This is a genomic window from Marinomonas dokdonensis (genome assembly GCF_052747885.1).
Window position 1 is genome coordinate 461,373 of sequence record NZ_JBRAND010000002.1, and the last position, 99,238, is coordinate 560,610.

Genomic DNA, 99,238 nt, shown 5'->3' on the forward strand with positions numbered 1-99,238 from the left:
GGGTTAGCAGAGTCATAACAAAACGCCGCTTGTACCTTTCAAGGAAAAAAACTGAGTTATTGAGTTTTTTTGGTGCAAGCGGCGTAGGTTATGCTACATGATGGTGATTGATTTTCGTGCTTGTTAATCGGTTTACTTAGTTTGCCAATTAACTACCACGGTAGGTACTGTAAGAGTAGGGCGATACCAATAAAGGAATGTGGTAGTGGCTGCTTTCATCATTGATACCAAAACGAATTACCACTGTGTTTAGAAAGCCTGGCTCAGCTACTGAGATCCCTTGCTGGTCGAAGTATTTGTCTATGGCGAATTCCAGTTCATAAATGCCAGCTTTAAAGTCATCTTCAGCTAATAGTGGGGCATCACAGCGACCATCATCGTTGGAAAGAGTGCTGCAAATGAAGACTTTTTGACCATCTTGGGTGTATTTGAACAGCTGAATCTCGACTTCAGCGGCGGCAATGCCTTTTGTGGTATCTAGAATGTGCGTAGTTAAGTATCCCATTGTTTTTCCTCGATCATTTTCAAAATAATTAACGGTATTTGGTAATTCTAGCCTGTTTTTTGCAAGCTCTTTCCTTAGCTCTATTGTCAATTTAGAAACGTTTGTTTTAAAGTGATCAATAATTGTGCCAGTTGTTCCAATCTGTAAGTACCCCATGTATTGCATGCTAGCCGCTTAAGATTCTGCCTAGTACTTCTGAATACCGTGTGGGTGTTTGCTATGTTCATTTTGTTAGGAGTTAAAAATGTCTGGGTACCCAAGAGACTTGGTTGGTTATGGTTCTAACCCCCCTCATCCACAATGGCCGAATAAAGCCCGTGTTGCTTTACAGTTTGTACTAAATTACGAAGAAGGGGGAGAGAATTGTATTTTGCACGGGGACCCTGCTTCAGAAGCCTTTCTATCCGAGATGGTCGGAGCGGATGCTCGCACTGGCGTTCGTCACATGAGCATGGAGTCCATCTATGAATACGGTAGCCGCGCAGGTGTGTGGCGTATCCTGCAACTATTCAAGGAAATGGACATTCCTCTGACGATTTTTGCTGTGGCAATGGCTCTTGAAAGACACCCAGAGGTTGCCAAGGCCTTCCAGCAGGCCGGTCATGAAATATGCAGTCATGGCTACCGCTGGATTGATTATCAATATGTGGATGAAGCCACCGAACGCGAGCACATGGAAAAAGCCATTGAGATTATTCGCCGAGTGACAGGGGAAAGGCCTTTAGGCTGGTATACCGGCCGCACCAGTCCCAATACTCATAAACTGGTGGCGCAAGAAGGGGGATTTTTATACAACGCAGACGATTACAGCGACGATTTGCCCTTCTGGCAGGTGATAGAAGAAAAACCACAACTGATTATCCCTTATACACTGGATACTAATGATATGCGTTTTGCTGCAATGCAGGGCTTCAATACTGGTGAACATTTTTTCCAGTATTTAAAAGATGCATTTGATACCCTGTACGAAGAAGGCAAAGAAAGCCCTAAAATGATGTCGATTGGCTTGCATTGTCGCTTAATAGGGCGACCTGCACGTATCGCAGGGCTAAAACGCTTTTTAGAATATGTGAAGCAACATGATCAGGTTTGGTGTTGTCGACGCATTGATATTGCCCATCATTGGCGCGAACACTTTCCTTATAAAGAAGCCTAACTGGAAGCAGATTATGACGATGCATTTATCCTTTAGCACAATGACAGAAGAAGAGTTTATCGCTACTTTCGCGGATATTTATGAACATTCTGCATGGGTTGCAGAGCAACTGTGGCGCATGGTTTGTGAAAACCCTAAAGGTCATTTTGATGATATCCAAAGAATCAAACAGACCATGCACGATATTGTTGAGAAGAGCTCGGAAGAAGAGAAACTCATTTTACTCAGAGCGCACCCAGACCTTGCGGGCAAAGCGGCCTTAGCAGGGGAAATGACGGAGGCCTCAAAATCTGAACAATCAGGTGTTGGTTTAGATCAATGTTCTGAAGAAGAGCTGACACAGTTTCTACAACTCAATGATGCCTATCGTGAAAAGTTTGGATTTCCCTTTATTATGGCGGTAAAAGGTGCCAGTAAGGAGCAAATCTTGTCTGGTTTTTTGTCGAGAACTCCTAATGATGTGGCCACCGAGTTTGCAACCGCCATGGAACAAGTCCATAAAATTGCGGGCTTCCGTTTGGCGGCCTTAGCAGAAAGCTAGTGTCCAATTAGTCCAATAGGAATACCAAAAAGCACCAATGAGTTCGCCTCATTGGTGCTTTTTATTAAGAGGTACATGTGTAGCGAGAGAGTTATCGCTCTTTGTCCATGAAGTTTGCCTGAATACGCTGATTCAAGAAGTCTTCCGCACTGATCGGCTCATAACGCTTTTCAGGTCCTTGAATAATTTGCGATTTATTCGCTTGGCAGAAAAAAGCGACCGAATGGCGACTGCCACAGTACTCATCGATTTTTGGCTGACGTACTCGGTGCAAATTCGACACCAGTTTGTCATCACTCCAGCGCATCAACATATCACCGATGTTACAGGTCACCACGTTGGCTAAGGGTGGAATATTGGTCCAGCGTTTACTCTCAGCTTCTTTGCCTGGGCAAACCTGTAGACCACCGTGGCCGGGATGTTGGAACAATAGGGTGAGGCAATCAAAATCCGTGTGTGCTCCTGCTCGCCAGACATTACCCTGTTCGGTAACACCTTGCGTAGGGAAATAATGCAGCAGGCGTAAGGTACTTTGATAGTCACTGTTTTGTGGGTCGTGAGCCTTGCTGAAAAAGTCTCGATCAAAGCCGAGCTTGTCTGCAAAACAGGACAAAACCTTCATCCCTAATTGCCAGCAACGTTGTTCAAAGTATTCTGTGTTGGCTTGAAAGAATGGTAGAAGCTCCCGACTCGGCCATAGATTTTCCATGTGGTAACGGGTAATTTGAAAAGACTCTTTTTGATCTTTTGTGCCCGTGGATGGGCGAATTTGGCTGCGACTTTCCCAGCCAGCATTGACCCCTTTGGGGCGAGGGAATTGAGCTTTAGTCGCTTCTGGTAGCTCAAAAAAACGCTTTGCTTCACCAAAAGCTGAGGCTATTTCTTGTTCACTGATACCATGATTGGTCAGTTGGAAAAATCCAATCTGGGTGGCGGCTTGCCAGAGTTGTTCGCTAATTTCTTCGCGACGTTGCTCGAAATTGCTCATATCGATAAGTGGAATTTCGCGGTCATCGGCTTCGATGCCTGCGCCACCAAAAGTGGTTTCACGATTAAGTTCTTCCAGTGCATAGCTGTTGATCATAACTGCCTCCTAATAAATAAGTGCTTATTAAGGGGAGCAATGACCTAGTTTAAGCATTCGCTTAATACCTGCCAGCTTCTACTCCAGTTTTCATTGAGTGTTATCGCTTTTCTATTACCTCATATTTCCTAGGGGAAAATCAAGGTGTGTTACCACACACCTTGTTGTAACTCTGCTGCTTCATCTTCTAGACAAGGCCCAATCACTTCTACGTGGCGCTGACCAGAGTCAAATACCTGACGACAAGGCAGGGCAAGGGTTGGGTTTTCTGGATGATTTCCGGTTATTTGCTTTAAGCGGTCTTCACTCAAACCATACACAAGACGGCCTAAGCCCGCCCAATAAGCGGCCCCTGCGCACATGGCGCAAGGTTCTGCTGAAACATACATGGTGCATTTAGCCAAGAAGTCAGGACGATATTGCTTACTGGCTCGGGTCATGAGCTTGCGCTCAGCGTGGCCTGTCATGTCAAGATCTGGCAAATAACCATTTACTTGAGTCATCAGTACTTCCCCGTCTTGGTCCACCAAAAGGGCTGCGAAAGGGTGTATGCCTTGTTTCTTCGCCTCTTCTGCCAAAGCAAAGGATTGGCGTAATAGGGCTGTATCTTTTTCGTTTAGTGTCATGTTTTATCACTTCTTCTTAGGAAGGCTCCAAGGGAATAGCCACATTTGGATCCATTGAATGGATTTGAATAGCAGCAAGCTGATCACAGATAGGAAAATTAACCCAGCAAAGGCCTGTGGAATTTTAAAGAAAGAGGTGGAGAACTGAATGAAATAACCCAGACCTTGTTCCGCCGCCACAAACTCTGCTACCACGGCACCGATAATCGCGAGGGTAATGGATACTCGCAGGCCACTGAAGATGTGTGGGATTGCATAAGGAATACGAATTTGCCAGGTTTCGCGGTAGCGAGGCGCACGCAAAGATTGGCTTAACTCGATCATTTCTGGTGGCGTTTCCAACATCCCTGTGGTGGTGGATACCACGAGAGGGAAGAAAGTGATCAGACAGGTGATCAACACCCGTGATGGATCGTCCGTGCCCAGTAAAACAATAATCAAAGGTGCCACAGCTACCACCGGCGTGGACTGGATCACGATCAAGGCAGGGTAAAGCACACGGTTCATTAACTCAGAGCGCATCATGCCAATGGATAAAGGTAGGGCGATACAGATAGACAGAGCAAAGCCCATTAACGCAACCCTTAGTGTGGCCCAAAGGTGTCCCATCCAGCGGGAAAATTCCACATCGAAAAAGGCTGAAATAATCGCTGAAGGAGACGGTAAGATATAATTTGGCACCTTACCCACTTGGCAGATTAATTCCCAAAGAAGAACCAGACCGATAAAAAACAGCCCAGGTGCAAAGCGGTCCGCTTGTTCCACGATCCAAGGTCTAGTCTTGTACGTTTGGCTCATAGATATATCCTCTGATTAAATCCGTTAGTTCAGTAAAACGCTCTGACGTGATGGTTTTCTGTGAACGAGGGCGAGGTAGATCTACCTCTATTAAATCTAATACTGTGCCTGGGCGCTTGCTCATCACTAAGATTCGATCAGACAGCAACACGGCCTCGGTAATAGAGTGCGTAATAAAGAGCACGGTTTTTGGGTGATCACGCCAAATTTTTAATAGATCAAAACCAATTTGCTCACGGGTTAAGGCGTCCAGTGCAGAGAACGGCTCATCCATTAAGAGAATGTCTGGGTTCAACAGCAGGGCACGAACAATCCCCACCCTTTGTTGCATACCACCAGATAACTCGTCTGGCATCTTGTCGGCGAATTGGGTTAAGCCCGCCATTTCTAACAGTTCATTGGCGCGTTTTTCATCGGCACTGGTGTAGCTACCGTACTTATGTTTGAGTGGGAAAAGTACGTTTTTACGCACGGTTAACCAAGGCAATAAATTGGCTTTTTGGAAAACAATACCTACGTCGTCTCTAGGTTCTGTCACTTGGCGATCGAACACGGAAACCTTGCCTTGGCTAGGGATTAACAGCCCTGCCACCATACGCAATAGGGTAGATTTACCACAACCTGATGGGCCAACCACCGACACGAATTCGTGTCGGTGAATACCAAGGTCTATGTTCTGAACCACCATGGGGGCCTCTGGGCGTGGGTCAAATTTATGACCCACCCCTTCCATGCTGACATAAGCTGATTTGCTATTTTGATCCATGGAATTACTCCGCAAAGAATGCGCTGTTAACGGTGGTGGCAGGGTCTAGTGAGTCAAGACTCAAACCGTTGGCTTCAGCAACATAAGTCCAAGTCTTTTGAATGCGGTCTGACGTAAAGTGGCCAAAGCCGTCGGCTTTAGTGACATCGTTAAAGACTAAGTTAGTAATACTTTCAATTTGTGCTTGCGCTACTTTAGGGTCTACTTCAGGAACGATACTGTGGATCGCTTCGCCAGCTTTGTCTGGGTGCTCGTAGGTAAATTTAATGGCTTTCGCAAAAGCCTTAACAAAACGTTTCGCAACGTCAGGGCGCTCGCTCAAGAAACGCTCTGACGCCAACAAAGAAGAGCTGTAGAGAGATAAACCAGAATCCGACCATGGCATTTCGATGACTTCTTTACCTGTCTCAGCCGCTTGAGCTTTAAACAAAGCAGTATTCGTTACCCAAGCAATAATCGCATCCGTATGGCCTCTGATCAGCATAGGTGACAGGGCACCATTATCAGCCTTAACGAGATTAATCTCCTCTTCGGCTAGGCCATTTTGCTTAAGTACTAATGGCAAGAAGGCATTAGAAGAAGTGAAAGGAGAGGTTGCAACCTTCTTACCTTTCAAGTCTTTAATTGAGCTAATACCACTGTTGGCTAGGGTGAAGAAAGCATGAGGGGCTTGAGTAAAGTAAGGCAATACCGCGACAATTGGTACTTGCTCCTGGGCTCTTGCCGCCATTAGGGCACCAATATCAGAGCTACCTATATCAGACTGACCGGTAGCCATTTTGGTTAGTGCATCGGTAGAACCACGGCCACTGGCAATTTTGACTTCCAAATCTTCATCAGCAAAAAAACCTTCTTGGATACCTACATAGACAGGGGCTTTGTCGCCACCTGGTAGCCAGTCTAGCTGAAAGGTAACCTGATCGGCGGCCATAGCGGATGCACTGGCGATCATACTAGCAAGAACGGATAGACGAATGACTGCTTTCATTTTTTTCTCCAAACCCTGATTAATTTAAGTAACAAAAGATGCGATTGTTTCATCTGGTTTGTATTTAGCAACAATCGTTCCAACTTGTTGCACTTCTCTGATATGTTTTATAAGTCATTGTGTTTTATAGGGTTATTAATGGTTTTAGCCATAAAGCATGTAAAAAATAAGAAAATCCTAGTGATGCAGAAGGGGGCGGAAGGCTCTAATTGAGTGCTAAAACTGCACCCTCATGGTTTGAAAAATCGCCAAACTGGCCTTTAACGGTGCGCTTTTTAAATCCATATCACAGGCTTGGTTTACTGTCTTGTTTGAAACTAAGCCGTGCAGTGGGCCGAGTTTGTTATATGATGCTAGGAAACTTATTAATGAATGGCAGTAGCACAATGGACCACGGCTTGCGGCCTTGGTAGTGCGAGAATGGAATAACAAACCTATGACAACCAACACTCATGGTACAAATGAAGCCTTAAAAGGCTATATGTTTGCTCTTACAGCGGTACTGATTTGGACCGGCTTTATTTTAATTTCTCGTGCGGGGGCGCTGGCCTCATTAGCATTGCCCGATATGATGATGGTGCGCTTTGGCACAGCCTTTGTGATCTTCTCACCCTTTATTTGGCGTCACCGTAAGGACATCTTCCATTGGCGCATGATGGTACTGGGCTCTATCGGTGGCTTAGCCTATTCGTTTTCCGCTTTTTATGGCTTTCAATATGCCCCTGCGACCCATGGGGCATTGTTGCTGCCGGGCCTTATGCCCATCATGATCGCCGTGTTGGCCTACTTTTTAGCAGGGGAACGTCACAGCCCCCAAGCTTGGTGTGGTATAGGGATTAGCAGCTTGGGAATCTTGGCGCTATTGACCGAAACCTTATTATCCGATGCTTCTTATTTACAAGGGGACATCGGCTTTGTGATTGCCTGTGTTTTCTGGGGGATATTCACTGTGCTGCTGCGCCGTTGGAAGTTCTCTCCTTGGCACACCATGCTAGGGGTAATAAGTGCCACCACCTTGTTATTTGCCCCAGTTTATTTTGTCGCCTTGCCCAAAGCCTTTCACGAAGTCTCTACTAGCATGATTGCCTTGCAAGCCTTTTACCAAGCCATCATGGCCATCGCTGTGCAGTTTGTGTGTTATGGACGAGCTGTGCACATTTTGGGTGCAACTACCATGGGGGCCTTGATGGCATTGGTGCCTTTATTGGCCAGTGTCATGGCTGTGCCCTTGTTTGGTGAGCAAGTGACCTTGGGCTTAATCACTGCGTTAGTCTGTATTTTATTGGGAACCGTTGTCGGCAATATGTCGTTATTTCGCCGATAAATACAATTGAATTAATCAGTTAGTGTGAATTTTGATAGTAATGATCAAGCGCTAAACCTTTGACTCTTAGTGATTTTGTGTCCATTATTTAAAAATACTTGACCGATTGGCCAGATATTTGCATTTTAATTGGACTTGTACGAGGAGAGTGCTTTGAAATTCCTATTAAATGATACCCTGATTGAAGACAATAGCGTGGCCAGCGATTTTTCTGCCTTACGCTATTTACGTGAAAAATGTGGCCTGACAGGCACCAAAGAAGGCTGTGGTTCCGGTGATTGCGGTGCTTGTACTTTATTGGTGGGTCGCCTTGTGGATGGGGCGCTACAATACCAAACCATTAACTCATGTATTACCCCAGTGCAGTCTTTAGAGGCTTGCCATGTGGTATCTGTGGAACATCTTTCTCAGCAAGCCTCGTCACTGCATCCTGCCCAGCAAGCCATGGTTGATTGTCATGGTTCCCAGTGTGGCTTTTGTACCCCTGGTATCGTGTTATCCCTGACCAGCTTGTTTGAAGATAAACAAGGGTTAAAACAAGACATTGATCGTCAATCCGTATGTGATGCGATTTCAGGAAATCTTTGCCGTTGTACAGGCTACCGCCCAATTATTGAGGCCGGTCTGGCCATGGGGGATTTACCTTATGGGGCGCTACTGGCACAAAATGCTGATGTTAAACAGCAATTGTCAGAGTTCGCTGAACCTTCTTCTATTACAGGCAATTACAGCCAACCGCAAAATCTTGCCCAATTTATACAGGCCAGAACCGCCAGCCCAGAGGCGACTTTAGTCGCTGGCGCTACGGATTTGATGTTGGAAAATACTCAAGCTTACCGAGATTTTGATAACCTGATCGATGTCAGTCAAATTGCGGAAATGAAGGCCATTACGCAACAGGGTGATACGTTATCCATTGGCGCCGCAGTGACATACAGTGAATTGGAAAGCTTTTGCCAAGATCAATACGAACCTATTCATTTATTGTTAAGCCGTATCGCTTCTCGGCAAATACGTAATCGCGGAACGCTGGGTGGAAACGTGGCTAATGGCTCACCAATTGCCGATATGCCACCACTATTATTAGCGTTGGATGCGGACATTCAGTTACTGAAAACAGATGGCACAACGCGCATTGTTAACATCAATGAGTTTTATCTAGGTTACAAGTCTACTCAATTAATGGCTGATGAAGTGATTATCGACTTCCAGATCGCCCTTAGCAAACTGGCACAGTTCCAACGTTACTACAAAGTCTCAAAACGTATGGAAGATGATATTTCCAGCGTTATGTTGGCGGTTCGCTTCGAGATCGAAGATGACAAACTCATCGATGCCAGACTGGCCTTTGGTGGAATGGCGGCAACGCCTATACGAGCAGTAAACGCAGAACAGGCACTCAAGGGTCATACCATCGGTGATGAGCAAGCTTTATTAAATGCCCTACAAGCGGTGGCCTCTGAATTAACGCCCCTTAGCGATGTGCGAGCCAGCTCCGCCTACCGAATTGACATGGCACGAAACTTAATTCGCAAAGCTTGGTTAGAAGCCGCAGGCCATTCAGTTGTGACCTTTAGTGGTCATCAAGTTCCCGAAGACGTACTGGCCGTCCCAGCGCTGACAGGTAAAGGAGGGCAAGACCATGCGTAAATTACCACAGGATTACATCACCCAAGGTAAAGGTAAGGCTCTGCCGATTCATGAGTCGGCGGTCAAGCATGTGACTGGCGAAGCCGTTTACATAGACGATATGCCTGAATGGCCTAATGAATTACACATCGCGACGGGGCAATCCACTCATGCCCACGCCGACATCACCGCCATTAACCTTGATAAAGTGCGTGCTTACCCAGGGGTAGTGGATGTGATCGTACAAGGCGATATTCCGGGTGAAGTGGATGTATCACCGGTTCTAAGTGGTGACCTATTACTGGCGGGAGATTTCGTCCACTACATAGGTCAGCCGATTTTTGCTGTGGCGGCAACCAGTCTACGAGCTGCAAAACAAGCGGTGGCCTTAGCGGAAATCAGCTATCAGGCACGAGAAGCAACGCTAATTCCTCAGCAGTCCTTATCTCGTCAAGAGTTTGTATTGCCTACTCACACGATTCAATGTGGTGATGCCAGTGAAGCCATGGCAAGGGCGCCTTATAAAATCAAGTCGGATTTGTATATTAAAGGCCAAGAGCATTTCTATTTAGAAGGGCAGATCAGTGTGGCTGTCCCTAATGAAGATGGCGGTGTGTTGGTCTATGCCTCGTCTCAACACCCTGCCGAAGTGCAAAAGCTGGTGGCGAAAGTATTGGGCTTATCGGTTGCGCAAGTTCTTGTGGAAACTCGACGAATGGGTGGTGGTTTTGGGGGGAAAGAGTCTCAAGCCGCCGTGTTATCTTGTATGGCCGCAGTATTGGCAATTCGCAACCGTCGCGCTGTGAAATATCGCATGCCGCGACAAGACGATATGGTGCAAACGGGTAAGCGCCATGATTTTTGGAATCGCTACGAAGTAGGATTTTCTGAACAAGGTGAGATCATCAGTGCTGAATATGACATGGTCGGTAAGTGTGGTTGTACGGCGGACCTTTCCGATGGGGTGGTGGATAGAGCCATGTTCCATGCGGACAACGCTTACTATTTACCCAACGCCCGCATTAGTGGTTATCGTGGTAAAACCCATACGGTTTCCAATACGGCATTTCGTGGCTTTGGTGGCCCGAAAGGTGTGCTATTAGCGGAAACCGTGATGGAAGAAATTGCGCGAACAGTGGGCAAAGATCCTCTCGATATTCGTAAGCTAAATTGTTATCAGCAAAATAAAGACAAAACCCCTTATGGGCAAACGGTGGATGAAAATGTACTGCTGCAATTGATCGAAGAGTTAGAGGCCAGCTCGGATTATCGCGCTCGCCGTGAGGCAATTACGGCCTATAATCAAAGCAGCCCATTTGTGAAAAAAGGCCTTGCTTTAACCCCCGTGAAATTTGGCATTTCTTTTACGTCCAAACACCTTAATCAGGGGGGGGCTCTGGTGCATGTCTATACCGATGGTAGTGTGCACGTGAGTCATGGTGGCACCGAAATGGGCCAAGGGCTTTACACCAAGGTGGCTCAGATCGTTGCCAAAACCTTTGGTATTGATTATCAAAGAGTCAATGTCAGTGCCACTCGTACCGATAAAGTCCCAAATGCGTCACCGACAGCGGCGTCGGCGGGGACAGATTTGAACGGCATGGCGGCGCTAGATGCGGTGACCACTATTAAGAGCCGTTTGTGTGAGTTTGCTGTTGAGCACTTTGGCATTCGCCCAGAACAATTTTCGATCACGGACGATGTGGTGAGCGTAGGGGATGAGCAACTAAGCTTTCCTGAATTTGTAAAGCTCGCTTATTTCAATCGGGTGTCGTTATCTTCTACTGGTTTTTATAAAACCCCAAAAATTGGCTACGACCGTAAAGCGGCCAAAGGTCGACCTTTCTTGTATTACGCCAACGGTGCAGCGGTATCCGAGGTGATAGTGGATACTTTTACTGGGGAATATAAGGTCACTCAGGTGGATATTTTGCACGACGTGGGAGAATCCATTAACTCAGATATTGATATTGGCCAAATTGAAGGGGCTTTTGTGCAGGGCATGGGCTGGCTGACCAGCGAAGAATTATGTTGGGACGACCAAGGCCGCATCACCACTAACAGCCCAGCGAATTATAAGATTCCAACCTCGGCAGATGTGCCTGAAAAGCTTAAGGTAAAACTCTTTGATCGTGCCAATAGTGAAGAGTCTGTGTATCGCTCCAAAGCGGTAGGTGAGCCACCATTAATGCTGGGTATCTCAGTTTGGTGTGCGTTAAAAGATGCTTGTGCCAGTGTGTGTGATTATGAGTTTTCTCCGCCTTTAGCTGTGCCTGCCACCCCTGAAGCGGTTTATTACTCAATGCAGGCCGCCAAACAAGGAAAACGCCCATGATGTCTTCTATGAATTGGATTCAAGCGCTGGCGGATGTGGAGAAGAGCGGGCAAGCTTGGGTAATCGCCACTGTGATTGGGACGCAAGGCTCTGCTCCTCGGGAGTCTTCAAGTAAGATGATTATTACTCAGGAGCATAGCTTCGACACCATAGGTGGTGGACAACTGGAGTACGCGGTTTGTCAAAAAGCCCGTACCATGTTGCAAGAAGCCGATACGCCAAGCCATGTGATTGAACACTTTCCATTAGCCGCCAAGGGCAACCAGTGTTGTGGCGGCACGGTGAATGTGCTGCTGGAGTATTTTGCTGAACCGGCCACCAAGATTACTATCTTTGGTATGGGGCATGTAGCGACAACTCTAGTTAATGTGTTGGGTAACATGAAGGCGAAAGTGGCTTGGGTAGATAGCCGTTCCAATCTTGCTCAAGATCAACAATTGCAAGGCTTGCCATCAAATGTAACGCCATATTTGTACTCCAGTATGTTGGATCATGTGGAGCAAATGTCCAGTAACGAAATTGCTTTGATCATGACCCATGATCACAGTTTGGATTATCAATTGGTGGAGGCGTTATTGGATCGCAAAGATTGTCGATTTATCGGCCTGATCGGCTCTCAAACCAAGGCCATGCGGTTTCGTAAACGCTTGGTTAGCGCATCCTTTAGCAAAGAAGAAATTGACTTTGTGCAGTGCCCAGTGGGGTTACCAGAAGTTGCAGGCAAGCAACCTTTTGAAATAGCGATATCCATTGCGGCTAAGCTTATTCAAATCACTCAACAGGCACCAAAAGCGGCGAAAAAACGCAGTGGTCTGAGTTGGAAGCAAATCAATGCTTCATTACATGACGCTCAACAAGTCGTCCTTGAATAAAAAATTAGGCAGACAACCCCAAAGGTTTGTCTGCCTAAGAAAATCGGCTTAGGGAATTAGCCGTTTTTTGCTTGCGCTTCTTCTGGCGTTAAGCCTTTTAGCTCAGGCCAGTTTGTTTCTGCTGTCTTGATATTGCCCGGTACATCTCTTAACCAAGCTTTCTGTACGTCTTTATTTAGATTGAGATAAAGCTTGCCATCCACAACCTTCCAAGCGGTTGGGTCCACATCAAACTTAAGGTTCATCGCGGTACCCATGGCGCAGAATCCACCAAACTGTGGCGCATATTTTTCTTGGTTGGCTTTAAACAAATCACGATGTTCCGCCGAGACAAAATGATAAGTGGCGTTTTTATAGTTGGCGCTAAATTCAGCGCTACCAAGAACAGGCTTGCTCATGGTGAAATACGCCACGGTATCGTAGCCCTTAATGGCAAGATCATTAGCGTCGGCATTGATATCAATGTCTGCGGCAAAACCGATAGCACTGGCCATTAATGCTGTCGCTGCAAGGGTACTTTTTACGAGTTTATTCAGTCTCATGGTGTTTTCCTTTTGGTCTTGGATTTATTTGTAAGCCCTTAAGGTAAGTGGTGAAAGTCGATGAACTATTGGTTAAAGTCACTGACTAACAAGCTCCCTCAGGAATGAAACCAGTATAGGGATGGGCGGAATAAGAAAGGCCTCTAGGCGTCCACAAAATGACACCATTCGTCCAAAGGATAAGAAAAAGTAGGTTTACGTGAATAAACTAGAAAGCATCCTCGAAAACTTTTCGATACAGTCCGACGTTATTTTTAATGGCAATTTTTGTGGTCAAAAAATGCTTGGAGTAGAGCAAGTAGCTAACAGCGGACATTTGCACTATTTACGCTCGGGTAAAGTTAGCATTACCTGTCAGAGCGGTCATAAAATGCATTTTGATCAACCCAGTCTGATCTTCCTGCCTGCTACCAGCCCTCATTACTTAATGGCAAGCGATTTGGATCAAGCTGAGTTGATATGTGCTCGGGTAGATTTTACGGCGTTAGAACAACAAAAAATGATTGCTAGCTTGCCTAAATTAGTTAGCGTGGCTTTGGCGGATAGCCCGATGGAAGTTACCGTAGATTGGTTGTTCCGAGAAATCGGTGGGGCAGGGCTGGGGCAAAAAGCACTGGTGACCAAGTTGTGCGATATTCTGATGATACAGGTGTTCCGTCATTTAAGTGATGAAGGCTTGGTCATTCAAGGTGTGTTGGCGGGCTTAAGTCACCCCCAGTTGTCTAAATTGATGGTTAAGCTACAAGACTCTGTGGAGGAAGTATGGAGTCTAGAATCCATGGCGGAGCAAGCGGGGATGTCACGCTCAAAATTCGCTGAGGTGTTTCGAGAAACCGTCGGCCAAACACCCAATGACTTTCTGACAGATTTACGCCTAAACCACGCCCAGCAATTACTACTAGAGAGTAAGCCCGTTAGCTTAGTGGCAAACCAAGTGGGTTACGAGCAGGGCTCGGTATTGGCCAGAGTGTTTCGTAAGAAATTGGGCATGTCACCAAAGGAATGGCTAAAGAAAAATAGCACAAAGGACTAGGGCGAAAGCCTAGGGGGAAAATCGCAGCATAACACTCCCTGTCATCAGTGTTACGCTGCGAGAGGCGTTATTTTAACCCTTTCAACATGGTATCTGCGTACCAGTCTAAAAAGTTAATGACACCAAACTCATAGGTTTCAGAGTAGGGGCCTGGTTGATAACCAATGGAGTTGATGCCTAGCTGGTTGCGCTCTCCAAGCACCTTGTCTTGCTCATTGGTGGCATCCCATACGTGGCGTAAATTGTCACTGTCATAATCTACCCCTTCCACCGCGTCTTTATGGACGAACCACTTGGTGGTCACCATGGTCTCTTGAGCAGAGATAGGCAACACTCGGAAGACGATAAAATGGTCCGATTGCATGTGGTTCCAAGAGTTAGGCAAATGCAAAATACGCATGGAGCCAAGCTGGCTGTTCTTGATGCGCCCCAGTAGCTTCTTGCTGGCGTGTTTGCCGTCCATGGTCATTACGTGTGTACCCTTTTTAAGGGGCATACGCACCATACGATTGCGCTGCTTTTCACCAAAGCTTTGATGCAAATGAGGGATTCCCTCGGCATCCCACTGGGCTGCTTGCTCATTGTAGTGATCGTGGAATTCTTGTGGCGCTCTTGGGTCGTTTGTGTCGTCCCACTCTAATAGAGAATTGAGCAACTCCGGGTGGCTGGCATTACAGTGATAACATTCACGGTTATTTTCCAGCACTAGCTTCCAGTTAGCTCTTTCATACATGTGAGATTCTGCGGCGAGCTTGGTGTTCTCAACTTGGTAGGGCTCCATATAGGTTTCGAGTGTGGCTAAAAAGTCATCGAACTCATCTTCCGGTTGCTCTTTGCCAAGACACACGAAAATAAAGCCCCCAGCGGTTTTGCAGTGGGCGGCTTGTAAGCCATGTTGTTTCAGGTCGAACCCTTCGTTCATTTCTGTACCGGCAAATAACAAATTGCCTTTTAGGTCGTAGGTCCATTGGTGATAGGGACACACTAGGTTGGCAACTTTGCCTCTGTGTTCTGTACAAATGAGCGATCCTCGGTGGCGGCATGTGTTGTGAAAGGCATTCACGTTACCCTCACCATCCCTAAGGACAAGAATAGGGTTTTGTCCCACTTCTATCGTGAAATAATCGCCTTTCTTGGGGATCTCACTGGTCATGCCCACAAACAACCACTGCTTCTGGAAGACTTCTTCCATATCTAAACGAAACATGTGCGGATCGTTATAAAGCGGAGCATCTAGAGAATAGTTTGGACGACGATTTTCTAGTAGCTCAGTCATAGCAATACGAGCATCCGCTAGGTTGGCGTGACGCACATTTAATAGATCGTTTGCTTTCATCTTTCGGACCCTAATGACAAAAAAGAGTGGAAGTTAAGTGGTTTTATATCTAAGGCTATATTCCGCTAATGTAGGGGGCAAAAAATGCCTGATCACGACACCCTGTAGCATTTAAATCGACGCTAGGAGTCTGTCTATCTCAACGTCGTAATAGGCTTGGCTGCAATGAGCAACTAATTGTCGTTTAGAGTTAATTCGAATTGCCTGAGTGCACTCAAAATGGCTCGAAATCATTCTTTATTTAGCGGACATTTTCGCGACACACCAAGGGAGCCATTTATGACTACGCCGACCCCTCCTGCTGATACAGCAGACTACTTTGCTCCCGTTAACACCCAAACATGGGTTAACGGTCGTCATAACGTTCGTTGTGTGAAAGTCATTCATGAAACATGGGATGTACGCACCTTTTGTTTTATGGCCCAGCAGCCGGTGATGTTCTTCTTCAAGCCAGGCCAGTTTGTCACCCTTGAGTTGGAAATAGACAACAAGCAGGTGATGCGCTCTTACACCATTTCCAGTTCGCCATCTGTACCTTACAGTTTTTCCATTACCGTGAAACGCGTACCCGGTGGTGAGGTGTCTAATTGGTTGCACGATAATATGACGGTGGGCATGGAGCTGGCCGTGCATGGTCCGGTAGGGCAGTTTAACTGTATTGATTACCCTGCCGAAAAGGTTTTGCTTTTGTCCGGTGGGGTAGGCATTACGCCGGTGATGTCCATGGCACGCTGGTTGTTTGATACCAATGCCGAAGTGGACATTACCTTCATTCACAGTGCTCGCTCACCACGAGATGTGATCTACTCCCGAGAGTTAGACCACATGGCGGCTAGGTTAGACAATTTTGGTCTGTATTTGATTGTTGAGCGCATGGAAAACGGCCTACCTTGGCAGGGCTATCGTGGCTATTTGGATGCCGCCAAACTGGATATGATTTCACCTGATTTCATGGAGCGTGAAATCTTTTGTTGTGGGCCGGCGCCCTATATGAGAGCGGTGAGAAAGCTGCTTGAAGAACGGGGCTTTAATATGGCCCAATACCATGAGGAATCTTTCGGAGAAACGCCAGAAAGTGTCGTGGAAGATGCCATAGAGCAAGCAGAAGTGGCCCAAGCAGAAGCGGATGCGGTGAATCATGAAGACCTAATGCGCATTGAGTTCAGTGACTATGGTAAGAGTATTCAAGTGGCACAAGGGGAGACCATTCATAATGCCGCCGCCAAGCTCGACCTGATGATCCCTAAAGCTTGTGGTATGGGCATCTGTGGTACCTGTAAGGTGCTGGTGAAAGAAGGTGAAACCCAGATGGATCACAATGGTGGTATCACAGATGAAGATGTGGAAGCTGGCTATGTGTTGTCATGCTGTACCGTCGCCAAATCCGATTTATTGATTGAATATTAAGGAAGGTACGAACAAGTTCACTGGCTTCAGAAGACTTAATCGCACCTTCCTTAAGTTTTATCTAAATAAGCGTTTAATAAAGAGGCACTAATGGTCTATATTAGTGCGTATGGTTTTGTTATGAATAGTGACGCTTAATGTAACTTATGTGTCACTATTGGCTTTTGTTGCTAAGCTAATGATTCATAACAAAATTATGAAAACCTTTAAGAATAAAAAGGCGCTTATTTAAATACTGGTCTAGTTTTTGCCTACCCTTATTTTAGATAAAGACGCTTACAAAAGAGGGTATCTACATGGTTCCAGATAATCTTTCCGCTTCGGCTAAGAAGCCAACCAACACCACGCGTGTGGGTTTCTTATTACTTGATCACTTCACTATGATCGCCCTAGCTTCCTCCATTGAGCCTCTACGTATGGCGAATCAGTTAGCCGCTGACGAGTTGTACAGTTGGAATTTGATTTCTGAAACAGGGGAAAGCATTTGCGCCAGTGACGGCCTGAGTTTGACCCCAGATACCTCTCTTGCAGACGCCGGTGAATATGATCTGATCATAGTGGCTGGTGGTCTGGATATCACTCGTGCCTATACAGAAAAACAAGTTTCTTGGTTGATCAAACAAGCCCGCAAAAATGTGCGTATCGGGTCTATTTGTACCGGTGGCTATGTTTTAGCCCATGCAGGTTTATTGAACGATTACCACTGTAGCGCCCATTGGGAATGCCTAACGGCCTTGCAAGAGGCTTACCCTAAGGTGAACTGCAATAACAAGCTTTTCTCGATTGACCGTGACCGTCTCACCGCCTCGGGTGGCAGCGCCCCCATGGATATGTTCTTGACCATGATTGGCAAGCAACACGGCACCAAGTTGTCCAATGCCATATCTGATATGTTCATCTGTGAGCGTATCCGCAATGAATCTGACCAACAGCGTATGCCTCAGCGCCAATTCAGCACAGGCGGCATTTGTACCCCTAAATTGGTGGATGTCATTGAGCTAATGGAAAACAATTTAGAAGAGCCGATTGAACTCGATGAATTGGCCAACTTTGTTGATGTTTCTCGTCGTCAGATTGAGCGTATGTTCCATAAGCACCTAGACTGCTCCCCATCCAAATACTATTTACGGTTAAGATTAGAACGTGCCCGTATGCTATTGAAACAATCGAGTATGTCGATCGTTGAAATTTCCATGGCCTGCGGCTTTATTTCAACCCCACACTTTAGTCGTTGCTACCGTAAACATATCGGCATTTCACCAAGGGATGAACGCAAACTTGCTTGGAGTCATGGCCATGACGCAGACTCTAAAGCCAGTGCTGAGGTGCTATATATAAAACACGCTCAGCAAGCCTTAGACCATGCCCACGCCGAACCTAGTTTTGGTTCCGTCGCCATTTAATATTATTCAGTTTCATTGTTTTTGCCGTTCTAGTGCTTTCATTAGAGCGGCTTTTTTTGTTATCAAGAAGATTCAAAAATTGAATCATAAGCATCCAAAATCGCCATAAATTATTTATCTAATTGCCTGCTATGATATGCCTATTGTATCGCTATGCAGGAGATCGTAATGAGTTCAGCCATTCTTCAACGCCTACCATTAGACATGTTTTGGCCAACCTTTGATCCTTTTTTATTTTGTGCCTTTCATAATGACCATTACCCCAAAGGCAATGGTCAAATGGGGCCTAGGGCGTCTTTATCTGGACGTTCATTAGGACAAGATTTCGCTGGCATAGACGGCTGGCGTATGTATCACGGCAAACAGGTGCCAGGCTTTCCTGCGCACCCCCATCGTGGCTTTGAAACCGTCACCATAGTCAATAAGGGGTTAGTGGATCATGCCGACTCTATGGGGGCAGCTGGTCGCTATGGTGAAGGTGACAGTCAATGGATGACGGCAGGCCAAGGTGTGCAGCATTCTGAGATGTTCCCCTTACTTAACGAAGAAAAAGATAATCCAGTTGAGTTGTTTCAACTTTGGTTAAATTTGCCGGCGAAAAGCAAAATGGTACCACCTCACTTCACAATGTTATGGAATGAAGAAACACCAGTAGTTTCGGTAGCCGATGAACAGGGTATCGAGAGCCGTATCAAAGTCATTGCAGGGGATTTGGGTGAAGTACAAGCCTTGGCTTGTCCGCCTAATTCTTGGGCGGCTGATAAGTCCAATGGGGTTGTTATCTGGCTAATCGATATTCCAGCACAAGGGCAATGTGTGCTTCCTGCTGGGGAAGGCGGCTTGAACCGCACCCTGTACTTTTTTGAAGGCAGCCAAATGCAATTGGATGAGACCTTAGTGGCAAGTAAACAGGCCTTGATTCTAGATCCTCAGCAAGCATTAACCCTCAATAACACGGGTGAGAGTGCTCGTGTATTGCTACTACAGGGTAAGCCAATTGACGAGCCGGTAGAGCAGCATGGGCCTTTCGTGATGAATAGTCGTGAAGAGTTACAACAAGCCTTTGCGGATTATCAGCAGAGTCAGTTTGGTGGTTGGCCTTGGCCAAGAGCCGATCAAGTACATGCTAAGGATAAGCCACGTTTTGCGGATTATGGTTCTTTATCGGAGGGGAAAAGACTTGGAAATGATGGCTTTGCCGATAGGGTGCTGTGCTGAATAGTACAAAGCTTAACAAAATTCATATCAAACCTAGGGCTTCGGTCAATGCAAAGGCTACAAAAGAATGTTTGAATAGTGTTTTCATTCTGTTAGTTTAAAAATCAAAGCATCAAAAAAAGATGAAAATGGACTTAGTGTCTCGCTAGGAAGATCGGGCTAATCTGAATGCCTGATAGGCAAAATGGGCTAACAATAAAAATATAGTGAGCAAGGGTAAGGTATGAAGATAGTAGCGTTTGCAGCAAGTTCTAGCCGCCACTCCATAAATAAAGCATTAGCCAGCTATGCAGGGAGTTTACTTCCTGATGCCGAGGTTAAGGTGTTAGACCTTAACGATTTTGAAATGCCAATCTTTAGTGTTGATAAAGAAGCCACTTTTGGTGTGCCGCCAGCTGCCCACGAATTTCTGGCCGAAATCGCCAGCGCCGATGGATTGATCATCGGCTTTGCTGAGCACAATGGTAACTACGCTGCCAGTTATAAAAATACCTTTGATTGGGCTTCACGGGTTGAGAAAAAGGTTTATCAAAATAAACCTATTCTCGCTTTGGCTACGTCCCCAGGGCCGGGCGGTGCTCGCAATGTACTGCAACTGGCCGAAAGTAACTTGCCTCACTTCAATGGCCGTCTCATCGGTAGTTTAAGTGTGCCAAGCTATCATCAAGCCATGCAAGACGGTGAGCTGGTGGATGCAGAATTAAAGCAAACCTTGCAATCTTTAGTGGATCAATTAGCGGCTAGTATCTAGTTTAATCCCTCTCTTCTTGGCTATGCCATCATTGGTGATGTGGCCAAGAAGAGAGGAGACGTTTCTTGCAAGCTCTCACATTCCTCGCAGGAATTCTCTAAATAAATGATATTCCTTGTACAAATCCTCTCTAAAGCCTCAGAATATTCGCTCATTCCTTCCTTCTAGGCGCTATTTTATGTGGATCTTTATTACCCTGTTTGCAGCCGCTTGTCAGTCTGTCCGCACTGCTTATCAAAATACGCTTGCTCGCGAATCGGGTTTTTTACATGCCACTATGTCGCGCTCTCTATTTGGTTTGCCTCTGGTTACCTTGTATCTGGTCTTGTGTACTTTGTTGTTTGGTTGGGTGTCCTTTGAGCCGGGCAGCGTGTTTTTTTGGGCTGCCACCGCCTGTGCCATCGCGCAAATTTTAGCGACCTATCTAATGCTACGAGTGTTTCAGTCTGGCAGTTTTGCCTTGGGCACTTTATTGGCGAAAACTGAAGCCGTGCTAGCCGCCTTGATAGGTTTACCACTCTTGCACTATAGCTTGAGCGCTATGGCCTGGTGGGGTGTTGCCATTGGCGTTTTAGGCGCACTGGTGATGAGCGTGAAATGGCAAAATCTTAAATATCTTCATAAAGATGTGTCTTTGATTGCAGGCTTGGGCAGTGGTCTATGTTTTGCGATTACTTCCGTTATGGCCTCAATGGCCAGCCATGAACTGACGGGGTCTATTATTACTCGTGCAGGGGTTACCCTTTGGTATGTATTGGCCTTACAGTCTATTATTTTATGTGGCATTCAAATCTACAAAAGTGGTGATCTGTTGTCGCCTTTTCGTCACCAGTTAGGCCTTAGTTTAAAAGTAGGTGTGTTTAGCTCACTAGGCTCTATCGGTTGGTTTACGGGCTTTGCTTTGGTGAATCCTGCTTTGGTGAAAACCCTAGGACAGGTTGAGATTCTTGGTACCTTGTATTATTCAAAGGTTCGCTTTGCGGAAAGAATTAGTGTTCAACAAATGATTGGCGGCTTGATGATTATTGTCAGCGTGGTATTAGTTGCCATGGCAAATTCAAATTAGACAAGGATAAGAAAATGACATCAACAAAGATAAATTATGTGGAGCTGCCCGCGCGCGACCTAGCCTTGAACAAAGCTTTTTTTAGTCAGGTGTTTGGCTGGGGTTTTACCGACTATGGTGAGCAATACACAGCCTTTGAAAACGCAGGGTTAGATGGCGGTTTCTTTGAGGCAGACTTCACCTCACGCCCCCAAACTGGTGCTGCCTTAGTGGTCTTAAAAAGTGACGACCTTGCGGGTCTAATTGAGAAAATCAAAGCAGCAGGTGGCACTATTGAGCAAGAAATATTTGAGTTTCCTGGCGGGCGTCGTTTTCATTTTTTAGACCCATGTGGCAATGAATGGGCGGTATGGTCAGAGCTTTAGTTTCATCAAAAGCTTTGATTAACCTTCTAGATTAGTTCCAGCCATTTTTTGAAATGGTCACGACACCATGCACATGATAAGTGTGGTTATCGTATTTTACGTCGAAATCCACCGAGCCATCTGCTTTAGGCTTCACCCCTTGAATGTAAACATTTTCTTTTTCACTGTAAGTAGTTCGATAGTTGAGGGGAAACGATACATTGCCGGAGAAAATATCACTCTTGATGAGTTCCCCTTTTACTAGGGTAATACCTTGGGCACTGGCCTTACGAAAGTCATGTTTTGTTGATGATTTAACAGTGATGTTATTTAGAACTACATAGGCTTTATCATTATAACCAGGAGACTCTTTACGGGCGTTCACTCGGCTCATTAACGAGAGTTTTGCGTTAATTAATTCTAAGGTATGTTCAACTAGATTTTTTTTGTCACTGTCGCGTTTAGCTTGCGAGATCGCATAATAGCTGGTCTGAACTGGCTGATAGGTGACTTCTGTGCGTTCTTTCAACTCTGCAATCAAGGCCGCTTCAGACCTATTTATATCACTTAATGACATCGCCTCAAGTTGTGTTTTAAAAGAGTCTTGCGCCCAAAGGCTTGTAGAAAGAAGTGATAACCCTAACATTGCAAAATGAAGTTTGAAATTTGCCACAGTGTTGAATTCCTTTTGATGAGTTCTTTATCCGCTGCAACCAGTATACAAAAACATCCCTATTTGTAATCTGAGAACGAGAAAAAATCTCTTTTTCTACATAATTGCAAGTCTCTAAAACTCAGTTTTACTCTATGGAATCTTGGTTTGCTTCGGTGGCCGATGCAGAGCCATTTTCGGAAACTTGAGCTGCTTCTTCTGCTTCTAATTTGGCGCGTTCTGCCTTAGAGATGTACTTAGGTTTTGCCTTTTTAGGGTTGGCTTTTAAGTTAGCTTGCTTAGAGCGTTTGGTAAGAATGGTTTTGATTTTTTTGCGACGATTCATGGTTACGCTCTCTGTATGGGCTAATGGAGGGGCACTTTAGGCGAAAAAAAAGTCTTGGGCAACAGCAGATGCAAAAAAGCTAAGGATAGAGCAGTAAAAAAGTACTCCTTTAGAGTACTCGCTTTCAAATGATGTGAAAGTGCAGGAGGACACTTGCCTCCTGCTAGCGGGTTAGGCTTTCTTGCTAAAACCAGTAGAGATAGCGAGAGCACTGCCTAGGGTGACAAATACACTGCCCACGGTGCGGTTTACCAACTTCATTGTTTTAGGCTTGGACAACCAAGGCGAAATCTTAGCGCCGATACCGGCATACATAAACATGGAAGTACAGTCGATAACCAGCCAAGTCCCTGCAAGAATAAAATACTGTTCAACTTGCGACGAAGACGTACTCATAAAGCTTGGGAACAGGGCAATAAAGAAGAGTAAGTCTTTAGGGTTACTGATGCCCACCATAAAGCCTTTCTTGAACAGTGAAAAGCCGGAATAGTTAGTAATGCTATTCTTGTCATCAAGATCGGTCTCTAGCTTGATGCTACCTTCTTTCCAAGAAGACCAGCCCAAATACACTAAATAAAGCGCACCAACTATTTTAATGACAAAAAACAGGGTTTTGGACGCGACCAGAATAGCGCCAAGACCAACAGCAGAGACAGTCATTAGCACTAGGGCAGCAAAGGCGCCACCAAAAACCGTTGGGATGGTTTTCTTATTGCCGAATTTAACACCATCAGAGATGCATAATAATGCTGATGGGCCAGGGCTAAAGATCAAAATACTAATGACACTTATGTACAGTAACCAGGTGCTTAATTCCATTGAGTCCTCGTTGAATCCATAGAGAGGCGAAGCTATTTGCCTTCTTAAGTTGTTTATTGTCGACGCGCGGTCGCTATTTTTACATAAGTCAAAATTATATCAATATTCAGGTGGAATATAACGTAAAGAAGGGTCGCTAACGAATAAGTATGGGGTATTTTTAAACGGATTTTGAGCTCTGAATCGACTAGGGATTCAAGGGGTCAGGGATTCAGATTCAAGGGGTCAGAGTCGTTGATTTCAGACTATAGTCGCTCTCGTTCTCTGTGTTTTCGCCTCCTCTATAAACTTTACTAAGATATAGAGATCATTTGTTTCAAGGAAGAAACGATGGCTCGACGACCACGACTATACCTACCCAATTACCCATTACATATCATTCAACGCGGAAATAATCGCGATGCGTGTTTTCGAGATTGTTCTGACTATAATGGCTACGCCGTCTAATGAAGAGTCTGTTAGCCGCATATTCTTGACATGGATATAGAAGCTATTTGTTTAGCAGCCAATAAACTCTGGGTTTTAGGGAGTGAGAAGTTTATTAAACGGTTTGAACTTCGAGTGGGTATTGCTGATAAAACAAGAGAGCATAGGAAGTCAAAAGAGTAAAAAATCAACGAAACTGCCCCCTTGAACTTAGAAATTGGTGTGAAAGAAGCTGCAATATTATGTAGATCAACGCTAGATAAAACAGCAACAACTGAATAGTACAGGGATTGTTTATGGAATGAGAGTAAGTATAGTTTTACTGATGTATTTATAGTCGTTTATGTATTGGTAGCTGTAACTGAGTACGAATATGGGCTTTTTGGTTTTTCCAGTAGAAATAGATATTTTATCAATCTTCTACTGGAAGTTGTTTTCTAAAATAAATCAAAAAATCAAATATTTTTTATTATGTCAAATATCTCTTTGTTTGCTGTTTCAAAGACTTCATTGAGTGTGAGGTTTTTGTTTTTTGCTAAGTTCTCGTTGTCATACTTTATTATATTGATAGTCGATGATTCTTTTAGCTTTGATAGAGCGTCTAAAGATAGAGCCCTTCTCTTCCCTTCAAAAGTAAACGGCAAAGTGGCTAAGAGATTAATGTCAAGAGTATGCTTCGTGGCGATATTGACTATTTCGGACGAAATAAATGTTCCTGCTTTCCCACCAAACCCTGAGATGATAATTATTCTTTCTTTACCACTTATATAACGTTCTAGTTCTGAGTTTAGTAATGCAGAGGTTAGAGCGGGAGAGTTCGCTGTTAACTCATTAGGTGCTAAATCAACATGCAAAATATTTTTATTGCTATAATTTTTCAAGGATGAAATATCAGTATTGACTAGTAAAAGGTCAAAATTAAGTTCTTGATTAATATTATTGCTGATCTTTGTGCCAGCACCACCAACGCCTATGATTAATGTTGATTTTGTCAAGGTGATGTCCTTATGATTTAGGTAGAAGATCAATCAGAAAGTTGTGAGCGGAAAAAGCATCTTTACTGATTGCACTAGGATGGTAGGTTCGATACGCCTGTATTGATCTGCCTTCAAAGCTCAATTCGAAACTCCAGAGTTGTTTATTAGATATTCCATACTCTTCTTGATAGCTTTTAGGGTTTAGGCATACATTTTGAGGACCATCTATAGGGAAGAATTTTCTTCTGATTTTAAGTGAGGTTGAGTCGAAGCCATTAGCGAAAATTATAATGTCAGGTTTTAAAATTCTGATTTGAGCGCGAATTATTTTCTCTGATAACGTAATTATTTCATCAAAAACCTTTGATTTTTTTGGCAAGGTTTCTTTTGATGAGAAGCAAAACAAATTTGAGTATATTATTCCTTCTTCACCAGTTTTCTTGGCTATATTACGGGTAAAATGATGGAACGACCTACCTTTACTATTAGTTTCACTTAGTCTTCTTGAGAGGAAGCCCTCATGGTAATCCATAGACTCTTTCACATAGTTTTTAACGTCAGATATTTTGTAGGTAGATTTGGTGTTCCAGTCTCTTGTTTCCCTACCAATGATCATTATTTTATTTTTTGCATTACTGTATTCGTGATTGATCGATGGCAGAAATAAGTTAGAAAGATTTTCTAGAAGTTCGCCATTATCATTTTTGAATATATGATATGACTCATTGAGGAGGTTTATATAGGCTGATTCTAGTTCTTGCCTGGCATTCATACTATATCCTTTTTGTATGGAGAGGTTCTGCTTTACTCTATCTTAGAGTTTATTGGAGTAATACCTTTATAACCTAAAAACAATGTATCCCATACTCATTTCGATCTCAACTTGAGTTTTCAGGGATTCAAGGGGGCAGAGTCATTGATTTCAGAATATAGTCGCTCTCGTTCTCTGTGTTTTCGCCTCCTCTATAAACTTTACTAAGATATAGAGATCACTTGTTTCAAGGAAGAAACGATGGCTCGACGACCACGACTATACCTACCCGGTTACCCATTACATATCATTCAACGCGGAAATAATCGCGATGCGTGTTTTCGTGATGATTCTGACTATAAGGCTTACCTGCACTTCATGCGTGAAGCGGCTGAACAATATGGTGTATCGATTCATGCTTTTGTACTAATGACGAATCATGTTCATATATTGGCTACGCCTTCTAGCGAGGAGTCCGTTAGTCGTATGATGCAATCGATTGGTCGACGATATGTTCAATATTTTAATCATATTTATTCTCGAACGGGTACTTTATGGGAGGGGCGTTACAAGTCGACACTGGTTGATACAGATAACTATTTGTTAACTGTCTATCGCTATATCGAGTTGAATCCTGTGAGGGCGGGAATGGTGAAACACGCGGCAGATTATTCATGGTCGAGTTATTGTCATAATGCGGCAGGTGTAGAGATTCAAATGCTTACTCCTCACGACAGTTATATCGCTCTTGGCAAAAACTCTGAGCTGCGAGCGAGTGCGTATCGAAAGCTGTTTCAAACACACATTCCTGACATGGATGTAGAAGCTATTCGTTTAGCAACAAATAAATCCTGGGTTTTAGGAAGTGAGAAGTTTATTGAACAGTTTGAACGTCGAATGGGTATTGCTGGTAAAACAGCGGAGCATGGAGGGGATAGGAAGTCAAAGGGCTATAAAAATCAACGACACTGACCCCTTGAATTCTGGAGGGGATAGGAAGTCAAAGGGCTATAAAAATCAACGACACTGACCCCTTGAATTCAATTCCGATAACGTGCAGACGAAAAAAAAGCCCTGATCAGCGATCAGGGCTTTTTTCATGTTGGTACCAGTAGGCGGACTCGAACCGCCACGCCTTTCGGCAACGGATTTTGAATCCGTCGTGTCTACCAATTCCACCACACTGGCCTTGAAAAAGGTGAGGCGTATTTTAGGTTTTTTTCACACCCTGTCAACACTTAGTGCAAATATATTTGTTGTTTTTTCATATGAGGGGCGATGGAAGTACCTTTTAGTGTCGATTTTCGCTATCATACCGGGTCGTTTTTCTAGGTAGTTTTCTTTTCATGCGTGTATCCGATTATCACTTTGATTTACCCGATTCTTTGATTGCCCATTACCCTATGCCAGATCGTACAGCTAGTCGATTGTTGCATCTTGATGGGCCAAGTGGCGCTTTAGAACATGGCCAGTTTCCAGATGTTTTAGATTTGGTGCAAGCCGGTGACTTGATGGTGTTTAACAATACTCGAGTGATTCCTGCTCGCGTGTTTGGGGTGAAAGAGTCTGGTGGTAAAGTTGAAGTCTTAGTTGAAAGAGTTATCGGCAGCCATGAAGCCTTGGTTCATGTTCGTGCCAGTAAGTCCCCAAAAGCAGACAGTAAGTTGTTCCTTGGTCAAGACAAAGGCGAAAACATTGAAGTGACCATGTTAGGGCGCCAAGGCGCATTGTTTCATCTAGCTTTTGCGGAACCCGTATTGGATGTCTTAGGTCGAGTAGGGCATATGCCGTTGCCGCCTTATATTGAAAGGCCAGATGAAGACAGCGATTTAGAACGTTACCAAACCGTTTACAACCAAAAGCCCGGTGCTGTCGCGGCACCCACAGCAGGCCTGCATTTCGATGATGCCTTGCTTGCCAAGTTAAAGGCTAAGGGCGTTGAGACGGCATTTGTCACACTGCATGTAGGTGCGGGGACTTTTCAGCCAGTAAAGGTTGAAGAAGTGAAAGACCATATCATGCATGCCGAATATGTGGACGTAGAGCCTGCGGTGGTTGAGCAGATCAAAGCGACTAAAGCTCGTGGTGGTCGCGTCATTGCCGTCGGTACGACAAGCGTTCGAAGCTTGGAATCCGCCAGCCAAAGTGGCGAGATTGCCCCAATGCAGGGTGATACCAGTATTTTTATCTACCCAGGTTATGAATTTAAAACAGTAGACGCCATGGTAACGAATTTCCATTTACCTGAGTCTACCTTGATTATGCTGATCAGTGCCTTTGCGGGCTATGATCATGTGATGGCTGCCTACAAGGCTGCGGTCGAGAAAGAATACCGATTTTTTAGTTATGGCGATGCCATGTTTATTACACGAAATGCGCAGGCCACTGGCCCGCAAAGTGAGGATTAAAACGAATGTCAGAAAAACGTCCAGAATGTTTTATGGATTTTGACCTTCACACTACATCAGGAAAAGCTCGCCGTGCAACGCTGACTTTCCCTCGTGGTAAGGTAGAAACACCTGCTTTTATGCCGGTTGGAACTTACGGCTCAGTGAAAGGTATGCTGACCAAAGATATTGAAGAAATTGGTGCCGACATTATTTTGGGTAACACTTTTCACCTATGGTTGCGTCCAGGCACTGAGGTGGTAAAAGCTCATGGTGATCTGCATGACTTCACTCAGTGGAAAAAACCTATCCTGACCGATTCCGGTGGTTTTCAGGTGTTTTCATTAGGTGAAATGCGCAAAATCACCGAAGAGGGCGTGAGTTTCCGCTCTCCTGTGAATGGTTCTAAAGTGTTTTTAAGTCCTGAGATTTCTATGCAGGTCCAAAAAGACTTAGGGTCAGACATTGTGATGATCTTTGATGAATGTACGCCATATCCTGCTACGCCAGAGCGCGCAGCGGACTCTATGCGCATGAGCTTGCGTTGGGCAAAGCGTTCTAAAGAAGCGCATGGTGATAGCCCTTCTGCTTTATTCGGTATTATCCAAGGCAGTATGTACGAGAACCTTCGTGATGAGTCTTTAGAAGGCCTAACTGACATCGGCTTTGATGGCTATGCCATTGGTGGTTTGTCTGTAGGTGAACCAAAAGACGAAATGATGAAGGTACTTGATCATGTTACGGTGAAAATGCCGGAAGATAAACCTCGCTACCTAATGGGCGTGGGGAAACCGGAAGATCTCGTGGAAGGCGTGCGTCGTGGTGTCGATATGTTTGACTGTGTGATGCCAACCCGTAATGCCCGTAACGGTCATTTGTTTACCTCGGAAGGTGTGGTTAAACTACGTAACGCGAAATACCGTCACGATGTGGCCCCATTAGACAAAGAATGTGACTGTTACACTTGTAAAAACTTTTCTCGGTCTTATTTACATCATTTAGATAAGTGTCAAGAAATGGTGGGTGCGCAATTAAATACCATACATAACTTACGTTATTATCAAACACTCATGGCGGGATTGCGTCGAGCGCTCGATGAAGGTAGATTTGACGCCTTTGTTGATGAGTTCTATGCAAAACGTGGCCTAGAAACGCCACCTTTGAGTGAAAAATAAACAAAATAAGCGGTTTGCTGGCAACAGTAAGCCCAAAGAGTTTCATAAACCATTGGAGAGTTAACACATGATCGCATTGATCTCACCTGCTTACGCTGAAGGCGGTGCCCCTGCTGATGCGGGTATTTTTAACCTAGTTCTACTGGCTGGCTTTGTTGTCATTTTCTACTTCCTTATGTGGCGCCCACAGGCAAAACGTACTAAAGAGCATAAAAACTTGATCGCCTCTCTAGCGAAAGGTACAGAAGTAGTAACTGGCGGTGGTGTACTAGGTAAAGTGACTAAAGTAGACGACAACTACGTTGTACTTGAAGTTTCAGAAGGTATGGAAATCAAATTCCAAAAATCTTCTGTGGCAGCTGTGTTGCCAAAAGGAACGTTAAAATCTATTTAACTTTCTGAGAAAAGCGCCGTTGGCGCTTTTCTTTTTCTGATATTTTCTTTTTTTGGTGTAAAGGATTTTTCATGCTGAACAAGTACCCCTTGTGGAAGTATTTGCTGATTCTTCTTGTATTGGCTCTGGGGCTACTCTATGCCTTCCCAAACTTATATCCGGATGATCCGGCCCTACAACTTTCCACTCAAAAAGCCACATCTGTGGTGGATGAAAAAGCCTTACAAACTGCGCAACAGGCCTTGGCTGAGGCAAATATAGAATTAAAAGCGGCAGAATTAACCTCTGCCGGTGGTACTCTTCGCTTCAATAGTGGTGGAGACCAATTGGCAGCGAAACCTATTGTGGCCGCTGCCTTAGGTGAAAATTACGTCACCGCTTTAAACCTGGTGCCAACCACGCCGGATTGGTTAGCTTCCCTAGGGGCTGGGCCTGCTAAGTTGGGTCTTGATCTACGTGGTGGTGTGCATTTCTTATTAGAAGTAGATACGCCAGCGGCGCTGAAACAGCGTTTAGAGGTGGCTTCCAGTGAGATGAAAGCGATTCTGCGTTCTGATCGTATTCGCTACCGTAGCGTTGAGATTGACGATGGCATCCTATCTATTCGCTTCTTGAAGGATGAAGATTTATCCCTAGCAGAAGATCGTCTTAAAGATGAGTTTCCAGAATACGTTTACTCAAGCCGTGAAGAAGGCAACAGTTTTTATCTAGATGCAGGCTTCACCGAAGCCTCTAAAGCAGAAATTGAAGCCTACGCATTGCAGCAAAACTTAACGACCCTACGTAATCGTGTGAACGAGCTGGGTGTTGCTGAGCCTTTGGTGCAGCGCCAGGGCAGTAATCGTATTGTTGTTGAGCTACCAGGTGTGCAAGACACAGCGGCAGCGAAACGTATTATCGGTGCTACAGCGAACCTAGAGTTCCATTTAGAAGCTGGTCTAGACGACAGTTCTGCCAATGTTGATACGTTAACTTTCCGCGATGGCAGTGGTCGTACTGCACGTTTGGATCGAGACATTATCATCACGGGTGACAGTGTTTCTGATGCCACATCTTCTTTTGATGAAAATGGTCAGCCACAAGTAAACATCAGCCTAGACAGCAAAGGCGGCAAGCAAATGAGTAAGGTTACTCGTGCTGCGGTCGGCCGTAACATGGCAGTGGTGTTTATTGAGCACAAATCTCGCAGTCGTTTTGTTGAAAACGAAGAAGGCAAGATGGAAGAGGTGCGTCGCAGCTACAGCGAAAAAGGCATTATTTCCCTAGCCACCATTCAAACTACTCTTGGCAACTCTTTCCGCATTACCGGCCTTGATAGCCCTCGTGAATCGTCTGAGTTGGCGTTGTTGTTACGTGCTGGTGCCTTGGCTGCGCCTATCTACTTCGTAGAAGAGCGTACCATCGGACCAAGCCTTGGTGCTGAAAACATCAAACTTGGTGTGTCATCGGCACAAATTGGTTTGCTTGTGGTTATGCTGTTCATGCTGATCTACTACAAGGTGTTCGGCTTGTTTGCCAACATTTCTTTGGCGCTAAACATTGTTCTATTGATGGCTTGTATGTCCATGTTGTCGGCAACGCTTACCCTTCCGGGTATCGCTGGTATTGTGTTGACCATGGGTATGGCGGTGGATGCCAACGTCCTGATCTTCTCTAGGATCAAGGAAGAGTTGGCGAATGGTTTGCCAAGTCAGCAGGCGATTCACTCAGGCTTTAACCGTGCCTTTACCACCATCTTCGATGCCAACATTACGACCTTGCTGGTTGCGGTTATCTTGTTTGCAGTCGGTACGGGGCCGGTGAAAGGTTTCGCGGTTACTCTGTCTTTGGGCATCATTACGTCTATGTTTACCGCAATTGTGGTGACTCGTGCGCAAGTTAACCTTGTGTACGGTGGTCGTAAAAACAAGAAACTATACATTTAGGAGAGCGCCATGAAAGTGACAACTATTCCATTTATGGCGATGCGTAAGATCGTAGCCGTCTTTTCTATTTTGCTGATCCTAATCTCTATTGGTTCTTTGGCCACTAAAGGTTTGCAGTTTGGTTTGGACTTTACGGGCGGTACTTTGATCGAAGTCGCCTACGAAAAAGCCCCAGACCTTGATGAAATTCGTACTGTATTAGCAGAAAACAATTACAGCGATGTGGTTGTGCAGAGCTTTGGTTCACCAACGGATATCGTGGTGCGTTTGGCAAACTCTTACACAGCTACCTTGGGTGATGAGGTGCTAACCACATTGCAAGAGGGCGGCAAGCAGGCGGTTACTCTAATGCGCTCTGAGTTTGTTGGTGCGCAAGTGGGTGAAGAGCTGCGTGAGCAAGGTGGCCTAGGCATGCTGTTGGCTTTGGCCATTGTCATGCTTTATGTGGCGGTACGCTTCCAGTTCAAATTCTCTATCGCTTCGGTAGCGGCTTTGGCTCACGATGTCATCATCACGTTAGGCTTCTTCTCCTTGTTTGAAGTGGAGTTTGATCTAACCGTGTTAGCCGCCTTGTTGGCTGTGGTGGGTTACTCCTTGAACGATACCATCGTTGTGTGTGACCGAGTGCGTGAGAACTTTCGCATCATGCGTGATACGGAGCCATACGACCTGATTAATGACTCCATTAACCAAACCCTAGGTCGTACCTTGATTACTTCATTGACTACCTTGTTTGTGTTGTTAGTGTTGTTTTTTGCCGGCGGTGAAGCGATTCATAACTTCTCAATGGCCCTATTGGTGGGTATTGTGATCGGTACTTATTCTTCTATCTTTGTGGCGGCTAACTTGTTGTTGGCTCTGAAAGTAACGAAAGAAGACTTAATGCCACCGGTTAAAGAAGAGTTCGAAGACGAAATGCCTTAGTCGTTAAGACGACTTCTGTTGATTAAAAACCTGCTACGGCAGGTTTTTTTTATGCCATCATGAAAGTCATGTGCCGTATTTAGAAGAGGTTTTGTAATGGGTTACGGGTTACTGATATTGCTATTGAGTTGGACTGTCTCTGCCAATGCTGCGGATTTAACTGCCATGGATGAAACCGCCAAGGGCTTTAGTAACATTAAGACGGTTCAGGTGGCGCACCAAGGGCAGCTTATTTGGTCTAAAGCTTACAATGGCGCCAATATTAATGAAGCGGCAAATATTAAATCCGCTTCCAAGTCTGTGATGTCTGCCATAGTGGGGATGGCCATTGATAAAGGCGTTATAGAGAGTGTTAATGTGCCGGTTGCTGAAGTGTTAAAAGATCAGTTGCCCGCGAACCCAGATCCACAACTTAAAGATATCCAACTGCAGCATTTGCTCTCCATGCAAGCGGGCTTAGAGCGTACCTCTGGCAGAAACTATGGACGCTGGGTGGTCAGTGACAATTGGGTGAAAGCGGCCTTAGGGCGGCCTTTCGTGGCGGACGTTGGCGGTGTGATGCAGTACTCGACCGGTAATACTCATTTATTATCGGCGATCGTGATGAAGCAAAGCGGTCAACATACCTATAAGTTGGCAAATCAATGGTTTAAAGGCTCGGGAGTACGCATTGAAAGTTGGGAGACCGACCCACAAGGGATTCCCATGGGTGGTAATCAAATGGGTATGACTCCATCTTCTTTGCTGGCCTTCGGTGAGTTATATCGCCGTGGTGGTGTGGCCGCAAACGGCCAACGTTATATTGCTGAGGATTGGATTAAAGAAAGCTGGCAGCCTAGGACTCAATCGCGCTTTCATCAAGGCTTGTATGGGTATGGTTGGTTCATGCAAGAGTTTGCGGGTGTGCAAGGCTATTATGGTTGGGGCTATGGCGGGCAGATGATTTATGTCTTTCCGCAATTGGAATTAACGGTTGCCATTACTTCTCAAGAGCATTTGCCTTCTGGTCGGACTGGTTATCGAGATGCCTTACATGACATGGTGAGTGAGCATATTGTCAGTGTTTTATAGAGAGTAGTGTAAGGGCTCTCCTGTGCTGGAAAGCCCTTATCGTTTAGAGGCGTTATGACTCTTTTTTGATAACACCAAACTCCATACCCATTTGGGTTGGTGTTTCGGCTTTAAGACTTTCTTGCCAAGCAATGGCGTCTTTGCCAAATAATACGATAGCCGTCGAGCCAAGCTTAAAGCGGCCCATTTCTTCGCCTTTTTTCAAGGTTATATCGCTAAGTGCCGCATAATCCCAAGTCACGACGTTCTTATTGAATGGGGTAACCTGTCCTGCCCAAACTGTTTCAATGCTGGCAACTATCATTGCGCCCACCAAAATTACCGCCATTGGTCCTGCTTCTGTTTCGAAAAGACAAACAGTGCGCTCATTGCGAGCAAATACATTAGGGATTTGTTCCGCTGTGACTTTATTGACCGAGAAAAGCTTACCAGGAACATGGATCATTTTGGTTAGCTTGCCTGTTAAAGGCATGTGAACTCGGTGGTAGTCTTTTGGTGATAAATAAACGGTGGCAAATGAGCCCCCAAGAAACTGGTCGGACAAAGATGCGTCGCCACCTAATAAGCTGGTAAGGCTGTAGGTATGGCCTTTAGCTTGAAAGAGCGTGCCGTGTTCAATGTCCCCTAATTGGCTAATCGCTCCGTCTGCCGGGCAGGCGATGGTGTTGTCGCCATCACAAATAGGGCGCAATTCAGGGCGAATGGCGCGAGTAAAAAAGTCGTTAAAGTTACGGTAGGAGAGTGGGTCGCTGTTCACAGCTTGCGACATGTCGACCTGATACTTTTTGACAAATTGGCTGATGAAGGTGTTTTTAACCCAGCTGTTTTCGCATTCCGCGACTCTGCCTGCTACCCGTGAAAGGGCTTTTTGCGGTGTGATGTGTTGTGCGAAGGCGAAAAGTTGATCTTTGGTCACTTGGATTTCCTGTTGTTATTGGTTAGCAGCGTGTTCGCTGATTAACGTTATGATCTGTTTAAGGTGTTGATAGTCTTTTGTGTTGAGCTGATGTTGAGTGTCCAGCCAAAACAGTAGGGTATCACCACGTTTTGTAGGGGCTGATGCCAGTATAGCATGGCTACTTAAATCTAATATTTGATGAGCATTTTCAGGCAGTCCAGCACGGATTTTTTGTAGCTTTTCGCCTGAAAGGTGGCTGGCAGAGCGTTGTGATTGTAGGCGCTTCATCACACTTGAAGGACTATTCCAGCGAATTTCTTTCAACCCTTTAATGTCGTGGCCAAACTGTAGCACAGGCTGAATTTTTTGGTTTTTCGAGATAAGTACCAATGCCCGCTCAGCATTAGGGATAAGTTGCTTGATTGTTTGTATTGCCAACTTCGCCTGCAGTTTACTGTCTGCAGGTGCTTTGTTCAGGCTAGCTTTAAACGCTTCTAAAGGGTTGCGCTTACGCTTGGGTGTTTTGGCGTTTTTTGCTGTATACAAATGAGGGTTCAGTAACCGCTGGGCAAGGGGGATCTTGGCGCCTAAATCATACAGTTTGGCGGCTTCCGTGCTGGCAAGGTGTGTACTGTGGATCGCCTTGCCCAGTTGCCAATGCATACAACTGGCGAGGACACGATAGTAAAAGGGTAAATTTCTAGAGTCCCAATCGACCAATGTGGCTTCAGCCGCGATTCTGCTGGCGCAAAACGATAGGGTAAATGGACTGTTAGTGAGCTGAATCAAGCGTCTATCGTCAGTGTGATTGGGTAATTCATCACCATGGTTGGCAAGATGCGCTAAGGCTTGTTGCTCTTTATGGCTCGGAATGTTCTGGGCTAAAAAGCACTGAATGATGGATTTAGGTGTATTCCAGTGACGGTAAAGGTGAGCGCTTAATTCGTCTAAACGGCAGCCTAAAATTTTGTTTTCCGCTTGTGCGAGGGACAAGCCATAGGACAATTGTTCATCCAAGGCCTGCATACGGTCTAACGCATAAAAGCGCATTAACCAACGAGCGGCATCTTTAAAGAAGGTGATCCAGAAGAAGTCTTCTTGCTGGTTGTTAAATTTTGCGCCAATCCAGTGTTTGGCAATGGCGGCGGCTTCGTAGCTGGTTTGAAACTCTTTTAACAGTGCCGCTCGACTGGGTGTTTTATCCATGGCAATCAGTGCCGAGAGTAGAGAAGCGGTTCTGTTTGCCCCCACCATAGAGGCAGCATGTGAAGGGGTTTTGATGTCATTGTCGGAATTGGACACCATACGATTGGCTTCGTTTATGATGGCTAGAGCTAAAAAAGGTTCTTGAGCAATGATCTGTTGGATATTGTCGACATTGTAGTCTTCTTCCATGTACAGGCGTCTTAGGTTGCGAAGACTACTTGCCCTAACTGGAAATTTTTGATTTTTAAGAAAAATTAGCCATTCATTAAGGCCAAAGGGTGACTTGTCTTTCATAGCTGAGTACATTAAAGCCTAGTTATGTATCTGTCTGATAAAACGAAAGCGCTCTGAGCTTCTTAAGTTTACTGATAATACTGTATATTGTTGGTTGAGCATACTTTGTTGGTGATAAGGAAAAAAATATGTTGGCGATCGTCGGTCTGTTAGTTGTAGTGGCAAGTGTCATCGTTGGCTATTTAGCCTCTCATGGTAACTTATTAACCCTATGGCAACCCTTCGAAGTACTGATTATCTGTGGCGCAGCATTAGGGGCTTTCATGGTGGCTAACCCCTTGACGGTGCAAAAAAAGACGTTGCGCTTATTGCCTCAAGTCATTAAGGGCAGTCATCACAACAAGGATTTCTACCTGCAGTTGCTAGGTTTGATGTATTGCTTGTTGCAAAAGAGTCGTCTGGAAGGCTTTTTGGCGATTGAAGATGACATAGAGTCGCCCCAGCAAAGTGAATTGTTCAATCGTTTTCCGAAAGTGTTGAAAGATCATGAAGTAGTGAATTTTTTAACAGATAACTATCGTATTTTTACCTTAACGGGCCTGCCAGCATACGAGATTGAAGCCATCATGGATAATGAGGTCGAGCAGATTGCTGAAGAGCTGATGGAGCCAAGTCATGCGCTTCATCGGGTGGCGGAAGGTCTACCGGGATTTGGTATCGTCGCCGCTGTTTTGGGTATCATCATTACCATGGGCTCTATCGGTGGTCCGTTAGAAGAAATTGGTACTCATATCGCCGCAGCGCTAGTGGGCACTTTTCTGGGGATCTTTTTTGCTTATGGTTTTGTGGGGCCAGTGTCTTCACACATGGACTCCTTAGGTACACATGAGCTAAAAGCCTACCTTTGTGTTAAAGCCTGCTTAAGTTCTGTAGTTTCTGGTTACTCACCTCCTATTGCCGTCGAGACAGGCCGTAAATTATTGCCTCCAGAAATGCGTCCTAGTTTTATCGACTTGTCGGTAGACCTGAAACAATATCGCGTGCAAAGCGCTGCAGCAGAAAGCGAATAGAAGGGTGACACTATGCCGATAGGATCACAAAATCTCGTTATCCGCAGGGTTAAGAAGGTTAAAAAGGGAGGTCATCACGGGGGCTCCTGGAAGATAGCGTTAGCCGATTTCGCTTTAGCTATGATGGCCTTCTTTCTAGTGTTGTGGGTGATGCAGGTGTCAACGCCACAGCAACTTAAATCAATTCAAGGTTATTTTAATGACCCCCTTGGCGTGGCGAACGCGGGCTTTAGTGCAAATCCTATTGATCTAGGAGGTAGCCCTGCCATGAGCACAGAAGAAAAATTAGACCTACAGTTACCAGACCCTGGCAGTGCAGATAACCAAGTGAAAGAGCGCCTAATGGGCAGTGATGCTCAGTCCCTACAGGCCATGAGTGGCATGATAGAAGAGCAGATGAAGAGCATAAATTTGCTGGTGTCGAAAGAGAATAACTTGCGGATTGATTTGACGCCTCAAGGGGTCAGAATCACCTTGGTGGATTCTCCAGATCAGCCTATGTTTGACTCCGGTAGTGCTGAGATGTTGCCCGATATTGTGAATATACTGCTGACTATGTCGCCTATTTTGGCTCAGGCAGGCAATCCAATCGCCATTGCTGGTCATACGGACTCAACCAGTTTTAGTAATCCGAATAGATTGGATAATTGGGATTTGTCTGCCCTTAGGGCGAACGCCACGCGACGCATTTTGGAAGAGGGTGGCGTGCTGAGATCCAAAATTGCTCAAGTGATGGGCTTGGCAGACACTGTGCCCTATAACCCTGTGGATCTTGAGGCCGCTGAAAATCGACGAGTAAGCATCACCTTGCTAACGGATGAGGCTTACCAAGCCATGTTAAGGCAGAATGTTCGTAACTTTGGCCCAACCACTGAAGAGCAGCAGCAAGTCAAAGATCTTGAACTTACCCCAGATACGGTGTTTTAAAAGGCATCGTTATCACGGATGGACTGTTTGATGCGCAAATAGCTCTCGAATCTATGGGGCGTTATCTGTCCCTTCTCCAAGGCTTCTAAAATGGCACAACCCGGTTCTTTTTCATGGGCACAATCTCGAAAACGACAATAGCCAATGTGTTCGCGAAACTCGATGAACCCAGACAATAGCTCGTCTTCAGAAATGTGCCATAGGCCAAATTCACGAATCCCAGGAGAGTCAATTAAGTCACCCCCTTTAGGCATATGAAATAGTCTTGCTGTCGTGGTGGTGTGAGTACCTTTTTTACGCTTTTGAGACAGTTCGCCAACGCTGATTTCAATATCAGGTAGCAAGGTGCCAATGAGGGAAGATTTCCCGACCCCAGATTGCCCCACCAATACACTGGTTTTGTTCTCCAAAAAACCATAAAGAGATTCCATGCCTGCCTGATTTTTAATGGAGGTACGGATGATGTGATAGCCCAAGTCTTGGTAGGTCTTGAGGAGTTCGTCTAATTGTTCTTTGTTGCTGTCATCGATTAGGTCACTTTTATTAAGCAGGATGACAGGGGGGATGCCCACGGTTTCTGCCGCAACAAGGTAACGGTCAATCAAATTGGCATGGGCGACAGGTTCCGCAGCAATGACCACCACTATGTGGTCGATGTTGGCGGCAACAGGCTTAAGTCGGCCATGCATATCGGGGCGAGACAGAATGGTGTGGCGCGGTGTGGTGGCAACCACAATACCGCCTTCATTCTGTTTTGGACGCCAAACAACTTTATCACCGGTGACTAGCTGGCCAAGGTTGGCTCTTAGATTACAGCGTGTGGCAACCCCCATATAAGGTTCTTGGGTGCCTTCAACTTCTACTTGAGTGCCGAAATGGGAAAGAATGATGCCTTCCGTTTCTGGGCCAAGATCGGAAGACTGAAGTACTTCTTCTGCTCGGTTGGCCCTTTTTTGGGTACGTTCAACGCGTTCTTTTTGAATGCGTTCAATACGCCAAGTTTGCTGTTTTGTGAGTTTTCTTTTCGACATTCGATTCGGCTAGTCATATAGTTAGGCGCATAGAGTATAATGCTTGGCAACGATAATAAAGGATTTGGCGGTTTTATGAGCTTTAGTGATGAAAATTTAGTTTGGATTGATCTAGAAATGACCGGTTTAGACCCAGATCAGAACACAATTATTGAAATTGCGACTGTGGTCACGGACAAGCATTTGAATGTTTTGGCAAAAGGTCCGAATTTAGCCATACATCAATCTAAAGTCGTCATGGATGGCATGGATGAATGGTGTACCCAGCACCATGGTGATTCTGGGTTAACTCAAAGAGTATTAGACTCAAAGATTTCAATGGCTCAAGCCGAAAGCGAGACCATTGAATTTTTAAAGCAGTATGTGTCTGCAGGCGCTTCACCGATTTGTGGTAACAGTGTGGGCCAGGATCGTCGTTTCTTGTACCAATACATGCCAGCGTTAGAGGCATTCTTTCACTATCGCTACATTGATGTGAGCACTATTAAAGAGCTTGCTAAGCGTTGGAAGCCAGAAGCGCTTGATGGCTTTGTGAAACAGGGTTCGCACTTAGCGCTGGATGATATTATGGAATCTATCGGCGAGCTTCAGCATTACCGCAAAACCATGTTTGGCATGGGTTAACGGTTTGGTGTGAGTTAACCGATTACTTGTTGGTTTATGAAAGCTCGATAGCTTAGCTGTTATCGAGCTTTTTTATAGCAGGGCGCTGACCCCATCCCAGATGAGCTTAAGTCCGGTCATAAATAAGAAGCAATACACCACTTTGAAAAATAGCTCGCTGGACAGGCGATAATGAAGCCAAGCGCCTATTTGTACTCCTATATAGGCCAACGGAATAAAACCCAAAGAGAGTAGAATATTGCTCATGTTTAGCTGCCCCAGTAGTCCATATGGGATTAGCTTTACATAGTTGATGACGGCGAACGACATAGCAGCGGTCGCCACATACTGAGTTTTATCTAAATTCGCGCGTAATAGATAAACACTCATTGGCGGTCCGCCAGCATGGGCAATAAAACTAGTGAAGCCTGCTAGGGCACACCAGAATTTGCCAAAAATAGGCTTAAGGGGAGGGCGTTGCTGAGCGCCTTTTTTGCCAGGCCAAGCATTGATGGTAAAACCAACAGCGATTAGGCCAACCATAATGCGCATCCAATCAGCAGAAAACCATGAGGCGCTGAGTGACCCGATAATGATGCCAATAATGGCGGCGGGCACGCATTTCATCAATTGTTCGGGGTGCCATTTTCGCCAGAACTTCTGCACAGCAAAAATGTCCATAACACACAAAATAGGCAACATGATGGCGGCGGCCATAGTCGGGGAGACTTGTAAGGAAATTAAAGGTACAGCGGCAATGCCAAATGCCCCAGAAAAGCCACCTTTCGAAATGCCTGTAATGAGTACGGCGACGGCGATTAAAAATATTAAATACCAATCCATGTGTGTGATCTGCCCGTAAAGAAAAATAATTCGCTAACTGCTTGCTTTATAACTTCGAGCATAACTTGTTTCGTTCGGTGGTTGTAATAGAATTGAATAAATTTTTAGCTAGATAAAGTGTTAGATAGGAAACCGCTAAATGGTCATAGAAAAAGATATATACGGTGAAGAGGCGATGGAGCAATTGGGCGCTCTGTTGGCCCCAGCGCTAGAGCAAGGTGGCGTCGTGCACCTTGAGGGTAATTTGGGGATGGGGAAAACGACCCTAGTGCGCGGCATTTTGCGTGGTTTGGATTACATGGGGCCAGTGAAGAGTCCTACTTATACCTTGGTTGAGCCCTATGACGGGAAAGGCTTGGAAATTTTTCACTTTGACTTGTATCGAGTGGGCGACCCTGAAGAATTGGAATATATGGGGGTTCGAGACTACTTCCATGACAAGAGTTTATGTTTGATTGAGTGGGCGGAAATGGGCACGGGTATTCTACCTCAGGAAGATATTGTCATACATTTGGACTTGATTCGTAATGGCCGTAAAGTTGTGATCATGGCCAACAGTGAGCGTGGTCGTCAGGCCATAGCAAGTTGGTCGCAAACTTTGACCGTATGATCTAACTAAGACTTTACGAGAAGTAGCATTGAGATCAGTTTGATCAGCAGTTATAGTGTGACAGATATACTAGCTAGCTGTCTGATATGCATACTAAAATTTACTCATATTTGTATTTTACACTCGCACTTTTCCTGACCAGTGTGTCAATGACGGCTAACGCTGTCGAAGTGCAAGATGTTCGTGTCGCACAACAAGAAGGTGTGACACGCTTGGTCTTTGAGCTTTCTCAAGCATCAAATCATCGTTTATTTCCTTTATCCAATCCAGACCGAGTGGTACTGGACATCACAGGCGCTGACTTAAAACAAGACATTGGGGCTAAGCTTGAAGGGCTAAGCTCTGATGTGCTGATACGTGTGCGCTCTGCAAAACGGGATAACGGCACCCGTTTCGTACTCGACCTCAAACAATCTGTTAGAGCAAAAAGCACAGAACTTGCTGCTAATGGTACCTATGGCCCACGCATATTAATCGAACTTGAGTACGGTGTTCAAAAGAGCGCTACCGTGGTGAAAAGCTTAGATTCTCTCGCCGGTAAAAAACGCGACATAGTGATTGCGGTTGACCCAGGCCATGGGGGCAAAGATCCGGGCGCCTTGGGTAAATTCAACGTTCGGGAAAAAGATATTGTCCTGTCGATTGGTAAAGAGTTAGCCAATAGGATTAATGCCATTGATGGTTTTAAAGCCGTTATGACCCGCTCTACGGACAAATATCTTAAATTACGGGAACGTTCTCTGGTGGCCCGTTCTGCCAATGCAGATTTAATGATTTCCATTCATGCGGATGCCTTTACGAAATCGAGTGCTCGTGGTGCTTCCGTGTGGGCGCTGTCCCTTAGTGGTAAAAGTTCCGAGATGGGGCGTTGGTTAGCCCAACAAGAAAGCTCTGCTGATCTAGTGGGCGGGATTTCCCTTGACGATAAAGACCAGCTGCTCGCAGAAGTGCTATTGGATATGTCCATGAACTCAACCATCCAGATGAGCTTGAACATTGGTAAAAGTGTTTTGGGTGAAATGAAGGGGGTTGCTCACCTGCACAAAAATACCGTGCAACAGGCGGGTTTCGTGGTGCTTAAATCTCCAGATATACCTTCCATCTTGATCGAAACTGGCTTTGTTTCAAATGCCACAGAAGCGAAGAATCTATCCAGCCGCACTTATCGCGTGAAGCTGGCACGATCCATCGCCGATGGTGTGGTGGATTATTACAACCAGAACCCTCCTGACGGTACCCTGATCGCTTGGAAGAAAAATGAGCAAGAAGACTATGTATATGTGGTCAGCAAAGGGGATACCTTGTCAGAAATTGCTCGTCGTAATCAGGTCACTGTTGCCAAGTTGCGTCAGGTTAACTCTCTCAAAAATGATGCGATCTGGATCGGACAGAAATTAACTATTCCTGCCAGCTAAGGCCTTGTCCCTTGGTGGCGGCAATAGTACTTATTCAAAAGGTTATTGATGCAACGAATTAACTTATTATCACCGCGCTTGGCCAACCAAATTGCCGCCGGCGAGGTGGTTGAAAGACCCGCTTCTGTGGTCAAAGAATTACTGGAAAATAGCTTAGATGCTGGTGCCACTCAACTAGACGTGGATGTCGAGCAAGGCGGCGTAAGGCGTATCAAAATACGCGATAACGGCAAAGGCATAGTTAAAGACGATTTGCCGTTGGCGTTGAGCCGTCATGCGACCAGTAAAATCATAACTCTGGATGACCTTGAGGCGGTTTGCACCCTAGGCTTTCGTGGTGAGGCTTTGGCCAGTATCAGTTCGGTTTCGCGCATGCACCTTACGTCTCAGGCGCAAGGGGAGCAAGAGGCGTGGCGAGCGGAAGCAGAAGGCAAAGATATGGCGACCTCCATTCGGCCTGCTTCTCACCCGCAGGGTACTACGATTGATGTGCGGGATTTATTTTTTAATACTCCGGCCCGCCGTAAGTTTCTTCGAACCGAAAAAACTGAGTTCACCCACCTAGAAGAAGTAGTAAAGCGACTAGCACTAAGTCGTTATGATGTGGGTTTTCGTTTAAGTCACAATAGTAAGCAGGTTTATGATCTTCGTCCCGTCACGGATCAATTGCATGCAGAGCATAGATTAGCCACCCTGTTGGGTAAGAAGTTTATTGAAAACTCCCTTACTCTCGATGTCGAAGCTGCAGGTTTACGTCTGTGGGGGTGGATAGGTCTGCCTACTTTTTCACGATCTCAGGCGGACTTACAGTACTTCTTCGTAAACGGTCGTGTCGTGAAAGATAAGCTGGTGGCTCACGCGGTTCGCCAAGCCTACCGTGATGTTTTATATAACGGTCGACACCCAACTTTTGTGCTTTACCTAGAGTTAGATCCAGCGACGGTGGATGTGAACGTTCACCCGACCAAGCATGAAGTACGCTTTCGAGATGGTCGCTTAGTGCATGATTTCTTGTTTAGCAAAATACACAAGGCTATCGCAGATGTACGCCCGGATGCAGAAGCTGCTCCCACGGGTCTGCATGAAACGGCAATGCCTGAGCAAGAAGCCATAACTCAACAATCTCCTTTGCCACTGTCGGCTCAACGTCCAACGGACTCATCTTGGATGTCTAATCGGGCGGAATCTTATCGTGGTGACAATGTTTCTAGTCAGCAGGTACGTGGGCAATTGGAAGGGATGCAGTCTCTTTCAAATTACGCTGAACAGTTTAGCCAGCAACAGGAAGAAATAAACCCTGAAACAGGGGAGATCATCACCCGCTCGCTCAATGTTGCCTCGCCAAACCTACTTCAGCAGGTGAGCGAAGGAGAAGGCTATCAAACGGTTCCTCCTTTAGGGTTTGCGATTGCGCAATTACACGGCGTTTATATATTAAGTGAAAGCGAGCAGGGGCTTATTCTAGTGGATATGCATGCAGCCCATGAACGCATTGTTTATGAGCGCATGAAAACAGCCTTTTATCAGAAAAACATTGCCTCGCAACCCCTACTGGTGCCGATTAATGTTTCTGTCTCCCAAAGTGAAGCAGACTTGGTGGAGGAGAATAGCGAGGTCTTCGCGTCTTTCGGATTTAAGGTCGAAAGAACTGGGCTAGAAAGTGTCATGGTGCGTGAGGTGCCTATCATACTGATCCGCAGTGATACCGAGAGTTTGGTGCGGGATGTGATTAGCGATCTGGCAACCAATGGTATTTCGGATATTATGGAAGCCAGAGCCAATGAGTTAATGGCTACCATGGCCTGTCATGGGGCTGTGCGTGCTAACCGTAAATTGACGATCACTGAAATGAACAGTTTGCTGCGAGACATGGAAGTAACCGAGCGCAGCGGCCAGTGTAATCATGGTCGACCAACTTGGACGCAAATGACCATGTCGGACTTAGATAAATTATTCTTGCGAGGGCGTTAAGATGACCAAGCCAAAAGTAGTTTGTTTGATGGGGCCAACGGCGTCAGGAAAAACAGGCTTGGCCGTTGAGCTGGCGGAAAATCATAACTTTGAAATTATCAGTGTTGATTCAGCGTTGGTGTATAAAGGTATGGACATAGGTACGGCAAAGCCAGATGCAGCGCTTTTGGCCAGAGCACCACACCGACTTATTGATATCATTGACCCTTTAGAAGCTTATTCGGCAGCGGATTTCGTCACGGACACTTTAGAGCATGTTGCGCAGATTCAAGCTCAAGGCAAAACGCCTTTATTGGTGGGCGGCACCATGATGTATTTTAATGCGCTGCAAAAAGGCTTGGCGCAAATGCCCAATGCCGACCAAACTATTCGAGCGCAAATCGAAGATGAAGCTGCTCAGCATGGTTGGCCTTGGTTGCATGGGCAATTGCAAAAAATTGACCCGCAAGCGGCTGAACGAATCCACCCTAATGACCCGCAAAGGTTACAACGCGCGTTAGAGGTTTATCGCTTAACAGGCAAAACCATGACCCAGTGGTGGGCAGAGCAGGGCGAAGTTTCTTTGCCTTTTTATATGGTCAACTTGGCCGTCATGCCAAAGGAACGCAGTGTTTTGCATCAGCGAATTGAACAGCGTTTTAACGAAATGATGGAGCAAGGCTTTTTAGCGGAAGTGGAAGGGCTTTATCAACGAGGCGACCTTAATGGGGAGATGCCCTCAATGCGTTGTGTGGGCTATCGGCAGTTATGGCAGTATTTAGACGGTAAAGATCCCTTAGAAGATGCTATTTTTAAAGGTGTTGTCGCCACCCGTCAGCTAGCTAAACGTCAGTTGACCTGGCTGCGAGGTTGGGAAGATTTGAGAATATTTGATAGTTTGTCACAAGATCTTGTACCAGAGGCCTTGAATTATATAGAAAGCAGAATTATATAAGGGGAAATGGAACAAAACTTGGTGTATCATCTACGGTATTGTTTTACCACGATTTATAAAAAATTATTTACACTCAATTAAGGAGATACCAATGTCAAAAGGGCAATCATTACAAGACCCTTATCTAAACGTGCTACGCAAGGAAAGAGTTCCTGTTTCTATCTTCCTAGTGAATGGCATCAAGTTACAAGGGCAAATCGAGTCGTTTGACCAGTTCGTGATTTTGTTGAAAAACACAGTGAGTCAAATGGTTTATAAACATGCCATTTCAACGGTTGTGCCTTCTCGCACTATCCGTATACCAACTGATTTGCCAGAAGATGCCGCAGAATAGTTTGGCTTTGAAAGGGCAAACAGAGGAATTTAATATTGTTTTTTGAACGCCCTGAAAGTGGTGAAGTTGCTGTACTGGTCCATATAAACTTCAATGATCAAAGTGTTAATTATGGACCAGAAGAATTTGTAGAGCTCGCCATCTCAGCTGGTGCTGATCCTGTTGCTGTTATTACAGGGTCTCGCCAGCGAGCTGATTCTCGTTACTTTGTTGGTACGGGTAAGCTCGATGAAATTAAAGAAATTGTAGATCGAGAAGAAGCACAAGTTGTTCTCTTTGACCATGCCTTATCTCCTTCCCAAGAGCGTAACCTAGAAAGCTTCCTGCAATGTCGTGTACTTGACCGTACCGGTTTGATCCTAGATATCTTTGCACAACGTGCACGTACCCATGAGGGTAAATTGCAGGTCGAATTGGCTCAGTTGCAGCATATGTCGACACGATTGATCCGAGGCTGGACACACTTGGAGCGCCAGAAAGGTGGTATTGGTATGCGTGGGCCGGGTGAAACCCAGCTTGAGACTGACCGCCGTTTATTGCGTGAGCGAATTAAATCGATCCAGCGTCGTCTAGACAAGGTGAATACCCAGCGTGATCAAAGCCGACGTTCCCGTTCGCGCTCAGATATGCCAACAGTGTCTTTAGTTGGTTATACCAATGCGGGGAAATCGACCTTGTTCAATCGTGCCACGGGTGCGGATGTGTATGCAGCGGATCAGTTGTTCGCTACCTTGGATCCAACCCTTAGACGTTTGGATATTGAGCAAATTGGTACTATCGTGCTAGCGGATACAGTAGGTTTTATTCGCCAATTGCCTCACCGTCTAATCAAGGCCTTCCAGGCGACTCTTAAAGAGTCTTCTGAGGCGGACTTATTGTTACATGTGGTAGATGCGGCAGATATTTCCCGTGATGAAAACATCAGTCATGTGGAGTCTGTGCTAGAAGAGATTGGCGCGGAAGATGTGCCAGTCTTAAAAGTGTTTAATAAAATTGATGCTTTGCCAACTGGCGAAGCAAGAATTGATCGTGATGCAGACGGTGTGCCCTATAGAGTTTGGCTTTCTGCCCGTGATGGAGTAGGAATTGATTTACTTCAACAGGCCATAGCTGAACTTTTGGGGCAAGATGTGATCAATGAAACTCTATACTTGCCAACCGAGTGTGGTCGCTTGCGAGCCATGTTGTTTGAGCAAGGCGCTGTGCGTTCTGAATCCTTCGATGATGCAGGGCGTTCTGTGCTAGAGGTAAGGTTGCCGAAAAAAGATTATTTACAAATTTTGGCGCGCGCTGGTATGTCGGAAAGTCAGATTGAAGCGGCTTAAATATTTACTCACAGATTTATCATTAAAATAAAGTGGAGATGTAGTATGGCCTGGAATGAACCGGGTAATAACGACAACGACCCTTGGAATCCTGACAAAAAACGTGATACGGGTGCTCAGCGTCCGGATGACGGTCGTGAAAAAGATTCCAATAACAGTGACCCGTGGGGGCGTAAACCTGGTGGTAAAGAACAAGGACCACCAGATTTAGATGAAGCCTTTAAAAAGTTAATGGACATGCTGGGTGTTAAGAAAACCCGTAAAAGCGGCGGTTCAGGCGGTGATTCAGGTTTTTCTGGAAAAATGGGTAGTGGTCTAATTGCCATCCTGTTAATTGCACTGATCGCTCTTTGGGCTGCAACAGGTGTGTATCAGGTTGACCAACAAGAGCGTGGTGTTGTGTTGCGTCTTGGTAAATATCACTCAACTGTGATGCCGGGTCTGCACTGGAATCCTCCGATGATAGACACCGTGAGCAAGGTAAACGTCACCAAAGTTCGTTCCCATGATCACAAAGCGCTTATGTTGACCCTAGACGATGCCATTGTTGAAGTGGGTGTTTCGGTTCAATACTCTGTTGAGAATCCTAAAGATTTCTTGATCAATGTTCGTGAACCAGAAGAGTCTTTGGCTCAGGTTACGGAAAGTGCCTTGCGTCATGTGGTGGGTAGCTCGGAAATGGACCAAATCCTAACGGAAGGTCGTGAGCTATTGGCTGAAGAAGTGAAAGCGCGTATTCAAGACTACAGCAGTGCTTATGGAACGGGTTTATTGATCTCTAAGGTCAACGTTGAAAACACTCAAGCACCGACTCAAGTACAAGAAGCGTTTGATGACGTAATCAAGGCGAAAGAGGATGAGTTGCGAGTTCGTAACGAAGCTGAATCTTACGCTAACGGCATTATTCCTGAAGCTCGTGGTCGTGCTCAACGTATTCGTGAAGAAGCGGAAGCTTATCGTTCTGAGATCGTGGCGCGTGCCAGTGGTCAAGCGGATCGTTTTGATCGCTTATACCGTGAGTATGCGAAAGCCCCTGAGGTCACTCGTCGTCGTCTTTACATAGAAACGATGGAGTCTGTATACAAGAGCGCTAGTAAAGTGGTCGTGGATACAGAAGGTGGAAATAACATGATGTACTTGCCGTTGGATCAATTGATGAAGCAAAACGCAGCAAACAGCGCTTTGTCGTCTAATACCCTAGATTCTGCAAACATCAATGCGTTAACAGATCAGGTAATTAGTGAATTGCGTAAGCGTCAAACATCTACGGTTAGACGAGAGGGGAGAAACTAATGAAAGGTTTATCTTTTGCGGTTTTATTTGCTCTTTTAGTGGGTGTATTGGTCGCGTCACAAACTTTGTATGTGGTGAAAGAAACTGAACGTGCCGTTGTGCTTAAGTTTGGTGAGATCGTTGAAGCGGATGTGCAACCTGGTATCCACTTCAAACTGCCTGTCATGAACGAAGTGAAGAAATTCGATGCGCGAATTTTGACCATGGACTCTCGTCCACAGCGTTACCTAACACAAGAGAAAAAAGCGGTTATCGTTGATTCTTACGTGAAATGGAAAATTGACTCTGTAGATAAGTTCTATCAAGCGACTTCAGGTGACGAAATCGTTGCCAATCGTGTCTTGTCTTCTCGTGTTGATACGGGCCTACGTAACCAGTTTGGTGAGCGTAGCATGCACGAAGTTGTGTCAGGTGAGCGTGATACGCTAATGACAGAGCTACGTGACGATCTAAACGAAGTGGCGAAAGCGGAACTGGGTATCACCATTGTTGATATTCGAGTCAAGCGTATCGATCTACCACCTGATGTTAGTGAATCTGTTTACCAGCGTATGCGTACGGAACGTGAGCGTGAGGCGCGTGAGCACAGATCGAAAGGTCTGGAATTGGCCGAAGGTATCCGTGCCGATGCTGACCGTCAGCAAGTTGTATTAGAAGCGGAAGCTCAACGTGATGCGGAAATGATCCGTGGTGACGGTGATGCGCAAGCTGCAGCTATTTACTCAAATGTTTACACACAAGACCCAGAATTCTACGAGTTTTACCGTAGTCTACAGGCTTACCGTGCAAGCTTTGAAGGTAATAACGACTTGTTCGTGCTGAAGCCTGATAACGAATTCTTCAAGTATTTGAATGGCGCAGCTCAATAGGTGAATTATTCAAGTAATAATCCTTGTTGAGGCCTATTTGTTAAAATAGGAAACATGCTATTATTACGCAAACCGGGCTAGGCCCGGTTTTTTAATGGTCAAAACAAAGAGAGTTTATGCAAGATTTGTTGCAGGCGCTGTTGGTTGGTGTCAGCCTTTTATTGATCGCTGAGGGTATTTTGCCTTTTTTGGCTCCAGAATTTTGGAGAAAAATTATGCTAAGTGCCGTGGCAAGTTCTACGACGAATTTGCGCATCCTCGGGCTGGTTAGTATGTGTCTTGGTTTATTGCTCCTTATGTTGACTCGAAGTTAAGAGGATAGATTTAATGACATTAGCAGATCGTTGGCTGCTTCCCGAAGGTGTAGATGAAGCGTTGCCATTACAGGCCGCGAAGATCGAGCACCTAAGAAGAACCCTGCTGAACCTCCATGAAAGTTGGGGCTACCAACTTGTAATTCCTCCTCTCCTAGAATACTTAGACTCGCTGCTAACAGGCGCGGGATCAGATCTAGAAATTGAAACCTTTAAAGTAATTGATCAGTTGTCTGGTCGCCTTATGGGAATACGTGCAGATTTTACATCTCAAGTTGCGCGTATTGATGCCCATTGCCTTAAAGATGAGGGTGTTCAACGTTTAAGTTATTGCGGTAGCGTATTAAGAACCATGCCGACGGGCCTAGATGGCAGTCGTTGTCCAATTCAGCTAGGGGCTGAAATTTACGGACATGGTGGTGTGGAAAGTGATATTGAGGTGTTGTCCTTAATGTTACAGACACTATCCGTAGCGGGTTTGAAAAACCTAGTTTTAGATTTAGGCCATGTAGACATAGTGAGCGGCATTTTATCCGCTTGTCAGCTTGAAGAAGAACAGCAAAGTAAATTGATTGAGCTTTATAAAGCCAAAGATTTACCTGAGCTTGATCGTTATGTTGAATCCCTTGATCTTGTTGCTAAGCAAAAAGAATGGCTAGTCACCTTGCCACGTTTATGTGGCGGCACAGAAGTCTTGCAACGCGCTGAAACATTGTTTGCGGGTGTGAGTGATTCCATTGCTCAAGCCTTGGCCTTGCTGTCACAAGTAAGTGAAGCGGTAACTAAACGTTTTCCAGATGTTGGCTTGCACTTTGACCTGAGTGATTTGGTTTCTTATAGCTATCACACTGGGCTTGTTTTTGCGGCCTATTTACCTGCCCATGGCAATGCCATTGCACGAGGCGGTCGCTACAACAATATCGGACAAGTGTTTGGTCGTTCTCGACCAGCAACAGGATTTAGTACGGATGTAAAAGCGCTAGTAGGTTTGGTAGACGTTTCTGTCGAACAAGCCAGCACCGTATTGGCACCAGTTTGTTCTTCTGCTGAACTATGGCAAAAAGTTAATGAGTTAAGGTCTGAAGGCTATCGTGTGATTGAAGCTTTAGATGATAGCGAATTAGCGTGCGCCGATTTTACGTTGGAATTGAGTGGCCAAACTTGGCAGCTTGTTCCAGTTAAAAATTAAACTATTTAGAACCATTAGAATGAGACCTGAAACTATGGGTAAGAACGTTGTTATTCTCGGCACTCAATGGGGTGATGAAGGTAAAGGTAAGGTTGTAGACCTGCTAACAGAAGACGTAGCGGCGGTTGTTCGCTTCCAAGGTGGCCACAATGCTGGTCACACCTTGGTAATTGACGGTAAAAAAACCGTTCTACACCTAATTCCTTCTGGTATTTTGCGTGAAGGTGTTCAATGTGTCATTGGTAATGGCGTTGTATTATCGCCAGCAGCCTTGAAAAAAGAAGTTTCTGAGCTTCTTGAGCAAGGTGTGCCAGCGGTTGATCGCTTGAAAATCAGTGCTGCTTGTCCGCTTATCCTGCCTTACCACATCGCGATGGACCAAGCCCGTGAATTGGCGAAAGGCGAGAAGAAAATCGGCACCACAGGTCGTGGTATCGGGCCAGCTTATGAAGACAAAGTTGCACGCCGCGCGATTCGTGTGGGTGACCTGCTTGATTCTGAGCGCTTTGCTGCCAAGCTTAAAGAAGTACTTGAGTACTACAACTTCGTACTAACCAATTACCACAAAGTTGAGCCAATTTCCTTCGAAGAAGTGTACGCTGAAGGTCTTGCAATGGCTGAATTCTTACGCCCAATGGTTGCCGACACCATCACTTTGTTGCATGACTTGCGCAAAGCTGGCGCAAACATCATGTTTGAAGGTGCCCAAGGTTCATTGTTAGATGTAGACCACGGTACTTACCCATACGTAACTTCTTCTAATACGACGGCTGGCGGTGCGCCTGCGGGTACGGGTTTTGGTCCTTTGTACCTAGATTATGTACTAGGTATCACTAAGGCTTACACTACACGTGTTGGTTCTGGTCCTTTCCCAACGGAATTGTTCGACGAAGACGGTGAGCGTCTTGGTACTCGTGGCCATGAGTTTGGTGCGACGACAGGTCGTTCACGCCGTTGTGGTTGGTTTGATGCAGTGGCATTGCGTCATGCGGTTCAAATCAACTCTGTCTCTGGCATGTGTTTGACAAAACTTGATGTACTAGACGGTTCTTCTGTCATCAAGGTTTGTGTGTCTTACACAGACGAAGCGGGTAACCCTGTTGCTGGTTCTCTAGTGGACAGCGAAGGCTACGAAAAAGCTCAGCCAGTTTATGTAGAAATGCCAGGTTGGAGTGAGTCGACAGTGGGAGCAGAAAGCTTTGAAGCATTGCCTAAAAATGCTCAAGACTACATTCGCTTCCTAGAAGAGCAGGTTGGTGTGCCAGTAGATATTATCTCTACAGGTCCTGATCGTAACGAAACAATTGTTATCCGCGACCCTTTCAAGCAAGCGTAATAACAATGTTTTCCCTAAAAGCCGCTTTATAAGCGGCTTTTTTATTGCTGCAAATAAGTAAATGGGCACTTAATTCCTCGCATAGGTTTGTAAATAAGAAAGTTTGTAAATAGATTGAAAAGTGAGGATAGGGTTTTTTATCGGTTAGGGTAATATTTACAATTATGATTTCAGCTCAGGCTGAAGTGACTCAGTAAATTGATTGGGAAGAAAATATGGTTAAGTTATTGCTTGCAGATGATGATGCGCGTTTATCAGATTTGATTAAAGATTATTTTGTCGGTGAAGGCTACGAAGTGTCTCATGCTTGGAATGGTCGAGAAGCTTTGGCGTTGATGGCTCAAGACACACCAGATATTGTTATTCTCGATGTCATGATGCCTGAGCTGGATGGCTTTGAAACTCTAAAGCAAATCCGTAATAAAAGCTCCTTGCCTGTCATTATGTTGACCGCAAAAGGCGACGATATTGACCGCATTCTTGGTTTGGAAATGGGGGCGGATGACTACCTATCTAAGCCTTTTAATCCGCGCGAACTTTTGGCGCGAATTAAAGCTATCCTACGCCGTGCTAGCCAAGAAAAAGAAGGGGACTCAACCGCAGACTTAGAGTTGTCTGGTGTTCTGTTACGTCGTAAAAATCGTACTGTTTTCTTGGAAGGCGAACCCGTTGAATTGACCAGTTCCGAGTACACCTTGCTAGAGTGTATGATGATGGTGCCGGGGCAAGTGTTGACCAAACAAGAGTTATCCGAAAAAGCCCTAGGCCGTAAACTCACCATGTATGATCGCAGCTTGGACATGCACATTAGTAATCTACGTAAGAAAATTGGTAACCTTGATAATTCTGAACCAAGAATTAAAACGGTTCGTGGTGTAGGTTATATTTTTGTGGCGGATGAAGAAGGCCTTTAAGTTTTATGAAAAACACTTTTCTGCGCGTTTTCCTGGTAGTGCTTTTATCTAATATTGTGGTAGTAAGTTTAGGTCTAGGTACTGTTCAATTTGTGCAGAATCGTAATCAAGTCTCCGCGGATTTGCTGGGCGATGTTGGTGTGCAATTAGTTGCAGGCTATGAAAAGTTTGGCAAAGAGTATTTGGTTAAAGAGGCAAAAAAGGCAGAGCAAAAATTGATGGGGGTTATTTACCTTTATCGCGAAAATGGTCTGCCTTTGCTTAATCCGCTGCCACGTAATTTTCGTGAGCAAAACTCTTCAGGTATTAATCAGTCTGGCCGACCGGCCGCTGAGTTTCTCCATAGCCAATTCATTCAAGTGATTGGTGCGGACAACGTTCAATATTTACTTATCTTTAAACCGCACCCAAAACTTGAGGTGTTAGCGCCAGAATATTTCATTGCATTGCTTTTGCTTGGCCTATTGGTGTCCAGTGCCATTCTGGCCTACTGGTTGTTAGGACCATTGTTAAAACTTCAAAAAGTTGCAAGAGCCTTTGGTGGTGGCGATATGTCTGTCAGGGTAGAACCAAAACTGGCGAGACGACGAGATGCCATTGGTAAGCTCGGCCATGAGTTTAATGAAATGGCGGTGCGCATAGAGAATTTACTGTCTTCAAAAGAGCGCTTAATGCGGGATGTTTCCCATGAGCTTAGAACTCCGTTAGCGCGTATAGAAGTGGCGCTCACCATCGCCGAAGATAAATACGGGGTAGAGGTTCAAAAAAACTACCTAAATCGTATTCGCACGGAACTCCATGAGCTTGATGAGTTGATCGGACAAGTATTGACTTTAAGTCGCTTGGAAGAAGCTTCCCTGAAAAAGGAAAAAGTCGATCTCCATGAGTGGCTGGATGAAATTGTCGATGATGTGAATTTTGAGAGCCAGCTCAAAGGCGTGTCTGTCGAGAAAGTTGGAAGCTTGCCAAAAGAAATTTATGGGGATCCTTTGCAGCTTCGCCATGCCATCGAAAACATTTTGCGTAATGCTTGCTGTTATGCCGAAAGTGGTGGTCATGTGGAAGTAGCGACCAGTGAATCCCAGGGGAATGTGTTAATTCACGTGCGAGATAATGGTCCGGGTGTCCCTGAAGATAAGCTGGAAAAAATCTTCCATGCTTTTTATCGTGCCTCCGATGCCCGGGAAGGCGGTCAAGGTGGTTTCGGTGTCGGATTGACCATAGCTCAGCGTATTATCCGCGCCCATAATGGTTTTATTACTGCCAAAAACCGCCCTGAAGGTGGGTTGGAGGTGTGTTTCAGGTTGCCTCTTTTTTAGTTCTGGCTTACTAATTGGAAGATCCTCAGAAAAGGCTTGTCATTCTGCCTTGGGAAACGTACTATGCTCGCCGCAAGTTGGCTAGGCAGTCGCCGCCTCGTAAGAGGGGGAGGAAAGTCCGGGCTTCGCAGGGTAAAGTGCCAGGTAATTCCTGGGGGGCGTGAGCCTACGGAAAGTGCAGCAGAAAATAAACCGCCTAAGCAGTTTACTGCCGGTAAGGTTGAAATGGTGCGGTAAGAGCGCACCGCGCGACTGGTAACAGTTCGTGGCAAGGTAAACCCCACTTGAAGCAAGACCAAATAGGAACTCTTTGGCGTGACCCGCGCTGAGTTCGGGTAGGTTGCTAGAGACGTGCAGTGATGTACGGATTAGATGAATGACTGTCCACGACAGAACCCGGCTTATCGGCCAACTTGCAAACTATTTTTCCTTGTTTGTCAATGAGTTACGACCTTTTTAATAAGGTTTACGCTTATAGTACATAAACTGGTACAAACACGCTACCCTCACGTATTTCTTAGAGGGAAAACTTACTACTTACGCATTGTTATTCCTCCGCGTCTTAGGGCTTTATGTCCATCCTTACCTCGTGAAATTAAACGTAGTCTTCGTACAGGCTCGTTGTCTGACGCTATTGCCATGGTTGGCGATAAGTTCCGTCTAATCAAACTCCTCAAAAATTGCTACACAGCGCAACAAGCACTATCAATTTGTCATAAGCTGTCTAGCTTCGGTCAAGAGGTGCTGCTTGGGTAGACTCAAAGTTTACCTCTAGTATCTCTGTGCCTTATTAGCCCTAAATAAATAGAACATTTGAATGTGGCATTAGATTCTAATTTAAGGCTTTAAACTACGTGATCACTCAACTTCTCTTCAATTTGTCTCTCTATGCTGTTTATGCGCTTTGCTTTTCTGAGCTCATGTTATCTGCTGATGTGCAAGAAATGTTATTGATTGTAACAAAAATGTTGACTTGTTTATTTTTTGACTGGTATGGTAGTCATACCAGAAGGCCAGATGGTGTTCATTTAGATTAATTTGTCTTTTGGCTTAATTTTAAAAAATGTTCGCTATTTAAGATGATTCAGTACTAGGGAGATATCGCAATGAAAATAACTAATGTGCGAGCGCGTACATTTGAGTGGAAAGGGCACACAGTCCCGCCTCAGGCTAACTTTTGTTCAAATGCTATGGATCAATTATGGGATCGCGGCGATTCCATGGGGACATTCAGATTTCATGGGTGGACTGTTGTTGAAGTAGAAACGGATACTGGTTTAGTTGGGATCGGTAATGTTGCTCTGGCCCCTAGGATTGCCAAGGCTATTATTGATCAATATCTAACGCCTTTGGTGCTAGGGCACGATCCATTTGATTATGAGTATTTGTGGCAGAGGATGTATCGGTCTACGCATGCATGGGGGCGAAAGGGGGTAGCAATGGCTGCTATTTCGGCTATCGATATTGCTTTGTGGGATTTGATGGGTAAAGAAACTAATAAGCCTGTTTTTAAGCTGCTTGGGGGAAGAACTAAAGAAAAAATCCCATGTTATGCATCTAAGTTGTATCGGACTGACCTAAAAGAAATGCAAGATGAAGCTCAGAAGTATCTTGATCAAGGCTTCACTTCAATGAAAATGCGTTTTGGTTATGGCCCAAAAGATGGCACTCAAGGCGTTAGAGAAAACTTGAAAAGCGTAGAGGCTATTCGTGAAGTCATAGGTTATGACAATGACTTGATGCTGGAATGTTATATGGGCTGGAACCTAGAGTATGCCAAACGTATTCTGCCCAAGCTTGAAAAGTATGAGCCTCGTTGGTTGGAAGAACCAGTTATTGCTGATGACATTGATGGTTATGCGGAGCTTAACCAATTGACATCAATTCCTATTTCCGGAGGAGAGCACGAGTATACGAGCTATGGCTTTAAGCAGTTGTTGGATAAAAGAGCTGTTTCGGTAATTCAGTATGATACAAATCGGGTTGGTGGCATCACTGCTGCACACAAAATCAATGCAATCGCTGAAGCTTATAGTGTTCCAGTCATTCCTCATGCAGGACAAATGCATAATTACCATTTAACTATGTCGACGCTAGCATCTCCAATGTCTGAGTATTTTCCTGTGCATGATGTTGAAGTAGGTAATGAGCTGTTCTATTACATTTTTGAAGGGGATCCTGAGCCAGAAAATGGCTTTATCGATCTAGATGATAATAAACCGGGCCTCGGTTTAACTTTATCAGATCGCTATTTAGATCAATTTAACATAATTGAGTAGGTGCTTCATGAAAATAGTGCAAATAGATTATGACGGACAAGAAAGAGCAGCTTTGGTGCGAGATGAAAATACACTTCAGCTTATTGACTTTCAGGGTGGCACATATGGATTGGCGTTGTGTGCAATTGATAAGAAAGAATCACTAAAGGATTTGATTTTAAGCTGTCTTTCAGATGAGCTTTTAGATTATCAAGACATTATAAATAAAGGTCACCTACTTCCGCCAATCACTCATCCAGATCCTTCACACTGCATGATTTCTGGTACTGGTCTTACTCACCTTGGTAGTGCAAGCGCACGTTCAGAAATGCATGCAAAGTTATCAAATCATGATGATCAGATGACAGATAGTATGAAGATGTTCAAATTGGGCGTCGAGGGAGGAAAACCAGAGAGCAGCAAAGTTGGCTCTCAGCCTGAGTGGTTTTATAAAGGTAATGGAAGTATTGTTTGCGCTCCTGGTGCAGAGCTTCCTGTACCTAGCTTTGCTGAAGATGCTGGAGAAGAGCCTGAATTAGTTGGAGTTTATGTCTTGAACCAAGACTCAAAGCCAATGAGGGTTGGCTTTGCCATTGGCAATGAGTTTTCTGATCATGTGACAGAGAGAAGTAATTACTTATGGCTTGCTCATTCCAAATTACGGTCTTGTAGTTTTGGTCCCGAGCTTATGCTAACGGATATTCCTCAGGGTATAGAGGGGGAAAGCCGTATTGTAAGAAACGGTTCAGTTATTTGGAATAAGGCGTTTCTTACAGGTGAAGCGAACATGACTCACTCTATCTCTAATTTAGAGCACCATCATTTCAAGTACACACAATTATCTCATGCAGGGGATCTACATATTCATTTTTTTGGTACAGCAACGCTAAGTTTCGCTGATGGAGTAGTGGTCGAAGATGGAGACATAATTGAAATCGAGGCTTCTACTTTTGGTAAAGTGCTTTCAAACAAGGTGAGATTTGATTCATCAGTGGAAGAGGAGGTTATTAAAGTAGGGCTTTTATAAATACAGTTTTATGCTTTTGCACAAGGTCAGATAAGTAATTTCTAGTAATCTTGTTATTCAAAAAAAATAAAGAAAGGAAACAAAGATGAAAAATAAAATGTTAAAACTTAGTCTTCTTGCATCATTGGTAACTTTACCGGCAGCGGCTATTTCTTCGGAAATTGAAATAAAAATTGCACATGGTTCTAGCACTCAATTTCATATGCATAAAGCATTGGAAAGGTTCGAATCAATTGTGGAAGAAAAAAGCAATAACCGAATTGATGTGACAATTTTTCCGTCGGGGCAAATTGCAGGCGATACGGGTATGGTTGAGGCTGTATTAGCAGGCACTGTTGAGATGGCTGTTGAGCCACCGTCCTTCTTTGCAAAATGGGATCCTGCTTTTGAAGTGGCTGAGTTGCCATTTATCTATCCAAATAAAGATGTTGCTTTTAAAGTCTTAAATTCGGAAGCGGGTGATGAACTTATGCATCGTCTGAACGACTTAGATCTTGTAGGTCTAGGGTGGATGGAGATGGGGCAGAGAGTTTTAACTAATAATGGTCATCCAGTTACTAGTCCTTCAGATTTTAAAGGGATCAAGCTGAGAACCATGAAAGTCCCTACACACATTTCAGCTTTTAAAGCTCTAGGAGCTAATCCTACTCCAATGAATTTTGGTGAGGTTTATGCAGGTCTACAAATGAATGTGATAGATGCTCAAGAGAATCCAATATCACAAATATACACTCAAAAATTCCATGAAGTACAAGACTATATAACTTTGACTAATCATGTTTTGGCTTTGTACTTACCTGTCATTAACAAAAGCTTTTACGATTCTTTAGATGAGTCAGATCAAACATTACTTAAAGAAGCAATGGCAGAAGCAATAAATTATGACTTCGACTTAATTGAAACTGAAAATGATCAGTATCTTAAGGAAATCAAAGAGACGGGGGTTCAGGTGGTTGAGCTAACTAGTCAACAACGTCAACAGTTTATTGATGCTGTCGCTCCGGCTAGAGATAGTTTTAGACGCCGTGTCGGAGCTGATTTATATGATCTTTGGATGGGGAAAATAAAAGAGCTCTCTATTAATTAAGCAGGTTCTTGCCAAGAGAAGTAACTTTCTCTTGGCACTTTCATAGGATGATAACATGTCACTTATTAATAGACTTGAAAAACTATTTTGTGTTCTTTCGATTTTATCAATCGTTGTTTTAGTAGTAATGCAAGTTTTTATGCGTTACGTGACTGGCCAATCTCTCGCTTGGTCAGAAGAGCTGACGTCCTGGTGCTTTCTTTGGATGGCATGGCTTGGTATTTCCGCAAATTATGTAAAAGACGAACATATTAGTATTGGTGGATTAACACTTTTTCTTTCAGGAAAAAAGGTTAAGCGATTAGTTTCAATTTTTGTCTGTGTAAGTTCGGCATTGTTTTTAGGTTATTTAGCATTGATAACTTATCAAACAATGATAAAGCCTTATATTTGGAGGCAGTCTTCAGTTGTTCTAGGGCTGCCTGTATATATTCTCTATGTTTCAGTAATAGTTGGATGCGTATTATCCATATTGAATTTGATTTATAGCAATATTGTCTCCTTAAAAAAAGAATAGCTAAATAGGAAAAAATTCGATGCTTAGTACTGTACTTTTTTGTATTTTAGGGGTAGCTCTGCTACTTAACTTTCCAGTTGCTATTGCTCTGGGTATTTCAGTTCTTGTCACCATTATAATGGTGCCTGGAGCGCCTCCAATTAGTTCATTGATTAGTTCAATGATTAGCTTATCCGACTCTTTTACTTTGATAGCTGTGCCTCTATTTGTATTGGCTGGTGAGGTAATGCAAACAGGAGGTTTATCAAAAAGGCTTGTTAATTTAGCTTTTCACCTTGTTGGCAAGGTTAGGGCTGGTATGGCATATGTCAATATCTTGGCATCAATGTTTTTTGCTGCCATATCTGGCTCCGCTCCAGCAACTGTCGCGGCAGTTGGTTCGAACCTAATACCTCAGATGCATAATTTGGGATATAAGAAAGACTTCTCATCTGCTCTGACCGCTTCAGCGGGAATGATTGGGGTGCTAATTCCGCCAAGTATCCCAATGATTGTTTATGGTGTGAGCGCTAATGTGTCTATAGGGGCGTTATTTCTTGCTGGTATAGTTCCAGGTATATTATTAGGTGTTTTGTTTGCAATAACTAGTAGAATAATAATTGGTAAATCATTGGACAATCATGAAAGTAGGTTGGCCTCTAAAGATATGGTTCGAGAGACAACTTATTCTGTTTTCAAAAAAGCATTCTGGGCAATACTCACTCCAATTATTATTCTTGGAGGGATTTATGGTGGTGTTTTTACACCTACAGAGGCTGGAGCTGTAGCTGTTATATATGCTGTATTTATTAGTTTCTTTGTATATAAAGAACTAACCTTAAACCAACTTTATGAATTACTTTTTTCAAGTGCTAAAGTAAGCGCAAGAATTCTATCGTTAGTTTTATTTTCTATAGCATTTGGTCGACTAGTTACTATTGCTGAAGTGCCACAACAAGTTGCAATGGCTCTTCAAAGTATATCTGATAATCCAATAATAATAATTGCAATGCTTAACTTACTACTACTTGTAGTTGGCATGTTTATGGAGACAATAGCAGCAATTATTATTTTGACACCTATACTTCTTCCTGTAGCGGTAGCCGCTGGTGTCGATCCTCTATCATTTGGTGTGATTATGACAGTTAACTTAGCGATTGGGTTTTGTACTCCACCTTTAGGTGTAAATTTATTTGTTGCTAGTTCTGTGTCAAAAGTAAGTGTAAATAAAATCAGTAAAGCAATCCTTCCTTTTGGGTTGAGTATGTTTATTGTACTAATGATAACTTCTTATTTCCCAGAAAGTTTTTTATTTTTAGTGAATTTACTTTAGTTTTATATGGAGTTTTATATGAAGATTAGTGGAGAAATGATAATTGGCTTAGACTGTATTAAGGGAGAAGGGAAAGAGATTAAATCTATAAATCCTTTAACAAATTTAGATGTTGAGCCTGGGTATGCGTCTGCAAAAAAAAATGATGTTAATCTTGCATGTAGTTTAGCTTGGTCTGCTTTTAAAGAGTATCGAAAAACAAAACCTGAAGAAAGAGCGAAATTTATCAATACGATTGCCGAGAATATTGAGCGTTTGGGTGATGTATTAATAGATAGAGCTATTTTGGAAACCGGGCTGCCAAAAGCTAGGTTGGAGGGGGAGCGTGCTCGTACTTGTAATCAATTGAGGTTATTCGCATCTATAGTTTTAGAGGGTCGGCATCTAGATTTACGCCATGATGAAGCCCTACCAGATAGGGCGCCACTACCAAGATCAGACCTACGGTATCAAAAGATTGCTCTAGGTCCTGTTGCAGTGTTTGGAGCTAGTAATTTTCCGTTAGCATTTTCTGTTGCAGGTGGTGATACTGCTTCAGCCTTGGCTGCTGGCGCATCAGTTGTTGTGAAGGCTCATTCTGCTCATCTTGGAACTTCAGAGTTAGTCGCTCTTGCAATACAGAATGCGGCGAAAACATGCAGAATGCCTAGTGGCGTTTTTTCACTGTTGTATGGGTCTGGAAATGATATAGGGGCCGCTTTAGTGAATGATAGTCGGATTAAAGCGGTAGGATTTACAGGTTCTCGTGCTGGAGGAACTGCTCTTATGTCTATCGCACAAAAAAGAAAAGAGCCTATACCTGTTTATGCTGAAATGAGTAGTATAAATCCTGTGTACTTACTGCCAAAAGCTCTTGAATATAAAGCAATTGATATAGCTAAGCAGTTTGTCATAGCTCAGTCTATGGGGGCAGGACAATTCTGCACAAGCCCCGGTCTGATTATAGCCATTAATGGGGATGGATTAGACGCTTTTATCTCAGAGTGTAAGACATTGATTGAATCGTCAGGAAGTCAAACAATGCTTACGAAAGGAATTTATAATGCTTTTAAATCAGGGGTGTCTACGTTAAAAGAGAGTGGCGCAATATCTACTATCGCTCAAGGGCAAAATAGTGGAGGAGAAAATCAATGTGCACCTATTCTCTTTGAAGCCAGCGCAGCTGACTTTATAAGGTTACCTGAATTATCTAATGAAGTCTTTGGTGCTGCCACTCTAGTTCTCCGTTGTAAAGATTTTGACGAGCTACTTCAGGTTACTGAATACTTAGAGGGGCAACTAACTGGTGCTATTCATATGATAGATGGTGATGAGGATCATGCCAGGCAGCTTATTGATGAGCTTGAATTGAAGGTGGGACGGCTACTATTTAATGGTTTTGGTACAGGGGTTGAGGTCTGTGATTCTATGGTACATGGGGGGCCTTATCCCGCTACATCTGATAGTCGAACGACATCCGTGGGCTCAACAGCGATTGATCGTTTCTTGAGACCATTATGTTATCAGGACATTCCAAAGCAAATACTCCCAGAGTAAATCTACTCTTAACCATTTAGTAACGGTGATCATTTATTTAGCTAACGTTAGTAGGTGTTAGCAAATACAGTTTATAACAGCTATATCTATTGGTTTTTGCTAGCATAATATGGTTAGCAAAAACTGATGATATAGAAGTAAAAATAGTTGGTATGAATGAAAAATAATGCATTTTTGTTTGAAAAAGCTCTGAAGAATAAAACGAAGAAAGACGTTTTAGCCGGTAAAATTTTAGAAATGATTTTTACAGGGCTCCTTCAACATGACGATGTATTGCCTTCAGAGCGAGAGCTGGGGGGGATGTTTAGTGTTAGTAGGGAGACGGTAAGAGGAGCACTTTCAATTATATCTGCTTATGGTCTCATTAGTGTTTCGCATGGCTCTAAAACAAGAGTAGTTCGCAATGAGCAAGCCTTGAACCGGTGTATTGAGCTGCTTCCTGAGCTTAATACGATAGAAGTTAATAATTATGACGTCCATTCGGTTTTTGAAAGTAGGAGGGTGGTTGAATCTGCAATTGCCAGAAATGCTGCACTTAAGATTGATGAAAAAGGATTGAAAGATCTCCAAAAGCTTTTAGATCAACAAGAAAGGCTATTTAACGAGCCTGTACACTTTCAGCTCTCGGACAAGAATTTTCATAAGATCATTTCAGAGTATTCGGGAAACAGCATCCTTGTCGGTTACGCTGAAGATTTATACCGTTACGGTTTGAATTTTCGTCGGGTTGTTATGCGTAGGCCTGGGTCAATAGAGCAAAGTTATCTAGAGCATGTGGAGATTTTCAAAGCCTTATCTGAAAAAAATCCAGATAAGGCAGAAAATGCTATGCTCAATCATATAGAAAGTGTTTATTTAACAACCATTGATGCTATTGATAGGGTTAAATAATAGAGTTTAAGTGAAATGATGCACTCTAAATTTAACTCACAAGTGTTGTCATAGTTGAAGATATTGATTACTAATAAATTGATTTTGTTTTCGTGCCTAGGTCGTATGTCTGCCTTGATGTTTAATTCTCGATTATATGGTCAATATAGATGCCCTTTTTTGAGCCTCCAGAGGGTATTTGCTTATCGGCCAACTTGCTTTTTTCTCTCCTGTTTTACTCCCTTTTTCCAGTTTAGTGTTTAGATTATCTCGCTTAAGATAATTTCTTTGAGCGAATAATGCTCAACTCATCATCAATTTCAAAATATTGATAAACCGTACCTTCCTATAGCGTCATGGCTTTGCTGTGTCTTGAGTTTATTGATCCTCTCAGAAATTGTTTTAAGAAACTTAACCAATACCATTTATCCCCACTTTTACCTTTCTGCTCCTTTGTCTTGCTGCATTTTTATTTGTTCAGTGGTTTTTTCTTCTCAACTGACTGTTTTGCCTCCTTTGTATTTTCTGCTTGGGTGGGTTTTTTGCCCATTTCTGCCTTTTTTTCAATTTCTTTTTACCTTTTTGCATGAATGGTGTTAAATTGTGGGATAAAGTGTCGATAAGTGGGATATGAAATTGTTTAGAGGGATTCATCAAGTCAGCGCAGATGTGAAGGGACGTATGTCTCTGCCTGCTCGGCTGCGTGATGAATTGGCTCAATACGACGATGAAGGGGTAGTGGTTACGATTGACCCTGTCTCAAGGTGTCTGTTGCTTTACCCAGTGTCGGAGTGGGAACAAATACAGCAAAAGCTGGATAAATTGCCCACTTTTCAGCCCCAAGCACGAAGGCTACAGCGTTTATTGGTTGGTCACGCCACAGACTTAGAAGTGGATAAAGCTGGTCGAATATTATTGCCCGCGCCTTTGCGGGAGTTTGCTCGTTTGGATCGTAAGTTGACGATTTTAGGGCAGGGCAAAAAGCTAGAGATTTGGAGTCAAGATGAGTGGGAAGCGCAACGCGAAGACTACTTGGCTCAAGACGCGATAGAAGATTTACAACTTGAAACCATGATGGATATTTCTTTATGACAAAGACAATGGCTGAACACATAAGCGTCATGCTTAATGAATCCGTTGATATGTTGGTGACTAACCAAGACGGACTATACGTGGACGGCACTTTTGGTCGTGGTGGACATACTCGGCTGGTTCTTGAGCGCCTAGAAAAAGGGCGTTTGCTAGGGTTCGATAAAGACCCAGTAGCGATCCAGCATGGTCGTGATTTAGAGCAAGAAGACAGCCGTTTTCAAATCGTACAAGACAGTTTTGCCAACATGGCGGAGCACATCCCTGCGGTATTTGGAGTCGATAAAGTCGACGGCATCATGATGGATTTAGGGGTTTCATCCCCGCAACTGGATGATGCTGAACGTGGCTTCAGTTTTATGAATGATGGTCCACTTGATATGCGTATGAACCCAGACAAAGGGGTGAGTGCTGCTGAGTGGATCGCCACTGTCGACGAAAAAGAGTTGGCAGATGTTATGTATCAGTTCGGTGAGGAGCGATTCTCTCGTCGTATCGCTAAGGCGATTTGTGAATATCGAGCCCACACTCCGATTTTAACCACTTTGCAACTATCCAAAGTGGTGGCAGAAGCCAATCCAGCTTGGGAGAAAGGTAAAAATCCTGCCACTCGCGCTTTCCAAGGTATCCGTATTCATATCAACAATGAATTAGGTGATTTGGAATTGGGTTTAGAGGCGGCTACGCAAGCGTTAAAAGTCGGTGGTCGTTTAGCTGTAATCAGCTTCCATTCATTGGAAGACCGCATGGTTAAACGTTTCATGAAATTAAAGGCGAAAGGGCCTGAGTTACCAAGACATTTGCCCGTTCGTAACACTCACCTTGATATTAAGTTTAAGACCATTGGCAAAGCGATTAAGCCTTCTCAGGGAGAGGTGAGCGAAAACGTCCGTTCACGTAGTGCGGTATTACGAGTATTGGAGCGAATCAGTGAATAAGAAGACGACCTTCTCACCATTGCCTTTTATTGGTGGGGTTTTTGTCTTGGCGGCGATTTCTGTCGCCGTGGTGATTCAGGTATACGATTTTAGGAAAGACTTTTCCTACCTACAGGCCCTTAAAAAGTCTGAGGTGAATTACGAAGTCACATGGGGGCAGCTTCTTTTGGAGGAGAGTGCTCTAACGCAACCAAGCCGTTTGGAACAATCAGCCATTAAGGACTTAAGTATGCATGCCCCTTCTCAAAATGAATTGATAATAGTGAAACCATGAATATTGAAAACGGAATTCAAAACCCCGGTAAATGGCGCTTTAGATTTGTCTATGCTATCGCGCTGCTGTTGTTTGCCGTAGCCGGCGGTCGTTTATTTTATCTCACCGTAGTCGATAAAGAATTCTTGCAAAACCAAGGGGAAAGGCGCGCAGTGAGAACGGAAGCGATTCCGGCAACTCGTGGCATGATCTTGGACCGTCGCGGCGAACCACTAGCCGTCAGCACTCCTACATGGACGATAGTGGCGAATCCTAAAGCCTTATGGAAACTAGACAGGCACCCAGAGAAAAACATTGGGCCAGAGCAAGAGATTAAACGTCTTGCGGAAGCTATGGGTGTGGGGCGAGCTTGGTTACAAGAAAGGTTTGAGTCCAATAAAAATCGTTCCTTCATGTATTTGAAGCGACAACTTCCACCCCATGAAGCCGAGGCCATAATGGCGGCGAAAGTTGTGGGCGTAAGCAAGACCAAAGAATATAAGCGCTTCTACCCAGCGGGTGAAGTCGCTTCTCACGTTGTGGGTTTCACTAATATCGATGATAAAGGCCAAGAGGGTATTGAGCTAGCTTATGATCAAGCCTTGCAGGGGCATGAAGGTAAGCGTCGTTATGTGAAAGATCTAACGGGTAACATTATTCGTGGTATTGGTGAGGAAGAAGCAGAGCGTCCGGGTGAGAATATTGAGTTAAGTATCGACTTAAGACTGCAGTATTTAGCCTATCGTGAATTGAAAGCGGCGGTAACAGAGCATCGTGCTACTTCCGCTTCTGCTGTTATTTTGGATGTTAAAACGGGCGAAATCTTAGCCATGGTGAATCAGCCATCCTACAACCCGAACGATAGATCTCAATTGGAATACGAAGAGCTACGTAACCGTGCAGTGATCGACCTTTTTGAGCCAGGCTCGACCATGAAGCCTTTCACTATTTCGGCTGCTTTAATGTCGGGTCAATACACCACGGAATCTCAGATTAACACTGCACCGGGTTACTTACGCTTTGGGCGTTTTACCATTCGTGATGCCACCAACTATGGGGTGATCGACATGGAAAAACTCTTGATTAAATCCAGTAACGTGGGTTCCTCAAAAATCGCCTTATCTTTACCGCAAGATGCTATTTGGAATATGGATTACGAGCTAGGTATAGGTTCACCTGTGGGTATAGGTTTCCCTGGAGAAGCCAGCGGCGTATTGCCTTCCCACCCAAAATGGCACCCATCTGAAATTGCGACATTGGCTTACGGCTATGGCTTGTCTGTTTCAACCCTGCAACTGGCGCAAGCTTATATGACATTAGCTAACGGTGGTTATCGTGTGCCTGTGACCATCTTTAAGCAAGATGTGCCCAGCGAAGGCAAACAAGTGATCCCTCGTAGCGTCGCCAAAGATGTGATCGGCATGATGGAAGCGGTTGTTCAAAAAGGTTCGGGTAAAGCGGCCAAAATTCCTGGTTATAAGGTAGCGGGCAAAACCGGTACCGTGCACAAAGTCGGCTCTAAGGGTTACGAATACGATCAATACATTGCCTTGTTTGCAGGGGTCGCACCGGCTTCTAATCCAAGATTGGCCATGGTGGTGATGGTAAATGACCCGAAAGGCCGAGAATATTACGGTGGCGAAGTGGCTGCACCGGTATTTTCTCGCGTGATGGAAGGTGCCCTGACAACCCTAAATATTTCTCCTGATTTACCTGATGGGTTGCGAGAAGTGAGACTAGATAAGAAAACAGCTCCCTATCAAGTGGCGCAAGGTGGTTAGATGGCAAAGGTAACCCATTCCCAGTTATATACTTTGGCAAACCTTCCTTGGTTGGAAGGTTTGCCAAACCATGAATATTCGCACTTAGAAACAGACAGCCGCAAAGTAAATCGTGAGGCTGTTTTTTTTGCTTTACCCGGAGTGGCTTCTAATGGCTGGGATTATCTTGATGCTGTTGCAGACCTTGGTTGTCTAACGGCGGTTGTTCCAGCAGGCCTAGGGTTAAAACATACCTCTTTAGAATTGATCGAAGTGGAGGATGTGGCAGAGCTCTTAGTGAGCTGTTTACATCAATGTTTTGGTGCTTTACCTAAACAAATGGTGGCAGTGACAGGGACGAATGGCAAATCTTCTATTTGTTTCTATTTGGCTCAGCTAGCTAAGTTTACAGGCTTGAAAAGTGGCTTGGTGGGCACCTTTGGTGTGGGCGAACTTGGCAAGCTCCAAGAAGCTGTGCAAACCACGCCAGACCTACTCAGGCTTCATAAAACCCTTATCGAGTTGTCAGCTCAAGGGGTTGATTTTGTTGCTTTTGAGGCTTCCTCCCATGCGCTCGACCAAGGTCGTTTACAAGGAGTGGCATTTCAAGGGGCTATTTTTTCGAACTTATCTCGGGATCATCTGGATTATCACGGAGATATGGCGTCCTATGCGGCTGCCAAGAAAGCCTTGTTTGCCTTCCCAAGTGTGGAACACAGTGTGTTCTGTCTGGATGATGACTACTCCGACTTTATGTCACAAGACACGCTTTCTAAACGACACTATTACAGCTTTTCCGATAGTAGTGCAGACTTTTATGTGGAGCATCTGTCTTTCTTGCCTACCGGCTGTGAGTTCCAATTGGTGTATCCAGAAGGGCGAAGAAAGGTTTTTTTGCCCTTGCTAGGTCGATTTAATGTGCAAAATGCCTTGGCGGCGCTGGCTGCTTTATGGCACTTGCTGCCAAATAAAGACAGCTTGTTAGCAGGTTTGGAACGACTTCAGGGTGCACCGGGTCGCATGGAAAAAGTGGTGCTGGCTAATACGCCGGTAGCGGTAGTGGATTATGCCCATACGCCAGATGCCCTAAGGGTAGCTTTGCAAGCTTTACGAGACCATTCGGCAGGCAAATTAATTTGTGTGTTTGGTTGTGGTGGTGATCGCGACCGGGGCAAGCGTCCCTTGATGATGGCAGAGGCGATGGCTAATGCTGACAGTGTATTTCTAACGTCAGACAATCCAAGAACAGAAGACGTGGGACAAATTCTTGCTGATGCCCAGATAGGGCTGGCTTCTTCCGAGAAACTCACCGTGATTGCGGATAGACGTGAAGCCATCGCCCAAGCGATCTTAACTGCAAGCGCGGATGATGTGATCTTGATTGCAGGTAAAGGCCATGAGAACTACCAAGATGTTCAGGGTGTGAAGCATCATTTTGACGACAAAGAAGAAGCTTTAGGAGTATTGCAGCGTTATGTTGATTGAACTGACCCTAGCAAAGATAGCTCAGATTTGTGATGGCGAGTTGATCGGTAAAGATCAACCTGTCTTCAATATTATCAGCGATACGCGGAGCATTCCGTCTGGCAGTTTGTTTGTGGCTTTTAAAGGCGAGCGTTTTGATGGTCATGACTATGCAGAGCAAGCACTTGAGCAAGGTGCTGTGGCAGTCTTGTCTGAACAAACTCTACCGTTAAAATCCTATATTAAAGTGGCGGATACGCGTCGAGCCTATGGGCAAATTGCTCGCGCTGTGCGAGAGGCTTTTACTGGGCCAGTTGTCTGTATTACGGGCAGTAATGGTAAAACCAGTGTAAAAGATTGGCTGGCGCAATCTTTGAATCATCATAATGTGTTAAAAACCCAGGCCAATTTGAACAACCAGATTGGCGTGCCGCAAACCTTATTAGGTTTGCAAGCAGGGCAGGATGTTGCTGTGGTGGAAACGGGCACTAGCATACCGGGGGAAATCGAACGTTTGGCGAGCATTGCTTATCCTGACGTTGTTATATTGACGAATGCCAGCGGCAGTCATTTTGAAGGCTTTGGTGATCTGCAAGGTATTGCCATAGAAAAGGGGCAGCTGATCTCTGGGGCTAAGCCAACGGCTAAGATCATACTGAATGCCGATGATGGCTTCTATGATTACTGGTGTGGTTTGGCTCAAGGGCGAGAAGTCTTGTCTTTTGGCTTTACTGATAAGGCGGATCTTTATGCCCACGATATACAGCTTGGAGATCAAGCGAGCCAAGTAACCTTGAGTTATTTAGGGCAGAGCGTACGGGTAGAAGTGGGCTCTCCAGGTAAGCATCAAATCGCCAATGGTATGGCGGTAGTGCTGGCGATGTTGGCTATAGGGGAAGATTTCCATTTCGCGGTTAGTCAATTGAGAAAACCGGCCTTTGTAGCGGGTCGATTAGAGCGATTGTGCACAAAAAATGAAGCCCTGTTAATCAATGATTGTTACAATGCAAGCCCAGCATCCGTGAAAGCAGCGATTGATGTGTTATCCATGCAAAAAGTCTCAAAAACTTGGCTGATTTTGGGAGCCTTAGGTGAGTTGGGTGATCAGCAAGAATCCATACATCACGAATTGGGCGAATACGCATTTCAACAAGGCATTGATCAATTAATTTGCGTAGGCGACATTGCCGCCATCGCTGGGCGTGGGTTTACACAAGGGAATGCAAAAGCATTGTTTTGTCAGAGTCATGCAGAAGCGGCGCAGCTGGTACAAACACTAGATAAAAATCACGCTATTTTGGTGAAGGGATCACGCTCTGCCAAAATGGAAAATGTTATAAAAGCACTCATAAACTAGGACATTCCTTAACAATGTTACTTTTGCTCACGGCTTATTTAAGCAAATACTTCACTTTCTTCGCAGTATTCAATTATTTGTCACTGCGTGCCATTTTAGGTGTGTTAACAGCACTTGCGATTTCTTTGTTGATTGGTAACAAGGTGATTGTGTTATTGCAACGTTTGCAAATTGGTCAAGCGATTCGTAACGATGGTCCGCAAACCCATTTGAGTAAAGCCGGCACACCAACTATGGGTGGTGCACTGATCATTTTTTCTATCATAGTGAGTACCCTGTTATGGGGGGATCTAACAAATCAGTATGTTTGGGTGGTGTTGTTGGTCATGTTGTCTTTTGGCTTGATCGGCTGGGTAGATGATTACCGCAAGGTAGTAGAAAAGAACCCACGGGGCTTGCCCGCAAAATGGAAATACTTATGGCAGAGTGTGTTTGGTTTAGCGGCTGCTATTTTCTTGTATTGCACTGCCAGCACTCCAGCCGAAACGGCTTTGATTGTGCCGTTATTCAAAGACGTAGCGATTCCTCTGGGCATATTCTTTGTGGTGCTGACCTACTTTGTAATTGTTGGTACCAGTAATGCGGTCAACCTCACCGATGGTTTGGATGGATTAGCGATTCTCCCAACGGTATTGGTGGGTGGTGCATTAGGTGTGTTTGCTTACCTAACGGGTAACGTACGCTTTGCCGATTACTTGCTGATTCCCTATGTACAAGGTTCAGGTGAATTAATCGTTTTCTGTGCGGCCTTGGCTGGGGCGGGTTTAGGCTTTTTATGGTTCAACACCTATCCAGCACAAATCTTTATGGGCGATGTAGGTTCTCTTGCACTTGGCGCCTCTTTGGGTGTGATAGCTGTGATTGTTCGCCAAGAATTAGTGCTCTTCATCATGGGAGGTGTTTTCGTTATGGAAACCGTGTCGGTGATTTTGCAGGTTGCCTCCTATAAGCTCACCAAGCGACGGATTTTTCGCATGGCACCAATTCACCATCACTTCGAATTGAAGGGTTGGGCTGAGCCAAAAGTTATTGTGCGTTTCTGGATCATTACTGTGTGTTTGGTTCTGGTTGGTTTTGCCACCTTAAAAGTACGTTAGGAGTTGTCATGTCGTTGATCGGGTCAGATCGGATTAGAGCCGTAGTCGGCTTAGGCGCGACAGGTTTGTCTTGCGTACGCTTTTTACACAGTAAAGGCATTGAGTTTTTTGTGGTGGATTCTCGTGAAAACCCACCAGGGCTTGCTGAAGCTAAAAAGCTTTGCCCAGCGGATAAAATTTTCACTGGCGATTTATCTGTTTTAGAAACGCTAGGTGTTTCTGAACTTTATGTGAGCCCGGGCATTGCCCTAAGCACCCCTGTTCTCAAACGTTTAGCGGAATCCGGTGTTGCCATGCGTGGCGACATCGACTTGTTTTGCGATTACACAGAGACACCTTTTATTGCCATCACAGGCTCTAATGCCAAAAGTACGGTTACCACCTTGGTTGCTGAGCTGCTAAATGCCTGTGGTAAAAAAGCCCTAGCGGGTGGTAATTTGGGTTTGCCAGCGTTAGACCTTTTATCTACCTCTGCTGATTTTTATGTCTTGGAACTTTCCAGCTTTCAATTAGAAACCACTCATGCCTTAAAAGCAGATTTGGCGTGTCTGCTGAATGTTTCTGAAGATCACATGGATCGTTACCAAGATCTGTATGAATACCAAAGGGTGAAGCAAAAGGTTTACCGTGGTTGCAAAGCGGCAGTCTGTAACAAGCAAGATATTTTGACGGCTCCTTTATTGGCCGAGAATACCCCAGTACGAGCCTTTACAACTAAAAGCCCTGATTTAAAAGAATACGGCATTTTGCCTGATAGCGATGGCGTATGGTTGTGTCGTGGCGTGCAGCGCTTGTATCACAGCGCCAATATTTCCCTGCAAGGCTCGCATAATCATGCCAACGTGTTGGCTGCTTTGGCAATGATCGAATTGCTGGGTGAAGAAGTATTAAATCCTGCTATTGCAACCGCCTTGGCAAACTTTAAAGGCTTACCTCACCGTTGTGAAACAGTGCGTCAATTGAATGGTGTGACCTACATTAATGACTCTAAAGGGACAAATGTCGGGGCAACATTGGCGGCCCTTGAAGGGCTAGGCGATAGCGCTAAGAAAAACCTCTACTTGATTTTGGGTGGTGAGGGCAAAGGGGCGGATTTCAGTCCTTTGTGTAAGGCACTACAAGATTTTGTGTGCAAGCTCTATGTGTTTGGCCGTGATGCCCAAGTGATTGCCAAGGATGTGTCAAGCAGTGGGGTGGAGCTGGTGTTCGCCGAAGACTTGGCCGAGATAGTCGCACAAGTGGCGCTGCAAGCTCAGCAAGGTGACATAGTGTTGTTTTCGCCATCCTGTGCAAGCTTCGATATGTACAAAAATTATGAAGTCCGCGGTGAGCACTTTGCTCAATTGGTCGCTGAACTATGAAAATACTGAGCTATTTTGACAGAGTATCCCTACGAGAACTGGCCGTCGTGGATGCGGTTTTCATAGCCTCGGTGGTTTCTATTTTAGCCTTGGGCATCGTAATGGTGTCCAGCGCATCGATTTCTATTTCCGAAAGTATCCATGGTCACCCTTACTTCTTCATGGGGCGTCAATTTCTATATCTCATTTTAGGTTTGGTGTTTGGCTGGGTGCTGTTGTCATTACCCACTGAGCAGTTACAAAAGTGGGGGGTGTGGATGATGGCGCTATCCTTGCTTTTGCTTGTGCTGGTATTGGTACCGGGCGTAGGCAAAAGTGTAAATGGTAGTCGTCGTTGGATTAACCTAGTGGTATTTAACCTGCAAGCCTCCGAAGTCGCCAAGGTCTGTATGGTGGTCTACATCTCAGGCTATCTAGTTCGACGAGCAGATCGTGTTCGTCAGGGCTGGATTGGTTTTATATTGCCCTTGTGTCTCTGTGGCGTGTTCCTATTATTCCTATTGTTAGAGCCAGACTTTGGTGCTTCCGTGGTGTTACTGGGAACCGTTATGGCGTTATTGTTTCTTGGTGGCGCGCCCTTGTATCAATTCTTGGCACTTTTGGCCATGGCGGTGGTGGTACTAGGTGGTGTTGCTATTTCCGAAAGTTATCGGATGAAACGCCTAATGAACTTTATTGACCCATGGGCTGACCCCTTTAACGAGGGCTATCAATTGAGTCAGGCATTAATCGCATACGGTCGAGGAGAGTGGTTTGGTCTTGGCTTGGGCAACAGTGTACAAAAGCTTTCTTATTTACCCGAAGCGCACACCGACTTTGTGTTCTCTATCTGGGTGGAAGAAACCGGCATGGCCGGTGGTTTGTTGCTGATTATCCTGTTTGGCATCATGGTTGCTCGTGCTTTTAAAATAGGCCATCGAGCTCTTGAATTGGCCAAACCCTTTTCAGCCTATATGTGCTTTGGTTTTGCCATTCTTATTCTAGCGCAGGTTATTATCAATATCGGTGTGAACACCGGCTTCCTTCCGACCAAAGGGCTTACTCTGCCCTTAATAAGTTATGGGGGCAGTAGCTTGATTATTACGCTGGGTAGCTTGTTTGTTGTGGCTAGAGTGGATATAGAAAATAAACGCGCCCAAAGAACGTTGGCTTCTGCAGACGGTGAAATGATGAAAGGTGAAATGTCATGATGAGTGGAGTTAAGCGAGTTGTCATTATGGCAGGTGGCACCGGCGGTCATATTTATCCGGCTCTTGCTTGTGCTCAGAGTTTTAAAGACCGCAATATCGATGTGCAGTGGTTGGGCTCAAAAGGGGGAATGGAAGAACGTCTAGTCCCCGAGCACGAGATTACGGTGCATTCTTTATCTATTAAAGGTGTGCGCGGAAAAGGTGTATTTGGGTTGTTGGCCGCGCCGTTTAGAGTTTTGCATGCTATTGGTCAAGCTGTGGCTATTTTGCAAAAGCTCAAGCCCGATGTCGTGCTAGGTATGGGGGGCTTTGTCGCAGGACCTGGTGGTGTGGCGGCAAAATTATTGGGTATACCCTTGGTTATTCACGAGCAAAATGCGGTAGCAGGAACCACCAATAGGCTGCTGGCGAAAGTGGCTAATGTTAAATTAGAGGCTTTTGATGGCGCTTTGGACAGTGCCGTTCATGTGGGCAATCCAATACGCAAAGATATTCTTAGGCAAGACATGCGTCCTTCTCGACAAGATGGCGCACGACCATTAAAGCTATTAGTGGTTGGCGGAAGTCTGGGCGCGAAAGCCATTAATGATGTGTTGCCTCAGGTATTGGCGCAATGGCCACATGCACAAAGACTCGATGTGTGGCATCAAACTGGCATTAAGAATTTTGATGAAGTTGCCAAGAGCTACGCGGACAGTGAGGTTGAGGCGAGAGTTGAGCCTTACCTAGAAAATATTAATCAAGCTTATTATTGGGCAGATGTGGTGTTATGCCGCGCAGGTGCCATGACGATCAGTGAATTGGCGGTGGCAGGTTTACCTTCTATCTTAGTGCCGTATCCTCATGCCATTGATGATCATCAAACGGCCAATGCCCGTTATTTGGAGAAGGTTGATGCGGCGTATTTATTGCCCCAGCCTGAGCTCTGCGTAGATAAAGTTATTCAGTTACTTTCCGAATTTATTAAAGACGAGGAAAGGTTATTTAATATGGGTATGCAAGCCAAAATGGTGGCCTACCCAAATGCCACACAAGATGTCGTGGCGCATTGTTTAAGGTTGAAAACAGCATGATGGATAATAAAACCCAATACGATATTCCGGCCATGCGCCGCATACAAAATATTCATTTTATCGGAATTGGTGGTGTCGGCATGTGTGGCATTGCTGAGGTCTTGCATAACCAAGGTTATCAGGTTTCGGGTTCCGATATGAAGGCTTCTTCTACCACAGATAGATTAGAGTCTTTAGGGATTAAAGTCTTTATTGGTCATGTGGAAGCCAATGTTCATGATGCCCACGTAATTGTGGTGTCGACTGCCATCAATGAGGAAAATCCAGAAATTATTTGGGGTAAAGAGCATCGTATTCCTATTGTGCGCCGTGCTGAAATGTTGGCTGAGCTAATGCGTTACCGCCACGGTATTGCGGTGGCAGGAACTCACGGTAAAACCACAACCACCAGTTTAATGGCTTCTGTCTTGGCTGCTACAGGTGAAGCGCCGACATTCGTTATCGGTGGTCGTCTAACCAGTGCTGGGACGAATGCTCAGCTTGGTAGTAGCTCCTATTTGGTAGCAGAGGCTGATGAGAGTGATGCTTCCTTCCTGCACCTACAACCTCAAACCGTCATCATTACCAATATTGATGAAGACCACATGGACACTTATGGCGGTGACTTCGAGAAGGTGAAGCATACCTTCGTGGAGTTTGTTCATAACTTACCTTTCTATGGTTTGGCTGTGTTGTGTGTGGACGATGCTAATGTGCGTGAAATCTTGCCGTCTTTGAGTCGTCCAGTGCTGACGTACGGTATTGATGAAGAAGCGGACTTTTACGCTACGGATATCGTTCAAACAGGTCGCTACTGTGAATTTTTAGCACATCGCCCAGAGGGTGAGCCGCTGAAAATTCGTTTGCCAATGCCGGGTCGACATAATGTACTTAATGCCTTGTCGACCATTGCTGTAGCAAGTGACCTTGGGGTGGATGATGCCGCCATACAATTAGGACTAATGGGCTTTGAAGGTGTGGGGCGACGTTTCCAAGAGCAGGCGCCTTTAGCGATTGCGGATGGCTCGGAAGTGATGTTTGTGGATGACTATGGTCATCACCCTAGTGAGGTTTTGGCGACCATTAAAGCCATACGTGCGGGTTGGCCAGAAAAACGTCTTGTTATGGTGTACCAACCCCACCGATATTCACGTACGCGCGATCTTTATGAAGACTTCGTGCGAGTGTTGTCAAAAGTCGATGTGCTCTTGCTGCTCGATGTGTATGCCGCAGGGGAAACACCCGTTAATGGCGCTGACAGTCGTTCTTTGTGTGGCAGTATTCGTCAGTTAGGCAGCGTAGACCCGATCCACATCGCAGATGTGGGCGATTTGCGCTCAATTTTGAATAATATTTTGCGCGATGGTGATCTCCTAATCACTCAAGGCGCGGGTGATATTGGTAACGTTTCCAAGCAACTGGCGGAGAGTGGAATTTAATCATGACACAATCATTAAAGCAGTCGGTAATTGCAGTAATTTATGGTGGTCGTTCTGCCGAGCGTGAAGTGTCTTTGCAAAGTGGCAAATTAGTGGCCCAGGCATTGTCTTCTCAGGGGTATCAGGTCGTTGAAATAGACCTTTATGGTGAAGGTGCAGCACTAGACCCTGTTAAGCAATTACAAGAAGTCGTCTTTGATCTTGCCTTCATTGCGTTACATGGTGGTGAGGGTGAAGATGGTCGTATCCAAGGCTTGCTAGAGATGCTAGAGAGGCCTTACACAGGCAGTTCGCCTTTGGCCTCAGGTTTGGCTATGGATAAGGTTCTCACCAAGCGTTACTGGAATGGCATTGGCATCGCAACGCCTGCTTATTTGTCTTTCGAAGGGCAAGCTGATGTGGAAGCCATTGAAGCGGCAATGAGTTACCCCTTGATCGTTAAGCCTTCCCGTGAAGGCTCTACCATAGGCATCAACAAGGCTGGTAACCGCGCAGAGCTTGAATCGGCATTGCAAGGCGCTTTGGTGTACGATTCAGCTATCTTGGTAGAAGAGTTTGTTGATGGGCCTGAATACACAGTGACCGTCATTGATGATGTAGCGTATCCGGCCATCGGCTTAAAAGCATCGGAAGATCATGTCTTGTATGACTATGATGCCAAGTATCTTGCTGAAGACACTCAGTATTTGCTGCCTTGCGGTCTTTCAGAAGACGATGAAAACGAACTGCAAAGCCTGGCCCTAGAAGCTTATCTTTCTCTGGGCTGTTCTGGTTGGGGGCGCGTCGATGTGATGCGTGACCAAGCAGGTAAGTTTTGGGTGCTGGAAGTCAACACGGCACCGGGTATGACTTCCCATAGCCTAGTGCCTATGGCTGCCAAGCATGTGGGCATGGAATACCCAGCCCTAGTCGAAAAAATTGCTTTGGATGCTTGGTGTAAAGCCGAGCAGGCTTAGGTTATGAGACTGGCATTATTAATTGGCGCCGTGCTACTGATACTGGTGGCCAGCTTGCAAGGCGGGGATGACGCCGAAAGCTGGTTTGCCATTAAAAAGGTGTCGGTAGAGGGTGAGCTGAAATACAGTCAAAGTGCTGAGCTGGAGCAAGAATTCTCCGATCTTCTTGGGCGCAGTTTATTAGATGTTGAAATTGCCGATGTACTGGCCTTGGCAAAGTCCTCTCCTTGGGTGGAAAATGCTCAGGTGCGCAAAGTGTGGCCAGATTCCTTGACGGTTACAGTCGTTGAGCATACGCCACTTGCCTATTGGCAGGATAGGCAATTAATTTCCACTAAAGCGGTAGTCTTTATGCCGCATAGTCTTCCTGAGTTGCCGCTCCCTCATTTGTTTGGTCCATCGGATTCCAGTGATATTGTCCTTGAACAATTTGGATTGATCAGTCAGATGCTTTCTGCAAGTTCTTTACGCATCGCTTCGTTGACTTTAGAGGCTCGTGGGGCGTGGAATGTAGTCTTTGCCAACGGTATTGCCGTAAAGCTGGGTCGAGAGGAAATTTTAGAGAGATTACAGCGCTTTATCGCTGTCTATAAAAGTGATTTATCAGGTAGAATAGAGGGAATAACCTCCGTAGACGCTCGTTATCCTCATGGGGTAGCGGTTGGATGGAAAGAAAATAATTAAACTTGGCCTATTTGTTGCTTTTTTAATCACAAAGCAGGTCGAGTTGCTTAAAAAACATGGTACCGGGAAGGTGAAATGATAGTCGGGTTGGATGTAGGCACATCAAAAGTTATTTGTTTAGTTGGCGAAGTGCAGGCTGATGGCAAGTTGGAAATTGTTGGTATTGGCTCGCATTCCTCAAAAGGCATGAAACGTGGTGTGGTCATCAACATCGAATCAACCGTACAGTCAATTCAACGTGCGGTTGAAGAAGCAGAATTGATGGCAGGGTGTAACATACATTCTGTTTATGTGAGTGTTGCGGGAAGCCATATTCGAAGCCTTAACTCCCACGGTATTGTGGCGGTGAAAGGTGGTGAAGTTGAGCAGGAAGATATCGATCGAGTAATTGATGCCGCCCAAGCTGTGCCAATATCCTCTGATCAGCGAGTACTGCACATCTTGCCGCAAGAATACAACATCGACTCACAAGAAGGGATCAAAGATCCGCTTGGTATGTCAGGTGTACGTTTGGAAGCAAATGTTCATTTGATATCAGGGGCCTTGAATGCAGTGGTTAACGTTGAGAAATGTATTCAGCGCTGTGGTCTTGGAGTAGATGGTGTGATTCTTTCACAACTTGCTTCGAGCGAGTCATCCCTAAGTGATGATGAAAAAGAATTAGGTGTTTGTCTGATCGATATCGGCGCTGGTACTTCAGATATTGCGGTTTGGTTAGATGGTGCATTGCATCACACAGCCGTCATACCGGTAGCAGGTGATCAGGTAACAAATGATATTTCTATGGCATTGCGAACACCCACGCAACATGCGGAAGAAATTAAAGTTAAATACGCTTGTGCCATGTCGTCTATGGCGTCAGCGGACCAAGTTTTAGAGGTGCCGAGTGTCGGTGATCGTCAACCAAGATCGATCTCAAGGCACGCTTTAACCGAAGTGGTTGAGGCAAGGTACGAAGAAATTTACAACTTAATTCAAGATGAATTAAGGCGCAGCGGATTTGCTGAGCGAATCCCTGCAGGTATTGTAATTACTGGTGGTACGTCCTTGATGGAAGGTGCTTGTGAGCTGGCTGAGAAGATATTTCAGATGCCAGTGAGACTTGCGGTACCAGATAATGCTAAAGGAATGTCAGATATTGTCGATAACCCGGTATATTCAACAGGAGTTGGATTATTGGCTTACGGAAGTAAAGAGGCTGAGATGACTGCACCCTCTAAACAATCAATGTCTAAGACGCAAACTAAACGAGAAGCCTCAGTGCTGGTTGCAAAAGAAATTGGGTCATCCTTCAGTGCAGCGAAGGCTTGGCAGAAGTTAAAACACTGGTTTCAAAGTTACATGTAAACAGTATTGAGTGCGAATTAATTTAAGGAGCAACAGGTCCATGAACGTCTTTGATTTGGCCGATGAAAATTTATCAGAAAACGCAGTAATTAAAGTAGTTGGTGTCGGTGGTGGTGGCGGTAACGCTGTTCGTCACATGTTACAAAACCAACTGGAAGGTGTTGAGTTTATTTGTGCAAACACCGACTCAAAAGCATTGATTGGCTTTGATACTGGGGTTTCATTGCAACTTGGCTCCGCTATTACAAAAGGCTTGGGGGCGGGTGCGAACCCAGAAGTAGGGCGTGACTCTGCTTTAGAAGATCAAGAAAAAATTACTCAGTTGTTAAGTGGCGCCGATATGGTGTTTATCACAGCGGGTATGGGGGGCGGTACCGGAACCGGTGCAGCACCCGTTATTGCAAAAGTTGCTAGAGAATTAGGGATTTTGACTGTTGCTGTAGTAACACGTCCTTTCCCATTCGAAGGTCGTCGTCGCGCTAAAGTGGCTGACGAAGGTGTTAAAGAATTGCGCGATAATGTCGATTCCTTAATTACCGTGCCAAACGAAAGACTTCTACCAGTGCTGGGCAAAAACATTTCTTTGTTGAAAGCCTTTGGTGAAGCCAATAACGTTTTATACAACGCGGTGCAAGGTATTACTGACCTTATCATGCGTCCAGGTTTGATTAACGTCGATTTCGCCGACGTTAGAACGGTAATGTCCGAAATGGGACTTGCCATGATGGGTACGGGTTCTGCATCTGGTGATGACAGAGCGCGAGTAGCGGCTGAAGCAGCTATCCATAACCCATTGCTAGAAGATATTAATTTAAAAGGCGCTCGCGGTGTCTTGGTTAACATCACGGCCAACGAAGAAGTAGGTTTGTCAGAGTTTACCGAAGTGGGCGGCATTATCGAAGAATATGCATCGGAAGATGCGACGGTAGTAATCGGTTGCGCGATTGATCCAAGTGTTGGTGATGAAATGCGCGTGACTGTGGTAGCGACAGGATTGGAAGGTCGTGCTGATGTGGAGATGAAATCTGCCATTGGTGAGTCCGTTGTTTCCTCTCAGTCTGCTGCTTCTAAAGTGGAGCGCGTAGTTGAAGAAGTAGCGCCCCCAGCTGTCACGGTTAAAGCTGTAGCAGCGCCCGTAGAAAGTGTTAGAAGTGAAGCTGAAGAGAAAAGCCCAGAAGCAGAATTAAGTGATTCAAACGAATCTAATTCGGCCTCAGGCGGAGACAAGTTGTCTTATTTGGATATTCCCGCGTTCTTGCGTCGTCAAGCTGACTAGTTTGCGTAAAAAAGATGCAAAGTAGACGCGGTGAATTGTATAAAAATTGCGTTATTGATATTATTTCTCAAAGAGTAATATCTTGTCATTAGATTGTAGGAATATGATGGTACGTCAACACACATTAAAAAACATTATTCGAGCGACTGGAGTGGGTTTACACTCTGGTGAGAAGGTGTATTTGACATTAAAACCAGCTCCTGTGAATACAGGTATCGTTTTTGTGCGCACAGACTTGGATCCAGTTGTAGAGATTCATGGTGACGCAAAAGCTGTTGGTTCGACTAACTTTGCCACTGCTTTATGTCAAGGCGACGTTAAAGTAAGCACAGTAGAGCATCTACTGTCGGCAATGGCTGGTCTTGGTGTTGACAATGCCTATGTTGAAGTGAGCGCAAGCGAGATTCCACTAATGGATGGCAGTGCTAGTCCTTTCGTGTTTCTTTTGCAGTCCGCTGGCTTAGAAGCGCAAAACGCGCCGAAGAAATTTATCAAAATCAAGAAGCCGATTCGTGTGGATGATGGTGATAAATTTGCAACGCTTGAGCCTCATACAGGTTTCCGCTTGTCATTCGAAATCGACTTCGAGCACCCTGCAATCGGTGAAGATGTTCAAAAAACATCATTCGACTTTTCGACAACGACTTTCGTTAAAGAAATCAGTCGCGCTCGTACCTTTGGTTTCATGAAAGACCTAGAGTACTTCAAGGATAACAACCTTGCTCGTGGTGCTAACATGGACAACGCCATCGTACTGGATGATTTCCGTGTATTGAATGACGAAGGTTTGCGTTACCGAGACGAGCTAGTGCGTCACAAGGTATTGGATGCAATTGGTGACTTGTACTTGTTGGGCCACAGTTTAATTGGTGAATACAAGGCTTATAAGTCTGGCCATGCATTGAATAACAAGTTGTTGTTGGCATTGCTAGAACAACAAGACGCTTGGGAATACGTTGTCTTTGAAGACGAAAGTCAAACAACGGCTATTTCTTATACAGACCCAGCCCTTGTTGGTGCATAACACTCTAGATTGTTAAGCCCTGTCTACAAAAAACCAGACTATATGTCTGGTTTTTTTGTGTTTAAGACCTTGATATTTCATGTTTTGTCACACATTACCATGGTAGACTCTATTCATTACTAATTGGCTGCGTTGTATTCATAATGTTGGGAAATGTACTTAAAAAAATCGTCGGAACTAAGAATGACCGAGAAGTGAAACGACTAAGAAAAGTCGTTGCTCAAATTAATAAATTTGAAGAAGCCTTTGGCAAATTATCAGATGATGATCTGTCAGCTAAAACAGGTGAATTTAGAGAAAGAATTCAAAATGGTGAGTCAGTTGACTCATTACTTCCTGAAGCCTTTGCCGTTGTGCGTGAAGGTAGCCAGCGCGTTATGGGTATGCGTCATTTCGATGTTCAGCTTATCGGCGGTATGGTGCTTAACGAAGGTAAAATTGCCGAGATGCGTACCGGTGAGGGTAAAACCCTGGTGGCAACCCTCGCAGTTTACCTGAACGCCTTGTCTTCTAAGGGAGTGCACGTCGTTACAGTGAACGACTACCTGGCGAAGCGTGATGCGAACTGGATGCGTCCGTTATACGAATTTCTAGACATGAGTGTTGGTGTGGTCTTCTCCGGCCAAGAGCGCGATGATAAAAAAGCTGCTTATCTATGTGATATCACCTACGGTACCAATAACGAGTTTGGTTTCGATTACTTGCGTGACAACATGGTGTTCCGCTTTGAAGACCGTGTGCAGCGTGACCTTCACTTTGCTGTGGTCGATGAAGTTGACTCCATCCTAATCGATGAGGCGCGTACCCCACTTATTATCTCTGGTGCGGTGGAAGACAGTTCAGAGCAATATCGCAAGATCAATCAGTTAGCTCCTTTGCTGGTTAAGCAAGAGCCTGCTGCAGAAGGTGAAGAGCAAGAAGCGACAGGGCATTATGTTTACGACGAGTCTCAGCGTAGCATCGAGTTAACAGAAGAAGGTCATTCTTTTGTTGAGGGCTGGTTGGTTGAGCAAGAAATGCTGCAAGAAGGCGATAGTCTATACGCCGCTGGCAACCTGACTTTGTTGCACCACGTACATGCTTGTTTGAAAGCTCATGTTATCTTCAAGAAAAACGTAGATTACGTTATTCAAGGGGATCAAATCGTTATCGTCGACGAGCATACTGGCCGTACTATGGCGGGTCGTCGTTGGTCTGAGGGTATTCACCAAGCGGTAGAAGCGAAAGAAGGTGTGACCATTCAGGCAGAGAGCCAAACCTTAGCTTCTACCACCTTCCAGAACTACTTCCGTTTGTACGAAAAGCTATCTGGCATGACAGGTACAGCGGATACGGAAGCGTTCGAATTCCAACAAATTTACAACCTGCCTGTAGTGGTTATCCCAACCAATCGCCAAGTTCAGCGTAAAGATTTCAATGACCTTATCTACATGTCCACGGAAGACAAATTCCAAGCCATTGTGTTGGACATTGAAGAGCACGTTAAGCAAGGTCGTCCAATTTTGGTGGGTACAGCGTCGATTGATTACTCAGAGTTGCTATCCAACTTCTTAACGAAAAAGAATGTTAAGCATAACGTGTTGAATGCGAAACAGCATGAGCGTGAAGCAGAGATAGTTGCTGAAGCAGGTCGTCCCGGTGCGGTTACGATCGCTACCAATATGGCCGGTCGTGGTACCGATATCATGTTGGGTGGTAACTTACAGGTTGAATTGGATCAATTAGGCGAAGGTGCGAGCCAAGAAGCCATAGATGCATTAAAAGCCGATTGGCAGCAGCGTCATGAGTCCGTGTTGGCCGCAGGTGGTTTGCATATCATTGGTACTGAGCGTCACGAGTCACGCCGTATTGATAACCAGTTGCGAGGTCGTGCAGGTCGTCAAGGTGACGTAGGTTCTTCTCGATTCTACTTATCCCTAGAAGACAACTTGATGCGTATTTTTATGTCTGACCGCATCAAGAAAATGATGATGGCATTGGGTATGGAAAAAGGCGAAGCCATCGAGCACAAAATGGTGTCTAACGCGATCGAAAAAGCCCAGCGTAAAGTTGAAGGTAGAAACTTTGATACCCGTAAACAACTGCTTGAATACGATGATGTAGCAAACGATCAGCGTCAAGTTATCTACCGTCAGCGTTATGAAATGATGACATCGGATGACTTGTCTGATGCGATCGGCGCGATGCGCGAAGAAGTGGTGAGTGGTGTTATTGATGAATTTATCCCACCGCAAAGTATCTTTGACCTTTGGGATCTACAAGGTCTGGAAGAGAAAATTCGTAACGAGTTTGGTCTGGATCTACCGATTGCCCAATGGGTGGAAGAAGATAAGAAGCTTTACGAAGAACCTCTACGTCAGAAAATTCTTGATAGCTTCCTAGCAGACTACGAAATGAAAGAGTCTGTAGCGGGTGCAGATCCACTACGCTCATTTGAAAAACAAGTCTTGCTACAAGTGCTTGATACCTTATGGAAAGAGCACCTGCAAACTATGGATATGCTACGCCAAGGTATTCACTTGCGTGGTTATGCTCAGAAAAACCCGAAACAGGAATACAAGCGTGAAGCGTTTGAGCTATTCCAAGGTTTGCTAGAGCAGATTAAATTTGAAGTCGTGCAGGTTGTGACGCGAGTAAAAGTCCAATCAGCAGAAGAGGCTGAAAAAATTGAAGAGGCTCGTCGTCTTCAAGAAGCAAACACTCGTATGAGTACCTCTCATGCAGAACCAGAAGAAGAGTCAAATGCAGCACCAGCTGGCGGCGCTTCAGATGTGCCTAAAGTGGGACGTAATGAGCCTTGCCCTTGTGGTTCGGGTAAAAAATACAAACAGTGTCACGGTAAACTGGTTTAGTAGAGGAAAAAGTTAAATGGCAGTAGGTTTGCACGACTTTCCTGCGATTCCTGAAATTAAAGGGGTTCGCATTGGTGTAGCAGAGGCTGGAATTAAGAAGCCGAACAAAAAAGATTTAGTTATCTTTGAATTGTGTGAAGGGGCTTCTGTTGCCGGTGTATTTACTCAAAATGCATTTTGCGCGGCACCGGTTCGAATTTGTCAGCAGCATTTGCAGACGTCGGACATCCGCTATCTGCTCATTAATACGGGTAACGCTAATGCAGGCACAGGCAAGCCAGGCCTAGAGAACGCCACTCGAACTTGTGAAGCCTTGGCAGAGCAAGTGAAGGTGCCTGTGTCGAGCATCCTGCCGTTTTCAACGGGTGTGATCGGCGAACCTCTCCCTGTCGATAAAATCCTTGCGGGTATTCCTCAAGCCATTGCTAAGTTCAGTACGGATGATTGGCAGGCCGCTGGCACTGGCATTATGACCACAGACACCTTGCCCAAAGGCTCTGTGCGTCAATTTGAATTTGATGGTGTGACTTACACGGTTGCAGGTATTTCTAAAGGGGCGGGTATGATCCGCCCTAACATGGCCACTATGTTGGGTTATGTATTTAGTAATATCGCCATGGATCAAGCTGTGCTTCAGCAAATGCTTAAGCAAGCGACTAACAAAAGCTTTAACCGCATTACTGTAGACAGTGATACCTCTACTAATGACTCTTGCATTGCAGTGGCAACGGGTAGGGCGCAGAACCCTATGGTGACAGTGATTGACTCACCTTTAGCGAAAGCTTTTTATGCCGCTTTTGAAGAAGTGATGCTAGAACTTGCCCATGCCATTGTACGTGATGGTGAAGGGGCGACTAAATTTGTTACCGTTGAGGTGAAAGGCGCGAAACTAGCTGCCGATGCCACCAAAATCGCCTTTGAAATTGCCCATTCGCCACTGGTAAAAACGGCTCTGTTTGCATCTGATCCAAATTGGGGGCGAATCCTTGCTGTGGTTGGTCGTGCGGGAGCGGAGTATCTAGACGTAGATAAAGTGGATCTCTCGATCAATGGTGTGGAAATCGCCAGCCAAGGTGGTTTGTCTCCACGCTATTCCGAAGCGTTAGGGCAAGAAGCTATGGCGCCAGAAGAAATTCATATCTGTGTGGATTTGAATCTGGGTGAGCAGCAAGACGTCGTTTGGACGACAGATTTCTCTCATGAGTATGTCACCATCAACGCAGACTACCGTACATGAAGCGAGTGATTGTCGCTGCGGGTGTGATTGTTCGCGATGATAAGGTGTTCCTTGCTTTGCGTAAACCTGATCAGCATCAGGGTAACCTTTGGGAGTTTCCCGGAGGAAAATGCGAAGCGGATGAGTTGCCAGAGCATGCTTTGAGCCGTGAGTTGCAAGAAGAGTGTGGTATTAAAGTGACGAATTGCAGTTTGCTGGAAACCATTAGCCATGATTACGCTGATAAACATGTTGCCTTACACTTTTTTAAGGTCACAGGTTTTGAGGGGGAACCTGTTGGCAAAGAGGGGCAAGCAGTTGCTTGGGTGCCTTTCAGCGAATTGAGGGATTACCAATTTCCTGAAGCCAATCAGGCCATTGTTGATAAATTGCTTCAGCAAGCTTAGGTGATAGCTAAGCTGCAACCAAAAAAGAGCGCACTAGGCGCTCTTTTTTTAGCTCTGTCGTTATTGGCTAGTTTAAAATTTGCGCCAGCAGTTGTCTTACCGTGCTTGGTTCAAATGGTTTGCCACAAATTGCATCAACGCCTTCTTGAACTATGTTAGACAGCTGGCTGTCCTCGGCGTTAGAACTCACCATTAAAATTGGAATGTGTGCCAACAGGGGGCTGTTGCGTACGGCTTCAGTAAGCTCTCGACCATCCATTTCTGGCATGTTGTAGTCGGTGATGATGAGGTCAAACTCTTGCTCATTAAGGCGCTCTAGGGCTTCTTTGCCATGTTCGGCAAATTCGATGTTTTCAATGCCCATGCTGTTCAGCATTTTGGCAATGTGTTTGCGGGCCATAGGGCTATCGTCGGTAATTAGCACGTTTAGCGTTTTTGGGTCAAACAACTCAAGATCAATGTCTTCTTCAGCAATCAAATCCAGTGTGGCGCGAATGGCTCGGTTCAAATCTTTATTGGTGAAAGGCTTTGGCAAGATGGCCAATACACCAGACTGACGTAAATGCTCAAGATGCTCGCGATTACGCTCGCTGGAAATAAGCATGAAGCATTGATCTTCGGTATCTGGGTTGTTACGAATTTTATCGATTAATTCGTTGGCTGTGCCATCAGGAAGGTACATGGAAGAAATAATCAAATCCGGTGGGAAAGTCGCCAGTGTCTCTAGAGTGCTGGCAATACTGTTGGCAAACTCAATTTGTCTTATGCCTGCTTCACCAAGAGCATGTGCGATGATTTTGCGCTGGGTTTCAGAGGGTTCGACCAGTAAAAAAGAGAGATCACTGATTGCTGCGTATGTGCTCATAGAGTAAACAACCTTATAGTTATATACAGACTTAACTGTCAGTGTAATGGATACTTAAGATTAATTTTACCACATCAAATAGGTTAGAATGTTCTATTTGGTTAAAATGACAAGTGAGAAGGGTTATGGCGAGCGCAAGTGCATGTCACATTTTGGTGAAAACAAAAAAAGAAGCAGAACAGATTCAGCAAAAGCTGGAGAAGGGTGGTGACTTTTATAAGTTGGCAAAGCAGTTTTCTACTTGCCCTTCCGGAAAAAAGGGCGGCGACTTAGGTGAATTTAGAAAGGGTGACATGGTTCCAGCCTTTGATCGTGCCGTATTCAACGGACCTTTATTAAAGGTACAGGGGCCGATTAAAACACAATTTGGCTATCACCTGATTAAAGTACTCTACCGCAGCTAATAGCATATTTTAACAGTGAGGAGTTTTGGCAATGAATGATCCAGTTTTATTAGAAAATAATTACTTTGTGGCGCCGCAAATTCAGCAAGAAGATCTTTTGGCTTTAAAAGCCATGGGCTTTCAGCGCATTATCAATAACCGCCCTGATGGTGAAAGTGATGATCAGCCTTTATCGACGGAGCTAAAAGCGGTTGCGCTGGATTTGGGTTTGGAATACGTAGAAAACGCCATTGACCTTAAACTGCTGAGCCAGGCGCATGTAGATAGCCAAGCAGCCGCCTTGAGCGAAGCGAAAAAAACCTTGGCCTTTTGTCGTACAGGGACGCGCTCTTCCGTACTTTGGGTGCTGATGCAAAATGCTCAAGGCGGCAACTATACAGAGCTTTCAGCGGCTGTGGCTGCAAAAGGCTTTGATTTATCACGCTGTGAAGCGGCGATGGCACCATTGGTAAAATAATAGTGCATGGCGGGTGCTTATCTTGGTTGAGCAATATGTGTAAAACACTTATTAAGGCTGGGTTGTGCTTGTTTCTTTTAGTAAACTTGCCGAAAGAATTTTTTATGGGTGAATTATGGTAAGTAGACCATCATTGGAAACTGCAACGGCATCCGATCCTGATCGCTTTGTTGAGCCTTTAGAGCTGGGCAAGCGCGTTAAAGAGATCCGTTTGTCGAAAGGTTGGACGCTTGAAGAGGTGGGGAAAAGGACGGGGATCGCCCGCTCAACCTTGTCGAAAATTGAAAATGATCAGGTGTCACCAAGTTTTACCATAGTGCAAAAGCTCATTCAGGGGTTGGGGATGGATCTTCCGCAATTGTTTGTGGAGGCCAGTGAGTTTTCGATCGCCGGTAGGCGTGATATTACCCGCAAGGGAAAAGGCGAAGCTCATCCCACCGCCACCTATGAGCATGAGTTGCTAAATTACTCCATTAGCCGCAAAAAAATGGTGCCCTTTAAAACCAAGGTGCGTGCCCGTTCGTTTGATGAATTTAAAGAGTGGGTTCGTCACGATGGAGAAGAATTCTTATTGGTTTTGCAGGGTAAAATTAATTTTTTCTCTGAACTCTATGAACCAATTGAATTAAAAGAAGGAGACAGTGTGTATTATGATGCCACCATGGGACACGCAGTCGTCTCTTTGTCAGCAAAAGATGCAGAAATACTTTGGGTTGTGGCTAGGTAACGGCCCTCTAATAATAAATATCTAAATAATAAGGCTTTAGAAAATTATGAAACAATGGAACTTAACAAGTTGGAAAGAAAAGACAGCATTACAGCAGCCTGTCTATCCTAACCTTGAGCACTTGGCTCAAGTGGAAAATACGTTAGGAAAAATGCCTCCTCTTGTTTTTGCAGGTGAAGCACGTCAATTGAAAAATGCTTTAGCGCAAGTAGCGAATCGTCAGTCATTTTTATTGCAGGGTGGCGATTGTGCTGAAAGTTTTGCAGAGTTTCATGCCAACAATATTCGTGACACCTTTAAAGTCATGCTGCAAATGGCGGTGGTGTTAACTTACGCTGGAAAATGCCCAATCGTGAAAGTGGGTCGTATGGCTGGGCAGTTTGCTAAGCCAAGATCGGCTGGAATGGAAACAGTTAATGGTGTAGAGCTGCCGAGTTACCGTGGTGATATCATCAACGGCATTGAATTTTCTGAGCAAGCTCGTATTCCAGACCCTGAGCGTTTAGTTCAGGTATACAACCAAAGTGCCTCAACCATGAATTTGCTGCGTGCTTTCTCTCAAGGTGGCTTTGCAGACCTACATGAAGTGCATAAGTGGAATTTGGATTTCTTGAATGCCAGCCCAGCAGGCAGTCGTTTCCAAGGTGTGGCTGATAAAATTGACGATGCGTTGCAATTTATGGAAGCCTGCGGCGTTGGTGGCGGTATGAACCAACTGAAAGAAACAGAATTCTATACATCCCACGAAGCGCTGCTATTGCCTTACGAGCAAGCTCTGACCCGTCAGGACAGCCTAACAGGGGATTGGTATGACTGTTCTGCCCACATGTTGTGGATTGGTGACCGTACTCGTCAACTTGATGGTGCCCATGTAGAATTCTTACGCGGTGTGAAAAACCCAATTGGGGTGAAAGCAGGCCCATCTATGGACCCTGAAGACCTATTGCGCTTGTGTGATGTGCTAAACCCTGAAAACGAAGCGGGCCGTTTGAACATTATTGTTCGTATGGGTGCCGACAAAGTAGAAGATGGCATGCCGAAGCTGATTCAAGCGATTCAGCGTGAAGGCAAGCAAGTGGTTTGGAGTAGTGATCCAATGCACGGCAATACTGTCAAAGCTTCTACGGGCTACAAAACTCGCCGCGTCGAAGATGTATTGAAAGAAGTCCAACAGTTCTTCCAAGTACATAGTGCAGAAGGTAGCTACGCAGGTGGTGTGCATTTCGAAATGACAGGCCAAAATGTGACGGAGTGTGTCGGTGGTGCCTTTGAAGTGACGGAAGCAGATCTTGCGGATCGCTACCATACTCATTGTGATCCACGTCTAAATGCTGATCAGTCTTTGGAATTGGCGTTTATGATTTCCGATACGTTGAAAAAAGCGCGCGCCTAAAGAGTGTAGAGCTAACCTTCTCGGGTGGCTGACAATAAAAAAGCCCCAGCAGAGTGAAAATTCTGCTGGGGCTTTTTAGTCTGAAAAATACTAGCCTTTGCGGCGTCTAAACGCAGAGGTTGCAGACTTTGAAGTGATGTCAATCTTAGCCATGATAAGTGACATTTCTTCGGCTTCTGCTTGTTGCTGAGCCTTAAGTTTTTCTTCACGCTCTTTTTTTGCAACTCTTTCGGCTTCGTTCAGCATCTTTTGAATACTGGCTTTGCTTTTGGCGCGTGGTGCAGTTTTCTTAGGTTGTGTTGGTGTTGCCGCCGGTGTGTCGAGGCGGTCTTCACCAATAAGTTCGCTGAAAAAAGACTTGGCCGTAGGTTTTGGTTCTACAATGGCTTTGCTTGGCAATTCAACGGTTTTTTTTACCGCTGTTTTGCGAGTCTTTTTTGGTACTTCGGCGGTAGAAACACCATTTGCATCAAACAAGGCTTTTTTACCGAAGCTTAGGCCTGCCGCTTTTTCGGCGGTTTGGGCAATCTTGTAGCCACGCAGACTTTCGCCGTTGTAGATAGAGATGTAATCTTTTTCTAATTCGTACAGTTCCTGCTTATCTTCTGTTTCGAAAAGCTCTTCTACTGTAAATGCGTCGGCCGAATGATCCCTGATGTCATTGTAAAGTGGGAAATCCAATCCCTCATTCGTTGCTTCAACGTATTGCTCAAAACGTTGAAAGCCACTATTGAACGACGTTCCAATATAGTGTTTGCCGGAAATGTTATTTGTGATTTTAAAAACGACCAAAATCGCTGCCTCTTTTTTAGTGACGTTTAAATAGCACATAAAGCCCACTCGCTTTTGGCGAGTGGGCTTTATGAAAATAGGGTTAGTGTTTTACTACGAGGTTGAGACCGTCGCGAACATTTAGGTGAACATTCTCAACTCGATTATCTTGTGCAATCAGGCGATTAAGCTGATTAACAGCGATGTCGCTGTTTTCTTGTGGGTCCAGAACACGCCCTTGCCATATGGAGTTGTCGATAATGATTAAACCGCCAGAACTTACGAGAGGCAGTACTGCTTCATAGTAGTTAAGGTAGTTGCGCTTATCGGCATCGATAAAGACAAGGTCAAATTCGCCCTCTAGAGTCTCAATAGTCTCTAAGGCTGGGCCAAATATTGGCGTGATTTTGTGTCCGTGGGGGCTGCGATCAAAAAAAGTTTGTGCAAATTCGATTGCTCTTGGATTGGTTTCGCAGCAAATAAGGGAGCCGTCTGCTGGCATGCCTTCAGCAATAGAGAGGGCCGAATAGCCAGTAAACATGCCGATTTCTAGGGCGCGCTTAGGTTGCTTTAGGCGCGTCAATAGCTTCAGTGTGCGGCCAATGGTTTTGCCTGACAACTTATTTGGGTAACCCATATCAGAATACGTTTTTTCAACGAGTTCCAATAAAAGTTCAGGTTCTGATTGAGTAGTCTCAATGCAGTAATCGTCAAGATCTTGAAAATCCATAAAGCCTTTGTGTTGAAGATATCGATAAATCGGATCGCAATTTTACCTTGAGTACAGAGAAAGTCTATGGCTGAAAGGAAGAAAAAAGCCTTGATTTTCCTAGAAGGCCACTATCTTTGGGGTGGCTGAATTAGAAAGCTAAATTACAGTCGCAAGGTTAGGCGAAAAATGCTAGTTTATGCCCTGAATTTACATGTGCTCTTTGGTATGGAGCACCACTGACTCCAAAAAGGGGAATCAAAAAAATGCCTGTAATTACTTTGCCGGATGGCAGTCAACGTTCTTTTTCTAATCCTGTAACGGTTATGCAAGTGGCTGAGGACATAGGTCCCGGTCTTGCTAAAGCAACTGTTGCGGGTCGTATCAATGGCGAATTGGTCGATGCTTGTGAGCTTATCACCAGTGACTCGGCATTAAGCATAGTGACCGGAAAGGACGCAGAAGGGGTGGAGATCATTCGTCACTCGTTTGCGCACTTGGTGGGTCACGCTGTTAAGCAGCTGTTTCCAACCGCTAAAATGGCCATTGGTCCTGTCATCGATGAAGGCTTTTATTACGATATCGCCTTTGAGCGCCCATTTACGCCAGAAGACATGGCGTTAATAGAGAAGCGCATGGGTGAATTGGTTAAAACCGATTACGATGTCGTTAAGAAAATGACGCCTATCGCAGAAGCGCGTCAACAATTTGTTGAGCGTGGTGAAGATTACAAAGTTGCCTTAATTGATGACATGGACGCTTCTATCACAGAAGTGGGCTTGTATCATCATGAAGAATACATGGACATGTGTCGTGGTCCTCACGTACCGAATACCCGTGTATTACGTCACTTTAAATTGATGAAACTGGCGGGCGCTTACTGGCGTGGTGATTCCAACAACGAGCAGTTGCAGCGTATCTACGGTACCGCTTGGACCGACAAGAAAGAGCTAAAAGCTTACTTGTTGCGTATTGAAGAAGCGGAAAAGCGTGACCACCGTAAGCTGGGTAAGAAATTAGACTTATTCCATGTGCAAGAAGAAGCACCTGGTATGGTGTTCTGGCATCCAAAAGGCTGGAGCTTGTATCAAACTGTTGAGCAATACATGCGTAAAAAGCAGCTTGATAACAATTACCAAGAAGTGAAGACGCCACAAATCGTTGATCGCGTGTTGTGGGAGAAGTCTGGACACTGGGGTAAATACCACGAAAACATGTTTACCACCCATTCGGAAAACCGTGATTACGCGGTAAAACCGATGAACTGTCCTTGTCACATTCAAGTTTATAACCAAGGCCTGAAGAGCTACCGTGATTTGCCATTCCGTATGGCTGAATTCGGTTCTTGTCACCGTAATGAGCCATCTGGTGCCTTGCACGGTATCATGCGTGTACGTAACTTCGTGCAAGATGATGGTCATATCTTTGTGACAGAAGGTCAGATTCAACAAGAAGTGTCTGAATTTATTGATCTGTTGCACGAAGTGTATGCAGACTTTGGTTTCACCAATATCATTTATCGCTTATCCACTCGTCCAGAGCAGCGTGTAGGTTCGGATGAAGTTTGGGATAAAGCAGAGCAGGCATTGGCTGAGGCGTTGAACTCTGCGAACCTAGAATGGGAAGAGTTGCCAGGTGAAGGGGCGTTTTATGGTCCTAAGATCGAGTTCTCGTTGAAAGACGCGATCGGTCGTGTTTGGCAGTGTGGTACTATCCAAGTGGACTTTTCTATGCCGACTCGTTTGGATGCAAAATACGTAGCAGAAGATGGCTCACGCCAAACACCTGTTATGTTGCACCGAGCGATCGTGGGTTCATTGGAGCGTTTCATCGGTATCTTGATTGAAGAGACTGAGGGTTCATTCCCGCTTTGGTTAGCGCCAGAACAAGTCGTCATCATGAATATTACCGATCGTCAGGCAGAATATTGTTCTGATTTGGAAAAAAGATTAAATTCAAAGGGCTTTAAAGCGAAACTTGACTTGAGAAATGAGAAGATCGGGTTTAAAATTCGCGAGCATACAATTCAGCGCATCCCATATATGATTGTTGTTGGCGATAAAGAAGTCGAACAACATCAAGTAGCCGTTCGAACTCGAACTGGTGAAGACCTTGGGGTGATGAGTGTTACTGATTTTGAAGATTTGCTTCAGACAGAAGTCGCTCGTCGTAGCCGTAAACAATAAATGGAGATAGAGCTATAAAAGGTAATATGAATCGTGGGCGTAGTGCTAGTAAGCAGCGCCCTCTAATCAACGAGAACATTCGAGCAACTGAAGTACGATTAATCGCTGCTGATGGTGAACAAATTGGTGTTGTGTCGATTGACGAAGCGCTTAAGGCTGCTCAAGAAGCTGGCCTTGACCTAGTGCAAATTGCTGATTCTGATCCGATTGTTTGCAAAATCATGGACTACGGCAAGCATATTTTTGAAGCCAAGAAAGCGAAAGCGGCTCAAAAGAAAAATGCTAAGCAAATCCAGGTTAAAGAAATGAAATTCCGTCCAGGGACGGAGGAAGGGGATTATCAGGTAAAACTCCGCAACCTGATACGTTTCCTTGAAGGCGGGGATAAGGCCAAAGTATCACTAAGATACCGCGGTCGTGAAATGGCCCATCAGGAGCTTGGTATGCAACTTATGAATCGAGTCGCTGCAGACTTAGAGGAATATGGTGCAGTAGAGCAAGCTGCGAAAATGGAAGGTCGTCAATTGACTATGGTGCTAGGCCCCAAAAAGAAGAAGTAATCTCAAATAGCTTAGGTTATTGAAAGATTACATTAACATTAACGAATGCGAGAGTGGTTTTATCATGTCCAAAATTAAGTCACACAGTGGCGCAGCTAAGCGCTTCAAACGTACCGCGAATGGTTTTAAACATAAGCAGTCTCATACTAGTCACATTTTGACTAAGAAATCGACTAAGCGTAAGCGTCATCTTCGTGCAATGAAGAGCATCGCTGCCAGCGACAAAGCGTTAATCACGCGCATGTTGCCATACATCTAAGTCTATTTTTATAGTTCATTAATTTATTAGTATAAGGTTTATATTATGCCTCGCGTAAAACGTGGTGTTCAGGCTCGTCGCCGTCACAAGAAGATTCTAAAGCAAGCTAAAGGTTACTACGGTGCACGTAGTCGTGTATTTCGTGTAGCGAAACAAGCTGTCATTAAAGCTGGTCAGTACCAATACCGTGACCGTCGTCAGCGTAAGCGTCAATTCCGCGCATTGTGGATTGCTCGTATCAACGCTGCTGCACGTATCAATGGTTTGTCTTACAGCCGTTTCATTGCTGGCTTGAAAAAAGCAGCAATCGAAATCGACCGTAAAGTACTTGCTGATCTAGCTGTGTACGAGAAAGAAGTTTTTGCTGCAATCGTTGAAAAAGCGAAAGCAAGCTTGGCTTAATTTCTGACGTAGCCTTAGGGTGATGCGGTCTTGCAAGAATATTGTCTCGAACGTGTCACTCAATGCAGTCTTTAATAGGGGAAGGGCCAACGCTCTTCCCCTATTTTATTTTTTGGAGTATGTAAATGGAGAACCTAAAGCAGATTCTCGCTGATGCGCTAAGCGCAGTGGCTGCGTCTGAGAGTGAGTCCGCCTTGGATGATGTGCGTGTGCATTATCTTGGTAAAAAAGGCGCTCTAACGGCTTTGCTGAAACAGCTAGGTAATGTTTCTGCAGAAGATCGTCCTAAATTTGGTCAATTGGTAAACGAAGCGAAAGGGCAGGTTCAGGAGAAAATTACTGAACGTAAGTCGACCCTAGCGAAAGCCGCTTTGGATGCAAAATTGGCAACCGAAACAATTGATATTTCTTTGTCTGGTAAAGGCCAAGAAGTGGGTGGCTTGCACCCTGTTACCCGCACCATGGAGAGAATTGAAAACTTCTTCCGTGGGATTGGTTTTGATGTGGCAGCGGGCCCTGAGATCGAAGATGACTACCACAACTTCGAAGCGCTGAATATTCCTGCGCATCACCCAGCTCGTGCCATGCAAGATACCTTCTATTTTAATCCTAATACGGTACTTAGAACGCATACATCGCCAGTTCAAGTTCGTACCATGGAAACGTCACAACCACCTATCCGTATTATTTGTCCGGGTCGTGTGTACCGTTGTGATTCTGACCAAACGCATACGCCTATGTTCCATCAGGTTGAGGGTTTGTTGATCGATGAGAATATTTCCTTCGCGGATTTAAAAGGCACGTTACAGCAGTTCTTGAACGTGTTCTTTGAAGATGACTTGAAAGTGCGCTTCCGCCCAAGTTACTTCCCATTTACCGAACCTTCCATTGAAGTGGACATCATGCGTACCAACAGCAAAGGCGAAGAGTCTTGGTTGGAAGTATTGGGTTGCGGCATGGTAAACCCGAAAGTCTTGGAAATGTCTGGTATTGATTCTGAAAAATACACAGGTTTTGCCTTTGGTATGGGGGTAGAGCGTTTTGCCATGTTGCGTTACAAGGTAGACGATTTACGCATGTTTTTTGAAAACGATTTGCGCTTTCTTAAACAGTTCAACTAAACCGCCAGCCTAGGATGTTGTTATGAAAATTAGTGAGAATTGGCTAAGAGAATGGGTGAACCCAAACATCAGTCGTGATGATTTGGTGGCGCAAATTACCTTAGCAGGTCTTGAAGTAGACGAAGTACTGCCAGTAGCGGCTGAATTCACTGGCGTAGTGGTGGGCGAGATTATCAGCGCTGAACCACACCCGAATGCCGATAAGCTGCAAGTGTGCCAAGTAACCGACGGTAGCGAAACGTTCCAAGTGGTATGTGGTGCTCCGAACGCTCGTGCGGGCATCAAAATCCCGTTTGCAAAGATTGGCGCGGTTTTAGGCGGTGACTTTAAAATTAAAAAGGCGAAACTCCGTCAAGTTGAGTCTTTTGGTATGTTGTGTTCAGCGTCTGAGCTTGGTATTAGCGAAGATCATGATGGCATTCTTGAATTGCCAGCCGCTGCAACAACAGGACAGGATTTACGCGAATATCTAGATCTTGATGATTGCATCATAGATGTGGATCTTACCCCAAACCGTTGTGATTGCTTAAGTCTTGCTGGCTTGGCACGCGAAGTGGGCGTACTAAATAAAACCGACGTTAGTGAAGTTCAGATTGATGCAGTAGCAGCAGTTATTGATGATGTGTTCCCTGTGGAAGTGCAAGCCGCTGATGCTTGTCCGCGTTACTTGGGTCGTGTCATCAAAGGTGTCAATGTTGCTGCGGCAACACCGTTGTGGATGGTGGAAAAACTACGTCGCAGTGGTATTCGTTCCATTGATCCGATTGTCGATATCACCAACTATGTGATGCTAGAACTTGGTCAGCCGATGCATGCCTTTGATCTTGCGAACCTAAATGGCAGTGTTGTAGTACGCAATGCTAGTGCTGGTGAAAAGATCGTATTGCTCGATGGTCAAGAAGTGAGCTTGCGTGAAGATACCTTGCTTATCGCTGACCAGAAAGGTCCTTTGGCTATTGCTGGTGTGATGGGTGGTGAAGGTTCTGGTGTGAATACCCAGACTCAAGACATCTTCCTAGAAAGTGCTTTCTTTGCACCGTTAGCGATTGCCGGTAAAGCGCGCTCTTATGGTTTGCATACAGATGCTTCTCATCGCTATGAGCGTGGTGTGGACGCAAGCTTGCAACAGAAAGCGATTGAACGTGCAACGGCCTTGGTACTTGAGATTGCTGGCGGTCAAGCTGGCCCTGTGACGGCAACGCAAAGTGAAGATCACTTGCCTGCGGCGGCGGAAGTGACTTTGCGTCGTAAAAAGCTTGATCAGTATCTAGCTATGTCTATCGATAAAGACTTAGTGACAGATATCTTGACGCGTTTGGGTCTTGAGATGCTGCAAGTGACTGATGAAGCTTGGGTAACGAAAGCACCTTCCCATCGTTTTGACATAGCGATCGAGGCGGACTTGATCGAAGAAGTGGCGCGTATCTATGGTTACGACAACTTGCCTTCAGCTATGCCTAAGGCTGCCGTGAGCTTCACTCCGCTATCTGAAAGTAAAACTGCGATTCAAAACTTGCGTTCAGTATTGGTTTCTCAAGGTTACCAAGAAGCTGTAACTTACAGCTTTATTGATCCGAACTTGAGCAAGCAATTCTTGCCTGAGATCGAGCCTGTGCCACTGGCCAATCCAATCTCTGCGGATATGGGTGTAATGCGACCAAGTTTGGTGCCAGGCCTAGTGAAAGCTTACCTGCACAACCAAAACCGTCAGCAGAGCCGTGTGCGCTTGTTTGAAACAGGTCGTCGCTTTATCGGCTCTGTAGAAGCTTTGGATGAACTGGATCAGCAACTACAGATCTCTGGTCTGATCGCGGGTAGCCGTCATCCAGAAGCTTGGTATCACAAGAGTGAAAAAGTCGATTTTTACGATCTAAAAGCTCATGTAGAAGCTATGTTCGCTTTAAATAATGGTGGTAAGCCAAGTTACGAGCCTTCTCGTTGTGGTTACTTACACCCAGGACGTTCTGCGGATATCTTCATTGATGGTGAGTTTGTCGGCGTAATGGGGGAGTTGCATCCTCAGTTGTCTAAAGAACTTGGCGCCAACCAAACTCTGTATGTGTTTGATATTGCTTTGTCCGCAGTGTTGGGTGCGACCTTACCAGAATACAAAGCGGTTTCTAAATTCCCAGAAGTGCGTCGTGACCTTGCTCTGCTTGTGGATCGATCTGTGCCGGTTAGTGCTCTTGAAAAAGTCATTAACGAAAATGCTGGTGAAGCCTTTAAAGATGTCTTAGTTTTTGACGTTTATCAGGGCCAAGGCATTGATGAGACGAAAAAAAGTGTCGCTTTGGGCTTGACGTGGCAGCATCCTTCACACACTCTTAGTGATGAAGAAGTAAACAACTCGGTCGATAAAACTGTAGCTGCTTTAACGGAGACGTTAGGAGCTGTTGTAAGGGGGTAGATTTATGGGATCGTTGACGAAAGCGGACCTTGCTGAAAACTTAGTAGATACAATAGATTTGAGTAAAAAAGACGCCAAAGACCTAGTTGAAGGTTTTTTTGATGTGATACGCAATTCTCTCGTTGAGCGTCAGCAAGTTAAGTTATCGGGCTTTGGTAATTTCGAAGTGCGAGAAAAAAGTCAGCGACCCGGTCGTAACCCGAAAACAGGGGAAGAAATTCCCATTACCGCTCGTACCGTCGTGACTTTTAGGCCTGGGCAGAAGCTTAAGTCTAAAGTCGAAGACTATATGCAAGAGTAAGCACTCAAGTTACTTCGCTTGTTACTAAAAGCCACTTCCCTAGGAAGTGGCTTTTTTATTGCCTGGCAAACGCTTCTAGCATTAAAAAGAGTAGGGTGTGGGAGTGAATATATAAGCCTTCAGAAAGCCGCCACAGGAAACCTCAGCAAAGTCATTAATGATATTTAGATCAATGCTTAATCAATGATTTACGAAAACTGAAAACGCGTCATTAAAATGAAAAAAAACAAATAAAACTCTTCCCTTTTCAATTCGTTATAGTAATATACGCACCCGCTGACAACGACAGTGTTGTTGTTTGCATCGGGGCGTAGCGCAGCCTGGTAGCGCACTAGCATGGGGTGTTAGTGGTCGCAGGTTCAAATCCTGCCGTCCCGACCAAAATTTGAGAAATGCCGCTATAGCTCAGTTGGTAGAGCATCTGACTTGTAATCAGAGGGTCCCGAGTTCGACTCTTGGTGGCGGCACCATATTTTGGTCAAGTCCTGTAAAAGGATAAAAATGTTTTTGCTTTTTTAGCCGCTATAGCTCAGTTGGTAGAGCATCTGACTTGTAATCAGAGGGTCCCGAGTTCGACTCTTGGTGGCGGCACCATACAACACTTGTGTTGTGTCGTTAAAAGCAAACTGCGTAATTTGCCGCTATAGCTCAGTTGGTAGAGCATCTGACTTGTAATCAGAGGGTCCCGAGTTCGACTCTTGGTGGCGGCACCATTATCTTTTAATCCGATTAAGAGATAATGACAAAATTTGATTTAGCGTTAAGCCGCTATAGCTCAGTTGGTAGAGCATCTGACTTGTAATCAGAGGGTCCCGAGTTCGACTCTTGGTGGCGGCACCATACTTGAATATTTCAAGTGGCGTTAAATGAAGTTCCCCCATCTTCCTAAGGATGTAAAACTATATGGGTGTGTAGCTCAGTTGGGATTCGTCCTATACGAGGCGCATAATCACCGGGAGTTAAGAACTCCACATCTACCTAAAGATGTAAAACTATATGGGTGTGTAGCTCAGTTGGGAGAGCGTCGCCCTTACAAGGCGAATGTCGGGAGTTCGAACCTCTCCACACCCACCATCTTATCGATGTAAAAGATAAGTCTGA

The 99,238-nt window shown here is 45.0% G+C and carries 94 protein-coding genes, 7 tRNA genes and 1 other RNA gene; 81 read left to right on the forward strand and 21 right to left on the reverse strand.

Going from position 1 to position 99,238, the window contains the following annotated elements:
- Nucleotides 1-148: 148 nt before the first annotated feature.
- Nucleotides 149-505: a hydroxyisourate hydrolase gene (gene uraH, locus ACUM5Y_RS06650; RefSeq protein WP_445976093.1), complete on the reverse strand. Its 357-nt coding sequence runs from the start codon at nt 503-505 to the stop codon at nt 149-151.
- A gap of 244 nt (nt 506-749) precedes the next feature.
- On the opposite strand from uraH, the gene puuE reads away from it, so the two are divergent.
- Nucleotides 750-1,661, forward strand: a complete 912-nt coding sequence (gene puuE, locus ACUM5Y_RS06655) for an allantoinase PuuE (protein WP_445976094.1) — start codon at nt 750-752, stop codon at nt 1,659-1,661.
- 13 nt (nt 1,662-1,674) lie between these two features.
- Nucleotides 1,675-2,202: a 2-oxo-4-hydroxy-4-carboxy-5-ureidoimidazoline decarboxylase gene (uraD, locus tag ACUM5Y_RS06660; RefSeq protein WP_445976095.1), complete on the forward strand. Its 528-nt coding sequence runs from the start codon at nt 1,675-1,677 to the stop codon at nt 2,200-2,202.
- 91 nt (nt 2,203-2,293) lie between these two features.
- Here uraD and ACUM5Y_RS06665 read toward each other — a convergent pair whose 3' ends face one another.
- From ACUM5Y_RS06665 to ACUM5Y_RS06685, 5 genes are all read right to left on the reverse strand, one after another.
- On the reverse strand, nt 2,294-3,286 hold the full coding sequence (locus ACUM5Y_RS06665) for an isopenicillin N synthase family dioxygenase (protein WP_445976096.1): 993 nt from the start codon (nt 3,284-3,286) through the stop codon (nt 2,294-2,296).
- A 149-nt stretch (nt 3,287-3,435) separates the two neighbouring features.
- A complete protein-coding gene (locus ACUM5Y_RS06670) occupies nt 3,436-3,912 on the reverse strand; it encodes a nucleoside deaminase (RefSeq protein ID WP_445976097.1) in 477 nt (158 codons plus the stop codon).
- 6 nt (nt 3,913-3,918) lie between these two features.
- Entirely contained in the window at nt 3,919-4,710 is a 792-nt protein-coding gene (locus ACUM5Y_RS06675; protein WP_445976098.1) for an ABC transporter permease, read from the reverse strand.
- The gene (locus ACUM5Y_RS06680; RefSeq protein ID WP_445976099.1) at nt 4,688-5,476 is read right to left on the reverse strand and encodes an ABC transporter ATP-binding protein; all 789 of its coding nucleotides are present in this window, start codon (nt 5,474-5,476) and stop codon (nt 4,688-4,690) included. Before ACUM5Y_RS06680 ends, ACUM5Y_RS06675 begins: the two co-directional genes overlap by 23 nt.
- Before the next feature lie 4 nt (nt 5,477-5,480).
- A complete protein-coding gene (locus ACUM5Y_RS06685; protein ID WP_445976100.1) occupies nt 5,481-6,464 on the reverse strand; it encodes an ABC transporter substrate-binding protein in 984 nt (327 codons plus the stop codon).
- 436 nt (nt 6,465-6,900) lie between these two features.
- On the opposite strand from ACUM5Y_RS06685, the gene ACUM5Y_RS06690 reads away from it, so the two are divergent.
- From ACUM5Y_RS06690 to xdhC, 4 genes are all read left to right on the forward strand, one after another.
- On the forward strand, nt 6,901-7,788 hold the full coding sequence (locus ACUM5Y_RS06690; RefSeq protein WP_445976101.1) for a DMT family transporter: 888 nt from the start codon (nt 6,901-6,903) through the stop codon (nt 7,786-7,788).
- A 153-nt stretch (nt 7,789-7,941) separates the two neighbouring features.
- Nucleotides 7,942-9,438 carry a xanthine dehydrogenase small subunit gene (gene xdhA / locus ACUM5Y_RS06695; RefSeq protein ID WP_445976102.1) on the forward strand — a complete coding sequence of 499 codons (1,497 nt, stop codon included), beginning with the start codon at nt 7,942-7,944 and terminating at the stop codon, nt 9,436-9,438.
- Entirely contained in the window at nt 9,431-11,752 is a 2,322-nt protein-coding gene (gene xdhB, locus ACUM5Y_RS06700; protein WP_445976103.1) for a xanthine dehydrogenase molybdopterin binding subunit, read from the forward strand. Before xdhA ends, xdhB begins: the two co-directional genes overlap by 8 nt.
- Nucleotides 11,749-12,624, forward strand: coding sequence for a xanthine dehydrogenase accessory protein XdhC (gene xdhC, locus ACUM5Y_RS06705; RefSeq protein ID WP_445976104.1), 876 nt, complete (start codon nt 11,749-11,751; stop codon nt 12,622-12,624). The genes xdhB and xdhC overlap by 4 nt, the downstream gene beginning before the upstream one ends.
- Before the next feature lie 56 nt (nt 12,625-12,680).
- On the opposite strand, the gene ACUM5Y_RS06710 is transcribed toward xdhC, so the two are convergent.
- Nucleotides 12,681-13,166, reverse strand: a complete 486-nt coding sequence (locus ACUM5Y_RS06710) for a YHS domain-containing (seleno)protein (RefSeq protein ID WP_445976105.1) — start codon at nt 13,164-13,166, stop codon at nt 12,681-12,683.
- 199 nt (nt 13,167-13,365) lie between these two features.
- On the opposite strand from ACUM5Y_RS06710, the gene ACUM5Y_RS06715 reads away from it, so the two are divergent.
- A complete protein-coding gene (locus tag ACUM5Y_RS06715; protein ID WP_445976106.1) occupies nt 13,366-14,199 on the forward strand; it encodes an AraC family transcriptional regulator in 834 nt (277 codons plus the stop codon).
- 67 nt (nt 14,200-14,266) lie between these two features.
- Here ACUM5Y_RS06715 and gbca read toward each other — a convergent pair whose 3' ends face one another.
- Nucleotides 14,267-15,535 (reverse strand): glycine betaine monooxygenase oxygenase subunit, encoded by a 1,269-nt coding sequence (gene gbca / locus ACUM5Y_RS06720; RefSeq protein WP_445976107.1) that lies wholly within the window; start codon nt 15,533-15,535, stop codon nt 14,267-14,269.
- 279 nt (nt 15,536-15,814) lie between these two features.
- On the opposite strand from gbca, the gene gbcB reads away from it, so the two are divergent.
- The 6 genes from gbcB (at nt 15,815) to ACUM5Y_RS06750 (ending at nt 21,745) form a co-directional block, all read left to right on the forward strand.
- Entirely contained in the window at nt 15,815-16,942 is a 1,128-nt protein-coding gene (gene gbcB, locus ACUM5Y_RS06725) for a glycine betaine monooxygenase reductase subunit (RefSeq protein WP_445976108.1), read from the forward strand.
- A gap of 296 nt (nt 16,943-17,238) precedes the next feature.
- Nucleotides 17,239-18,345, forward strand: coding sequence for a choline metabolism transcriptional regulator GbdR (gene gbdR, locus ACUM5Y_RS06730; RefSeq protein ID WP_445976109.1), 1,107 nt, complete (start codon nt 17,239-17,241; stop codon nt 18,343-18,345).
- Between the two features lie 168 nt (nt 18,346-18,513).
- On the forward strand, nt 18,514-19,563 hold the full coding sequence (locus ACUM5Y_RS06735) for a pirin family protein (RefSeq protein ID WP_445976110.1): 1,050 nt from the start codon (nt 18,514-18,516) through the stop codon (nt 19,561-19,563).
- Nucleotides 19,564-19,786: 223 nt separating this feature from the next.
- A complete protein-coding gene (locus ACUM5Y_RS06740; protein WP_445976111.1) occupies nt 19,787-20,314 on the forward strand; it encodes an NADPH-dependent FMN reductase in 528 nt (175 codons plus the stop codon).
- A 178-nt stretch (nt 20,315-20,492) separates the two neighbouring features.
- Nucleotides 20,493-21,380: an EamA family transporter gene (locus ACUM5Y_RS06745; RefSeq protein WP_445976112.1), complete on the forward strand. Its 888-nt coding sequence runs from the start codon at nt 20,493-20,495 to the stop codon at nt 21,378-21,380.
- Nucleotides 21,381-21,394: 14 nt separating this feature from the next.
- The gene (locus tag ACUM5Y_RS06750) at nt 21,395-21,745 is read left to right on the forward strand and encodes a VOC family protein (protein ID WP_445976113.1); all 351 of its coding nucleotides are present in this window, start codon (nt 21,395-21,397) and stop codon (nt 21,743-21,745) included.
- A 31-nt stretch (nt 21,746-21,776) separates the two neighbouring features.
- On the opposite strand, the gene ACUM5Y_RS06755 is transcribed toward ACUM5Y_RS06750, so the two are convergent.
- The 5 genes from ACUM5Y_RS06755 to ACUM5Y_RS06775 all read right to left on the reverse strand — a co-directional run bounded on the left by ACUM5Y_RS06755 (nt 21,777) and on the right by ACUM5Y_RS06775 (nt 25,716).
- Entirely contained in the window at nt 21,777-22,397 is a 621-nt protein-coding gene (locus ACUM5Y_RS06755) for a hypothetical protein (RefSeq protein ID WP_445976114.1), read from the reverse strand.
- Between the two features lie 127 nt (nt 22,398-22,524).
- Nucleotides 22,525-22,722 carry a DUF2986 domain-containing protein gene (locus ACUM5Y_RS06760; RefSeq protein WP_445976115.1) on the reverse strand — a complete coding sequence of 66 codons (198 nt, stop codon included), beginning with the start codon at nt 22,720-22,722 and terminating at the stop codon, nt 22,525-22,527.
- A gap of 171 nt (nt 22,723-22,893) precedes the next feature.
- Nucleotides 22,894-23,541: a LysE family translocator gene (locus ACUM5Y_RS06765; protein ID WP_445976116.1), complete on the reverse strand. Its 648-nt coding sequence runs from the start codon at nt 23,539-23,541 to the stop codon at nt 22,894-22,896.
- An 881-nt stretch (nt 23,542-24,422) separates the two neighbouring features.
- Nucleotides 24,423-24,962 carry an FtsZ/tubulin family protein gene (locus ACUM5Y_RS06770; RefSeq protein WP_445976117.1) on the reverse strand — a complete coding sequence of 180 codons (540 nt, stop codon included), beginning with the start codon at nt 24,960-24,962 and terminating at the stop codon, nt 24,423-24,425.
- A 10-nt stretch (nt 24,963-24,972) separates the two neighbouring features.
- Nucleotides 24,973-25,716, reverse strand: coding sequence for a hypothetical protein (locus ACUM5Y_RS06775; protein WP_445976118.1), 744 nt, complete (start codon nt 25,714-25,716; stop codon nt 24,973-24,975).
- 240 nt (nt 25,717-25,956) lie between these two features.
- Between ACUM5Y_RS06775 and ACUM5Y_RS06780 the strand changes: the two genes are divergently transcribed.
- On the forward strand, nt 25,957-26,667 hold the full coding sequence (locus ACUM5Y_RS06780; RefSeq protein WP_445976119.1) for a transposase: 711 nt from the start codon (nt 25,957-25,959) through the stop codon (nt 26,665-26,667).
- 131 nt (nt 26,668-26,798) lie between these two features.
- Here the strand turns inward: ACUM5Y_RS06780 and ACUM5Y_RS06785 are convergent.
- Nucleotides 26,799-26,883 (reverse strand) — tRNA-Leu (locus tag ACUM5Y_RS06785).
- Between the two features lie 158 nt (nt 26,884-27,041).
- Between ACUM5Y_RS06785 and queA the strand changes: the two genes are divergently transcribed.
- The 6 genes from queA (at nt 27,042) to ACUM5Y_RS06815 (ending at nt 33,571) form a co-directional block, all read left to right on the forward strand.
- Complete coding sequence (queA, locus tag ACUM5Y_RS06790; protein ID WP_445976120.1) at nt 27,042-28,103, forward strand: tRNA preQ1(34) S-adenosylmethionine ribosyltransferase-isomerase QueA; 1,062 nt, start codon at nt 27,042-27,044, stop codon at nt 28,101-28,103.
- A gap of 32 nt (nt 28,104-28,135) precedes the next feature.
- Complete coding sequence (tgt, locus tag ACUM5Y_RS06795; protein WP_445976301.1) at nt 28,136-29,257, forward strand: tRNA guanosine(34) transglycosylase Tgt; 1,122 nt, start codon at nt 28,136-28,138, stop codon at nt 29,255-29,257.
- Between the two features lie 67 nt (nt 29,258-29,324).
- On the forward strand, nt 29,325-29,651 hold the full coding sequence (gene yajC / locus ACUM5Y_RS06800; RefSeq protein WP_445976121.1) for a preprotein translocase subunit YajC: 327 nt from the start codon (nt 29,325-29,327) through the stop codon (nt 29,649-29,651).
- Nucleotides 29,652-29,722: 71 nt separating this feature from the next.
- A complete protein-coding gene (secD, locus tag ACUM5Y_RS06805) occupies nt 29,723-31,576 on the forward strand; it encodes a protein translocase subunit SecD (protein WP_445976122.1) in 1,854 nt (617 codons plus the stop codon).
- Nucleotides 31,577-31,585: 9 nt separating this feature from the next.
- Nucleotides 31,586-32,500, forward strand: coding sequence for a protein translocase subunit SecF (gene secF / locus ACUM5Y_RS06810; protein WP_445976123.1), 915 nt, complete (start codon nt 31,586-31,588; stop codon nt 32,498-32,500).
- A 96-nt stretch (nt 32,501-32,596) separates the two neighbouring features.
- Nucleotides 32,597-33,571 carry a serine hydrolase domain-containing protein gene (locus ACUM5Y_RS06815; protein WP_445976124.1) on the forward strand — a complete coding sequence of 325 codons (975 nt, stop codon included), beginning with the start codon at nt 32,597-32,599 and terminating at the stop codon, nt 33,569-33,571.
- Nucleotides 33,572-33,623: 52 nt separating this feature from the next.
- Here the strand turns inward: ACUM5Y_RS06815 and asd are convergent, their stop codons facing one another.
- Together asd and ACUM5Y_RS06825 are read right to left on the reverse strand one after the other, a co-directional pair.
- Nucleotides 33,624-34,487: an archaetidylserine decarboxylase gene (asd, locus tag ACUM5Y_RS06820; RefSeq protein ID WP_445976125.1), complete on the reverse strand. Its 864-nt coding sequence runs from the start codon at nt 34,485-34,487 to the stop codon at nt 33,624-33,626.
- Between the two features lie 15 nt (nt 34,488-34,502).
- The gene (locus tag ACUM5Y_RS06825; protein ID WP_445976126.1) at nt 34,503-35,981 is read right to left on the reverse strand and encodes an HDOD domain-containing protein; all 1,479 of its coding nucleotides are present in this window, start codon (nt 35,979-35,981) and stop codon (nt 34,503-34,505) included.
- A gap of 116 nt (nt 35,982-36,097) precedes the next feature.
- On the opposite strand from ACUM5Y_RS06825, the gene motA reads away from it, so the two are divergent.
- Entirely contained in the window at nt 36,098-36,979 is an 882-nt protein-coding gene (gene motA, locus ACUM5Y_RS06830) for a flagellar motor stator protein MotA (protein ID WP_445976127.1), read from the forward strand.
- Between the two features lie 12 nt (nt 36,980-36,991).
- Nucleotides 36,992-37,906, forward strand: a complete 915-nt coding sequence (locus tag ACUM5Y_RS06835) for a flagellar motor protein MotB (protein WP_445976128.1) — start codon at nt 36,992-36,994, stop codon at nt 37,904-37,906.
- Here ACUM5Y_RS06835 and rsgA read toward each other — a convergent pair.
- On the reverse strand, nt 37,903-38,937 hold the full coding sequence (gene rsgA, locus ACUM5Y_RS06840) for a small ribosomal subunit biogenesis GTPase RsgA (RefSeq protein ID WP_445976129.1): 1,035 nt from the start codon (nt 38,935-38,937) through the stop codon (nt 37,903-37,905). The two genes, ACUM5Y_RS06835 and rsgA, sit on opposite strands and share 4 nt — an antisense overlap.
- A 75-nt stretch (nt 38,938-39,012) precedes the next feature.
- Here rsgA and orn point away from each other — a divergent pair, with 75 nt between their 5' ends.
- On the forward strand, nt 39,013-39,561 hold the full coding sequence (gene orn / locus ACUM5Y_RS06845; RefSeq protein WP_445976130.1) for an oligoribonuclease: 549 nt from the start codon (nt 39,013-39,015) through the stop codon (nt 39,559-39,561).
- 72 nt (nt 39,562-39,633) lie between these two features.
- Here the strand turns inward: orn and ACUM5Y_RS06850 are convergent, their stop codons facing one another.
- Nucleotides 39,634-40,383 carry a sulfite exporter TauE/SafE family protein gene (locus ACUM5Y_RS06850; RefSeq protein ID WP_445976131.1) on the reverse strand — a complete coding sequence of 250 codons (750 nt, stop codon included), beginning with the start codon at nt 40,381-40,383 and terminating at the stop codon, nt 39,634-39,636.
- Between the two features lie 139 nt (nt 40,384-40,522).
- Here ACUM5Y_RS06850 and tsaE point away from each other — a divergent pair, with 139 nt between their 5' ends.
- The 41 genes from tsaE (at nt 40,523) to mutT (ending at nt 85,575) form a co-directional block, all read left to right on the forward strand.
- Nucleotides 40,523-40,993, forward strand: a complete 471-nt coding sequence (tsaE, locus tag ACUM5Y_RS06855) for a tRNA (adenosine(37)-N6)-threonylcarbamoyltransferase complex ATPase subunit type 1 TsaE (protein ID WP_445976132.1) — start codon at nt 40,523-40,525, stop codon at nt 40,991-40,993.
- A gap of 86 nt (nt 40,994-41,079) precedes the next feature.
- Entirely contained in the window at nt 41,080-42,408 is a 1,329-nt protein-coding gene (locus ACUM5Y_RS06860; protein WP_445976133.1) for an N-acetylmuramoyl-L-alanine amidase, read from the forward strand.
- Between the two features lie 48 nt (nt 42,409-42,456).
- Complete coding sequence (gene mutL, locus ACUM5Y_RS06865) at nt 42,457-44,379, forward strand: DNA mismatch repair endonuclease MutL (RefSeq protein ID WP_445976134.1); 1,923 nt, start codon at nt 42,457-42,459, stop codon at nt 44,377-44,379.
- Nucleotide 44,380: 1 nt separating this feature from the next.
- The gene (gene miaA, locus ACUM5Y_RS06870; protein ID WP_445976135.1) at nt 44,381-45,313 is read left to right on the forward strand and encodes a tRNA (adenosine(37)-N6)-dimethylallyltransferase MiaA; all 933 of its coding nucleotides are present in this window, start codon (nt 44,381-44,383) and stop codon (nt 45,311-45,313) included.
- Between the two features lie 91 nt (nt 45,314-45,404).
- Nucleotides 45,405-45,647, forward strand: a complete 243-nt coding sequence (hfq, locus tag ACUM5Y_RS06875) for an RNA chaperone Hfq (RefSeq protein ID WP_445976136.1) — start codon at nt 45,405-45,407, stop codon at nt 45,645-45,647.
- A 35-nt stretch (nt 45,648-45,682) separates the two neighbouring features.
- Nucleotides 45,683-46,972, forward strand: coding sequence for a ribosome rescue GTPase HflX (hflX, locus tag ACUM5Y_RS06880; protein WP_445976137.1), 1,290 nt, complete (start codon nt 45,683-45,685; stop codon nt 46,970-46,972).
- Nucleotides 46,973-47,017: 45 nt separating this feature from the next.
- Nucleotides 47,018-48,265: an FtsH protease activity modulator HflK gene (gene hflK, locus ACUM5Y_RS06885; RefSeq protein ID WP_445976138.1), complete on the forward strand. Its 1,248-nt coding sequence runs from the start codon at nt 47,018-47,020 to the stop codon at nt 48,263-48,265.
- Nucleotides 48,265-49,134, forward strand: coding sequence for a protease modulator HflC (gene hflC / locus ACUM5Y_RS06890; RefSeq protein WP_445976139.1), 870 nt, complete (start codon nt 48,265-48,267; stop codon nt 49,132-49,134). The genes hflK and hflC overlap by 1 nt, the downstream gene beginning before the upstream one ends.
- 116 nt (nt 49,135-49,250) lie before the next feature.
- On the forward strand, nt 49,251-49,448 hold the full coding sequence (locus ACUM5Y_RS06895; RefSeq protein WP_445976140.1) for a DUF2065 domain-containing protein: 198 nt from the start codon (nt 49,251-49,253) through the stop codon (nt 49,446-49,448).
- Between the two features lie 13 nt (nt 49,449-49,461).
- The gene (locus ACUM5Y_RS06900) at nt 49,462-50,637 is read left to right on the forward strand and encodes an ATP phosphoribosyltransferase regulatory subunit (protein WP_445976141.1); all 1,176 of its coding nucleotides are present in this window, start codon (nt 49,462-49,464) and stop codon (nt 50,635-50,637) included.
- 34 nt (nt 50,638-50,671) lie between these two features.
- The gene (locus tag ACUM5Y_RS06905; RefSeq protein WP_445976302.1) at nt 50,672-51,973 is read left to right on the forward strand and encodes an adenylosuccinate synthase; all 1,302 of its coding nucleotides are present in this window, start codon (nt 50,672-50,674) and stop codon (nt 51,971-51,973) included.
- A 215-nt stretch (nt 51,974-52,188) separates the two neighbouring features.
- Nucleotides 52,189-52,887, forward strand: a complete 699-nt coding sequence (locus ACUM5Y_RS06910; protein ID WP_445976142.1) for a response regulator transcription factor — start codon at nt 52,189-52,191, stop codon at nt 52,885-52,887.
- Nucleotides 52,888-52,892: 5 nt separating this feature from the next.
- A complete protein-coding gene (locus ACUM5Y_RS06915; RefSeq protein ID WP_445976143.1) occupies nt 52,893-54,206 on the forward strand; it encodes a sensor histidine kinase in 1,314 nt (437 codons plus the stop codon).
- Between the two features lie 73 nt (nt 54,207-54,279).
- Nucleotides 54,280-54,626, forward strand: an RNA gene (gene rnpB, locus ACUM5Y_RS06920) — RNase P RNA component class A.
- 66 nt (nt 54,627-54,692) lie between these two features.
- Complete coding sequence (locus tag ACUM5Y_RS06925) at nt 54,693-54,962, forward strand: DUF6538 domain-containing protein (RefSeq protein WP_445976303.1); 270 nt, start codon at nt 54,693-54,695, stop codon at nt 54,960-54,962.
- Nucleotides 54,963-55,312: 350 nt separating this feature from the next.
- Nucleotides 55,313-56,485, forward strand: coding sequence for an L-rhamnonate dehydratase (locus ACUM5Y_RS06930; RefSeq protein WP_445976144.1), 1,173 nt, complete (start codon nt 55,313-55,315; stop codon nt 56,483-56,485).
- A gap of 7 nt (nt 56,486-56,492) precedes the next feature.
- A complete protein-coding gene (araD1, locus tag ACUM5Y_RS06935) occupies nt 56,493-57,491 on the forward strand; it encodes an AraD1 family protein (RefSeq protein WP_445976145.1) in 999 nt (332 codons plus the stop codon).
- An 85-nt stretch (nt 57,492-57,576) separates the two neighbouring features.
- Nucleotides 57,577-58,578: a TRAP transporter substrate-binding protein gene (locus ACUM5Y_RS06940; protein ID WP_445976146.1), complete on the forward strand. Its 1,002-nt coding sequence runs from the start codon at nt 57,577-57,579 to the stop codon at nt 58,576-58,578.
- A gap of 55 nt (nt 58,579-58,633) precedes the next feature.
- On the forward strand, nt 58,634-59,095 hold the full coding sequence (locus ACUM5Y_RS06945) for a TRAP transporter small permease (protein ID WP_445976147.1): 462 nt from the start codon (nt 58,634-58,636) through the stop codon (nt 59,093-59,095).
- Between the two features lie 19 nt (nt 59,096-59,114).
- The gene (locus ACUM5Y_RS06950) at nt 59,115-60,407 is read left to right on the forward strand and encodes a TRAP transporter large permease (RefSeq protein ID WP_445976148.1); all 1,293 of its coding nucleotides are present in this window, start codon (nt 59,115-59,117) and stop codon (nt 60,405-60,407) included.
- 18 nt (nt 60,408-60,425) lie between these two features.
- Nucleotides 60,426-61,943, forward strand: coding sequence for an aldehyde dehydrogenase (NADP(+)) (locus ACUM5Y_RS06955; protein ID WP_445976149.1), 1,518 nt, complete (start codon nt 60,426-60,428; stop codon nt 61,941-61,943).
- 156 nt (nt 61,944-62,099) lie between these two features.
- The gene (locus ACUM5Y_RS06960; protein WP_445976150.1) at nt 62,100-62,834 is read left to right on the forward strand and encodes a FadR/GntR family transcriptional regulator; all 735 of its coding nucleotides are present in this window, start codon (nt 62,100-62,102) and stop codon (nt 62,832-62,834) included.
- Nucleotides 62,835-63,449: 615 nt separating this feature from the next.
- Entirely contained in the window at nt 63,450-63,905 is a 456-nt protein-coding gene (mraZ, locus tag ACUM5Y_RS06965; protein WP_445976304.1) for a division/cell wall cluster transcriptional repressor MraZ, read from the forward strand.
- Nucleotides 63,902-64,840 carry a 16S rRNA (cytosine(1402)-N(4))-methyltransferase RsmH gene (gene rsmH / locus ACUM5Y_RS06970; protein ID WP_445976151.1) on the forward strand — a complete coding sequence of 313 codons (939 nt, stop codon included), beginning with the start codon at nt 63,902-63,904 and terminating at the stop codon, nt 64,838-64,840. The genes mraZ and rsmH overlap by 4 nt, the downstream gene beginning before the upstream one ends.
- Nucleotides 64,833-65,114, forward strand: a complete 282-nt coding sequence (gene ftsL / locus ACUM5Y_RS06975) for a cell division protein FtsL (protein ID WP_445976152.1) — start codon at nt 64,833-64,835, stop codon at nt 65,112-65,114. Before rsmH ends, ftsL begins: the two co-directional genes overlap by 8 nt.
- On the forward strand, nt 65,111-66,874 hold the full coding sequence (locus tag ACUM5Y_RS06980) for a peptidoglycan D,D-transpeptidase FtsI family protein (protein ID WP_445976153.1): 1,764 nt from the start codon (nt 65,111-65,113) through the stop codon (nt 66,872-66,874). Before ftsL ends, ACUM5Y_RS06980 begins: the two co-directional genes overlap by 4 nt.
- Nucleotides 66,875-68,338 carry a UDP-N-acetylmuramoyl-L-alanyl-D-glutamate--2,6-diaminopimelate ligase gene (locus tag ACUM5Y_RS06985; protein WP_445976154.1) on the forward strand — a complete coding sequence of 488 codons (1,464 nt, stop codon included), beginning with the start codon at nt 66,875-66,877 and terminating at the stop codon, nt 68,336-68,338.
- Nucleotides 68,328-69,674 carry a UDP-N-acetylmuramoyl-tripeptide--D-alanyl-D-alanine ligase gene (locus ACUM5Y_RS06990; protein WP_445976155.1) on the forward strand — a complete coding sequence of 449 codons (1,347 nt, stop codon included), beginning with the start codon at nt 68,328-68,330 and terminating at the stop codon, nt 69,672-69,674. Before ACUM5Y_RS06985 ends, ACUM5Y_RS06990 begins: the two co-directional genes overlap by 11 nt.
- A gap of 14 nt (nt 69,675-69,688) precedes the next feature.
- Nucleotides 69,689-70,771, forward strand: a complete 1,083-nt coding sequence (mraY, locus tag ACUM5Y_RS06995; protein WP_445976156.1) for a phospho-N-acetylmuramoyl-pentapeptide-transferase — start codon at nt 69,689-69,691, stop codon at nt 70,769-70,771.
- An 8-nt stretch (nt 70,772-70,779) separates the two neighbouring features.
- Nucleotides 70,780-72,132: a UDP-N-acetylmuramoyl-L-alanine--D-glutamate ligase gene (gene murD / locus ACUM5Y_RS07000; RefSeq protein WP_445976157.1), complete on the forward strand. Its 1,353-nt coding sequence runs from the start codon at nt 70,780-70,782 to the stop codon at nt 72,130-72,132.
- On the forward strand, nt 72,129-73,322 hold the full coding sequence (gene ftsW / locus ACUM5Y_RS07005) for a putative lipid II flippase FtsW (protein WP_445976158.1): 1,194 nt from the start codon (nt 72,129-72,131) through the stop codon (nt 73,320-73,322). The genes murD and ftsW overlap by 4 nt, the downstream gene beginning before the upstream one ends.
- Nucleotides 73,322-74,395, forward strand: a complete 1,074-nt coding sequence (murG, locus tag ACUM5Y_RS07010; RefSeq protein WP_445976305.1) for an undecaprenyldiphospho-muramoylpentapeptide beta-N-acetylglucosaminyltransferase — start codon at nt 73,322-73,324, stop codon at nt 74,393-74,395. Before ftsW ends, murG begins: the two co-directional genes overlap by 1 nt.
- Nucleotides 74,392-75,813, forward strand: a complete 1,422-nt coding sequence (murC, locus tag ACUM5Y_RS07015) for a UDP-N-acetylmuramate--L-alanine ligase (protein WP_445976159.1) — start codon at nt 74,392-74,394, stop codon at nt 75,811-75,813. The genes murG and murC overlap by 4 nt, the downstream gene beginning before the upstream one ends.
- A 2-nt stretch (nt 75,814-75,815) precedes the next feature.
- Entirely contained in the window at nt 75,816-76,769 is a 954-nt protein-coding gene (locus ACUM5Y_RS07020; protein ID WP_445976160.1) for a D-alanine--D-alanine ligase, read from the forward strand.
- A gap of 3 nt (nt 76,770-76,772) precedes the next feature.
- Nucleotides 76,773-77,453, forward strand: coding sequence for a cell division protein FtsQ/DivIB (locus ACUM5Y_RS07025; protein ID WP_445976161.1), 681 nt, complete (start codon nt 76,773-76,775; stop codon nt 77,451-77,453).
- Nucleotides 77,454-77,528: 75 nt separating this feature from the next.
- Nucleotides 77,529-78,800, forward strand: coding sequence for a cell division protein FtsA (gene ftsA, locus ACUM5Y_RS07030; protein ID WP_445976162.1), 1,272 nt, complete (start codon nt 77,529-77,531; stop codon nt 78,798-78,800).
- Nucleotides 78,801-78,840: 40 nt separating this feature from the next.
- Nucleotides 78,841-80,076, forward strand: a complete 1,236-nt coding sequence (ftsZ, locus tag ACUM5Y_RS07035) for a cell division protein FtsZ (RefSeq protein WP_445976163.1) — start codon at nt 78,841-78,843, stop codon at nt 80,074-80,076.
- A 106-nt stretch (nt 80,077-80,182) separates the two neighbouring features.
- On the forward strand, nt 80,183-81,100 hold the full coding sequence (gene lpxC / locus ACUM5Y_RS07040) for a UDP-3-O-acyl-N-acetylglucosamine deacetylase (RefSeq protein WP_445976306.1): 918 nt from the start codon (nt 80,183-80,185) through the stop codon (nt 81,098-81,100).
- Between the two features lie 143 nt (nt 81,101-81,243).
- On the forward strand, nt 81,244-83,952 hold the full coding sequence (gene secA, locus ACUM5Y_RS07045) for a preprotein translocase subunit SecA (RefSeq protein WP_445976164.1): 2,709 nt from the start codon (nt 81,244-81,246) through the stop codon (nt 83,950-83,952).
- 16 nt (nt 83,953-83,968) lie between these two features.
- Nucleotides 83,969-85,189, forward strand: coding sequence for a bifunctional glutamate N-acetyltransferase/amino-acid acetyltransferase ArgJ (gene argJ, locus ACUM5Y_RS07050; protein WP_445976165.1), 1,221 nt, complete (start codon nt 83,969-83,971; stop codon nt 85,187-85,189).
- Nucleotides 85,186-85,575 (forward strand): 8-oxo-dGTP diphosphatase MutT, encoded by a 390-nt coding sequence (mutT, locus tag ACUM5Y_RS07055; RefSeq protein ID WP_445976166.1) that lies wholly within the window; start codon nt 85,186-85,188, stop codon nt 85,573-85,575. Before argJ ends, mutT begins: the two co-directional genes overlap by 4 nt.
- A gap of 67 nt (nt 85,576-85,642) precedes the next feature.
- On the opposite strand, the gene ACUM5Y_RS07060 is transcribed toward mutT, so the two are convergent.
- Entirely contained in the window at nt 85,643-86,440 is a 798-nt protein-coding gene (locus tag ACUM5Y_RS07060; protein WP_445976167.1) for a response regulator, read from the reverse strand.
- Between the two features lie 125 nt (nt 86,441-86,565).
- On the opposite strand from ACUM5Y_RS07060, the gene ppiC reads away from it, so the two are divergent.
- From ppiC to ACUM5Y_RS07080, 4 genes are all read left to right on the forward strand, one after another.
- A complete protein-coding gene (gene ppiC / locus ACUM5Y_RS07065; RefSeq protein WP_445976168.1) occupies nt 86,566-86,844 on the forward strand; it encodes a peptidylprolyl isomerase PpiC in 279 nt (92 codons plus the stop codon).
- Between the two features lie 31 nt (nt 86,845-86,875).
- On the forward strand, nt 86,876-87,301 hold the full coding sequence (locus ACUM5Y_RS07070) for a protein tyrosine phosphatase family protein (RefSeq protein ID WP_445976169.1): 426 nt from the start codon (nt 86,876-86,878) through the stop codon (nt 87,299-87,301).
- Nucleotides 87,302-87,416: 115 nt separating this feature from the next.
- A complete protein-coding gene (locus tag ACUM5Y_RS07075) occupies nt 87,417-88,028 on the forward strand; it encodes a helix-turn-helix domain-containing protein (RefSeq protein ID WP_445976170.1) in 612 nt (203 codons plus the stop codon).
- A 46-nt stretch (nt 88,029-88,074) separates the two neighbouring features.
- Entirely contained in the window at nt 88,075-89,421 is a 1,347-nt protein-coding gene (locus tag ACUM5Y_RS07080; protein WP_445976171.1) for a class II 3-deoxy-7-phosphoheptulonate synthase, read from the forward strand.
- Between the two features lie 90 nt (nt 89,422-89,511).
- Here ACUM5Y_RS07080 and ACUM5Y_RS07085 read toward each other — a convergent pair whose 3' ends face one another.
- Nucleotides 89,512-90,252 carry a GIY-YIG nuclease family protein gene (locus ACUM5Y_RS07085; protein WP_445976172.1) on the reverse strand — a complete coding sequence of 247 codons (741 nt, stop codon included), beginning with the start codon at nt 90,250-90,252 and terminating at the stop codon, nt 89,512-89,514.
- Nucleotides 90,253-90,295: 43 nt separating this feature from the next.
- A complete protein-coding gene (locus tag ACUM5Y_RS07090; RefSeq protein WP_445976173.1) occupies nt 90,296-90,922 on the reverse strand; it encodes an O-methyltransferase in 627 nt (208 codons plus the stop codon).
- A gap of 245 nt (nt 90,923-91,167) precedes the next feature.
- Between ACUM5Y_RS07090 and thrS the strand changes: the two genes are divergently transcribed.
- From thrS to ACUM5Y_RS07155, 13 genes are all read left to right on the forward strand, one after another.
- Nucleotides 91,168-93,087: a threonine--tRNA ligase gene (gene thrS / locus ACUM5Y_RS07095; protein ID WP_445976174.1), complete on the forward strand. Its 1,920-nt coding sequence runs from the start codon at nt 91,168-91,170 to the stop codon at nt 93,085-93,087.
- 26 nt (nt 93,088-93,113) lie between these two features.
- Entirely contained in the window at nt 93,114-93,647 is a 534-nt protein-coding gene (gene infC, locus ACUM5Y_RS07100) for a translation initiation factor IF-3 (RefSeq protein ID WP_445976175.1), read from the forward strand.
- 64 nt (nt 93,648-93,711) lie between these two features.
- A complete protein-coding gene (rpmI, locus tag ACUM5Y_RS07105; RefSeq protein ID WP_445976176.1) occupies nt 93,712-93,906 on the forward strand; it encodes a 50S ribosomal protein L35 in 195 nt (64 codons plus the stop codon).
- A gap of 45 nt (nt 93,907-93,951) precedes the next feature.
- Nucleotides 93,952-94,308 (forward strand): 50S ribosomal protein L20, encoded by a 357-nt coding sequence (gene rplT, locus ACUM5Y_RS07110; RefSeq protein ID WP_024023333.1) that lies wholly within the window; start codon nt 93,952-93,954, stop codon nt 94,306-94,308.
- A gap of 125 nt (nt 94,309-94,433) precedes the next feature.
- The gene (gene pheS / locus ACUM5Y_RS07115; RefSeq protein WP_445976177.1) at nt 94,434-95,429 is read left to right on the forward strand and encodes a phenylalanine--tRNA ligase subunit alpha; all 996 of its coding nucleotides are present in this window, start codon (nt 94,434-94,436) and stop codon (nt 95,427-95,429) included.
- A gap of 22 nt (nt 95,430-95,451) precedes the next feature.
- A complete protein-coding gene (pheT, locus tag ACUM5Y_RS07120; protein WP_445976178.1) occupies nt 95,452-97,836 on the forward strand; it encodes a phenylalanine--tRNA ligase subunit beta in 2,385 nt (794 codons plus the stop codon).
- A 4-nt stretch (nt 97,837-97,840) separates the two neighbouring features.
- Entirely contained in the window at nt 97,841-98,137 is a 297-nt protein-coding gene (locus ACUM5Y_RS07125; protein WP_445976179.1) for an integration host factor subunit alpha, read from the forward strand.
- Between the two features lie 304 nt (nt 98,138-98,441).
- Nucleotides 98,442-98,518 (forward strand) — tRNA-Pro (locus ACUM5Y_RS07130).
- Between the two features lie 13 nt (nt 98,519-98,531).
- A tRNA-Thr gene (locus ACUM5Y_RS07135) sits at nt 98,532-98,607 on the forward strand.
- A 48-nt stretch (nt 98,608-98,655) separates the two neighbouring features.
- Nucleotides 98,656-98,731 (forward strand) — tRNA-Thr (locus ACUM5Y_RS07140).
- A 43-nt stretch (nt 98,732-98,774) separates the two neighbouring features.
- Nucleotides 98,775-98,850, forward strand: a tRNA-Thr gene (locus ACUM5Y_RS07145).
- A gap of 51 nt (nt 98,851-98,901) precedes the next feature.
- A tRNA-Thr gene (locus ACUM5Y_RS07150) sits at nt 98,902-98,977 on the forward strand.
- Between the two features lie 158 nt (nt 98,978-99,135).
- Nucleotides 99,136-99,211 (forward strand) — tRNA-Val (locus ACUM5Y_RS07155).
- The last annotated feature ends 27 nt before the right edge of the window (nt 99,212-99,238 follow it).

Excerpts from the sequence above, each read along its gene's own strand:
- uraH (WP_445976093.1), bottom strand. The coding sequence starts at position 505 with ATGGGATACTTAACTACGCACATTCTAGATACCACAAAAGGCATTGCC.
- puuE (WP_445976094.1), top strand. The coding sequence starts at position 750 with ATGTCTGGGTACCCAAGAGACTTGGTTGGTTATGGTTCTAACCCCCCT.
- uraD (WP_445976095.1), top strand. The coding sequence starts at position 1,675 with ATGACGATGCATTTATCCTTTAGCACAATGACAGAAGAAGAGTTTATC.
- ACUM5Y_RS06665 (WP_445976096.1), bottom strand. The coding sequence starts at position 3,286 with ATGATCAACAGCTATGCACTGGAAGAACTTAATCGTGAAACCACTTTT.
- ACUM5Y_RS06670 (WP_445976097.1), bottom strand. The coding sequence starts at position 3,912 with ATGACACTAAACGAAAAAGATACAGCCCTATTACGCCAATCCTTTGCT.
- ACUM5Y_RS06675 (WP_445976098.1), bottom strand. The coding sequence starts at position 4,710 with ATGAGCCAAACGTACAAGACTAGACCTTGGATCGTGGAACAAGCGGAC.
- ACUM5Y_RS06680 (WP_445976099.1), bottom strand. The coding sequence starts at position 5,476 with ATGGATCAAAATAGCAAATCAGCTTATGTCAGCATGGAAGGGGTGGGT.
- ACUM5Y_RS06685 (WP_445976100.1), bottom strand. The coding sequence starts at position 6,464 with ATGAAAGCAGTCATTCGTCTATCCGTTCTTGCTAGTATGATCGCCAGT.
- ACUM5Y_RS06690 (WP_445976101.1), top strand. The coding sequence starts at position 6,901 with ATGACAACCAACACTCATGGTACAAATGAAGCCTTAAAAGGCTATATG.
- xdhB (WP_445976103.1), top strand. The coding sequence starts at position 9,431 with ATGCGTAAATTACCACAGGATTACATCACCCAAGGTAAAGGTAAGGCT.
- xdhC (WP_445976104.1), top strand. The coding sequence starts at position 11,749 with ATGATGTCTTCTATGAATTGGATTCAAGCGCTGGCGGATGTGGAGAAG.
- ACUM5Y_RS06710 (WP_445976105.1), bottom strand. The coding sequence starts at position 13,166 with ATGAGACTGAATAAACTCGTAAAAAGTACCCTTGCAGCGACAGCATTA.
- gbca (WP_445976107.1), bottom strand. The coding sequence starts at position 15,535 with ATGAAAGCAAACGATCTATTAAATGTGCGTCACGCCAACCTAGCGGAT.
- gbcB (WP_445976108.1), top strand. The coding sequence starts at position 15,815 with ATGACTACGCCGACCCCTCCTGCTGATACAGCAGACTACTTTGCTCCC.
- gbdR (WP_445976109.1), top strand. The coding sequence starts at position 17,239 with ATGGTTCCAGATAATCTTTCCGCTTCGGCTAAGAAGCCAACCAACACC.
- ACUM5Y_RS06735 (WP_445976110.1), top strand. The coding sequence starts at position 18,514 with ATGAGTTCAGCCATTCTTCAACGCCTACCATTAGACATGTTTTGGCCA.
- ACUM5Y_RS06740 (WP_445976111.1), top strand. The coding sequence starts at position 19,787 with ATGAAGATAGTAGCGTTTGCAGCAAGTTCTAGCCGCCACTCCATAAAT.
- ACUM5Y_RS06745 (WP_445976112.1), top strand. The coding sequence starts at position 20,493 with ATGTGGATCTTTATTACCCTGTTTGCAGCCGCTTGTCAGTCTGTCCGC.
- ACUM5Y_RS06750 (WP_445976113.1), top strand. The coding sequence starts at position 21,395 with ATGACATCAACAAAGATAAATTATGTGGAGCTGCCCGCGCGCGACCTA.
- ACUM5Y_RS06760 (WP_445976115.1), bottom strand. The coding sequence starts at position 22,722 with ATGAATCGTCGCAAAAAAATCAAAACCATTCTTACCAAACGCTCTAAG.
- ACUM5Y_RS06765 (WP_445976116.1), bottom strand. The coding sequence starts at position 23,541 with ATGGAATTAAGCACCTGGTTACTGTACATAAGTGTCATTAGTATTTTG.
- ACUM5Y_RS06775 (WP_445976118.1), bottom strand. The coding sequence starts at position 25,716 with ATGAATGCCAGGCAAGAACTAGAATCAGCCTATATAAACCTCCTCAAT.
- ACUM5Y_RS06780 (WP_445976119.1), top strand. The coding sequence starts at position 25,957 with ATGGCTCGACGACCACGACTATACCTACCCGGTTACCCATTACATATC.
- queA (WP_445976120.1), top strand. The coding sequence starts at position 27,042 with ATGCGTGTATCCGATTATCACTTTGATTTACCCGATTCTTTGATTGCC.
- tgt (WP_445976301.1), top strand. The coding sequence starts at position 28,136 with ATGGATTTTGACCTTCACACTACATCAGGAAAAGCTCGCCGTGCAACG.
- yajC (WP_445976121.1), top strand. The coding sequence starts at position 29,325 with ATGATCGCATTGATCTCACCTGCTTACGCTGAAGGCGGTGCCCCTGCT.
- secD (WP_445976122.1), top strand. The coding sequence starts at position 29,723 with ATGCTGAACAAGTACCCCTTGTGGAAGTATTTGCTGATTCTTCTTGTA.
- secF (WP_445976123.1), top strand. The coding sequence starts at position 31,586 with ATGAAAGTGACAACTATTCCATTTATGGCGATGCGTAAGATCGTAGCC.
- ACUM5Y_RS06815 (WP_445976124.1), top strand. The coding sequence starts at position 32,597 with ATGGGTTACGGGTTACTGATATTGCTATTGAGTTGGACTGTCTCTGCC.
- ACUM5Y_RS06825 (WP_445976126.1), bottom strand. The coding sequence starts at position 35,981 with ATGTACTCAGCTATGAAAGACAAGTCACCCTTTGGCCTTAATGAATGG.
- motA (WP_445976127.1), top strand. The coding sequence starts at position 36,098 with ATGTTGGCGATCGTCGGTCTGTTAGTTGTAGTGGCAAGTGTCATCGTT.
- ACUM5Y_RS06835 (WP_445976128.1), top strand. The coding sequence starts at position 36,992 with ATGCCGATAGGATCACAAAATCTCGTTATCCGCAGGGTTAAGAAGGTT.
- rsgA (WP_445976129.1), bottom strand. The coding sequence starts at position 38,937 with ATGTCGAAAAGAAAACTCACAAAACAGCAAACTTGGCGTATTGAACGC.
- orn (WP_445976130.1), top strand. The coding sequence starts at position 39,013 with ATGAGCTTTAGTGATGAAAATTTAGTTTGGATTGATCTAGAAATGACC.
- ACUM5Y_RS06850 (WP_445976131.1), bottom strand. The coding sequence starts at position 40,383 with ATGGATTGGTATTTAATATTTTTAATCGCCGTCGCCGTACTCATTACA.
- tsaE (WP_445976132.1), top strand. The coding sequence starts at position 40,523 with ATGGTCATAGAAAAAGATATATACGGTGAAGAGGCGATGGAGCAATTG.
- ACUM5Y_RS06860 (WP_445976133.1), top strand. The coding sequence starts at position 41,080 with ATGCATACTAAAATTTACTCATATTTGTATTTTACACTCGCACTTTTC.
- mutL (WP_445976134.1), top strand. The coding sequence starts at position 42,457 with ATGCAACGAATTAACTTATTATCACCGCGCTTGGCCAACCAAATTGCC.
- miaA (WP_445976135.1), top strand. The coding sequence starts at position 44,381 with ATGACCAAGCCAAAAGTAGTTTGTTTGATGGGGCCAACGGCGTCAGGA.
- hfq (WP_445976136.1), top strand. The coding sequence starts at position 45,405 with ATGTCAAAAGGGCAATCATTACAAGACCCTTATCTAAACGTGCTACGC.
- hflK (WP_445976138.1), top strand. The coding sequence starts at position 47,018 with ATGGCCTGGAATGAACCGGGTAATAACGACAACGACCCTTGGAATCCT.
- hflC (WP_445976139.1), top strand. The coding sequence starts at position 48,265 with ATGAAAGGTTTATCTTTTGCGGTTTTATTTGCTCTTTTAGTGGGTGTA.
- ACUM5Y_RS06895 (WP_445976140.1), top strand. The coding sequence starts at position 49,251 with ATGCAAGATTTGTTGCAGGCGCTGTTGGTTGGTGTCAGCCTTTTATTG.
- ACUM5Y_RS06900 (WP_445976141.1), top strand. The coding sequence starts at position 49,462 with ATGACATTAGCAGATCGTTGGCTGCTTCCCGAAGGTGTAGATGAAGCG.
- ACUM5Y_RS06905 (WP_445976302.1), top strand. The coding sequence starts at position 50,672 with ATGGGTAAGAACGTTGTTATTCTCGGCACTCAATGGGGTGATGAAGGT.
- ACUM5Y_RS06910 (WP_445976142.1), top strand. The coding sequence starts at position 52,189 with ATGGTTAAGTTATTGCTTGCAGATGATGATGCGCGTTTATCAGATTTG.
- ACUM5Y_RS06915 (WP_445976143.1), top strand. The coding sequence starts at position 52,893 with ATGAAAAACACTTTTCTGCGCGTTTTCCTGGTAGTGCTTTTATCTAAT.
- ACUM5Y_RS06930 (WP_445976144.1), top strand. The coding sequence starts at position 55,313 with ATGAAAATAACTAATGTGCGAGCGCGTACATTTGAGTGGAAAGGGCAC.
- araD1 (WP_445976145.1), top strand. The coding sequence starts at position 56,493 with ATGAAAATAGTGCAAATAGATTATGACGGACAAGAAAGAGCAGCTTTG.
- ACUM5Y_RS06940 (WP_445976146.1), top strand. The coding sequence starts at position 57,577 with ATGAAAAATAAAATGTTAAAACTTAGTCTTCTTGCATCATTGGTAACT.
- ACUM5Y_RS06945 (WP_445976147.1), top strand. The coding sequence starts at position 58,634 with ATGTCACTTATTAATAGACTTGAAAAACTATTTTGTGTTCTTTCGATT.
- ACUM5Y_RS06950 (WP_445976148.1), top strand. The coding sequence starts at position 59,115 with ATGCTTAGTACTGTACTTTTTTGTATTTTAGGGGTAGCTCTGCTACTT.
- ACUM5Y_RS06955 (WP_445976149.1), top strand. The coding sequence starts at position 60,426 with ATGAAGATTAGTGGAGAAATGATAATTGGCTTAGACTGTATTAAGGGA.
- ACUM5Y_RS06960 (WP_445976150.1), top strand. The coding sequence starts at position 62,100 with ATGAAAAATAATGCATTTTTGTTTGAAAAAGCTCTGAAGAATAAAACG.
- rsmH (WP_445976151.1), top strand. The coding sequence starts at position 63,902 with ATGACAAAGACAATGGCTGAACACATAAGCGTCATGCTTAATGAATCC.
- ACUM5Y_RS06980 (WP_445976153.1), top strand. The coding sequence starts at position 65,111 with ATGAATATTGAAAACGGAATTCAAAACCCCGGTAAATGGCGCTTTAGA.
- ACUM5Y_RS06985 (WP_445976154.1), top strand. The coding sequence starts at position 66,875 with ATGGCAAAGGTAACCCATTCCCAGTTATATACTTTGGCAAACCTTCCT.
- ACUM5Y_RS06990 (WP_445976155.1), top strand. The coding sequence starts at position 68,328 with ATGTTGATTGAACTGACCCTAGCAAAGATAGCTCAGATTTGTGATGGC.
- mraY (WP_445976156.1), top strand. The coding sequence starts at position 69,689 with ATGTTACTTTTGCTCACGGCTTATTTAAGCAAATACTTCACTTTCTTC.
- murD (WP_445976157.1), top strand. The coding sequence starts at position 70,780 with ATGTCGTTGATCGGGTCAGATCGGATTAGAGCCGTAGTCGGCTTAGGC.
- ftsW (WP_445976158.1), top strand. The coding sequence starts at position 72,129 with ATGAAAATACTGAGCTATTTTGACAGAGTATCCCTACGAGAACTGGCC.
- murG (WP_445976305.1), top strand. The coding sequence starts at position 73,322 with ATGAGTGGAGTTAAGCGAGTTGTCATTATGGCAGGTGGCACCGGCGGT.
- murC (WP_445976159.1), top strand. The coding sequence starts at position 74,392 with ATGATGGATAATAAAACCCAATACGATATTCCGGCCATGCGCCGCATA.
- ACUM5Y_RS07020 (WP_445976160.1), top strand. The coding sequence starts at position 75,816 with ATGACACAATCATTAAAGCAGTCGGTAATTGCAGTAATTTATGGTGGT.
- ACUM5Y_RS07025 (WP_445976161.1), top strand. The coding sequence starts at position 76,773 with ATGAGACTGGCATTATTAATTGGCGCCGTGCTACTGATACTGGTGGCC.
- ftsA (WP_445976162.1), top strand. The coding sequence starts at position 77,529 with ATGATAGTCGGGTTGGATGTAGGCACATCAAAAGTTATTTGTTTAGTT.
- ftsZ (WP_445976163.1), top strand. The coding sequence starts at position 78,841 with ATGAACGTCTTTGATTTGGCCGATGAAAATTTATCAGAAAACGCAGTA.
- lpxC (WP_445976306.1), top strand. The coding sequence starts at position 80,183 with ATGGTACGTCAACACACATTAAAAAACATTATTCGAGCGACTGGAGTG.
- secA (WP_445976164.1), top strand. The coding sequence starts at position 81,244 with ATGTTGGGAAATGTACTTAAAAAAATCGTCGGAACTAAGAATGACCGA.
- argJ (WP_445976165.1), top strand. The coding sequence starts at position 83,969 with ATGGCAGTAGGTTTGCACGACTTTCCTGCGATTCCTGAAATTAAAGGG.
- mutT (WP_445976166.1), top strand. The coding sequence starts at position 85,186 with ATGAAGCGAGTGATTGTCGCTGCGGGTGTGATTGTTCGCGATGATAAG.
- ACUM5Y_RS07060 (WP_445976167.1), bottom strand. The coding sequence starts at position 86,440 with ATGAGCACATACGCAGCAATCAGTGATCTCTCTTTTTTACTGGTCGAA.
- ppiC (WP_445976168.1), top strand. The coding sequence starts at position 86,566 with ATGGCGAGCGCAAGTGCATGTCACATTTTGGTGAAAACAAAAAAAGAA.
- ACUM5Y_RS07070 (WP_445976169.1), top strand. The coding sequence starts at position 86,876 with ATGAATGATCCAGTTTTATTAGAAAATAATTACTTTGTGGCGCCGCAA.
- ACUM5Y_RS07075 (WP_445976170.1), top strand. The coding sequence starts at position 87,417 with ATGGTAAGTAGACCATCATTGGAAACTGCAACGGCATCCGATCCTGAT.
- ACUM5Y_RS07080 (WP_445976171.1), top strand. The coding sequence starts at position 88,075 with ATGAAACAATGGAACTTAACAAGTTGGAAAGAAAAGACAGCATTACAG.
- ACUM5Y_RS07085 (WP_445976172.1), bottom strand. The coding sequence starts at position 90,252 with ATGTGCTATTTAAACGTCACTAAAAAAGAGGCAGCGATTTTGGTCGTT.
- ACUM5Y_RS07090 (WP_445976173.1), bottom strand. The coding sequence starts at position 90,922 with ATGGATTTTCAAGATCTTGACGATTACTGCATTGAGACTACTCAATCA.
- thrS (WP_445976174.1), top strand. The coding sequence starts at position 91,168 with ATGCCTGTAATTACTTTGCCGGATGGCAGTCAACGTTCTTTTTCTAAT.
- infC (WP_445976175.1), top strand. The coding sequence starts at position 93,114 with ATGAATCGTGGGCGTAGTGCTAGTAAGCAGCGCCCTCTAATCAACGAG.
- rpmI (WP_445976176.1), top strand. The coding sequence starts at position 93,712 with ATGTCCAAAATTAAGTCACACAGTGGCGCAGCTAAGCGCTTCAAACGT.
- rplT (WP_024023333.1), top strand. The coding sequence starts at position 93,952 with ATGCCTCGCGTAAAACGTGGTGTTCAGGCTCGTCGCCGTCACAAGAAG.
- pheS (WP_445976177.1), top strand. The coding sequence starts at position 94,434 with ATGGAGAACCTAAAGCAGATTCTCGCTGATGCGCTAAGCGCAGTGGCT.
- pheT (WP_445976178.1), top strand. The coding sequence starts at position 95,452 with ATGAAAATTAGTGAGAATTGGCTAAGAGAATGGGTGAACCCAAACATC.
- ACUM5Y_RS07125 (WP_445976179.1), top strand. The coding sequence starts at position 97,841 with ATGGGATCGTTGACGAAAGCGGACCTTGCTGAAAACTTAGTAGATACA.